The 114,213-nt window shown below is 63.1% G+C and carries 102 protein-coding genes, 2 tRNA genes and 3 rRNA genes (2 of these 107 only partly in view); 61 read left to right on the forward strand and 46 right to left on the reverse strand.

The window, feature by feature from the left end; translation table 11 throughout:
• Together PPGU16_RS06915 and PPGU16_RS06920 are read right to left on the reverse strand one after the other, a co-directional pair.
• Positions 1-1,433: the start of an efflux RND transporter permease subunit gene (locus PPGU16_RS06915; protein WP_180722254.1), read on the reverse strand. The gene continues 1,690 nt to the left of window position 1, outside the view; only the first 1,433 of its 3,123 coding nucleotides appear in the window; its start codon is at positions 1,431-1,433; the stop codon falls past the left edge of the window.
• Positions 1,430-2,557, reverse strand: coding sequence for an efflux RND transporter periplasmic adaptor subunit (locus PPGU16_RS06920; protein ID WP_434064418.1), 1,128 nt, complete (start codon positions 2,555-2,557; stop codon positions 1,430-1,432). The genes PPGU16_RS06915 and PPGU16_RS06920 overlap by 4 nt, the downstream gene beginning before the upstream one ends.
• A gap of 247 nt (positions 2,558-2,804) precedes the next feature.
• On the opposite strand from PPGU16_RS06920, the gene PPGU16_RS06925 reads away from it, so the two are divergent.
• Positions 2,805-3,425: a TetR/AcrR family transcriptional regulator gene (locus tag PPGU16_RS06925; protein WP_180722255.1), complete on the forward strand. Its 621-nt coding sequence runs from the start codon at positions 2,805-2,807 to the stop codon at positions 3,423-3,425.
• A gap of 12 nt (positions 3,426-3,437) precedes the next feature.
• Here PPGU16_RS06925 and PPGU16_RS06930 read toward each other — a convergent pair whose 3' ends face one another.
• From PPGU16_RS06930 to PPGU16_RS06965, 8 genes are all read right to left on the reverse strand, one after another.
• On the reverse strand, positions 3,438-3,809 hold the full coding sequence (locus PPGU16_RS06930; RefSeq protein ID WP_180722256.1) for a cupin domain-containing protein: 372 nt from the start codon (positions 3,807-3,809) through the stop codon (positions 3,438-3,440).
• A gap of 90 nt (positions 3,810-3,899) precedes the next feature.
• On the reverse strand, positions 3,900-4,739 hold the full coding sequence (locus PPGU16_RS06935; RefSeq protein ID WP_243460574.1) for an AraC family transcriptional regulator: 840 nt from the start codon (positions 4,737-4,739) through the stop codon (positions 3,900-3,902).
• 34 nt (positions 4,740-4,773) lie between these two features.
• A complete protein-coding gene (locus PPGU16_RS06940; RefSeq protein WP_180722258.1) occupies positions 4,774-5,004 on the reverse strand; it encodes a DUF2795 domain-containing protein in 231 nt (76 codons plus the stop codon).
• Between the two features lie 82 nt (positions 5,005-5,086).
• Positions 5,087-5,338 (reverse strand): hypothetical protein, encoded by a 252-nt coding sequence (locus PPGU16_RS06945; protein ID WP_007588325.1) that lies wholly within the window; start codon positions 5,336-5,338, stop codon positions 5,087-5,089.
• A 354-nt stretch (positions 5,339-5,692) separates the two neighbouring features.
• Positions 5,693-7,030: a C45 family autoproteolytic acyltransferase/hydrolase gene (locus tag PPGU16_RS06950; protein WP_180722259.1), complete on the reverse strand. Its 1,338-nt coding sequence runs from the start codon at positions 7,028-7,030 to the stop codon at positions 5,693-5,695.
• 154 nt (positions 7,031-7,184) lie between these two features.
• Entirely contained in the window at positions 7,185-8,915 is a 1,731-nt protein-coding gene (locus PPGU16_RS06955) for a ClcB-like voltage-gated chloride channel protein (protein ID WP_180722260.1), read from the reverse strand.
• A gap of 158 nt (positions 8,916-9,073) precedes the next feature.
• Positions 9,074-9,811 carry a glutathione S-transferase gene (locus tag PPGU16_RS06960; protein ID WP_079499738.1) on the reverse strand — a complete coding sequence of 246 codons (738 nt, stop codon included), beginning with the start codon at positions 9,809-9,811 and terminating at the stop codon, positions 9,074-9,076.
• Positions 9,812-10,013: 202 nt separating this feature from the next.
• Complete coding sequence (locus PPGU16_RS06965) at positions 10,014-11,093, reverse strand: YeiH family protein (protein ID WP_180722261.1); 1,080 nt, start codon at positions 11,091-11,093, stop codon at positions 10,014-10,016.
• Between the two features lie 120 nt (positions 11,094-11,213).
• Here PPGU16_RS06965 and PPGU16_RS06970 point away from each other — a divergent pair, with 120 nt between their 5' ends.
• The 8 genes from PPGU16_RS06970 (at position 11,214) to PPGU16_RS07005 (ending at position 18,780) form a co-directional block, all read left to right on the forward strand.
• Positions 11,214-12,128 (forward strand): LysR family transcriptional regulator, encoded by a 915-nt coding sequence (locus tag PPGU16_RS06970; protein WP_180722262.1) that lies wholly within the window; start codon positions 11,214-11,216, stop codon positions 12,126-12,128.
• A gap of 131 nt (positions 12,129-12,259) precedes the next feature.
• Positions 12,260-13,024, forward strand: a complete 765-nt coding sequence (locus PPGU16_RS06975) for a sugar phosphate isomerase/epimerase family protein (protein ID WP_180722263.1) — start codon at positions 12,260-12,262, stop codon at positions 13,022-13,024.
• A 37-nt stretch (positions 13,025-13,061) separates the two neighbouring features.
• A complete protein-coding gene (locus PPGU16_RS06980) occupies positions 13,062-14,024 on the forward strand; it encodes a sugar kinase (RefSeq protein WP_180722264.1) in 963 nt (320 codons plus the stop codon).
• Positions 14,025-14,146: 122 nt separating this feature from the next.
• Entirely contained in the window at positions 14,147-15,427 is a 1,281-nt protein-coding gene (locus PPGU16_RS06985) for an MFS transporter (protein WP_180722265.1), read from the forward strand.
• Between the two features lie 4 nt (positions 15,428-15,431).
• Positions 15,432-16,400 carry a 2-hydroxyacid dehydrogenase gene (locus PPGU16_RS06990; RefSeq protein WP_180722266.1) on the forward strand — a complete coding sequence of 323 codons (969 nt, stop codon included), beginning with the start codon at positions 15,432-15,434 and terminating at the stop codon, positions 16,398-16,400.
• Complete coding sequence (locus tag PPGU16_RS06995) at positions 16,397-17,455, forward strand: LacI family DNA-binding transcriptional regulator (protein WP_180722267.1); 1,059 nt, start codon at positions 16,397-16,399, stop codon at positions 17,453-17,455. The genes PPGU16_RS06990 and PPGU16_RS06995 overlap by 4 nt, the downstream gene beginning before the upstream one ends.
• 90 nt (positions 17,456-17,545) lie before the next feature.
• A complete protein-coding gene (locus PPGU16_RS07000) occupies positions 17,546-18,361 on the forward strand; it encodes a YhfC family intramembrane metalloprotease (protein ID WP_180722268.1) in 816 nt (271 codons plus the stop codon).
• Positions 18,362-18,414: 53 nt separating this feature from the next.
• Entirely contained in the window at positions 18,415-18,780 is a 366-nt protein-coding gene (locus tag PPGU16_RS07005; RefSeq protein ID WP_180722269.1) for a DUF3022 domain-containing protein, read from the forward strand.
• 16 nt (positions 18,781-18,796) lie between these two features.
• Here the strand turns inward: PPGU16_RS07005 and PPGU16_RS07010 are convergent, their stop codons facing one another.
• The gene (locus PPGU16_RS07010; protein WP_180722270.1) at positions 18,797-19,234 is read right to left on the reverse strand and encodes a PGDYG domain-containing protein; all 438 of its coding nucleotides are present in this window, start codon (positions 19,232-19,234) and stop codon (positions 18,797-18,799) included.
• A gap of 183 nt (positions 19,235-19,417) precedes the next feature.
• The gene (locus PPGU16_RS07015; RefSeq protein ID WP_180722271.1) at positions 19,418-19,930 is read right to left on the reverse strand and encodes a Spy/CpxP family protein refolding chaperone; all 513 of its coding nucleotides are present in this window, start codon (positions 19,928-19,930) and stop codon (positions 19,418-19,420) included.
• 153 nt (positions 19,931-20,083) lie between these two features.
• Here PPGU16_RS07015 and PPGU16_RS07020 point away from each other — a divergent pair, with 153 nt between their 5' ends.
• The 3 genes from PPGU16_RS07020 (at position 20,084) to PPGU16_RS07030 (ending at position 22,870) form a co-directional block, all read left to right on the forward strand.
• On the forward strand, positions 20,084-20,968 hold the full coding sequence (locus PPGU16_RS07020; RefSeq protein WP_180722272.1) for a LysR substrate-binding domain-containing protein: 885 nt from the start codon (positions 20,084-20,086) through the stop codon (positions 20,966-20,968).
• Between the two features lie 132 nt (positions 20,969-21,100).
• Positions 21,101-21,565 (forward strand): Lrp/AsnC family transcriptional regulator, encoded by a 465-nt coding sequence (locus tag PPGU16_RS07025; protein WP_180722273.1) that lies wholly within the window; start codon positions 21,101-21,103, stop codon positions 21,563-21,565.
• Positions 21,566-21,772: 207 nt separating this feature from the next.
• A complete protein-coding gene (locus PPGU16_RS07030; RefSeq protein WP_180722274.1) occupies positions 21,773-22,870 on the forward strand; it encodes a saccharopine dehydrogenase family protein in 1,098 nt (365 codons plus the stop codon).
• 163 nt (positions 22,871-23,033) lie between these two features.
• Here the strand turns inward: PPGU16_RS07030 and PPGU16_RS07035 are convergent, their stop codons facing one another.
• Positions 23,034-23,654, reverse strand: coding sequence for a P-loop nucleotide/nucleoside kinase family protein (locus PPGU16_RS07035; RefSeq protein WP_180722275.1), 621 nt, complete (start codon positions 23,652-23,654; stop codon positions 23,034-23,036).
• A 169-nt stretch (positions 23,655-23,823) separates the two neighbouring features.
• On the opposite strand from PPGU16_RS07035, the gene PPGU16_RS07040 reads away from it, so the two are divergent.
• From PPGU16_RS07040 to corA, 4 genes are all read left to right on the forward strand, one after another.
• Positions 23,824-24,069: a FitA-like ribbon-helix-helix domain-containing protein gene (locus PPGU16_RS07040; RefSeq protein WP_180722276.1), complete on the forward strand. Its 246-nt coding sequence runs from the start codon at positions 23,824-23,826 to the stop codon at positions 24,067-24,069.
• Positions 24,056-24,484, forward strand: coding sequence for a type II toxin-antitoxin system VapC family toxin (locus PPGU16_RS07045; protein WP_180722277.1), 429 nt, complete (start codon positions 24,056-24,058; stop codon positions 24,482-24,484). The genes PPGU16_RS07040 and PPGU16_RS07045 overlap by 14 nt, the downstream gene beginning before the upstream one ends.
• Before the next feature lie 97 nt (positions 24,485-24,581).
• Positions 24,582-25,055 (forward strand): hypothetical protein, encoded by a 474-nt coding sequence (locus PPGU16_RS07050; RefSeq protein ID WP_180722278.1) that lies wholly within the window; start codon positions 24,582-24,584, stop codon positions 25,053-25,055.
• Between the two features lie 203 nt (positions 25,056-25,258).
• Positions 25,259-26,236: a magnesium/cobalt transporter CorA gene (gene corA, locus PPGU16_RS07055; RefSeq protein ID WP_180722279.1), complete on the forward strand. Its 978-nt coding sequence runs from the start codon at positions 25,259-25,261 to the stop codon at positions 26,234-26,236.
• A gap of 42 nt (positions 26,237-26,278) precedes the next feature.
• Here corA and PPGU16_RS07060 read toward each other — a convergent pair whose 3' ends face one another.
• Entirely contained in the window at positions 26,279-26,917 is a 639-nt protein-coding gene (locus tag PPGU16_RS07060) for a LysE family translocator (RefSeq protein ID WP_180722280.1), read from the reverse strand.
• 551 nt (positions 26,918-27,468) lie between these two features.
• On the opposite strand from PPGU16_RS07060, the gene PPGU16_RS07065 reads away from it, so the two are divergent.
• The 11 genes from PPGU16_RS07065 to PPGU16_RS07115 all read left to right on the forward strand — a co-directional run bounded on the left by PPGU16_RS07065 (position 27,469) and on the right by PPGU16_RS07115 (position 44,893).
• On the forward strand, positions 27,469-28,425 hold the full coding sequence (locus tag PPGU16_RS07065) for a sugar ABC transporter substrate-binding protein (RefSeq protein WP_180722281.1): 957 nt from the start codon (positions 27,469-27,471) through the stop codon (positions 28,423-28,425).
• A 329-nt stretch (positions 28,426-28,754) separates the two neighbouring features.
• On the forward strand, positions 28,755-30,341 hold the full coding sequence (locus PPGU16_RS07070) for a sugar ABC transporter ATP-binding protein (RefSeq protein ID WP_180722282.1): 1,587 nt from the start codon (positions 28,755-28,757) through the stop codon (positions 30,339-30,341).
• Positions 30,338-31,381 (forward strand): ABC transporter permease, encoded by a 1,044-nt coding sequence (locus tag PPGU16_RS07075; RefSeq protein ID WP_180722283.1) that lies wholly within the window; start codon positions 30,338-30,340, stop codon positions 31,379-31,381. The genes PPGU16_RS07070 and PPGU16_RS07075 overlap by 4 nt, the downstream gene beginning before the upstream one ends.
• 116 nt (positions 31,382-31,497) lie before the next feature.
• On the forward strand, positions 31,498-32,541 hold the full coding sequence (locus PPGU16_RS07080; RefSeq protein WP_180722284.1) for a LacI family DNA-binding transcriptional regulator: 1,044 nt from the start codon (positions 31,498-31,500) through the stop codon (positions 32,539-32,541).
• Positions 32,542-32,616: 75 nt separating this feature from the next.
• Positions 32,617-33,546, forward strand: coding sequence for a ribokinase (gene rbsK / locus PPGU16_RS07085; RefSeq protein WP_180722285.1), 930 nt, complete (start codon positions 32,617-32,619; stop codon positions 33,544-33,546).
• A 226-nt stretch (positions 33,547-33,772) separates the two neighbouring features.
• A complete protein-coding gene (locus PPGU16_RS07090; RefSeq protein WP_180722286.1) occupies positions 33,773-35,521 on the forward strand; it encodes a methyl-accepting chemotaxis protein in 1,749 nt (582 codons plus the stop codon).
• A 366-nt stretch (positions 35,522-35,887) separates the two neighbouring features.
• Positions 35,888-36,649 (forward strand): 2-keto-4-pentenoate hydratase, encoded by a 762-nt coding sequence (locus PPGU16_RS07095; protein WP_180722287.1) that lies wholly within the window; start codon positions 35,888-35,890, stop codon positions 36,647-36,649.
• Between the two features lie 927 nt (positions 36,650-37,576).
• On the forward strand, positions 37,577-39,499 hold the full coding sequence (locus PPGU16_RS07100) for a PrkA family serine protein kinase (RefSeq protein ID WP_180722288.1): 1,923 nt from the start codon (positions 37,577-37,579) through the stop codon (positions 39,497-39,499).
• A gap of 141 nt (positions 39,500-39,640) precedes the next feature.
• On the forward strand, positions 39,641-40,912 hold the full coding sequence (locus tag PPGU16_RS07105; protein WP_180722289.1) for a YeaH/YhbH family protein: 1,272 nt from the start codon (positions 39,641-39,643) through the stop codon (positions 40,910-40,912).
• On the forward strand, positions 40,909-42,645 hold the full coding sequence (locus PPGU16_RS07110; protein WP_060601115.1) for a SpoVR family protein: 1,737 nt from the start codon (positions 40,909-40,911) through the stop codon (positions 42,643-42,645). Before PPGU16_RS07105 ends, PPGU16_RS07110 begins: the two co-directional genes overlap by 4 nt.
• A gap of 952 nt (positions 42,646-43,597) precedes the next feature.
• Entirely contained in the window at positions 43,598-44,893 is a 1,296-nt protein-coding gene (locus PPGU16_RS07115; RefSeq protein WP_180722290.1) for an MFS family transporter, read from the forward strand.
• Between the two features lie 92 nt (positions 44,894-44,985).
• On the opposite strand, the gene PPGU16_RS07120 is transcribed toward PPGU16_RS07115, so the two are convergent.
• Both PPGU16_RS07120 and PPGU16_RS07125 read right to left on the reverse strand, forming a co-directional pair.
• On the reverse strand, positions 44,986-45,963 hold the full coding sequence (locus tag PPGU16_RS07120; RefSeq protein ID WP_180722291.1) for a glycosyltransferase family 2 protein: 978 nt from the start codon (positions 45,961-45,963) through the stop codon (positions 44,986-44,988).
• Between the two features lie 270 nt (positions 45,964-46,233).
• On the reverse strand, positions 46,234-46,422 hold the full coding sequence (locus PPGU16_RS07125) for a hypothetical protein (RefSeq protein WP_180722292.1): 189 nt from the start codon (positions 46,420-46,422) through the stop codon (positions 46,234-46,236).
• Between the two features lie 115 nt (positions 46,423-46,537).
• On the opposite strand from PPGU16_RS07125, the gene PPGU16_RS07130 reads away from it, so the two are divergent.
• Complete coding sequence (locus PPGU16_RS07130) at positions 46,538-46,768, forward strand: hypothetical protein (protein WP_180722293.1); 231 nt, start codon at positions 46,538-46,540, stop codon at positions 46,766-46,768.
• A 36-nt stretch (positions 46,769-46,804) separates the two neighbouring features.
• Here the strand turns inward: PPGU16_RS07130 and PPGU16_RS07135 are convergent, their stop codons facing one another.
• Together PPGU16_RS07135 and PPGU16_RS07140 are read right to left on the reverse strand one after the other, a co-directional pair.
• Positions 46,805-47,269, reverse strand: coding sequence for a hypothetical protein (locus PPGU16_RS07135; RefSeq protein ID WP_180722294.1), 465 nt, complete (start codon positions 47,267-47,269; stop codon positions 46,805-46,807).
• A gap of 138 nt (positions 47,270-47,407) precedes the next feature.
• The gene (locus PPGU16_RS07140; RefSeq protein WP_243460575.1) at positions 47,408-48,748 is read right to left on the reverse strand and encodes an MFS transporter; all 1,341 of its coding nucleotides are present in this window, start codon (positions 48,746-48,748) and stop codon (positions 47,408-47,410) included.
• Between the two features lie 260 nt (positions 48,749-49,008).
• On the opposite strand from PPGU16_RS07140, the gene PPGU16_RS07145 reads away from it, so the two are divergent.
• The 4 genes from PPGU16_RS07145 to cls all read left to right on the forward strand — a co-directional run bounded on the left by PPGU16_RS07145 (position 49,009) and on the right by cls (position 52,280).
• Positions 49,009-49,878, forward strand: coding sequence for a mechanosensitive ion channel family protein (locus PPGU16_RS07145; RefSeq protein ID WP_180722295.1), 870 nt, complete (start codon positions 49,009-49,011; stop codon positions 49,876-49,878).
• A 281-nt stretch (positions 49,879-50,159) separates the two neighbouring features.
• On the forward strand, positions 50,160-50,372 hold the full coding sequence (locus PPGU16_RS07150; RefSeq protein ID WP_180722296.1) for a hypothetical protein: 213 nt from the start codon (positions 50,160-50,162) through the stop codon (positions 50,370-50,372).
• A gap of 306 nt (positions 50,373-50,678) precedes the next feature.
• The gene (locus tag PPGU16_RS07155) at positions 50,679-50,939 is read left to right on the forward strand and encodes a hypothetical protein (protein ID WP_180722297.1); all 261 of its coding nucleotides are present in this window, start codon (positions 50,679-50,681) and stop codon (positions 50,937-50,939) included.
• A 78-nt stretch (positions 50,940-51,017) separates the two neighbouring features.
• On the forward strand, positions 51,018-52,280 hold the full coding sequence (gene cls / locus PPGU16_RS07160; RefSeq protein ID WP_180722298.1) for a cardiolipin synthase: 1,263 nt from the start codon (positions 51,018-51,020) through the stop codon (positions 52,278-52,280).
• Between the two features lie 417 nt (positions 52,281-52,697).
• On the opposite strand, the gene PPGU16_RS07165 is transcribed toward cls, so the two are convergent.
• From PPGU16_RS07165 to PPGU16_RS07185, 5 genes are all read right to left on the reverse strand, one after another.
• On the reverse strand, positions 52,698-53,786 hold the full coding sequence (locus tag PPGU16_RS07165; protein ID WP_243460576.1) for a porin: 1,089 nt from the start codon (positions 53,784-53,786) through the stop codon (positions 52,698-52,700).
• A gap of 105 nt (positions 53,787-53,891) precedes the next feature.
• Positions 53,892-54,209 carry a high-potential iron-sulfur protein gene (locus tag PPGU16_RS07170; RefSeq protein ID WP_180722299.1) on the reverse strand — a complete coding sequence of 106 codons (318 nt, stop codon included), beginning with the start codon at positions 54,207-54,209 and terminating at the stop codon, positions 53,892-53,894.
• The gene (locus tag PPGU16_RS07175; RefSeq protein WP_180722300.1) at positions 54,190-54,969 is read right to left on the reverse strand and encodes a Pr6Pr family membrane protein; all 780 of its coding nucleotides are present in this window, start codon (positions 54,967-54,969) and stop codon (positions 54,190-54,192) included. The genes PPGU16_RS07170 and PPGU16_RS07175 overlap by 20 nt, the downstream gene beginning before the upstream one ends.
• A 175-nt stretch (positions 54,970-55,144) precedes the next feature.
• Positions 55,145-56,650 carry an esterase-like activity of phytase family protein gene (locus PPGU16_RS07180; RefSeq protein ID WP_434064411.1) on the reverse strand — a complete coding sequence of 502 codons (1,506 nt, stop codon included), beginning with the start codon at positions 56,648-56,650 and terminating at the stop codon, positions 55,145-55,147.
• A gap of 281 nt (positions 56,651-56,931) precedes the next feature.
• Positions 56,932-57,840 (reverse strand): formate/nitrite transporter family protein, encoded by a 909-nt coding sequence (locus tag PPGU16_RS07185; RefSeq protein WP_180722301.1) that lies wholly within the window; start codon positions 57,838-57,840, stop codon positions 56,932-56,934.
• 179 nt (positions 57,841-58,019) lie between these two features.
• On the opposite strand from PPGU16_RS07185, the gene PPGU16_RS07190 reads away from it, so the two are divergent.
• Both PPGU16_RS07190 and PPGU16_RS07195 read left to right on the forward strand, forming a co-directional pair.
• Positions 58,020-58,682 (forward strand): J domain-containing protein, encoded by a 663-nt coding sequence (locus tag PPGU16_RS07190; protein ID WP_180722302.1) that lies wholly within the window; start codon positions 58,020-58,022, stop codon positions 58,680-58,682.
• A 73-nt stretch (positions 58,683-58,755) separates the two neighbouring features.
• A complete protein-coding gene (locus PPGU16_RS07195) occupies positions 58,756-59,295 on the forward strand; it encodes a hypothetical protein (protein WP_180722303.1) in 540 nt (179 codons plus the stop codon).
• A gap of 105 nt (positions 59,296-59,400) precedes the next feature.
• Here the strand turns inward: PPGU16_RS07195 and PPGU16_RS07200 are convergent, their stop codons facing one another.
• Positions 59,401-59,694, reverse strand: coding sequence for a hypothetical protein (locus tag PPGU16_RS07200; RefSeq protein WP_180722304.1), 294 nt, complete (start codon positions 59,692-59,694; stop codon positions 59,401-59,403).
• Between the two features lie 123 nt (positions 59,695-59,817).
• Positions 59,818-60,351, reverse strand: a complete 534-nt coding sequence (hpaC, locus tag PPGU16_RS07205) for a 4-hydroxyphenylacetate 3-monooxygenase, reductase component (protein WP_180722305.1) — start codon at positions 60,349-60,351, stop codon at positions 59,818-59,820.
• Positions 60,352-60,712: 361 nt separating this feature from the next.
• On the opposite strand from hpaC, the gene PPGU16_RS07210 reads away from it, so the two are divergent.
• The gene (locus PPGU16_RS07210) at positions 60,713-61,372 is read left to right on the forward strand and encodes a response regulator transcription factor (protein WP_180722306.1); all 660 of its coding nucleotides are present in this window, start codon (positions 60,713-60,715) and stop codon (positions 61,370-61,372) included.
• Between the two features lie 51 nt (positions 61,373-61,423).
• Here PPGU16_RS07210 and PPGU16_RS07215 read toward each other — a convergent pair whose 3' ends face one another.
• Genes PPGU16_RS07215 through PPGU16_RS07235 form a run of 5 tightly spaced genes read right to left on the reverse strand, consistent with a single transcriptional unit; the run spans position 61,424 to position 65,496 of the window.
• On the reverse strand, positions 61,424-62,167 hold the full coding sequence (locus PPGU16_RS07215; protein WP_180722307.1) for an SDR family NAD(P)-dependent oxidoreductase: 744 nt from the start codon (positions 62,165-62,167) through the stop codon (positions 61,424-61,426).
• A gap of 51 nt (positions 62,168-62,218) precedes the next feature.
• Positions 62,219-63,358 carry an amidase gene (locus PPGU16_RS07220; protein ID WP_180722308.1) on the reverse strand — a complete coding sequence of 380 codons (1,140 nt, stop codon included), beginning with the start codon at positions 63,356-63,358 and terminating at the stop codon, positions 62,219-62,221.
• Positions 63,355-63,882 carry a nuclear transport factor 2 family protein gene (locus tag PPGU16_RS07225; RefSeq protein ID WP_180722309.1) on the reverse strand — a complete coding sequence of 176 codons (528 nt, stop codon included), beginning with the start codon at positions 63,880-63,882 and terminating at the stop codon, positions 63,355-63,357. Before PPGU16_RS07225 ends, PPGU16_RS07220 begins: the two co-directional genes overlap by 4 nt.
• Positions 63,883-63,885: 3 nt before the next feature.
• Positions 63,886-64,263 (reverse strand): hypothetical protein, encoded by a 378-nt coding sequence (locus tag PPGU16_RS07230; RefSeq protein WP_180722310.1) that lies wholly within the window; start codon positions 64,261-64,263, stop codon positions 63,886-63,888.
• A 51-nt stretch (positions 64,264-64,314) separates the two neighbouring features.
• Positions 64,315-65,496 carry an acyl-CoA dehydrogenase family protein gene (locus tag PPGU16_RS07235; protein WP_180722311.1) on the reverse strand — a complete coding sequence of 394 codons (1,182 nt, stop codon included), beginning with the start codon at positions 65,494-65,496 and terminating at the stop codon, positions 64,315-64,317.
• 204 nt (positions 65,497-65,700) lie between these two features.
• Here PPGU16_RS07235 and PPGU16_RS07240 point away from each other — a divergent pair, with 204 nt between their 5' ends.
• Entirely contained in the window at positions 65,701-67,191 is a 1,491-nt protein-coding gene (locus PPGU16_RS07240; RefSeq protein ID WP_180722312.1) for a PAS domain-containing sensor histidine kinase, read from the forward strand.
• A gap of 7 nt (positions 67,192-67,198) precedes the next feature.
• Here the strand turns inward: PPGU16_RS07240 and PPGU16_RS07245 are convergent, their stop codons facing one another.
• Genes PPGU16_RS07245 through PPGU16_RS07255 form a run of 3 tightly spaced genes read right to left on the reverse strand, consistent with a single transcriptional unit; the run spans position 67,199 to position 69,422 of the window.
• Positions 67,199-67,585, reverse strand: coding sequence for a tautomerase family protein (locus PPGU16_RS07245; protein ID WP_180722313.1), 387 nt, complete (start codon positions 67,583-67,585; stop codon positions 67,199-67,201).
• Between the two features lie 56 nt (positions 67,586-67,641).
• A complete protein-coding gene (locus PPGU16_RS07250; protein ID WP_180722314.1) occupies positions 67,642-68,142 on the reverse strand; it encodes an aromatic-ring-hydroxylating dioxygenase subunit beta in 501 nt (166 codons plus the stop codon).
• A complete protein-coding gene (locus tag PPGU16_RS07255) occupies positions 68,139-69,422 on the reverse strand; it encodes an aromatic ring-hydroxylating oxygenase subunit alpha (protein WP_180722315.1) in 1,284 nt (427 codons plus the stop codon). The genes PPGU16_RS07250 and PPGU16_RS07255 overlap by 4 nt, the downstream gene beginning before the upstream one ends.
• 176 nt (positions 69,423-69,598) lie before the next feature.
• Between PPGU16_RS07255 and PPGU16_RS07260 the strand changes: the two genes are divergently transcribed.
• Positions 69,599-70,519: a LysR family transcriptional regulator gene (locus PPGU16_RS07260; RefSeq protein WP_180722316.1), complete on the forward strand. Its 921-nt coding sequence runs from the start codon at positions 69,599-69,601 to the stop codon at positions 70,517-70,519.
• A gap of 2 nt (positions 70,520-70,521) precedes the next feature.
• Here PPGU16_RS07260 and PPGU16_RS07265 read toward each other — a convergent pair whose 3' ends face one another.
• The 5 genes from PPGU16_RS07265 to PPGU16_RS07285 all read right to left on the reverse strand — a co-directional run bounded on the left by PPGU16_RS07265 (position 70,522) and on the right by PPGU16_RS07285 (position 76,627).
• Positions 70,522-71,493, reverse strand: a complete 972-nt coding sequence (locus PPGU16_RS07265; RefSeq protein WP_180722317.1) for a PDR/VanB family oxidoreductase — start codon at positions 71,491-71,493, stop codon at positions 70,522-70,524.
• 121 nt (positions 71,494-71,614) lie between these two features.
• Positions 71,615-72,595, reverse strand: a complete 981-nt coding sequence (acuI, locus tag PPGU16_RS07270; RefSeq protein ID WP_180722318.1) for an acrylyl-CoA reductase (NADPH) — start codon at positions 72,593-72,595, stop codon at positions 71,615-71,617.
• A gap of 225 nt (positions 72,596-72,820) precedes the next feature.
• The gene (locus PPGU16_RS07275) at positions 72,821-73,408 is read right to left on the reverse strand and encodes a hypothetical protein (protein ID WP_180722319.1); all 588 of its coding nucleotides are present in this window, start codon (positions 73,406-73,408) and stop codon (positions 72,821-72,823) included.
• Positions 73,409-73,632: 224 nt separating this feature from the next.
• A complete protein-coding gene (locus PPGU16_RS07280) occupies positions 73,633-75,381 on the reverse strand; it encodes a PQQ-binding-like beta-propeller repeat protein (RefSeq protein WP_180722320.1) in 1,749 nt (582 codons plus the stop codon).
• Positions 75,382-75,568: 187 nt separating this feature from the next.
• Entirely contained in the window at positions 75,569-76,627 is a 1,059-nt protein-coding gene (locus PPGU16_RS07285) for a hypothetical protein (RefSeq protein ID WP_180722321.1), read from the reverse strand.
• A 925-nt stretch (positions 76,628-77,552) separates the two neighbouring features.
• Here PPGU16_RS07285 and PPGU16_RS07290 point away from each other — a divergent pair.
• The 6 genes from PPGU16_RS07290 (at position 77,553) to rrf (ending at position 85,328) form a co-directional block, all read left to right on the forward strand.
• Complete coding sequence (locus tag PPGU16_RS07290) at positions 77,553-79,475, forward strand: hypothetical protein (RefSeq protein ID WP_180722322.1); 1,923 nt, start codon at positions 77,553-77,555, stop codon at positions 79,473-79,475.
• Between the two features lie 534 nt (positions 79,476-80,009).
• Positions 80,010-81,539: ribosomal RNA gene (locus PPGU16_RS07295) — 16S ribosomal RNA — on the forward strand.
• A 65-nt stretch (positions 81,540-81,604) separates the two neighbouring features.
• Positions 81,605-81,681 (forward strand) — tRNA-Ile (locus PPGU16_RS07300).
• Positions 81,682-81,743: 62 nt separating this feature from the next.
• A tRNA-Ala gene (locus tag PPGU16_RS07305) sits at positions 81,744-81,819 on the forward strand.
• Positions 81,820-82,127: 308 nt separating this feature from the next.
• Positions 82,128-85,007 (forward strand): 23S ribosomal RNA (locus tag PPGU16_RS07310).
• A 207-nt stretch (positions 85,008-85,214) separates the two neighbouring features.
• Positions 85,215-85,328 (forward strand): 5S ribosomal RNA (gene rrf / locus PPGU16_RS07315).
• Together the 16S, 23S and 5S rRNA genes with 2 tRNA genes alongside form the textbook arrangement of a ribosomal RNA operon.
• A gap of 416 nt (positions 85,329-85,744) precedes the next feature.
• Here the strand turns inward: rrf and PPGU16_RS07320 are convergent.
• Positions 85,745-87,064, reverse strand: a complete 1,320-nt coding sequence (locus PPGU16_RS07320) for an MFS transporter (protein ID WP_180722323.1) — start codon at positions 87,062-87,064, stop codon at positions 85,745-85,747.
• Between the two features lie 354 nt (positions 87,065-87,418).
• On the opposite strand from PPGU16_RS07320, the gene xylB reads away from it, so the two are divergent.
• Positions 87,419-88,885, forward strand: a complete 1,467-nt coding sequence (gene xylB / locus PPGU16_RS07325; RefSeq protein ID WP_180722324.1) for a xylulokinase — start codon at positions 87,419-87,421, stop codon at positions 88,883-88,885.
• A 49-nt stretch (positions 88,886-88,934) separates the two neighbouring features.
• Here xylB and PPGU16_RS07330 read toward each other — a convergent pair whose 3' ends face one another.
• The 3 genes from PPGU16_RS07330 to PPGU16_RS07340 are packed head-to-tail and all read right to left on the reverse strand — an operon-like array spanning position 88,935 to position 91,183.
• A complete protein-coding gene (locus PPGU16_RS07330) occupies positions 88,935-89,510 on the reverse strand; it encodes a DUF1349 domain-containing protein (protein ID WP_180722325.1) in 576 nt (191 codons plus the stop codon).
• Between the two features lie 50 nt (positions 89,511-89,560).
• A complete protein-coding gene (locus tag PPGU16_RS07335) occupies positions 89,561-90,100 on the reverse strand; it encodes a cytochrome b (protein WP_180722326.1) in 540 nt (179 codons plus the stop codon).
• Positions 90,101-90,112: 12 nt separating this feature from the next.
• Complete coding sequence (locus PPGU16_RS07340) at positions 90,113-91,183, reverse strand: catalase family peroxidase (RefSeq protein WP_180722327.1); 1,071 nt, start codon at positions 91,181-91,183, stop codon at positions 90,113-90,115.
• Positions 91,184-91,403: 220 nt separating this feature from the next.
• Here PPGU16_RS07340 and PPGU16_RS07345 point away from each other — a divergent pair, with 220 nt between their 5' ends.
• Positions 91,404-91,745: a DUF4148 domain-containing protein gene (locus PPGU16_RS07345; protein WP_180722328.1), complete on the forward strand. Its 342-nt coding sequence runs from the start codon at positions 91,404-91,406 to the stop codon at positions 91,743-91,745.
• 65 nt (positions 91,746-91,810) lie between these two features.
• Here PPGU16_RS07345 and PPGU16_RS07350 read toward each other — a convergent pair whose 3' ends face one another.
• Positions 91,811-92,134 (reverse strand): DUF1330 domain-containing protein, encoded by a 324-nt coding sequence (locus PPGU16_RS07350; RefSeq protein ID WP_007734131.1) that lies wholly within the window; start codon positions 92,132-92,134, stop codon positions 91,811-91,813.
• Positions 92,135-92,620: 486 nt separating this feature from the next.
• Here PPGU16_RS07350 and PPGU16_RS07355 point away from each other — a divergent pair, with 486 nt between their 5' ends.
• Positions 92,621-93,394 carry an EAL domain-containing protein gene (locus tag PPGU16_RS07355; protein WP_243460577.1) on the forward strand — a complete coding sequence of 258 codons (774 nt, stop codon included), beginning with the start codon at positions 92,621-92,623 and terminating at the stop codon, positions 93,392-93,394.
• A 4-nt stretch (positions 93,395-93,398) separates the two neighbouring features.
• Here the strand turns inward: PPGU16_RS07355 and PPGU16_RS07360 are convergent, their stop codons facing one another.
• Positions 93,399-93,839 (reverse strand): hypothetical protein, encoded by a 441-nt coding sequence (locus PPGU16_RS07360; protein WP_180722330.1) that lies wholly within the window; start codon positions 93,837-93,839, stop codon positions 93,399-93,401.
• Between the two features lie 455 nt (positions 93,840-94,294).
• Here PPGU16_RS07360 and PPGU16_RS07365 point away from each other — a divergent pair, with 455 nt between their 5' ends.
• The 13 genes from PPGU16_RS07365 (at position 94,295) to PPGU16_RS07425 (ending at position 110,646) form a co-directional block, all read left to right on the forward strand.
• Positions 94,295-95,731, forward strand: a complete 1,437-nt coding sequence (locus PPGU16_RS07365; RefSeq protein ID WP_180722331.1) for a TldD/PmbA family protein — start codon at positions 94,295-94,297, stop codon at positions 95,729-95,731.
• Positions 95,731-97,074 carry a TldD/PmbA family protein gene (locus tag PPGU16_RS07370; RefSeq protein ID WP_180722568.1) on the forward strand — a complete coding sequence of 448 codons (1,344 nt, stop codon included), beginning with the start codon at positions 95,731-95,733 and terminating at the stop codon, positions 97,072-97,074. Before PPGU16_RS07365 ends, PPGU16_RS07370 begins: the two co-directional genes overlap by 1 nt.
• A gap of 883 nt (positions 97,075-97,957) precedes the next feature.
• Positions 97,958-100,003, forward strand: a complete 2,046-nt coding sequence (gene pgaA, locus PPGU16_RS07375; protein ID WP_180722332.1) for a poly-beta-1,6 N-acetyl-D-glucosamine export porin PgaA — start codon at positions 97,958-97,960, stop codon at positions 100,001-100,003.
• 6 nt (positions 100,004-100,009) lie between these two features.
• Positions 100,010-102,052, forward strand: coding sequence for a poly-beta-1,6-N-acetyl-D-glucosamine N-deacetylase PgaB (pgaB, locus tag PPGU16_RS07380; RefSeq protein WP_180722333.1), 2,043 nt, complete (start codon positions 100,010-100,012; stop codon positions 102,050-102,052).
• A gap of 67 nt (positions 102,053-102,119) precedes the next feature.
• Entirely contained in the window at positions 102,120-103,409 is a 1,290-nt protein-coding gene (pgaC, locus tag PPGU16_RS07385; RefSeq protein ID WP_238267133.1) for a poly-beta-1,6-N-acetyl-D-glucosamine synthase, read from the forward strand.
• Between the two features lie 66 nt (positions 103,410-103,475).
• A complete protein-coding gene (locus tag PPGU16_RS07390; RefSeq protein WP_180722335.1) occupies positions 103,476-103,928 on the forward strand; it encodes a hypothetical protein in 453 nt (150 codons plus the stop codon).
• Positions 103,929-103,975: 47 nt separating this feature from the next.
• Positions 103,976-105,805: a glutamine--fructose-6-phosphate transaminase (isomerizing) gene (glmS, locus tag PPGU16_RS07395; RefSeq protein ID WP_180722336.1), complete on the forward strand. Its 1,830-nt coding sequence runs from the start codon at positions 103,976-103,978 to the stop codon at positions 105,803-105,805.
• A gap of 9 nt (positions 105,806-105,814) precedes the next feature.
• Positions 105,815-107,047 (forward strand): hypothetical protein, encoded by a 1,233-nt coding sequence (locus PPGU16_RS07400; RefSeq protein WP_180722337.1) that lies wholly within the window; start codon positions 105,815-105,817, stop codon positions 107,045-107,047.
• Between the two features lie 137 nt (positions 107,048-107,184).
• Positions 107,185-107,556 carry a GFA family protein gene (locus PPGU16_RS07405; RefSeq protein ID WP_180722338.1) on the forward strand — a complete coding sequence of 124 codons (372 nt, stop codon included), beginning with the start codon at positions 107,185-107,187 and terminating at the stop codon, positions 107,554-107,556.
• 56 nt (positions 107,557-107,612) lie between these two features.
• Positions 107,613-108,359, forward strand: a complete 747-nt coding sequence (locus tag PPGU16_RS07410; RefSeq protein WP_180722339.1) for a response regulator — start codon at positions 107,613-107,615, stop codon at positions 108,357-108,359.
• A complete protein-coding gene (locus PPGU16_RS07415) occupies positions 108,356-109,687 on the forward strand; it encodes an ATP-binding protein (RefSeq protein ID WP_180722340.1) in 1,332 nt (443 codons plus the stop codon). The genes PPGU16_RS07410 and PPGU16_RS07415 overlap by 4 nt, the downstream gene beginning before the upstream one ends.
• Positions 109,688-109,836: 149 nt before the next feature.
• The gene (locus tag PPGU16_RS07420; RefSeq protein WP_180722341.1) at positions 109,837-110,289 is read left to right on the forward strand and encodes an SET domain-containing protein; all 453 of its coding nucleotides are present in this window, start codon (positions 109,837-109,839) and stop codon (positions 110,287-110,289) included.
• Positions 110,290-110,394: 105 nt separating this feature from the next.
• Positions 110,395-110,646: a hypothetical protein gene (locus PPGU16_RS07425; RefSeq protein WP_180722342.1), complete on the forward strand. Its 252-nt coding sequence runs from the start codon at positions 110,395-110,397 to the stop codon at positions 110,644-110,646.
• Between the two features lie 194 nt (positions 110,647-110,840).
• Here PPGU16_RS07425 and PPGU16_RS07430 read toward each other — a convergent pair whose 3' ends face one another.
• Positions 110,841-112,277 (reverse strand): ATP-binding protein, encoded by a 1,437-nt coding sequence (locus PPGU16_RS07430; RefSeq protein ID WP_180722343.1) that lies wholly within the window; start codon positions 112,275-112,277, stop codon positions 110,841-110,843.
• The gene (locus tag PPGU16_RS07435) at positions 112,274-112,933 is read right to left on the reverse strand and encodes a response regulator (protein WP_180722569.1); all 660 of its coding nucleotides are present in this window, start codon (positions 112,931-112,933) and stop codon (positions 112,274-112,276) included. The genes PPGU16_RS07430 and PPGU16_RS07435 overlap by 4 nt, the downstream gene beginning before the upstream one ends.
• A gap of 189 nt (positions 112,934-113,122) precedes the next feature.
• On the opposite strand from PPGU16_RS07435, the gene PPGU16_RS07440 reads away from it, so the two are divergent.
• Both PPGU16_RS07440 and PPGU16_RS07445 read left to right on the forward strand, forming a co-directional pair.
• Positions 113,123-113,662, forward strand: coding sequence for a cytochrome b (locus PPGU16_RS07440; RefSeq protein WP_180722344.1), 540 nt, complete (start codon positions 113,123-113,125; stop codon positions 113,660-113,662).
• A gap of 202 nt (positions 113,663-113,864) precedes the next feature.
• Positions 113,865-114,213: the 5' portion of a hypothetical protein gene (locus PPGU16_RS07445; RefSeq protein ID WP_180722345.1), read on the forward strand. It continues 11 nt past the right edge of the window; only the first 349 of its 360 coding nucleotides appear in the window; it begins with the start codon at positions 113,865-113,867; its stop codon lies off the right edge, out of view.

The following is a 114,213-nucleotide window of genomic DNA, read 5'->3' on the forward strand; positions in this document are numbered from 1 at the left end:
ATCGCCGACACCTCGAAAATCGAGCGCGTGTATTCGCCCGTGCTCGACTTCGCGAGCGCAATGGGCAGAAAGCCGGACACGGTGACGAGGGTCCCCGTCAGCATCGGAAACGCGGTGCTCGTATAGGCGTACGCTGCGGCGCGCGTGCGCTTCCAGCCCTGTTCGAGTTTCACGGCCATCATTTCGACGGCGATGATGGCGTCGTCGACGAGCAGGCCGAGCGCGAGCACCAGCGTACCCAGCGACACCTTATGCAAGCCGATATCGAACAGATACATGCACAGCGCCGTCACGGCGAGCACGACGGGAATCGAGATCACGACCACCATCCCCGTGCGCACGCCCAGCGACACGAGACTCACGACCAGCACGATTGCCACGGCTTCGGCGACGGCTTCTAGGAAGTCGTCGACGGAGTGCGCGACGGCGTGCGGCATGCTCGATACTTCGACGAGCTTCAACCCTGCGGGCAGATGCGCCTGCAAGTCCTTCATCTTTTCGTCGAGCGACGTGCCGAGCCGGATCACGTCGCCGCCAGGCTGCATCGTCACGCCGATGCCGAGCACCGGCTTGCCCTGGAAACGCATCTGCGTGACGGGCGGATCATCGTAGCCGCGTTTGATGGTCGCGATATCGCCGAGCCGGAAGGAGCGGCCGTTGATGCGGATCAGCGTGTCGGCGAGCGCGTTCAGGTCTTTGAATTGCCCCGTGGGGCGCACGAACACGCGGTCGTCGTAGGTCGTCAGCGTGCCGGAAGGCGAGACGCTGTTCTGCGAGTTGATCGCCTGCGCGAGCTGATTCGGCGAAATGCCGAGACGCGTCAACTGCGTGTTCGTGATCTCGACATAGATGTGCTGGTCGGGATCGCCGAAATAATCGACCTTGCCGACGCCCGGCACACGCAGCAGCACTGTGCGCAGTTCATCGGCGTAGTCGTGCAGTTGTGCGGACGAAAAGCCGTCGCCTTCGAGCGTATAGATGTTCGTGTAGACGTCGCCGAACTCGTCGTTGAAGAACGGGCCCTGAACGCCTTGCGGCAGCGTCTGCGCGATATCGCCGACTTTCTTGCGCACCTGATACCAGGTTTCAGGCACGTCCTTGACGGGCGCCGAGTCCTTCATCGTAAAGAAGATCAGCGATTCACCGGGGCGCGAATAGCTGCGCAGAAAATCGATCGCTGGCGTTTCCTGGAGTTTCCGGCCGATGCGGTCGGTGACTTCTTCCTGTACCTGGCGCGCGGTCGCGCCGGGCCAGAACGTACGGATCACCATCACGCGGAACGTGAACGGCGGATCTTCCGATTGCGCGAGCTTCGTATAGGCGAGGATGCCGAACGCCGTCGCCAGCGTGATCAGAAACACGACCAGCGCCTGATGACGCAGCGCCCACGCGGACAGGTTGAAGCGTCCTTCTTCGTCATGCACTGCGCTCATGACGCGAAATCCTCGGGATGCAACGGCGGCACGACGCGGACTTTCTCGCCCGCCGTCACCGTGTGCACGCCTTGCCATACGACGCGCTCGCCTTCATTCAAACCCTGCGAGATCGCGACGGTCCGTTCAGCGTAATGCGCGACCTGCACGCGACGCAGTTCGAGCTGATCGCTGCCGCTCTTCACGATCCAGACTGCGGGCTGCGTGCCGTCATGAAAGAGCGCCGTGGCGGGCAATGTATACAGGCTTGCGTGCGCAGCGGCGTTGTCGTGCGTGAAGTCGATATCGGCCGTCATGCCGAGGCGCACATCGGGCCCCGGGTGATCGAGCGTGAGCTTCGCGCGATAGGTGCGGCTTTGCGGATCGGCGGCAGGCGACAGTTCGCGCACGCGCGCATTGAAGGTGCGGCCGGGCAGCGCGCCGAGCTTGACGGTCGCCATCTGTCCGACGCGCAGCGATGCGAGCGCGCCTTCAGGCACGTCGCAGACGACGTCGACATCGCCCGACCATGCGAGGTTGTAGACGGCCTGTCCCGCCGACACGTTCTGCCCCGTATCCGCCTGTTCGGCCGTGATGACGCCCGCGTGATCGGCGGTGAGGGTCGCGTATTGAAGCTGGTCTTTCGCGAGTGCGGCCTGTTGCTGCGCCTGATCGCGTTGCGCGGCGGCGGACGCGTATGCATCTTCCGTCTGCTCCAGTTGCGTCTGCGCAATCAGATTCTCGCGTGCCTGCGCGCGGTCGCGGTCGAGTTGCTGCTTCGCATAGACGAGCCGGTGCTGCGCCGCTTCGAGTTGCGCGGCGGCGCTGGCGGCGTTCTTCTGCGCGTCGGCGGGATCGAGCCGCGCGACGATCTGGCCGTTCTGCACGACGTCGCCCAGCCGCACGCGACGCTCGATGATCTTGCCGGCGATACGGAACGACAGCGGCGTCGAATAGCGCGCCTGCACTTCGCCCGGCAGCGACGCTGCGAGCGGCTGGCCGTCGGCATGCACGGCGACGGCGACGACAGGCCGCGGCGCGGGCGCAGCGGTTTCCTTGTTATGACACGCAGCGAGTGTCAGCGCGCCCACGAGGACGAGCACGCCAAGCGGGGTACGGCGAAACAACGGAGCAGAGGCGGACAGGCGGAACTGCTTGCGCGCGATGGATGGCGCGCCACGACGGGAACGATTCACGATGCCCCCAGGCTGAGATGCAAACGGATACGGCAAGCCAGAGGCTACCGACGGCGTGCAGCGAAGCGGGCCGCGAGTGATTCATAACGCATCGCGACGCGGCTCGTTGCTTCAGATGGTGATTTGCATTCTAATACACACCTGTATCTGAATGCAAAACTGAATCTTGTCGGGGAACGATGCTAGACTGTTAAATATGAAACGCAAACGACTCACACGCGAACAGAGCAAAGACCAGACGCGCCTGCGTCTGCTCGACGCTGCGCAGGCCATTTTCATGAAGAAGGGGTTCGTCGCGGCGAGCGTCGAAGACATCGCGGAGGCGGCGGGTTACACGCGCGGCGCGTTCTATTCGAACTTCCGCAGCAAGCCCGAACTGTTCCTGGAGTTGTTGCGGCGCGATCACGAGTCGATGCAGGCGGATCTGCAGAACATCTTCGAAGAGAATGCGACGCGCGAAGATATGGAAGCGAGCGTGCTGCGCTACTACAGCCGCATGCCGAGCGAGAACAAGTGCTTCCTGCTATGGGTGGAGGCGAAGCTGCTCGCCGCGCGCGATGTGCGATTCCGCGTGCGCTTCAATGCGTTCATGCATGAGAAGCTCGAGCAGCTGACGGCGTACATCACGGAGTTTTCGGTGCGCGTCGGCACGCCGCTGCCGCTGCCGGCCGAGACACTGGCGCTCGGCCTGATGGGTCTGTGCGACGGCATGCAGTTTTTCTTTACCGTCGATCCCCAACGGTTTTCAGGCGAGCGCGCAGAAGAAGTGCTCGGCAATTTCTTTGCGCGCGTCGTGTTCGGCAGGACGATGGAGTAGGGAGCGGCCTGCTCAGATCCAGACGTCGTTGGCGGCCGTGCGCTCGCTGGTTTCGCTGCCCGTGTTCTTCACGCCGCGTGGCTCGATCAACAGCAGTTTCACTTCTTTCTCTGCGTAGGGCTTGTGCTCCTTGCCCTTCGGCACGACGAACATGTCTCCCGCTGAAAGCTTCACCGCGCCGTCGCGAAAGTCGATGCGCAGTTCGCCGTCGAGCACGATGAACGTCTCGTCCGTATCGGCATGATCGTGCCAGATGAAATCGCCTTCTATCTTGACGAGCTTGAACTGGTAGTCGTTCATCTCGGCGACCACGCGCGCTTGCCACTGGTCGTTGATCAGGTTCAGCTTGCTGGCGAAATTGATGGGGAGATAGGGGGTGGACATCGCGTTTCCTTGTGTTGAAAGTCGATGCCACGGAGTGTAGTGACGCGACCGGGCGTCCGTCTTGAACGTTCGTGCAAGCGCGCCGTGTCCTCAGCGGGTCTGCGCCTTGAGCATCCGCAACCAGCGCGACGGCGTCACGCCGTACGCGGACACGAAGTGCCGCGTCATGTGGCTCTGATCCGCGAAGCCCGCAGCCGCGGCGGCGTCGACGAGCGCCATGCCGCCCAGCATCGATTGGCGCGCGGCGTCGAGGCGCCGCATCGTCAGATAGCGATGCGGGCTGGTGCCGAAGAACGCGCGGAAATCGCGCGACAGGCTCCAGCGGTCGCGGCCGCTTGCGGCGGCCAGTTCGTCGAGCGTCACGGGGCGTTCGAGCGCGCCATGCAGGTAATCGCGCGCCAGTTGCGCCGCGCGGAAATCGGCGGAAGCGCGCAGTGGCCGCGCGCCCGATACGGCGTCCAGCGCATGCGCAAGGTCGAACAGCGCGTCGTCCTGTTCGAGCGGGTCCATCGCGCGGTCGATGCCTTGCAGCAGCGCTTGCGTCGCGGCCGCGAGACGTGGATCGTCGGACAACCCGCCTTCGATGAACGGTAGCGGCTTGCCGCCCAGCGCCGCCTGGAACAGCGCGGGCTCGACGTAGATCATCCGGTAGCGAAAGCCTTCGTCGGTGCCGGCCTGGCCGTCGTGCGCTTCGTCGGGATGCAGCACCATCGTGCCGCCGGGCAGGCTGTTGCGCACGCTGCGCCGGTAATGAAAGCTCTGCACGCCCGCGAGCGTGCAACCGATCGCGTAAGTATCGTGCCGGTGCAGTGCGTAGCCGTTGTGCTGAAAAAATGCCTCGATGCGCTCGACGCCATCCTGCGCAGGTGCGCGGTGGATCCAGTCGTGGTTGCGCGGCGCGCTGTCCAAAGGCGTTTGCGTTGCCGTCATGGCGGTCGAACCAGGGTCCCGCATAGCTTCGCCGTCAGACGCCGAGGCCCGGTCCGAAATTGCTGCCGATCAGCTTCGTCACCGCATTGATATCCGCGTAGTCCTGCTCGGGCAGGCCGTCGAGCATCGACAGCACTTCGTTGCTTGCGCCGGCTTCGCGCGCGGCATCGACGAGCGCGTCCTTGTTCAGCGGGTAGGTGACGCCGCTCAGAATATCTGCGATCTGCAGATCAATCGATTCACCCGGAATAGCCGATCCCGTCATGCTCGCGCTCCATTGTTCTGAAAGTGGCCGGTGCGAGCGGGACGATCCGCCAGGCGAATCGAGGTCGACGTATCTCGCGCCGTCATGTCTGCAGATGTTCGTCCTGTGCCACGAAGCCCCGGTCCAGATGTCGAGACTTCGGCAGGGCGATGTGCTCCCATCGCTCGGGCCGGATATCGGTCTGGGCCGCGACGTCCGGCGCGGCGGGCGCGACGGGGGCAGCGTTGGCGCGGGCGGCAGCCGTGTCGATCGTGCCGTCCGTCGCCGTATGCACCGGCGCGGCAAAACACGAAGCGGACAACGTCACCATGATCAACAGCGTCGAGGTTTTCATCGCTCGACCTCCTTATGCCTGGCAGCGCAGGAACTGCATGCAAGCGGTATGCCATTGCGAGGAAGATCGACAGGCGCCCGCCCCACGCGGTCGCCGTCTGCGAGCACCGCGCGTCCCCCACATATTACGCCAGTTATTTTTACAAGCGCTGGTGAGGCACCGGGAAGCGCGGAAATCGGCTTCCGTTGATGGAGGTTTGAGGCGGTTTCGTGTCGCACGGGTGTGCCAGAGCCAGCGCCGAGGCGGGTCCGTGCGATGCGAAGCGCATCCTGTATGTAGAAAGCGGGTGGCGTTAACCCGGCTGGAACCGGCTTGCATCAAGGCGTGCGCCGGCGTCCCGCCGCGGGCCGACTGTCAGCGCAGCACGTCGAAGCGCGTCCACGGCCACGAAGGCCGGTCGCGCATATAGCCGTTCAGCCAGTTCCACTGCGGATGGCGCTTCATGAACGCCTGCGCATCGAACGGCCGCCCGCACGGATGGCCCCAGCGCGCGAAGAACGCCATGTCGCGCGCCATGTCGCTGTCGACCACCTTGCCGTCGTTCGCGCCCCACGGATTGAACGGGCCATGATCGGAACTGCCGAAGCGCTGGTCGTCCAGTTCCAGGTGCCCGCAGATCGTCCGCGAGCACGGGTTGTCGGGGCGATCGAGATAGACGTCGTGATGGTCGGCGATCATCTGCTTCGCCAGTTCGACGTCGATCTTGCCGCGATGCGTCTCTTCCAGTTGCATGAAACGCAGACGACGCGCGCCGTTCCTGCGCACGTCGGTGTAGTCCTCGCCTTCGCCCGTGCATTCCTGATTGCGGATTTTCAGATCGGTGGCCGTGTTGTAGCCGCTGTAAAAGCCGTCCTTCGTGCTTTCGAAGCCGGAATAATGCAGGCCGAGTTCATAGCGCGCGATTTCGCCCGTTTTCGCATCGCCGAGCAGCCAGCTGTTCGCGTAGCCGCCGTTGTTCGCGAGCGCGAACATTTCGCACCATTCGCCGATGCTGTTCGCGTACTGCGTCGCGTGCCGCGAGCGGTAGAATTCCGGCGCGCCCGACGCGTTGTAGCCCGCGAAATTCGAAATCGTGGTTTCCGTCACCATCAGGCCCGCCGACGTCACCCAGAAATCCGTCAGGCTCGAAATGCAGCCGGGCAGCCCCTGCATCAGAATGCGGTTGCCCGCTGCGGGCACGATGTCGAACACGACGTTGAACGCGTCGCCCGCGGCGTAGCGGTCCCACGAGTTGTGTGCCATCACGATGCGGCCGTCCCGCGTCGCGCTGCCCGTCGCGATGAACGCGCTACAGTGATGTCCACGCCGGCCGCGCCACGGCTTCAGGCCGAGTTGCGGCTTCTGCTGCGCGGCGTGCTGCGGCCACCAGCTTTGTAGGAGGTCCATATAACCGTTCCACGCGAGCACTTCGGCGAACGTGAGTTTGGCGCCGTCGGCGATGCCCTGGATCTCGTCGGCGGATTCGCTGTCGATGCGCGGCGCGAACTGTTCGACGGCGGCATTGACGAACGTGTCGAATTCCTCGCCCGTGTCCCATTTCGCGAGATAGCGGGCGGTGTGGATTGCGTTCTTGATTTCGGCGGCAAGCAATGTGCCGTGCTGTTCGCCGCGCTCGTACGGCTCGCCTTCGATATGCACGAAGATCCAGCCGGCATGGTCGCGGCGCACGGCATCGATGGACGGTTTGCTCATCTTCGCTCCCGCTCGCAGAGCGGGCATCTCCGCCGGCGTTGCTCAGCGCCGTACATCGCGGGATGCGGCTTGCGGCTCGTTCATGGTCAATCCATTGTAGGGAACCTGACGCGCTTTGCCATGCGTCTGACGCGTGCCGCAAAAGGGATGAACGCTAGCGAGGGTTCATCCGGAAATACGCATCGAGCAGCGAGGTCTTGTAGACCACGCCCGCGAGCGTCGGCCGCGCTGCGCTTTCGACGACGGGCAACCGCTCACCCTGGAACGCCATGAAGTGCTGGAGCGCGACGCCAATCGGCATGTCGGGCGTGAGCACGTCGAAATGCGGCTGCAGATAATCGGCCGCCGTTTTCCCCGACGTGTCGCGGTTGTCGAGCAGATCGGAGGTGATGTCCTTCAGCGCGACCACGCCGAGAAAGCAGCCGCTGTCGTCCGTCACATAGAGATACTTGACGGGGTATTCGAGGAACACGCGCGTCATGTCCTGCACGGTCGCGTCCGGTTGCACGACGGTTTGCGGCGGGCGGATCAGCTCGCGCATCTGCGTCGCGCGCAGCCGCATGCGCTCCTGTTCCTCGCGATTGCGGTGCAGCGTGACCTCGTACATCGACGTCTTGCCGATCGCGCGCGCCGCGAAGTACGCGACCACGCACGACACCATCAGCGGCAGCACGACCTGATAGCTCAAGGTCATTTCGAAGATCATCAGGATCGCCATCAGCGGCGCCTGGGTCGCACCTGCGAGAAACGCGCCCATGCCAACCATCGCGTAGGCGAACGGCGCGGACGTCCCGTGCGGCCACAGCGCGTTCATACCGAGCCCGAACAGCGAGCCGAGCACTGCACCAAAGAAGAGCGTCGGCGTGAAAATGCCGCCGACCGCGCCCGAGCCGACCGTTGCCGCCGTCGCAATCAGCTTGAACACGAGCACGACGACGAGCGCCGACCATGTCCACGGCGAATGCAGGATCGAGTTGACGACGCTATAGCCGTTGCCCCACACCTCGGGCGTCCACACGGACAGAATGCCGACGATCAGCCCACCGAGCGCGAGCCGCACGGGGAGGGGAAGAGGCAGGCGCCGGAAGCCGGCCTTGGTGGTGTCCATCAGGCGCAGGAACTGCGGCGCGGCCGCGCCGCACAGCAGGCCGAGCGCGACGAACAGCAGCACTTCGAGTCCCGCGACAGGCGGGAACACGGGCATCTCGTAAGGCGGCTTGTATCCGGCGAACTCGCGCATCAGGATGTTCGAGACCACCGACGCCACCACGACGGGCCCGAAACTTTCCATCGCGATCGAGCCGAGCACGAGTTCGGTGACGAAGAACGCGCCCGCGATGGGCGCGCTGTACGCGGACGTGATGCCCGCCGCCGCCCCGCATGCGACCAGCAGCTTCAGGCGCGGCGGATCGAAATGCACGACGCGTCCGATCAGTGACGCACACAGCGCGGCCAGCTGCACCATCGGGCCTTCGCGGCCGATCGAGCCGCCGCTCGAAATCGTGAACAGCGACGACGCGCTGCGCCACAAGCTCAGGCGCACGGGCACGACGCCATCGCCGATCACGACGGCTTCCATGTAATCCGTATGCTGTTTCTTGTCGGCGCCGCGCTGCGCGATGACCAGCAGCACGCCGGCAGCCAGCCCGCCCAGCGCGGGCAACGCAATGCGCATCCCAATGGGCAGACGCCGCGCCATTTCGACGAGACTGCCGTCCTGTCCGGTGAAAGCGCGCTGCATCAGCGAGATGCCTTCGCGAAAGGCGATTGTCGCGAAGGCGCCCACGATGCCGACGATCACCGACCACACCAGCATCGTGTGCGCATCGGACAGGCGGAAAAGATGGGCGGCGCGGGTGCGCAGTCTCAGCAGGAATGAAAGCACGGAAGGAGCGGGCGTTTAGGGTTGGTATGGGTGCGCAAGCCTTTGCATGGTATCGGCATTGCGCGACGACAGGTTGAAGAGGGGCGCGCTACCAGGCGTTCTCTGGCGTTAACCGGCATGCGCGCCGCAATGTGGGCGAAGGACGATGTCAGTTCATCTCAGCGCACGTCCTTGTCGAGTTCGGGGTAATGCCGGAACACGCAGGTTTCGTTGTACGGCAGACGCCGTTCCGAATCGAGATAGGCGGCGATGTTCGGCCGCTTGAGCACCGCGTCGTGCAGTCTGGCAAGGCGCGGATGTCGCTCGCCGAAATGCTTCATCGCGCGTGGAAAGGCGTAATGCAGGCCGTCGATCAGCTGGAACATCGACAGATCGACATACGTCAGCGTGTCGCCGACCATGTGTTTGTCGCCAGCTGGGTTCTGCTTCAGCACGCGCTCGAAGTAGCCCATGAACTTCGGAATCCGGTTGTCGATGAAATCCGTCGAGCGGATTTTCGCGGCCTCTTTCTGTTCCTCGTAGTACATGCCCGACGCGAGCGGGTGATGCGTATCGTGCGCTTCCGTGACCATGTCGGCGATGGTCAGTTGCAGGCCGTTCGCGACGTAGCGCAGGCTCTCGACCTTGGGCGCGAGATTGAGCTTCGGCCCGAGGTAGAACAGGATGTTCGCCGTCTGCGAAATGATCAGGTCGCCGTCCTGCAAAAAGGGCGGCGCGTACGGCAGGTACGCTTCCGACCGGCTGTCCATCACGTCGATCATCGCGCCCGTGCCGAGCCCGTCCTGTTCGTCGCCGCGCGCCACTTCCACGTAGTCCGCGCGGGCTTCCTCCAGCGCCAGCCGCACGAATTCGCCACGGCCCTGCAAGCCATCCCAGTAATAGAGCTGATAAGTCATCGGTCGGTCCTCATTCGGTTGTCGGCGGCGCGGGAGCGCGCCACGTTTGCACACGGAAGGGAGCTAGAAGTATGCCGCGCGACGCTTGCAGTTGGCGTGCCTGTCATAGTGCAAAAGAGCGCGCCGGCGCAATCTCGCCGGGACAGCCCGGAAAGCACAAAAGCCCCGCACGAGGCGGGGCTTGTTCGGGAGAGGTGCCGGCTTAACCGAGCAGATGCTGGACGAGCCACGTGATGCCGAGACCACCTGCGAAGAGCCACACGTACAGGATCAGGCCCGTGGTCAGCGCGCGGGGACCGGCGTCGCGGATCTGCGAGAGGCGCGTTTCGATGCCGAGCGCCGTCATGGCCATGGTCAGCGCGAAGGTGTCGAGCATGTTGACCGTGCTGGTCGCGGCTTCGGGCAGGATATGCAGCGAGTTCACGGCGACACAGGCGAGGAAGCCGAGTGCGAACCAGGGCACGGCGAGCTTGCGCGGCGCTTGGGTGCCATCTTTCGAAGCGGCGCCACGCGCCGAGCGGTTCACCCACATGCCGACGATCAGCAGCACGGGCACCAGCAGCATCACGCGCGTCATCTTGACGATGGTGGCGATATGCGTCGCTTCCGGGCTCACGTTGCTGGCTGCGCCGACCACCTGCGCAACTTCGTGAATCGTGCCGCCGAAGAACAGGCCCACGCCCGTCGTGTCCAGATGGAGGATGCCGGCGCGCAGCAGCGCGGGGTAGAGGAACATCGACAGCGTGCCGAACAGCACCACGCTGCCGACGGCCATCGCGCTCTTGTGCGGCTTCGATTGCAAGGTGGATTCGAACGCGAGCACGGCGGCGGCACCACAGATTGCGCTGCCTGCTGCCGTGAGCAACGCGCTGTCGCGGTCGAGCTTCATCAGCTTCATGCCAGCCCAGGTGCCGATCACGAGCGTGCTGACCACGATCAGCAGCGATTCGGCGAGACCCGGCAGGCCGACCTGCGCGATTTCCTGAATGCTCACGCGCAGCCCGAAGAATGCGACGGCGATGCGCAGCAGCTTACGGGCCGAGAAATTGACGCCGGCGGCCCAGCTTTCGGGCATGCCGTCCTTGAGCGCGTTGCCGTAGATCATCCCGCCGACGATGCCGACGATCAGCGGGCTGATGCCCAGATTGGCAATCGACGGAATCGCGGCGATGCGGGTCACGGCGGCGGCGAACAGGGCGACGAACAGAATGCCGTTGATCTGACCGCGCGTCGATGACGCGGTCGAAACGGCATGGGTGTGAGCGGTGTTAGCGGTGGACATGGCTTCAACCTCTTCGGTAAAGGTTGGTTGACTCGATGGCCTTATCCTAATTTAGATATATCGATATGAGAAATCGTGATTTGGGATGAAACATATCGGCTAATCTGATACTTTACGGCCATGACACCGGATCAGCTTATAACGTTCGCCGCCGTCGCCGAGCATCGCAATATCAGCCGTGCGGCGCTCGCATTGCATCTGTCGCAGCCCGCGGTCTCCGGCCAGTTGCGGCAATTGCAGGATGAGTTCGGCGAGCCGCTCTACTTGCGCGAAGGCCGCGGCGTGCGGCTCACGCCCGCAGGCGAGCAACTGGCCAGCTACGCCACGCGGTTGCGCGACACGTTCCGCCAGGCGTACGCGTATCGCGACGCGCTGCGCGGCATGGAGCAGGGCACGCTGCGCATCGGCGCCAGCACGACGCCCGCCAGCTACCTGCTGCCGTATCTGATCGCCGCGTTCCAGCGCCGCCATCCCGACGTCACCGTGCATACGGACGACGGCAACACGGCGGATATCGTCGGCGCTTTGGCGTCGTTCGATATCGCGCTGGTCGAAGGGCAGGTCGGCGGCGATTTGCCGCCCGATACCGCCGTGCATCCCTGGCACGAGGACGAGATCGTCGCGATCATGCCGCGTTCGCATCCGCTTGCCGCCGCCGGGCTGCAGGCCGTCACGCTCGCCGGTCTGAGCGAACACGCGCTCGTACTGCGGGAGGAAGGCTCCGGGGTGCGGCAACTGATCGAGCGCGCGTTCGCGCGGGCGGGCGTGCCGATGCGCGTCGCGCTGGCGATCGCAGGCGTCGAGGGCGTCAAGGAGGCCGTGCGCGCGGGGATGGGCGTCGGTTTCGTGTCGGCCATGTCGATGCGCCACGAGAACGAGGCGCTGTGCCGTCTGCCGCTCGGCCCGGAGCCGCTCACACGGCGCTTTTCGGTCCTCGTGCCGCATGCAAGCGCGCCGTCGCGCCTCGTCGGACGCTTCCTCGAACTGTGCCTGACCGGCGATGCGCGGCCTGCGACGGGCGCGTCCGGCCGTTAGGGGATAACCACTATGGCGTGAGGCGCCGTGGCGCGGCAGTATTCGCAGCAAGCGCCAAGGCGCTTTTTTGATACTCTTCTTTGGAACCGATTCCAAAGATCGTTTTCGAGCAATACAGCAAGGTGGACGGCATGCCGGAAGTAGTTATCGTCGCGAGTGCGTTTGGGGCCGATGCGATCCGCAAGGACGGTCATCACGCGTGGCTGAAAACGGCGGCGCAAGCCGGCGCGGCCGGATTCGAAGTGCGCCGCGAGCTGTTCGCACTGGAAGCGGAGGCGTCGGCGGAAGCGCTGTCGGCGCTCGGCAAGTCGATCGCGGCGAAAGGCCTGTGGTCGGTCTACTCGACCCCCGCCGAGCTTTACACGCACGATGGCGCGCTCGACGAAGCCGCGCTGCGCGAAGCGCTGATCGAAGCGACGGCGCTCGGCGCACGCTTCGTCAAGCTGCAACTGGGCGGTTTCGCGGGACGCGCGCACGGCGACGCAATCGCCACGTGCACGAAGGGCGTCGCGGCGCGGCTCGTGGTCGAGAACGGGCAACTGGAGCGCGGCGGCTCGCTCGCGCAGTTCGACGGGCTGTTCAATGCGCTCGCGAAAGAAGGCCACCACAAGCGCATCGGCATGACCTTCGATATCGGCAACTGGCAATGGCCGGGCGTCGATCCCGTCGAGGCCGCGCACAAGCTCGCGGACCACGTCGAGTACATCCACTGCAAGGCGGTCGCGGGCGCCGGCGCGCGTCGTTTCGCCGTCGCGCCCGCCGCCGGCGATCCCGTTTTCGCGGCCGTGCTGGCGCTCCTGCCGCGCAACGTGCCGCGCGGCATCGAATTTCCGTTCGACGCGGCGCGCATCGCCGAGGACGCGTCGCATCACGTCGCACAGCTCGCGTCCATGTAAGACGGCGCAAACGCGCAGCGAATCATCAGGAGAAGTCATGCATCCGACACTCGATGTCATTACCTACGGCGAAGCGATGGCAATGTTCGTCGCCGCCGAAACGGGCGCGCTCGCAGGCGTCGGCCAGTTCACGAAGCGCATCGCGGGCGCCGATCTCAATGTGGCGATCGGCCTGTCGCGCCTCGGTTTCAAGGTGGGCTACATGAGCCGCGTCGGCGACGATTCGTTCGGCCAGTACGTGCGCGACACGCTGACCAGGGAAGGCATCGACGGGAGTTGCGTGACGACCGACGCGCGCTATCCGACCGGCTTCCAGCTGAAGTCGAAGAACGACGACGGCAGCGATCCCGCCGTCGAATATTTCCGCAAGGGTTCGGCAGCGAGCCATCTGTCGCTCGAAGACTACGTGCCTGGCTATGTGCTGCCCGCGCGTCACCTTCATCTGACGGGCGTGGCGCCTGCCATCTCCGCGACGTCGCGCGAGCTGGCGTTCCATCTGGCGCGCGAAATGCGGCAGGCAGGCAAGACGATTTCGTTCGACCCGAATCTGCGCCCGACGCTGTGGCCGTCGCGTGAAGCGATGGCGGCTGCATTGAACGAACTCGCGACGTTCGCCGACTGGGTGCTGCCCGGCATCGGCGAAGGCGAGATTCTGACGGGCTACACGAAAGCAGAAGACATTGCGCAGTTTTACCTGGACCGCGGCGCGAAGGGCGTCGTCGTCAAGCTCGGCGCGCAAGGCGCGTATTACCGCACGGCGACCGATTCGGGCGTCGTCGCGGCGCAGCGCGTCGAGAAAGTCGTCGATACCGTCGGCGCGGGCGATGGCTTCGCCGTCGGCGTAGTGAGCGCATTGCTCGAAGGCCGCACGCTGCCGCAGGCGGTGGCGCGCGGCAATCGCATCGGCGCGCTCGCGATCCAGGTGATCGGCGATTCGGAAGGCCTGCCGACGCGCACCGAACTCGACGCGCTCGAACACGCCGACCCGCTTGCCGCATAACGCTTCACGATTCAGCAGCACGACACGACAACAAGATGCCCGGCCGCGTGAACGCTCTGACGAGCAAAGCGCGGCTCAACAGCACGCCACCCGACCGCCTCAGCCAGTCACAGGAGACATTCATGTCCTCATCACTTGCGATTCGACGTTGGTGGACGATCATGCCGATCGTTTTCATCACCTACAGCCTCGCTTATCTCGACCGCGCGAACTACGGCTTTGCCGCTGCCGCGGGCATCAATCAGGATCTGGGGATCAGCAAGGGGCTGTCGTCGCTGATCGGGGCGCTGTTCTTTCTCGGTTACTTCTTCTTCCAGATTCCCGGCGCGATCTACGCGGAACGCAAGAGCGTCAAGAAGCTCGTGTTCTGGAGCCTGGTGTTGTGGGGCGGCTGCGCGGCGCTGACGGGCGTGGTCAGCAACATTCCGTCGCTGATGGTGATCCGCTTCGTGCTCGGCGTCGTCGAGGCGGCCGTGATGCCCGCGATGCTGATCTTCATCAGCAACTGGTTCACCAGGCGCGAACGCTCGCGCGCCAACACGTTCCTGATTCTCGGCAACCCGGTGACGGTGCTGTGGATGTCGGTCGTGTCGGGCTACCTGGTGCATTCGTTCGGCTGGCGCCATATGTTCATCGCGGAAGGCGTTCCGGCGATCGTCTGGGCCGTCTGCTGGTGGTTTATCGTGAAGGACAAGCCCGAGCAGGTGACATGGCTGTCGGACGCGGACAAGAAGCAACTCGCCGACACGCTGCGCGCCGAGCAGGCCGCGATCAAGCCGATGCGCAACTACGGCGAAGCGTTCCGCTCGCCCGCCGTCATCAAGCTGTGCGCGCAGTACTTCTGCTGGAGCATCGGCGTGTACGGCTTCGTGCTGTGGCTGCCGTCCATTCTGAAGAACAGTTCGTCGCTCGGCATGGTCGAAACGGGCTGGCTGTCGGCGCTGCCGTATCTGGCTGCGACGATCGCGATGCTCGCGGCGTCGTGGGCGTCGGATAAACTGAATAACCGGCGGGCATTCGTGTGGCCGTTTTTGCTGATCGGCGCGGCGGCCTTCGCGGGTTCCTATGCGCTCGGCTCGACGCACTTCTGGATGTCGTATGCGCTGCTGGTGATTGCGGGCGCCGCGATGTACGCGCCGTACGGCCCGTTCTTCGCGATCGTGCCGGAGCTGCTGCCGAAGAACGTCGCGGGCGGCGCGATGGCGCTGATCAACAGCATGGGCGCGCTCGGCTCGTTCGTCGGTTCGTATGTGGTCGGTTATCTGAACGGCGCGACGGGCTCGCCCTCGGCGTCGTATGTGTTCATGAGCGTCGCGCTGATCGCCGCCGTGGTGTTGACGCTTGCCGTCAAGCCGCAGCCGATGCAGACTCCGGCTCTCGCCACCCCGTTGCAAGGAAAATGATTCGATGAAGCGAAAGATCGTCGCGTACAAGCCGCTGCCGGATGATGTGCTCGCGTATCTCCAGCAACATGCCGACGTCGTGCAGGCGGACGCCGCGCAGCACGACGCGTTCGTCGCCGCGCTGAAGGACGCCGACGGCGCGATCGGCGCGAGCGTGAAGATCACGCCCGCGATGCTCGATGGCGCGGCGAAGCTCAAGGCGCTGTCGACGATCTCGGTCGGCTACGACAACTTCGACGTCGCCGACCTGACGAAGCGCGGCATCGTGCTCGCGCACACGCCGGACGTGCTGACGGAATCGACGGCGGATACGGTGTTCTCGCTGATCCTCGCGAGCGCGCGGCGCGTCGTCGAACTGGCCGACTGGGTGAAGGCGGGCGAGTGGAAGGCGAGCATCGGCCCTGCACTGTTCGGCGTCGACGTGCAGGGCAAGACGCTCGGCATCGTCGGTCTGGGGCGGATCGGTGGCGCGGTGGCGCGTCGTGCGGCACTCGGCTTCGACATGAAGGTGCAGTACACGAACCGCAGCGCGAACGCGGAAGCCGAACAGCGCTACGGCGCGCGCCGCGTCGAACTGGACGAACTACTAGCGACCTCCGACTTCGTGTGCCTGCAAGTGCCGCTGACGCCGGAAACGCGTCACCTGATCGGCGCGAACGAACTGCGCAAGATGAAGAAGAGCGCGATTCTGATCAACGCGTCGCGCGGCCAGACGGTCGACGAGAACGCGCTGACCGAAGCCCTGCAGGCGGGCACGATTCATGGCGCGGGCCTCGACGTGTTCGACCAGGAACCCGTCGATCCCCACTCGCCGCTGCTGAAAATGAAGAACGTGGTCGCGCTGCCGCACATCGGCTCGGCGACGCACGAGACGCGCCACGCGATGGCGCGCTGCGCAGCGGAAAACCTGGTCGGCGCGCTCGATGGCACGTTGGAGATCAACATCGTCAACCGCGAAGTCCTGTCGCAATGAACACGCCGCCGTCAGGCGCACCGCGCCGTGCCACGATCAGCGACGTCGCCCGCGAGGCGGGCACGGGCAAGACGAGCATCTCGCGCTATCTGAACGGCGAACTAAGCGTGCTGTCGCCGCAACTGCGCGCGCGCATCGAAGCCGCGATCGAACGGCTCGACTATCAGCCGAACCAGATGGCGCGCGGCCTCAAGCGTGGGCGCAATCGCCTGATCGGCATGCTCGTCGCGGACCTGACGAACCCCTATTCCGTCGAAGTGCTGCAAGGTGTCGAGGCCGCGTGTCACGCGCTTGGCTATATGCCGCTGATCTGCCACGCGGCGAACGAAGTCGACATGGAGCGGCGCTTTCTGCAATTGCTGACCACGTATCGCGTGGAAGGCGTGATCGTCAATGCGCTCGGCGTCAGCGAAGAGACGCTGCGGCCTGTCGGCGAGGGCGGGATTCCGGCCGTGCTGGTCGACAGGTCCGTCGAGGGGCTCGTGACCGATATGGTCGGCCTCGATAACCAGGGCGCTACGACGCTCGCGACGCGGCATCTCGTCGAACGCGGGTTCGACAAGCTGTGGTTCGTCGTGCAGCCGTTCGAGCACATCAGTTCGCGGCGTCAGCGCGAAGCGGCGTTTCACCAGGCACTCGAACAATATCCGCAGGTAAGCGGTCGCACTGTCGTGCTGGAACTGGGCGACGCCGACGAACTCGCTCAGACCTTGAGCGCGCTCGATGCCGAACTGGATGCAGCGATCGCCCCGCATGAACAGGATGCAGGGGCGCGCGTCGCGCTGTTTGCAGCGAATGGGCTGGTCGCGCTGGCGCTCGCGCGGCATTTGAACCAGCGGCATGGTGCGGACTGGCAGAAGCGCGTCGCGCTGCTGTCGATCGACGATCCCGAATGGGCCGAGCTTGCCGGCATCACGACGATTCGCCAGCCGACCTACGATATCGGCTATCGGGCCGTCGAGTTTCTGCATCAGCGCATCGATGGCGAGCAGACCAGCGCGCGCGACTGCGTGCTGCCGGGCGAACTGATCGAGCGCGCATCGACGGCGCGCTGATCCGCGTCAATCCGCCGGGTTTCGGGCATCGCGCTTACAATGCGCGGCGAGTTCCGTTCTTTGCGCGTGCGACGCGCCGTCCCCAAGCCCATGTCCGACTTGCCCGTTTCTCCCATCACGCTTGCCGTGCTCGCCGTCGCGACGATCTTCGTCGCGCTGCTTCCCGTCTATCTGTATCGCCGCTGGCGCACGCCGTTCGGCATGAACCGGCGCGACGCGATCGCGGGGATCGCCGTATTCGCGCTGTCCGCGATGGTGATCGAGCGCGCGCTCAACGATTATCTGCTGCGCGGAAACGCGGCGACGAGCGAGTGGCTGTCCGACCCGCTCGCGTTCGTCGTCTACGGCGCGCTGGTTGCGGGTATCTGCGAGGAAGTGGGGCGCTTCATTGCGATGCGCTGGCTCGCACGGCGCCAAACAGGCGGCGCGACGCACGACACGGCGCACGACGGCACCGCGCTTGCCTACGGTCTCGGTCACGGTGGCGCGGAGGCCTGGCTCATCGGCGTGATCGTGCAGGCGCAATGGATCGCGTTCGGCGTGCTCGAAAATCGCGGGCAACTCGACACCTATCTCAGCAACATGCCGGCGGGACCGCTGATGCGCATCCATTTGTTGCTGGCGAGCCTTTCGCCGGCGATGGCGGGTGTGTTCGTGCTCGAACGCGTGGCGGCGCTGGTATTCCAGCTCGGGCTGTCGGTGCTGATGTGGCGCGGCGTGCGCGCCGGCTGGCGTGCCATACTGCCCGTCGCGATCGTCGCGCACGCGTTGATCGATGTGCCGGCTGCGATGTCGCAGGCGGGGTTGCTGTCGCTCGTGACCGTCGATGCCATCTATGCCGTCGCGGCGATCGCAGTGGCTGCTGCGCTGATCCGATTGCACCGGCGCGCGTCGCGCGCAGCCTGATCGTCAACGCGGATCAACAGATCAACAGAGTAAAAGGCCAGAGGCCAATCGACATGGAAGCCTATCAGTACGAATGCGCGAACGCGGAGATTGAAGAGCTCGCGCGCGTCATCAGCGATCTCTTTCCCGAGCAGACGCAGTTCATCGAGCGTGCCGACGAGAACGGCGTGCCGCAGATCGTCGTGCATTGGGTCGCGATGCGTTTCGGCTCGACGGCGAAGCGCATGGAGTTGACGGTTGCCATCGCACCTGCCGCGCTCGCGCGTTATCGCGCGATGCCGCCGCGCGTGCGGGGCCGCAGCTTCGCCATCCTGCGCGCCTACGTGGAAGCGACGCTGGGGTCGCTCGAAGAAGAGTACGCGGAAGGCAAGACCATTCCGCGCGAAGTGACCGTCGAACTCGGTGACGAGTTCGCGTGAGCCGGAAGCGTTGCGCTCAGTCGGCGAGCCGGTAGACCTTGGCGAAGCGCGCGGCCTGCACGACGCCATAGTCGCCGGGTGCGTACTGCATGATCCAGTCGCCGGCCGTGCCCTTGAGGACATCGCCGCCTTGCTCCGAGCGCGCGAGCGAGAACGCTTCGTCCATCCGCTTCGCGAGCACCACGGCGGGACGGTTGCGGTACGCGCCGGCTTCGCCATGTACGAGAGCGGCGTCGGCAGGCAGGTACTTCGCGTCGAAGCGTTCGCGCGACACGACCCAGCGGTCGCCCGTCGAGCCCGTGATCAGCGCGTCGCCGCGCGTGTAGCGGTTCGGCCCTTCGAGGCTCATCAGTTCGCCGTCATCCGCGGCAAATTGCACGGCGACGGTTTCGTCCTTGACGACGCGCTGGGCGGCGGGGTCCGTGAGCAGGTCGATGTTCTTCAGTTCGATCATGAGGCGAGATAACGCTGAAATTGACAGGGGCGCGTAACGGAGCCCACCAATAAGCGGGCATCGATGCGACATGCAAACAGCATCGCATACGCGGCGCAGGCGCGCATGATGCCAGATTCTCGCGGCGCCTAATAAAAAACGCCTGCCGGTGAGGGCAGGCGCTGTGATTCTTCGTGATGTAGCTTACGGCTTGACGGTCGCATCCGAAGCCGGCGCGGCCGGCTTGCGCGAGCGGTTGTGATGCGGGCGGCCTTCGGGCGGCTGACGGCGGAAGGTCGTGTCGGCCAGCTTCTTCTGCTCCGGCGAGAAGCTGTTGTACAGCGGCTCGAACGCGTCGACGAGCTTTTTCGTGCCGTCGGCATGTGCCTGCGTGATCTCGGCGTACTGCTTCATATCGTCGAGCGCGGAGACGTTCGGATTCGCATGGCGTGCCTCGAACAGCTTGCCCATCGTTTCGCCGTTGTTACGCATGACGTCGGCGAACGCGTTCCACTGCGACTCTTGCGCCGAGGTGATCTTCAGTTGCGTGTGCAGATACTTGATCCGGTCTTCGACGCGCTGCTCGTGGCTAGCCTTGCCCGAAGGCTGCGAAGCGGCCGACATGGCCGGCGCGGAGGCGCCTGCGGGCGCAGCCGTCTGCGCGAATGCGGCACTCATGGTCAACGCGGAAGCGAGAATAGCGAGAGTTTTTTTCATTGAGACTCCTGTTGTCTGTTCGTATGAGACTAATTGCTGCAGGACGCGCCGTCTTCGACATGCATCATGCTGTGCGCTATTAGTATCACGATATCGCTTCATTGCGTCTCTATTGCGACAACTGCTTACAACCGAAACGATCGGAAATAGCCGGTGGATAAATTCGTCAGCATGGAAGTTTTCGTTGCCGTCGTCGAAGCGGGCAGCCTCACGGCAGCCGCGGAGCGTTTCGATCTGTCTTCGGCGATGGTCGGCAAGCATATCCGCTCGCTCGAATCGCAACTCTCGACGCGTCTTCTGACGCGCACGACGCGCCGTCAAAGCCTTACCGAAATCGGCCGCCAGTATTACGAGCAGTGCCGGCGCATTCTCGCCGACGTAAAGGCGGCGGAGTCGCTCGCGGAAGCGATGACGTCGGCGCCGCGCGGCACGTTGAAGGTGACGGTACCGCTGACGTACGGCGTCGAAGTGTTCTCGCCCGCGATGACCGATTACCTGAACCTGTATCCCGAGGTCAGTCTCGAACTCGATCTGTCGAACCGTGTGTTCGATCTGGTCGAAGAGGGCTTCGATGCCGCTGTGCGGATTGGCCGCCTGCCCGATTCGAGTCTCGTCGCAAGGCCGTTGAAACCTTACCGGATGCGCGCGTGCGCGTCGCCCGCCTATCTGCAGCGCATGGGCACGCCGAAGACGCCGGCCGACCTCGTGCATCACGAATGCCTCGGTTTTCTGCATTGGGGACGCGAAGGATTGTGGCGTCTGGACGGCGATGCCGAGAGCGACTATCAGTTGCGCCCCGGACGCTTTCGCGCGAACAACGGCCAGGCGCTCAAGATGGCGGCGCTGCGCGGCTTCGGTCTGGTGCTGCAGCCCGAAGCATTGCTGACGCGCGAGATCGAACAGGGCGAACTCGTGTCCGTACTCGAAGACTATCTGCCCGACGGCGCGCCCGTGCATCTGATCTATCCGCGCGACCGGCAACCGACGCCGAAGCTGACCACTTTCATCGACTTCGTGATCGAGCGCTTCGGCGCCTGATGCACTCACTGCGCTGCTCGTACGATATGTGCAGCCCGCATGTATTCGCGCGGGCGTGCGCAAGGCGCATAATCCGCGTCATCGGCTCGCCGTACTCGGCGAGCGTCCGCTCTCAACCTTGACCTTGAATCGATGAGACCACCGCGCCTCGATCAACTCGACGAACTCGACCGCAACCTCGTCGCGCTGCTGCAAGCCAATGCGCGCGAAAGCGTCGCGAATCTCGCGCGGCAACTGGGCGTTGCGCGCACCACGGTGATCGCGCGGATCGCGCGGCTCGAAAAGACCAACGTGATCGCCGGCTATAGCGTGCGGCTCGGGCAGGATGTGCTCGACGCGAGCATGCATGCGTATGTCGGCATCATCATCGCGCCGAAGTTCGGGGCGGACGTGCTGAAGAAACTGAACCGCATGCCCGAGGTGCAGCTGCTGTGCGCCGTGAGCGGCGAGTTCGATTACGTCGCGTGGCTGCGCGCCGATTCGCCCGAGCGGCTGAACGATCTGCTCGATCAGATCGGCGGGCTGGCGGGTGTCGAACGCACGACGACGTCGATCATCCTGTCGCGCAAGATCGACCGCGGCATGAGCAGTCCGTGAGCATGCCTGCGTCTGTCTGGCGGCGCGCGTTTACGCGGTTTTGACAGGTTTTCGACGAATCGACGAAATGCTTCGTCATTTCGTCGAAAATCATGGTCATTGCGCAGCACTTTGCGCCTATAAACCGACTCACCTTCTCCATAAACTCTTGGGTAGAGGTTCGCTGCGGCGCGCCGACATCAACCAGAGAAAACAAAGGAGAAGCGCATGAAAGTTGCCATCGTTGGCGCGGGTCTGATCGGTCACACCATCGCGCACATGCTGCGTGAGACGGGCGACTACGAAGTGCTCGCGCTGGACCGCGATCAGCACGCGCTCGACAAACTGGCCGCGCAAGGCATCCCGACGCGCCGCGTCGATTCCGCCGACGCCGCCGCGCTGCGCGCCGAAATCCAGGGCTTCGACGCGCTCGTCAATGCACTGCCGTATTACCTCGCGGTGAGCGTCGCGTCGGCGGCGAAGGGCGCGGGCGTGCATTACTTCGATCTGACGGAAGACGTGCGCGCAACACACGCCATCCGCGCGATCGCCGACGGCGCCGACCACGCGTTCATGCCGCAATGCGGTCTCGCGCCGGGTTTCATCGGCATTGCCGCGCATGAGCTGGCGAACCGTTTCACCGAAATCCGCGACGTGAAGATGCGCGTCGGCGCGCTGCCCGAGTTTCCGACCAATGCGCTGAAGTACAACCTGACGTGGAGCGTCGACGGCCTCATCAACGAATACTGCCAGCCCTGCGAAGCGATCCGCGACAGCCGCACGCAATGGGTGCAGCCGCTCGAAGGCCTGGAGCATTTCTCGCTCGACGGCACCGAGTATGAGGCGTTCAACACGTCGGGCGGCCTGGGCACGCTATGCGAGACGCTGTCGGGCCGCGTCGAAACGCTCGATTACAAGTCGGTGCGCTATCCGGGTCACCGTGACCTGATGCAGTTCCTGCTCGAAGACCTGCGCCTGTCCACCGACCGCGACACGCTGAAGACGATCATGCGTCGCTCGGTGCCGTCGACGGCTCAGGACGTCGTGCTCGTGTTCATTACCGTGACGGGTGTGCGCGACGGGCAGCTGGTACAGGAAGTGTTCACGCGCAAGATCTTCGCGAAGACGGTCTGCGGCGTGCCGATGAGCGCGATCCAGATCACCACGGCGGGCGCGATGTGCGCGGTGCTGGACCTGTTCCGCGAAAAGAAGCTGCCGCAAAGCGGCTTCGTGCGTCAGGAGCAGGTAGCCCTGCGCGATTTCCTCGCGAACCGCTTTGGCCAGTTGTACGAAGGCCGTGCGCTGGATGCAATGGCGACCGTCTGACTTCAGGCGAAACAGCCGCCTGACCGAGGGCCGGTTTGACCGATCGAGGCTTCAGAGAGAGCCGTTCATCATGCGATAACGAAGCGGGCGTCCGACCTTGGTGGTCGGACGCCCGCTTTGTCGTTTACCCCGTTGCACTTGCTGGAGGCGTGGACGGGTTGGGTTACACAGGCATCGGCGGCAGTGTCATTCCTGATGGTTGTGGTGCCTGCACGATCCGCGCGAGCAGTGCGTCGTAATCGGCAGGTGTGGGCGCCGTGTTGTCGAACACCAGAAGGCCGTCGCACGCGTCACCCGACGGCACGAAGCGGCGCTGCCGGTATTCGTCCCAATGCGCGAGCTTGTAGGCGTCGTTCGGATTGCCGCGCGCGGCGATCCGCTCGCGCGCTGTTTCTTCGTCTGTCGACACCCACACGACGCTGATGTTGACCTCTGTCGGCACGCCGAGCCAAGCGTGATCGAACAGCTTGCGCTCGCGCACCTCGCGCGACAGCGGGGCGACGGCGATCACGCCGATGCCGAGCCGGAGGTTCTCGGCGGCCGTGTCGAACAGTCCACGGTACTCCGGGTCGCGAAAGTGCTGCAGGAAGAGCGGGCTGTCGCGATCGTTCGGATCGCCCGTCAGTGCGCCGATCGCAGCCGCGCTATAGACGCCATAGAGCGTGTCCTTGTCGAGCAGGCAACAGGCCTGGCCGGTTGCCCTCATCAATGGGCTGATCAGGCGTTTGGCGAGCGTCGTCTTGCCGGTGCCCGCATGGCCACAGATAAAAACCAGATGCGTCACGTCGATGAATCCCGATGGTGAAAGTGAGGGGCGGTCGCGCCGTCCGCGAGCCGCCGCAAGCGATGTTGAAGGGGATGGCGGCATGCCGCAACCCCTATGCCATCCGGCCAGATTGACTGTGCAAATCCGTTTGATATCATTGCTATCACACGTGTGGCGGGGAATGGAAATGGCAAATCTTTTGGTCCGAGGTCTGGACGATGCGCTGGTGCAGAACCTGCGTGAACAGGCCGCGGCTCACGGGCGCAGCGTCGAAGCAGAGCATCGGGAAATCCTGGCGCAGGCGCTTTTTCAGCCCAAAAAGCTCAGCTTCGCGGAGTGGCTGATGAGCATGCCCGACGTCGGCGATGACGCCGATTTCGAGCGCCGCAACGACGCAACTGACGATAGCGGGGGACCGGGTGTATTTGATTGACACCAATGTAATCAGCGAAATGCGCAAGAGCAGCCGCGCCAACCCCGGCGTGCAGGCTTTCTTTGAAACGGCGAGGGAAGGCGGGCATCGCCTGTATCTTTCGGTCGTGACCGTTGGCGAGTTGCGCCGTGGCGTCGACCTGATCCGGCATCGGGGCGACAAATTCCAGGCGTTGCGCCTCGAAGGCTGGCTCGACACGATCATCGACTCCTTCAGCAGCCACATTCTGAACGTCGGCACGGACGTCGCGCAGACATGGGGCCATCTGCGCGTGCCGGATCCCGCGCATTCGCTGGACAAACTGATCGCGGCGACGGCCCTGATCTACAACCTGACCGTCGTGACGCGCAACGTGGCAGACTTCGATGGCACGGGCGCGCAGGTGCTGAACCCGTTCCGGGCCCTGGACGCATGACGTTCGGCGTGGCACCGCGCAGCGGGCGCATGACGGCACAATGACTCGACCCATCGACCAGGCAGCGAAGGCAAACCATGCAACGGGGAGACGAACGATGACACGCCCGCAAAGCCGCGCGTCGGGGGTAGCGAGCAAGGTCAGGGCGGCGGCCCCAGGCGCTGTCGTCGCTGCCGTCGTCGCCGTGCTTCTGTCCAGTTGCGCAGCAACACCCGCCGACAAGGTGCCGTTCAAGGACGTCCCCGCCGAGCGCATCGTCAAGCAGGGCTACACGCAGCCAGGCGCCGACAAGGTCGCCGTCGATCTGCGTCGCGAGCGGAGCGATAACGTGATCGTGCGGTTTCGCGACGCGCTCGTGTATGTCGACGGTGAGCGGGTCGCGGACATCATGAACGGCGAGCACATCGTTTTCTGGCTTACGCCCGGCACGCATCGCATCGGGGTGTCGACGCAGTTCGACCCCGTCGTCGAGATCAACTTCATCGTTACGCCCGACAGCCGCTACTCGAATCGCGCCAGCGTCTCGTTCAACGACGACCACCGCATCATGCTGCGGCGCGTCGCCAACTGATCGACAGTCAGGGATCGAGCCAGGTGCGGCGCAGCGTTGACAATTCGACACAGCGTAGCGGTTCAACTCCACGTAACATCGCAGCTTGACACCGCGCGCCGCGCGGCTTTGCATTGGGATGAGACCGACGGAGACATCGGCTCGCCCATCGCGACTAACACTTTGTAATCCGCAAAGCCGATTCGTATTCAAGGTATTCAATCATGCTGATCAACTGCGCCGCGTACCAGGACGGCCGCAAACTGGCCGACATCGAAATCGACGACATCAGCGTCTATGTCGCCAAACCCGAATGCTTCGTCTGGGTCGCGCTGAAAGATCCCGGCCCCGGCGAACTCGAAGTGATGAAACACGAGTTCGGACTGCACGAACTGGCCGTCGAGGACGTACGCCATGGTCACCAGCGTCCGAAGATCGAGGAGTACGGCGACTCGCTGTTCGCCGTCATGCACACCATCGAAACCGACGACGACGGCGAATTCGTGATCGGCGAAGTCGATGTGTTCGTCGGCTCGAACTATGTGCTGTCGGTGCGGCGCGGCACACGTCACGGGTTTCAGGAGGTCCGCGCCCGTTGCGAGCGCGAGCCGCAGTTGTTGAAGGAAGGCTCGGCGTTCGTGCTGTATGCGCTTGCGGACAACGTCGTCGACCGGTACTTCCCGATTCTCGAAGCGATCGGCACCGAGATCGAGGAAATCGAAGACCGCATCTTCGACAAGCACGACCTGGCCTCGTCCCGCGCGATCATCGAAGACCTGTACTCGTTGAAGCGCCGTCTCGTGATGCTCCAGCATCACATCGCGCCGTTGCTCGAAGGCATCAGCAAGCTGACGGGCGGGCGCATTCCCGCCATCTGCGTCGGCATGCAGGCGTATTTCCGCGACGTGTACGACCATCTGGACCGCAGCGTACGGACCATCGAAGGCCGCCGTGAAATGATCGTCACGGCCATCCAGGTCAACCTCGGCATGATCTCGCTGGCGGAGAACGAGGTGACCAAGCGGCTCGGCTCGTTCGCCGCGCTGTTCGCCGTGCCGACCATGATTGCCGGCATCTACGGGATGAATTTCCAGGAGATCCCAGAACTGCACTTCAAGTACGGTTATCCCATCTGCCTGCTCGTGATGCTGCTGATCGACTTCGGGTTGTACCGCGGCTTCAAGAAGGCGAACTGGCTTTGACGCACGTGGGTCGCCTTGACGAGTACGTCACCGACGAATTGCTCAGCGCTTCGTCAACGCGAGCCGCACACCGAGGCCGATAAAGCCCGCGCCGACCACCCGGTCGATCCACCGCCGCACGGAAGGCCGCGAGTTCACGGCGCGCGCCGCCGTCGCAGCGAGCCACGCGATCACGCAGTCGTTGATGAGTCCGAGCGTCACGAACACGGCGCCCAGCAGGAGAAACGCGAGCGTCTTGTGCGGGCTGTCGGCGCTGACGAACTGCGGGAAGAACGCGACATAGAACAGCAGCACCTTCGGGTTCGACGCGTTGGTCACGAAGCCGCGAAACAGCAGCGTGCCACGCGACAGACGCGGTGCGGCAGGTGCTGCTTCTCCCTTGACCACGGCGGTCGCCGCGGGCCACAGCATGCGCAAGCCGAGATACATCAGATAGGCGGCGCCGATCCACTTGATCGCATTGAAGGCGCCCGGTGATGCCGCCAGCAGCGCCGTGATGCCGAGCGCGCACGCGACGGTATGCATGCAGCCGCCGAACGCGACACCCAGCGCGGAAAGCATGCCTGCGCGCCGGCCTTGTGCGATGCTCTGGCCCGCCACATACGCGATGTCGGGCCCCGGCGTCAGATTGAGCACGGTGACGGCGATGAGAAACAGCGGGAACTGACTGATACCTAACATGGCAACCCCGTGGCAACTCCGCAGATGAATACACGGCCAGGCCGCGATGCCGCGCGCAACGGCAAGCGCCGACCGCGCCATCCGCTTCATGATACCCACGTCCCATCTGTTGCGCAGACCCCGATGACAAGCGCTATTTAACTTGCAGCACGCGCAATTAAGCGCCAGCATATGCGACCTGCTTGCCACATAACTTGCGGCTCGCGGGAAGATAGGGAAGCAGCAGTAAGGCCATACCGGCGCGTTCCAGCGCCGGGCAGCAACGAGCGCCGCTGCGAACAGGACGCGAGCCTTTGCACAGGCCGCGCGGTTCGCACGGCCAACCAACGCAGAACAAGCGAGCCATTCTTGCAACGACGTCATTCGCCGTACCGCCGAAGCTCGACGGCACACCGTGCGTCCGGCCGCGCGCCGGGCGTCGCGGCGTGCTGTGCAGCGCAGCACCGTCAGTCGTTGACACTGCGAACAGGCGCCGCCGAGAATAGCGCTCGCAAACGTTTGCGGACAATCAAAAAACGGGCTCGCACGAGTCCAACAACTGGAGATACTGCATGAACCTACGCATTCGCCGCCGCGTTTTGACCACCGCCGTCGTGCTCACGGCAGCCGCCGCGATGCCGTTTTCTTCGGCGTGGGCCCAGGCCGCGAAGAAACCTAAAGTCGCGCTCGTGATGAAGTCGCTCGCCAACGAGTTCTTCCTGACGATGGAAACGGGCGCGAAGGACTACCAGAAGCACAACGCCAACCAGTTCGATCTGATCACGAACGGCATCAAGGACGAGACCGACACGGCCAATCAGATCCGCATCGTCGAGCAGATGATCGTGTCGAAGGTCGATGCAATCGTGCTCGCGCCGGCTGATTCGAAGGCGCTCGTGCCCGTGGTCAAGAAGGCGGTCGATGCCGGCATCATCGTGGTCAACATCGACAACCGGCTCGATCCGGAAGTGCTGAAGTCGAAAGATCTGAACGTGCCGTTCGTCGGCCCGGACAACGCGAAGGGCGCCGAGAAGGTCGGCGACTATCTGGCCAAGAAGCTGAAGTCGGGCGACGAGGTCGGCATCATCGAAGGCGTGTCGACCACGACCAACGCGCAACAGCGCACGGCCGGCTTCAAGACGGCGATGCAGAAGGTCGGCGCGAAGATCGACTCGGTGCAATCGGGCGAATGGGAAATCGACAAGGGCAATGCGATCGCGTCGTCGATGCTCAATGCATACCCGAACATCAAGGCGCTGCTGTGCGGCAACGACAACATGGCGATCGGTGCGGTGTCGGCGGTGCGCGCGGCGGGCAAGCAGGGCAAGGTCTATGTGGTCGGCTACGACAACATCAACGCAATCAAGCCGATGCTGAAGGATGGCCGCGTGCTCGCCACGGCTGACCAGTACGCAGCCAAGCAGGCCGTGTTCGGCATCGACGTCGCGCTCAAGGCGATCTCCGAGCACAAGAAGCAGTCGGACCTGTTGGGCGTCGTCGAAACGCCGGTCGATCTCGTCACGAAGTAACGGCCCGCGCGGGTGTCGGCCGGCACGCTGCCAGTGGTGCGTGCCGGCCTCGCGCGAATGTTAACCAAACGCTCAAGAAATTCGCCGCGCCGCCGTTATGCCAGAGGTAAGCGTCATGACGGCGGGCGATTCGCGCGAGGAAGCGGACGGGCTACGCGCAACCCGAGGCATTCTGCTTCGGAATGCGCAGGGTTGTGTCTTGCTTGTGGCCTTGTTCGTGCCCGCTTGCCGCATGACGTGCGCGGCCGCCAGCCAGCGCCGCCCGACGTGATGCCGGCCTTGCCGGGTTCGCGCAGGCGCCGCGCGGCGGCTACGAGATCTGGATCACGATGGCATCAACCGACCAAGAAACATTGCCTGCCGTGCTGTCCGTGAAAGGCATAGGCAAGACCTACGTCGAGCCTGTGCTGGCCGACGTTTCGCTGGCGTTGCACGCCGGGGAGGCGCTCGCGCTGACGGGCGAGAACGGCGCGGGCAAGAGCACGCTGTCGAAGATCATTGGCGGGCTGGTCGATCCGACGACGGGCACGATGCAGCTCGAAGGCCGGCCGTATGCACCCGCGAGCCGCACGGAAGCGGAAGCGCTCGGCATCCGGATGGTGATGCAGGAACTGAATCTGCTGCCGACCTTGTCGGTCGCGGAGAACCTGTTCCTGAACCGTCTCCCGCGCAACGGTTTCGGCTGGATCGATCGCGGCAAGTTGCGCGAGGACGCGCGCGGCGCGATGGCGCAAGTCGGGCTGGAGGCGATCGACCCGGATACGCTGGTCGGCGAGCTGGGCATCGGCCATCAGCAGATGGTCGAGATTGCGCGAAACCTGATCGGCGACTGCCGCGTGCTGATTCTGGATGAGCCGACGGCGATGCTGACAGCGCGCGAAGTCGACCTGCTGTTCGAGCAGATCGACGCGCTGAAGGCGCGCGGCGTCGCGCTCGTCTATATCTCGCACCGGCTCGAAGAGCTGGCGCGCGTGGCCGAGCGGATCGCCGTGCTGCGCGACGGCAAGCTGGTGCGCGTCGATGCGATGGCGAACCTGACGAGCGACCAGATCGTCACGCTGATGGTCGGGCGCGAGCTCGGCGAACGGATCGATCTGGGCGTGCGCAATATCGGCGCGACGCTGTTGAAGGTCGAGCGCATGAGTCGCGCGCCCGTGGTGCGCGACGTGTCGTTCGAGGTGAAGGCGGGCGAGATTTTTGGGGTCAGCGGGCTGATCGGCGCGGGCCGCACGGAACTGATGCGGCTCATCTACGGCGCGGACCCGAAGGATGGCGGGACGGTGTCGCTGGCGGCTGCGCCGGGCTCTGCGCCCACGCCCGTGCAAATCGATACGCCCGCCGACGCCGTGAAGCACGGCATTGCGCTGATCACGGAAGACCGCAAGGGCGAAGGCCTGCTGCTGCCGCAGCCGATCGCGGCGAACGTGTCGCTGGGCAATCTGCGCAGCGTCGCGCGGCATGGCATCGTCGACGCGAGGCGCGAGAACGCACTGGCGAAGAAACAGATCGACGCGATGCGCATCCGCACGTCGGGGCCGGCGCAGCCGGTCGGCGAGTTGTCGGGCGGCAACCAGCAGAAGGTCGTGATCGGCCGGTGGCTGGCGCGCGATTGCAGGGTATTGCTATTCGACGAACCGACGCGCGGCATCGATGTCGGCGCGAAGTTCGATATTTATGGATTGATGGGCGCGCTGGCTCGTGATGGGCGCGCACTGGTGGTCGTGTCGAGCGACCTGCGCGAACTGATGCTGATCTGCGACCGGATCGGCGTGATGTCGGCGGGACGCATGACGGGTGTGTTCGAACGGGACGAGTGGACGCAGGACGCGCTGCTCGCGGCGGCATTCGCGGGCTATCGCAATCGCGAGGCGCTGCTGCACACGCACGACACCGATCAAGGAGAGACTCAGTCATGAACGACCAAAGGGTCACGGACAAGGATTCGACGGCGAGCGCGGGCGCCGCCTCGGCGCCCGCCGCCGATCCGTCGGCGCCGCTCGCAAGCGGCAAGCCGGCGGGCACGCGTTTGGGCTTTTCGAACTATCTTGGTCTGGCGGGCGCGCTGATCGCGATGATCGCGCTGTTTTCGGTGCTGAGTTCGCACTTCCTGACGTACGACACGTTCGTCACGATCGCGAACCAGATTCCCGATCTCGTCGTGATGTCGGTGGGCATGACCTTCGTGCTGATCATCGCGGGCATCGACCTGTCGGTGGGCTCGGTGCTGGCGCTCGGCGCGTCGGTCGTGAGCGTCGCGGCGCTGAAGTGGCAGCTTGGTCCGTTCGCGGCGGCGGTGCTGGGTCTCGCCGCGGCGGCGTTGACGGGCACCGTCACGGGCGCGGTGACGGTGGGCTGGCGGATTCCGTCGTTCATCGTCTCGCTCGGCGTGCTGGAAGCGGCGCGCGGCCTGGCGTATCAGATGACGAACTCGCGCACCGCCTATATCGGCGACGCGTTCGACTTCCTGTCGAACCCGATCGCCGTCGGCATTTCGCCGGCGTTCCTGATCGCGGTGGCCGTGATGATCGTCGCGCAACTGGTGTTGACGCGTACGGTGTTCGGCCGCTATCTGGTCGGCATCGGCACGAACGAGGAAGCGGTGCGGCTCGCGGGCGTGAACCCGAAGCCGTACAAGGTGATCGTATTCGCGTTGATGGGCGCGCTGTCCGGGCTCGCGGCGCTGTTTCAGATCTCGCGCCTGGAAGCGGCCGACCCGAACGCGGGCGCCGGCGTGGAGCTGCAGGTGATCGCGGCTGTCGTGATCGGCGGCACGAGTCTGATGGGCGGACGCGGTTCGGTGATCAGCACGTTTTTTGGGGTGTTGATCATTTCGGTGCTGGCGGCGGGCCTCGCGCAGATCGGCGCGAACGAGCCGACCAAGCGGATCATCACGGGTGCCGTGATCGTGGTCGCGGTCGTGCTGGACACGTACCGCAGCAGGCGCAAGCGCAGTTGAAACGGGGCCGCCGTGGCGCGGGACGGCGGACACCCAGTAAGAACTAACGAGAGCACCGCGGATGCAGCATAAGCTGCATTGGCCAGCAATAAGAACAGGCAGGGGGTTTTCAGCTTATGGCGACGATCAAGGATGTGGCGGCCATCGCCGGCGTGTCGTTCACGACGGTGTCGCATGTCGTGAACAATACGCGGCCGGTGTCGGCGGATGTGCGCTCGAAGGTCGAACTGGCGATCCGCCAGCTCAACTACGTGCCATCCGCCGTCGCGCGGTCGCTGAAGGCGCGCTCGACGACGACGATCGGCCTCGTGGTGCCCAACAGCACGAACCCGTATTTCGCAGAACTCGCGCGCGGGATCGAGGACGGTTGCGCGCGCAATGGCTATTGCCTGTTCTTTTGCAACTCGGACGACGATCCTGCGAAGCAGCGCAATTACTTGCGCGTGCTGCAGGAAAAGCGGATCGACGGACTGATCGTCGCATCGGCGGGCGACGACGCGACGCTCGCCAGGACGTTGGCCGATTCGCGCGAGCCGCTGGTGATCGTCGACCGGAACATCGAAGGCGTTTCCGCCGATCTCGTGCAGATCGACCACGAAAAGGGCGCCTATCTCGCTACGCGCCATCTGCTGCAACTCGGGCATTCGAAGATCGGCTGCATCACCGGCCCGGTCGAGACGGCCGTCAGCGCGATGCGCGTGCACGGCTTCATTCGCGCGATGGCCGAGCGCGGCATCGAGATCGCGCCGAACGGCATCGTCGAAAGCGATTTTTCGGGCAGCGGCGGTTACCGCGCGGCGGGACAGCTGTTCGACACCGTGCAGCCGACCGCGATTTTCGCGGGCAACGACATGATGGGCATCGGCGCGCTGCGCGCGGCGGCCGAGCGCGGCCTGCGCGTGCCGCAGGACGTCTCGGTAATCGGCTTCGACGACATCGAACTGGGGCGCTTCACGTACCCGGCGCTGTCGACGGTCGGCCAGTCGGTGCGCGCGCTCGGCGAAATGGCGGCGCAGACACTGATCGAACGCATCAGCGGCACGCCGGCGGGCGCGCCCACGGGCGCCGCGTTCCGCCGCCGCGTAATCGCGCCGCGCCTGATCCTGCGCGAATCGACGGCGGCTTTTGCGGGCGCGCGTCGCGGCGTCAAAGCGGCCTGAGCGCAGCCGCGCCGCGCGCATGATGCATGCGGGCGCAACGAGGCGGCGCCCGGTTGGCAACCACAGGAGGCAACCGTGGCAACGAACGAAGCGCGTGGCCATGTAACCGTGGTCGGCAGTCTGAATATGGATCTCGTCGCGCGTGCGCCGCGTCTGCCCCAGCCGGGCGAAACGCTCGCGGGCCACGCGTTCGCGCAGGTCGCGGGCGGCAAGGGCGGCAATCAGGCCGTTGCTGCGGCCCGGCTCGGCGCGCAGGTGTCGATGCTCGGCTGTGTCGGCGCCGATCCCAACGGCGCGCAACTGCGCGCGGGTCTCGAAGCGGAAGGCATCGACTGCACGGCGCTGGAAACGAGCACGACGGAACCGACGGGCGTTGCCCTCATCATCGTCGACGACGGCAGCCAGAACGCGATCGTCATCATCGCGGGCAGCAACGGCGAGGTGACGCCTGCGACGCTCGCGCGGCACGAGGCCGCGCTGGCGGCGGCGCAGGTCGTGATCTGCCAGCTGGAGACGCCGCCCGCCGCCGTGCACGCAGCGCTCGCTGCCGCGCGAAGGCTCGGCAAAACCGTCATTCTCAATCCCGCGCCCGCTACCGGCCCGCTGCCCGCAGACTGGCTGCCTCTCATCGACTATCTGATTCCGAACGAACTCGAAGCCGCGACGCTGACGGGGCTGCCCGTCACGTCTCCCGCTGAGGCGAACGCCGCCGCCGACGCATTGCGCCGCGCGGGCGCCCGCAACGCGATCGTCACGCTTGGCGCGCAAGGCCTCGTGGCCGCGCTCGGCGAGGCGGCACCCCAGCATTTCGATGCGCCGCGCGTGAAGGCCGTCGATACGACGGCTGCGGGCGACACGTTCATCGGCGGCTTTGCTGCGCAACTGGCGTGCGGCGCGGATGTTGCCGATGCGATCCGCTTCGCGCAGCGCGCTGCGTCGCTGTCGGTGACGCGCGCCGGCGCGCAGCCTTCCATTCCCACTCGCGCCGAAGTCGGCGGCGCCTGACGCGCGCGGTCCTCGAAGCCCGGCGGGTCGCCGCCCGCCGCGACTTGTAATACTTACAATTCCTTCCGAGCTATTTCATCAGACCATATAGAAGCTTCAAGTCTTCCGTCGATGTGCCGTAAACGCAGTCAGAGCGTCACGATCCATAGCAAACGGCGCCGCGCACAACCACCGCATACGCAATGCGTTACCAAGCGCCTCTCATCGACATCTCACAGGAAGAAGCATGAACAAGGGCATCACCATCAAGGCGCGAATCGGCCTGACGATGGCTTTTCTCGCCGCGTTGCTGGTCGCGATCGGCCTTCTCGGGCTGTTCGGCCTGAGCCGCTCGAACGAATCGATGCGCGACATGTACACGAACCAGATGCCGAGCGCCGTCGATATCGGCAACGCCGAGATCTATGCGGCGCGCGAGCGTCTCGCGCTGGATCGCGCGGCGTTCATGATCGGCACGCCGGAAGCCGCCTCGACGCTGGAGCGCGCGCGCTCGATGCGCACGCTGTCGGACGAATGGTGGAAACGCTATCTGTCGCTGCCGCGCGGAAGCGAAGAAGATCGCCTCGCGCAGGAAGCCTCGGGCAAGCGGGACGCGCTGCATCAGGTGATGGAGTCCTTTTACGCAACCGTTAGCGCAAACGATCAACCGAAAATCCTCGACGGCGCGAAGCGACTGCAAGCCGCCTACAACGAACTCTCCACGGCCGACGACACGCTGCGCAAATATCAGTTCGAACAGGCGAAAGACGGTTTCGACAGCGCGCAGTCGAGCTTCTCGACGTTCCGTGTGATCAGCATCATCGGCCTTGCCGCGGGCGTGCTGGCGGCGCTGTTCTCGTACTTCACGCTGCGCAGCGCGATTGCGCGGCCGCTGTCGGAAGCGCTCGGGCACTTCGACGCAATCGCTTCCGGCGATCTGCGCCGCCCCGTCGTGCCGACCTCGCGTGACGAAATGGGCCAGCTGATCGACGGCATCGGCAAGATGCAGCGCAGCCTGACGGAGACCGTGCGTTCCGTGCGTTCGGGCAGCGAGTCGATCGCGACGGCCACCCGCCAGATCGCGGCGGGCAATATCGACCTGTCGTCGCGTACGGAAGAACAGGCGTCGGCGCTGCAGGAAACGGCGTCGAGCATGGAAGAACTGACGGGCACCGTGAAGCAGAATGCCGACAATGCCCGCCAGGCGAGCGCGCTCGCGGCGAACGCGTCGGACATCGCCAACAAGGGCAGCTCGGTGGTCAGCCAGGTGGTCGGCACGATGGGCGACATCAACCAGAGCTCGGCGAAGATCGCGGACATCATCGCGATCATCGAAGGCATTGCGTTCCAGACCAACATCCTTGCGCTGAACGCGGCCGTCGAAGCGGCACGCGCGGGCGAGGAAGGCCGCGGCTTCGCGGTGGTCGCGGGCGAGGTGCGCAGCCTCGCGCAGCGCTCGTCGGCGGCGGCGAAGGAGATCAAGGAACTGATCGATACGTCGGTCGAGCGGGTGCAGGCGGGCTCGGCGCTGGTCGACGAAGCAGGCCGCACGATGACGGAGATCATCAGCGCCGTGCAGCGCGTGACCGACATCATGGGCGAAATCGCCGCAGCTTCCGAAGAGCAGAGCAGCGGCATCGACCAGGTCGCCCGCGCCGTCACGCAGATGGACGAAGTGACGCAGCAAAACGCGGCGCTCGTCGAGGAAGCGGCGGCGGCTGCGTCGTCACTGGAAGAGCAGGCGGCCAAGCTGCGTACGACCGTTTCCGTGTTCCAGGTCGACGACGCAGGCGGCGCATTCGCCGCCACGCCGGCCAAGCGGCCCGTGCGCCACGCCGCGCCCGTCAGCGCGCCCCGCAGGATCGCGCCGTCCATGCCCGCGGTGAGCCCGGCGCCCGCAGCGCCCGTCGCTTCGCCCGCATCCGCGCCTGCCCGTGCGGCAGCGGCGCCGCAAAAAGCAGCGGCGACATCGGATGCGGATTGGGAAACTTTCTGACGCACCAAAACCGGGCTTGCGAGGCGGCATGCGCCGCCGTGCGTGAGCGAGCGCTTCGTCCGCTGATGCGAACGGTTGCGAAGTGATGCAGAACCGGGACGACTGCCCATGCCAGGGCAGTCGTCTTTTTCGTTTTGGCGCACACCGAACCCGACCCGGCGCGTAATTGTTCCGGTACATTGACGGACGCGGTGGCGAACCGGCCACCCGATGCCGTCATGCATCGTCCCAGGCCGCATGACGGCATGCAGACCGTATTACGTGAAGGCCGTGCGGCATCCCTCGTCGCGGTCTTTGCCTTGCCGCAACGTGATGCGCCGTTGCATCTGCCTCGCCACGCCCCAACACAGCCAACAGGGAAACGACATGACGGATCACGACCTCGCGCAACGCATCGTGCATGCGCGCCGCCAGCACCGCGCCATCGGCACGCTGCCGCTCGACAGCCTTCCGCCCGATGCGGCCACGGCCTACGCGATCCAGCAGGCGGTGATCGCGGGCCTGGGCGGCGAGACGGGCGCCTGGAAAATCGGTGCCAAAGCCCCGGGCGGCCCGACCTCGGGTGCGCCGATTCCTGCCGCGCTGACGGTTGCATCGCCGGCGAGGCTCGAACATGGTGCGTTTTTCCGCGTACTGCTGGAACTGGAGGTCGCGTTCCGCTTTGCCGAGCCGATCGAGCCGCAAGGCCAGGCCTATGCGCGCGATGAAGTGCTTGCGCGCGTGGGGTCGGTGCTCCCCACTATCGAGATCGTCGACAGCCGTTTTGCCGAATGGCCGAACATCGCGCCGCTCGCGCAACTCGCCGACGCCCAGAACAATGGTGCACTGGTGACGGGGCATCCCGTGTCTTATGCGTCGATCGCGCGTTCGTTCGATTTTGTTTCGCCCGAACTCGAACTGACGTTCGACGGCAAGTCGCTCGTGCCCGAATCGCCGGGCAACCCGGCAGGCGACCCGCGCGAGCTGCTGGTGTGGTTCGTCAACCATTGCGCGGCCATGGGTATCACGATCGAGCCGGAATGGACCATTACGACGGGCTCGTATGTGGGCGCACATCGCGTCGATGGGCCGGGCCGCGTCTATGGCCATATCGACGGGCTCGGCGAAGTCGAAGTCGAATTGACGTAAACCACTAAACGTCCCCACCGGCGACGAACCCCACCTTCATTCCACCCCATGCGGCAGCGGCACGTCGATGACGTCCGCTGCATGTGCATGCACTCATGCCCGCCTGCACCGGCACTATTGGCCATCGATCGCAGGCGAAGACGGGCAAACACCTGGCTACATCCACCTATTCAGACACGCACTGCGCAGGCCGTCATATAGACATGAACGAGCGTGCATGCCGACCCTGCCGACGTCATGGATTTTGATGTCGCGCATTGCTTGCGACGTCCGAAGCATGCATGGGTGCGTATGCAGGTTTGTGCTGATCGTGTTGAACGAAATGACATACGCGCTGACGAACAGCAGGAAATGCGCGTTGGCGCACATGCGAAACATGTAACACAGCGAGCGCGTTGTCGTCGCAAGCACCGATGCGCGCGTTATGGCGGAAACGGCGGCAGCAGCGCTGTCGAAGCACGAAGCATCGCGACGATGGAAGTGAGTCACATGCACTGCACGTACATGAAAGACGAAGTAATGTGTCGACGTAATGTGGTCAGGCAGACAGCGTGCTATGTGGGTCTTTTGCGAATGTGCGTAAAAGTGCAGGAAACGCGAGTGCAGGAAACGCGAGTGCAGGAGAGGCAAGTGCAGGGAACCGCGCGATGCCGCATGGTTCGTATGTCATGCGACAGATGAAGTGCGGGGAAGGAACGCGAGATGCGATGCAGCACTGCCCGTCGTGTTTCTCGCGGTGTGGGCAACGATTGTAGGTGACCGAATTTGCGTCATCAAGCAGGGGTAGGACAGTGCTAGCTGTGGCGCGATTTTCACAACGTAGTTCGTGAAAAAAAATTTAAAAGGGTTTAGGATGAATTCGAGCGATGTCGTTTCCTGATAGCGCGCCGCGCACGACATCGTCCCAGACTTCGGCGAGGAGGTAGCATGGATATCTACAGCAGTTTCGCGACCCGCTTCGAGAAAACGCGAGAGGAGGAACTTTCGCTCGAGGAGTATCTCGCGCTCTGCAAAGACAATCCCGCCGCGTACGCCACAGCCGGCGAACGCATGTTGACGGCAATTGGGGAACCGGAACAGATCGACACTCGTAACGATCCGCGTCTTTCGCGCATCTTCGCGAACAAGGTCATCAAGGTATACCCCGCGTTCCGTGAGTTCTACGGAATGGAAGACGTGATCGAGCAGGTGGTCGCCTACTTCAGGCATGCTGCCCAGGGGCTCGAAGAAAAGAAGCAGATTCTCTATCTGTTGGGCCCGGTGGGCGGCGGCAAGTCGTCGATCGCCGAACGGCTCAAGCAACTGATGGAACGCGTGCCGTTCTATTCGATCAAGGGTTCGCCCGTCAACGAGTCGCCCCTCGGGCTATTCGATTACGACGAGGACGGTCCCATCCTCGAAGAGCAATACGGCATACCGCGCCGCTACCTGAAGAGCATCCTCAGCCCGTGGGCGGTCAAGCGTCTGCACGAATACAACGGCGATATCCGCAAGTTCCGCGTGGTGCGCCGCTATCCGTCCATCCTGCGGCAGATCGGCATTGCGAAGACCGAGCCTGGTGACGAAAACAATCAGGATATTTCGTCGCTCGTCGGCAAGGTCGATATCCGCAAGCTCGAGCAATATGCGCAGGACGATGCGGACGCATACAGCTATTCCGGCGGCCTGTGCCTCGCTAACCAGGGCTTGCTCGAATTCGTCGAAATGTTCAAGGCGCCGATCAAGGTGCTGCACCCGCTGCTCACGGCAACCCAGGAAGGCAACTTCAAGGGCACGGAAGGCTTCGGAGCGATCCCGTTCGACGGCGTCATTCTCGCGCACTCGAACGAGTCCGAATGGAAGGCTTTCCGCAACAACCGCAACAACGAAGCACTGCTCGATCGTATCTTCGTGGTGAAGGTGCCGTACTGCCTGCGCTACTCGGAAGAGATGAAGATCTACGAGAAGCTGCTGCGCAATTCGTCGCTGGCCAATGCGGTCTGTGCGCCCGGCACGTTGAAGATGATGTCGCAGATGTCGGTGCTCACGCGCCTGCAGGAGCCCGAGAATTCGAGCCTATTTTCGAAGATGCAGGTGTATGACGGCGAGAACCTGAAGGACACCGATCCGAAGGCGAAGTCGTATCAGGAGTATCGCGATTTCGCGGGCGTCGACGAAGGCATGACGGGTGTGTCCACCCGCTTTGCGTTCAAGATCCTGTCGCGCGTGTTCAACTTCGACACGACGGAAGTCGCGGCGAACCCGGTGCATCTGATGTACGTGCTCGAACAGCAGATCGAGCGCGAGCAGTTCCCACCGGAAACCGAGCAGAAGTATCTGTCGTTCATCAAGGACGTGCTCGCGTCGCGTTATGCGGAATTCATCGGTAAGGAGATTCAGACTGCGTATCTGGAGTCGTATTCCGAGTATGGGCAGAACATTTTCGATCGCTATGTGACGTACGCCGACTTCTGGATTCAGGACCAGGAGTTCCGCGACCACGACACGGGCGAGAGCTTCGACCGCGCGGCGCTCAATGCCGAACTGGAGAAGATCGAGAAGCCTGCCGGCATCAGTAACCCGAAGGACTTCCGCAACGAGATCGTCAATTTCGTGTTGCGCGCGCGTGCCGCGAACGGGGGCAAGAATCCCGCGTGGATCAGCTATGAAAAGCTGCGCGTCGTGATCGAAAAGAAGATGTTCTCGAATACGGAAGAACTTCTGCCCGTCATCTCGTTCAATGCGAAAGGGTCGGCGGAGGAACAGCGCAAGCACGAGGACTTCGTCAATCGCATGGTCACCAAGGGCTATACGCCGAAGCAGGTGCGGCTCTTGTGCGACTGGTATCTGCGGGTGCGCAAGTCGTCATGAAATGCGTAGCGCAAAGCTCGCGCAAACGGGTTCGCTTCACCCGATTCGCGCGAGCCTCCTGCGAGGCGCGAGCCGCATGGACATAAGATTGCATGCGCAACTTGCGCCCCGCGTATTCCAAATCGGAGCGGGAGACTGGATGTGCTTCATCAAATCATCGACCGCAGGCTGGCAGGCAAGAACAAGAGCATTGCAAATCGCGAACGCTTTCTGCGTCGCGTGAAGGGATACATTCGGCGCGCTGTTTCGGAAGCGGTGCGCGACCGTAGCATCAAGGACATTCAAAACACCCAGAGCATCACGATTCCGCGCAAGGACATCGCTGAGCCGTCGTTCCGGCATGGTCCGGGCGGCAAGCGCGAAATGGTGCACCCGGGTAACGCGGACTATATCCGCGGCGACAAGATCCCGCGTCCGCAAGGAGGCGGCGGTAGCGGCGGCGGTGGCAGCGCCAGCAACGAAGGCGAAGGGCAGGACGATTTCGTCTTCGAACTGAGCCGCGAAGAGTTCATGCAGTACTTCTTCGACGATCTCGAACTGCCGCGTCTCGTCAAAACCCATCTGCTTGCCGTGCCGACGTGGAAGAGCATCCGCGCGGGCTGGGCGGCGGAGGGCACGCCGAACAACATCGATGTGGTGCGTTCGCTGCGCAGCGCATTGGGCCGGCGTATCGCGCTCGGCGCGCCGCTCGTCAACGAACTGCACGAACTCGAAAAGCAGCTCGAAGAGATGAAGGCGGACCCCGCCGACCGTCGCGAAGACATCAAGCTGCTGGAAGACGAGATCCATCATCTGCGCGGCCGCATCTGGCGCATTCCATTTATCGACCCATTCGATCTGCGTTACGTGAATCGCGTGAAGCAGCCGCAGCCGTCGAGCCAGGCCGTGATGTTTTGTCTGATGGATGTGTCGGGCTCGATGGACGAGCAGCGCAAGGATCTCGCCAAGCGCTTCTTCATCCTGCTGTATCTGTTCCTCAAGCGTAACTACGAGAAGATCGAGGTGGTGTTCATCCGCCACCATACGCGTGCCGAAGAAGTCGACGAAGACACGTTCTTCCATTCGACGGAGAGCGGCGGCACGGTCGTGTCGAGCGCACTGGAACTGATGCAGAAGATTCTCGACGAACGCTACTCGCCGACTGAATGGAATATTTACGGCGCGCAGGCTTCGGACGGCGACAACTGGACGGACGACTCGCCGAAGTGCCGCAAGATACTCGCAGATGACATTCTCGAGAAGGTGCGGTATTTTGCGTACATTCAGGTGACGCCTGAAGAGCAGAACCTGTGGCTCGAATATGCGCAACTCGCGCTGTCGCAGCCGCATATGGCGATGAAGAAGGTTGAGACGGCTGCGGATATCTATCCCGTGTTCCGCGAGCTGTTTGAAAAGCAGGTGGAAGCCGCATGACGACTCGCCACCTGCACAACGAGGCGCGAGGGTACGAGCCCGAGCGCAAGAAAGGCGTGCCGAAGCAGAGTGAGGCCGGGCATGCCGAGGCGAACACGGCACACGCGCAGGACGCGCGTGCGCCCGATGCCGGAGCAGGCGTAGCGCCTGACGCAGCTGCAGCACGGGGACCCACCGGGGCGCCCACCAAAGGGCAAAGGGAAGTCCGTATGAACGTTGCCGACAGAAGGCCGTTGCCGTGTCCGTCCGACTGGACCTTCGAGCTGATCGAAGAGTACGACACACATATTGCGCATGTTGCGGAGCAATATGAACTAGATGTCTATCCAATCCAGCTCGAGCTTATCAGCGCTGAACAGATGATGGACGCGTACGCGTCTGTCGGCATGCCGGTCAATTACCGGCACTGGTCGTTCGGCAAACACTTTCTCGCCACGGAAAAAAGCTACAGACGCGGGCAAATGGGCCTCGCGTATGAGATCGTCATCAACTCCAACCCCTGCATCGCGTATCTGATGGAAGAGAACACGATGACGATGCAGGCGCTCGTCATCGCGCACGCGGCCTATGGCCACAACTCGTTCTTCAAGGGGAATTACCTGTTCCGCCTGTGGACGGATGCGCACGCGATCATCGATTACCTCGTCTACGCGAAGAACTACATCGCGGAGTGCGAAGAGCGTTTTGGCCTCGACCGCGTCGAGGAACTGCTCGACTCGTGCCATGCGCTGATGAACTACGGCGTGGATCGCTACAAGCGTCCGCAGAAGCTGTCTCTGCAGAAGGAGTTCGCGGCGCGCCGCGAGCGCGAAGCGTATCTGCAGTCGCAGGTGAATGAACTGTGGCGCACGCTGCCGAATCGTCACACGCCTTTGCCCGAAGAAGTGGAGGAGCGTTATCCGCCGGAGCCGCAGGAGAACCTGCTGTATTTCGCGGAGAAGAACGCACCGCTGCTCGAACCGTGGGAGCGTGAAGTCATCCGTATCGTGCGGAAGATCGGCCAGTACTTCTATCCGCAGCGTCAGACGCAGGTGATGAACGAAGGTTGGGCCACGTTCTGGCACTACACGCTGCTCAACACGATGTACAACGAGGGCAAGCTCGAAGACGGCTTCATGATGGAGTTTCTCCATTCGCACAGCAACGTCGTGTATCAGCCGCCCGTGACAAAGCCGTATTACAGCGGCATCAATCCGTATGCGCTTGGCTTTTCGATGATGAGCGACATCCGGCGCATCTGCGAGAACCCCACGGAAGAGGACCGCAAGTGGTTTCCGGATCTCGCGGGTAGTCCGTGGCTGCAGGCGCTGCATTACGCCATGCGTAACTTCAAGGACGAGAGCTTCGTCGCGCAGTATCTGTCGCCCCATCTGATCCGTGAAATGCGGCTTTTCTCGGTGCTCGACGATGATATGCGCGATGCGCTCGAAGTTTCCGCGATTCACGATGACAGTGGCTATCGGTATGTGCGGCAGGCATTGTCGCGGCAGTACGATATGCATCATCGCGAGCCGAATATTCAGGTGTATTCGGTCAATACGCGCGGTGACCGCAGTCTCACATTGCGCCATTTCATGAGCGATAACCGGCACCTTTCCGGGGATAGCGATGAAGTGCTCAAGCACATGGCCAGGTTGTGGCAGTTTGATGTGTATCTCGAGAGCGTCGATGAAAATGGTACGGTGAGGAAACGCTACGAGTGTCGATATACGGCACCTGCGGTGCGGGTTTAGTCCGGTTTTTTCTTTTCTTTACTGGCTTTGTGGCTCTGCCGGCTTGCTTTTGTTTTTGCTGGCATCCGCGATTTGTTATTGGTGCTTCAAGCGTCGCCCCTGTGCGGGGCGGCACCTACTTTTCTTTGCCGCCGCAAAGAAAAGTAGGCAAAAGAAAGCGGCTCACACCACCAATCCTTGTTACTGCCTGAGGGCCCCCACAGGTTCTTACACTTCAAACGGTAACCACGTGACCCACGTTCGTTGCCAGCGCTCTCGCAGTGCGCCTCACCTGCATCTGCTCCCGCATTCCAGCATGCCGCGCCAGACCTTCCACGGCCGCCCAGGCGGCAAACTGTGTGTCGGCCGTAGTGCATCACACGCCTCACTCCGGACCGATAGCGCACGCGTTCCACCCTGCAAGAGCGCTACCCTTAACGACGCGACAACCTACACACAGTTTGCCACCTGGGCGGCACATACCGTTCGCTGCCGTAGGCCCAGGTACGGGTATGCGAGGCGGGTGAGGCGTTCATTCGAAGCGTTGGCAACGGGCAATGAACAACGCGTTATCGTGTGACGTGTGGGGACGTTGGGGGCCCGTGGATGAGAACACGGGCTGGCGGTGTGAGCCGCTTTCTTTTGCCTACTTTTCTTTGCGGCGGCAAAGAAAAGTAGGTGCCGCCCCGCACAGGGGCGACGCTTGAAGCACGAAAACAAAACGCGGATGCCAACGAAATCCCGAGCAAACCAAACCAAAACCAAAAACCAAACCAAACCGCATCCACATGCGGCCCGCTCCTGATATCCGTTAAGATACCGACCGCGCCCAACCTTACATATCTATACAATCTCGCAGGCGCGCTGCAACCCACTTGCAACCAGCCCGAAACCTGTCTGCAATTCCGGCGGCAGCAATAGAAAGCACAAAGCGGCGTCGACCGCTAAAAACCTTCAGAAGGGACCGACCAGCATGACCGACACGACCATCTTCACTCCCTCCGACACCCGGCGCCGCATCTTCGCGATCGTCGGCGCTTCGTCGGGCAATCTCGTCGAGTGGTTCGATTTCTACGTCTACTCGTTTTGCGCGCTGTACTTCGCGCCGGCGTTCTTTCCGAAAGGCGATACCACAGCGCAACTGCTGAATACAGCAGGCGTGTTCGCCGCGGGCTTCCTGATGCGCCCGATCGGCGGCTGGTTCTTCGGACGCCTCGCCGACAAACGCGGGCGCCGCTTCGCGATGATGGTGTCGGTGTTCATGATGTGCGGCGGCTCGCTCGTGATCGCCATGCTGCCGACCTATGCACAGATCGGCGCGCTCGCTCCCGCGTTGCTGCTTGTTGCGCGCCTGTTCCAGGGTTTGTCGGTGGGCGGCGAGTACGGCACCAGCGCAACCTACATGAGTGAAGTCGCCCTGAAGGGCCGCCGCGGTTTCTTCGCGTCGTTCCAGTACGTGACGCTGATCGGTGGCCAGCTGTTCGCGCTTCTGGTGCTCGTGATCCTGCAGCAACTGCTGACGACGGAAGAACTGAAGGCCTGGGGCTGGCGCGTTCCGTTCGTGGTCGGTGCGCTTGCCGCGCTGGTCGCGCTGTACCTGCGCCGCTCGCTCGATGAAACAACCACGGCCGAGACGCGTCAGCGCAAGGAAGCGGGCACGCTGCGCGGCATGTGGCAGCACAAGGGCGCGTTCTTCACGGTGCTCGGCTTCACGGCAGGCGGCTCGCTGATTTTCTACACGTTCACGACCTACATGCAGAAGTACCTCGTCAACACGGCAGGCATGCATGCCAAGACAGCCAGCAACGTGATGACGGCGGCGCTCTTCGTGTACATGATCATGCAGCCTGCGTTCGGCGCGCTGTCGGATCGCATCGGCCGCCGTCAGTCGATGCTGCTGTTCGGCTTCTTTGCGACGATCGGCACGGTGCCGTTGCTGCACGCACTGAAGGACGTGACAAGCCCTGTGATGGCGTTCGTGCTGGTGGTGATCGCGCTGGCCATCGTGAGTTTCTATACGTCGATCAGCGGCCTCATCAAGGCCGAGATGTTCCCGCCGGAAGTGCGCGCGCTCGGCGTCGGCCTGTCGTATGCCGTTGCCAATGCAATCTTCGGCGGCTCGGCGGAATACGTCGCGCTGTGGCTCAAGCAGGCGGGCAGCGAATCGATGTTCTACTGGTACGTGACCGTGCTGTGCGCGATTGCCGGCCTCGTGTCGTTCCGTATGCGCGATCCGTCGAAGGTAGGCTACCTGCGTAACGAGCCGTGATGCGTCCGGCTTTGCAACGCCAACGCTGAAACGCAAAAAGCGGCTCTTTCAAAGAGCCGCTTTTTAATTCTGCGCGATGTCGGGAAAGGTACTCAAGGAAAGCGCGGCGCCGAAGGCGGCAGCCCACGCCACTTCATGGTGATGAACGCGCGCGCGATCAGCGACAGGTGATAGTAGAAGCGTGCGTCGAAACCGTAGGCGTACGCATACGGATGCTCGAAGGCCACACGTAGCGCCGCAAGCGGTGCATCGTTCTTCGCGTACAACGACACGACGATAGGCGCGAGCCTTCGCAACGCGAGACGCCGGGCAGGTTCGAGCGATGCGTCGAGTTCGAGTGCCGTCACGAACTCGAAGGCCGTCAGCGAAGCCGCGAAAGTCGAGCCGCGCGTGCTGTGCGAAATCGACACATCGGTCTTGCGGTAGTACGACACATAGCGATGCAGGTAATACACCTGCGAAGCGGCCAGGCACAACTCCGAGCCGAACACGTAATCGCAGCACATGCCGACATCGTCGCGATAGCTGATCCGTTTGACGAGATCCGCGTTCGCCATCCAGCCGTTGTTCGGGAACATCTGCACGAGACCCGTGCGCCCCGGCTGCTTCTGCAAGCCTTGCGCGAGCGCGGTGCGATGGAAGTCGGCGTTCAGCTCCGCGCTTTTCGACGTATCGACGTTGCCTTGCGCATCCACTTCATACTGGTCTGCGAATGCGACTTCGAGTTGCGGATGCTGCTGCCATAGTTCCAGCAAACTCGCGATGCCGTCGTTGGCGAAGTAGTCGTCGTCGTGAATCAATGCGATCTTGTCGCCGCTCGCGCGCGCAAAAAGGCTCGCAACGTTGCGCGCCTGGCCGAGCGATGGCTCGTTCTTCACATAGCGCACGCGCGCGTCGTGCGCATAGCGCGTTTCGATCAGCGCTTGCGTACGGCTGTCGCTCGAATCGTCGCCGATCAGGATTTCGATGTTGGTATGTGTCTGAGCCAGACACGAGTCCAGACATTCGACGATCAGCTCAGGCCGATTGCATGTCGGGACGCAAATGGAAACCTTGCAGGATGTCGTCATTGTTTTCCGCTCGCTCCATTAAACGGATGGCAGCGAACGCTTCACATTACGAAATCTTTCGCTGCAAGCGGAAAGGTAGATGAAGGGGGCAGAAAAATAACCAGAAATAATTCAGTAAAAAATGCGGGGCGCGTCGGGTCGAACGGCACACAATGCGCACGCCGCGCCGAAAAAAATACGGCGGCCCTGCAAAATGTGCAGACCGCCGTATTTCTTGCCACAAATGACCGCGCTTGCGCGCAGTTTGAATCAGCCGCTGTCCAGTCCCGCTCAGCCGACGGGAGGCTCACCTTCGCCGGGTTTCTTGCCGGGTCGATCCGCTGGCGACTGCTTGCGGCTTTCGTCGTCACGCTCGGGCATCTTGCTGTTTTCGTTATCGCTATGGACCGGGTGCTTCGGGTGTTCGATGTCGCCGCCCGGGCTGGTTGTGGCTGCCTTTTGCTGCTTTTCGCTGCTCATGAGACGCTCCCTCCTGACAAGACCTGTCGATGATCGAGCAATTGCCGCTCCCGTCCCGCCATTGATAGACTCATCGACAGGCGCCAACCATTAAAAACAGCCGACGGAGACAATTATGAGCAAAATCGCGTTTCAGGATTTCGAACGCCAGGTCTTGCAACGCCACATGATCCGCGGACACGTGTACGAGAACGCCGCCGCGCTCGTCGAGCGGGCGAACGCGTGGCTTGCGGAGCACAACGTCGACGTGATCAACGTCGAAAGCCTGTCGACGTTCGGTTCCGGCGACGATACGAGCGTGAGCCACTGGTACTCGGGTATCCGGGTCTGGTATCGGGTCGAATAGCGGCGGGGCGACTGCGCGGTTTCGGCGGCTTTCTCGCTACTTACCCGAGACGACCAGCTTCACCTTGTTCGCGCCGGCGGGCATCGCGGTGATCTGCGTGCGCCTTTCGCGCGGACCGATATAGAAGTGCTGACGCGCAGGCGAATTCACGTCATGCGTCGCGTCGGGCAGGCACGAAGCGATGTCCGCCGCGACGGCCTGCAACGCCGTCGTGCTCGATCCTGCGCCGCCGCTCGGCGTCCATGAGCATTCGTAGCTGCCTTTGGCCGCGCCGCAATGCGCGTCGTCGCCATAGGGCTGCGCGATGCCTTTGCCGTCCTCCGGCGTCAGTTGAGAAAAGCCCGTGGGCGCGGCCGCGACGATGCGCTTGAGCGCCGTGCAAGGGCTGGGCGCGTCGTCGGCGCGCGCTGATAGCGGCATCAGCGTCGCGGCTGCGAGCGCGGTGATGGCGAAGATTCCATGGATTGGATGAATGCGACGGGCGTGTCGGCTCGGGTGCATGTGCGTCTCCTTGGCATGGATGGCTGCGGAGCGTGCGTTCGCAGCCGATCTGTCCAGAGCTTTGCAATGAACGCGCCTGATCGTGCACGCATGCCCGAGGCGCCTGGCTGACGCGGCGCGTCGATCACAGGAGAAGCGTCACGCCGTCACTTCATGCTGCTCTTCGCGTTCGAGGGAGCGCGTGCGGTGCAATTCCGGAAACAGCTTCATCCATAGCAGCGCGATCGCGATCGTCGCGCATCCGCCGACGAGCACGGCTGTTTGCGCGCCCCACCAGCCCGCCGTCACGCCCGACTCGAACTCGCCGAGCTGATTCGACGTGCCGATGAACAGCGAATTGACGGCGCTGACGCGACCGAGCATCTCGTCGGGCGTGCGCAATTGCACGAGCGACAGCCGCACGACCACGCTGATCACATCCGATGCGCCGAGCGCCATCAGCGCGAGCAGCGACACGATGAACGAATGCGACAGTCCGAACACGAGCGTCGCCATGCCGAACGCGATCACGCCGCCGAACATCGCCGCGCCGGGCCGCTTGCGTAACGGGAAATGCGCCAGCCAGATCGTGCCGCCAAGCGCGCCGACGGCCGATGCGGACCGCAGCAGGCCGAGACCGAGCGGCCCGGCATGCAGCACGTCGCGCGCGAAGATCGGCAGCAACGCGGTCGCGCCGCCGAACAGCACCGCGAAAAGATCGAGCGACAGCGCGCCGAGAATCACCGGCTGGCTGCGGATGAAACGCACGCCCGAGAACACCGATTCGAGCGTGACGGGCGCGCGCGGCACGGGCTTCGTGCGCAGCGGGATCGTGCTGACGGCAGCCGACGCCAGCGCGAACGACAGCGTGCATGCGAGATACGCCGCGCCCGGCCCGATGCCGTAGAGCAGACCGCCTAGCGCCGGCCCGCCGATCTGCGCGGCCTGGTTCGCGGAGGTGGCCCACGCCGTTGCCTGCGAGAGTTGGGCGCGCGGCACGACGCCGGGCAGCAGCGACGCGACCGCGGGCGATTCGAACGCGCGCGCCGCGCCGACGCAGGCAGCGAGCACGTAGATCACGGGCGCGCTGATCCAGCCGCCGAAGGTGCCCCACGCGAACAGCGCCGCGGCCACGCATTCGAGCCCCTGGCAGATCGACGCGATGCGTCGCCGGTCATAGCGGTCCGCGACCTGGCCGACCACGAGCGTCAGCACGAACATCGGCAGGAACTGCGCGAGGCCGACGAGGCCGAGCGCGAATGCGCTGTGGGTGAGCGCATAGATGTGCCAGCCCATCGCGACGGCGAGCATCTGGAACGACAGCGACGACAGCACACGCGTACACCAGAAGCGCTGGAACGGCGTCTGTCGAGGCAGACTGATTTCGGGTTCTCGCTCGGCTTCGCCGACGAGTTTGTCGAATGCGTCGGGGGTGGCCTGGGCGGTCGGGTCGTTGGTGGGGCTGACCTGTTCGCTGGTGTCGGCGGGTGGTGTTTTCATCGATAGAGGGATCATCGTCCCATATAACGGGCGCGATTTGCGTCGCGCATGCGCGCCTGCCCTCAGGCACCGCATTTGCACGCGCATTGTCGGGCAATAGCTCAACGGAACCGCGGGTTCTGTCGAGGCTTCGTTCGGGCCGCCAGTGTAGAGCAAGTCGGCTGTGCTTGCCGCGCCGTACCCGAACGTGTCCGGCATGACTCGTTACTTGCCGTTACGGCGACGTTGCGCTGCACCTTTTCAAACTACCGATATGAACCATGGATGATCTGCTCGCCCGTATGTTTCACCTCCAGCCGTCGCTGCTCGTAACGCTCACGCATGACCTGATGCATGCGGGCGTGGCGATACTGATCCTGATCGTCGGATGGTGGCTATCCAACCGGCTCGGCGCGCTGCTGTCGAAGGCGATGTCGCGTACGCACGCGGACCCGACGCTCGCGCCGATGATCAACGCGATCGGCACATGGACCGTGCGTGTGCTGGTGCTGTTCGCCGCGCTCAGCGAAGTCGGCGTCGCGACGGCGAGCGTGCTGGCCGTGCTCGGCGCGGCCGGTCTCGCCATCGGCCTTGCGCTCCAGGGGACGCTGCAGAATATTGCAGCCGGCATTATGTTGCTGATGCTAAGGCCGTTCCGGGCTGGCGACGTGATCGAAGGCTCCGGCGCGACGGCAGGCATCGTGCGCGAAGTGGGGCTCTTCACGACGCGCATCGAACGCAGTGACGGTAATGACGTTTTCGTGCCGAACAGTCAGATCTGGAGCAATCCCGTCATCAACTACAGCAGCGGCGGCACGCAGCGCGTCGAGGTGAAGGTGGACATTGCGCAGCGCAAGGACGTCGCCTGCGCCATCGAGGCGCTCAAGAAGATGGTCGCCGGCGACCCGCGTGTGCTGGCGGGCGCGACGCTCGCGCCTGTCGTGACGGCAGCGGATTACCAGCGCGGCGGTGGCGCGGCGGTGCGTGTGGCCGTCTGGGTCAGCGGGGCGGATGCCCAGCTCGCCGCCGACGATATGCGTGATCGTGCGCGGGCCGTCCTGGAAGAGGCGGGCTGCAAGACGACGGAAACGTCCCGTGCGCAGCCGACGGAACCGGGGCGCATGCGCCAGTCCGAAACGCCTTATGCCTGATCGATAACCCTTCAGCAGGCGCCGTTTGACCCACTGCGGGCAGACGCGCCTGACCATCTTCTGCAAGCCTCGACCCTGCGCCAATGCGCGCAAGGCACGCACTGTTTCATCGCCAGATTTGCCCGATTTTCGAGCCTTTCTCTCAGCATCGCTTCTTTTCCACGCCTGGCGGCACGCACCCGAGCGTGCATTTCCGCACTGGCATGTTGCAAAGCCGCAATTCGACCTAGGTACAAACCCTAGTATTGAGATAAAATAGCGGCTTAAAGGAAGAGATTGCCATGTCGCCCCGTTTTCAGATCTTTGAAAAAATTGCGTTTTCGCTGGTTGTAATGTCCGCCGTGATGTGTTCCGGCTATATCGCCTGGGAAACGTCGCCCGGTTTCCAGGATGCCGTGCACGCGAGCGCCGCCGCCGTACGCTGGAGCGGCGACTACTCGTTCATCTGCGCGTCGACGGCTACCAACGCCTGCGATCAGTTGCCCATCGACTGACTCCTCGATACCGAACGGCATACGAAGCTGGCGCGTCTCTCGGCGCAGGCCAGCGAGCAGCGTCGCGTAATTTTCACTCCTTCCGTTCGCCTTTTTTTCAACGCGCCAACTGGTCATCCCGCCTGAGCCGCGTCCCGTCTCGAACATGCATCTGGAATGCCGCTTGCTTTCAATCAAGCGGCTGGGCTTCGTCTGTCCTGGTGACACGTTGCCCCGTTCCATCGAAAACCGTCGTCGCAGCCCGTTCATCATGCTGGTTCGGACTGCACGGTCTAGAACAATTCCGATGCATTCAGGAGCCGCGCCATGACGCCCACCACCCGGTATGAAATGCAGATCCTGCAGACGGACATGCGCATGCTGATCGCCGACGACACTGCAATCGAGTTCATTCCCGGTACGGCCGCAGGCGACGACATCGCGGGCAAGCCGTACGCCGTTCTGCACACGGATTCGCTCGCGACGCTGAGCGGCTGGCGCGAGGTGATGCAGGCAGGCGGCCGCCCGCATCGGCTCGTCAATACCGCCTATGGCTACCGTCAGGAAGTCAACAATCCCGACTGGTAACCTCACCGACCGGACGCGCCTCGCCGTGGCCACGCGGCGAGGCGCGCTTCGGCTCCTTCCCCCCGCTGAACGCGGCGCATGCTGACGATCCTGCTCACGGCCGTCGTCACGCTCGTCGTCGTGCTCGCGATCGCCAATCTGTCGACGGGCGAAAAGAAGATCGAGCACAAGATCGAGCGCCGCTACGGCAGCGACGATCCCCAGTTCATCCGCTCGATGGGTCTGCTGCTGGGCCCGCCCGTCACATCCGGCAACTGTTTCGACGTGCTCCTCAACGGCGACGAAATTTTTCCGTCGATGCTCGAAGGCATTGCGAGCGCGCAGAAAACCATCACCTTCGAAACGTTCATCTACTGGTCCGGCGCGATCGGCGAGCAGTTCGCCAGCGCTTTATCTGAAAAGGCGCGCTCAGGAGTCGCAGTGCATGTGCTGCTCGACTGGGTCGGATCGCAGAAGATGGATCGGCGCTACCTCGAGATGCTCAAAACTGCAGGTGCTGAAGTCATCCAGTACCACAAGCCGCACTGGACGGGACTTGGCCGCATGAACGATCGCACGCATCGGAAGCTGCTGGTGATCGACGGACGAATCGGCTTCACGGGCGGCGTCGGCATCGCGCAGGAATGGACAGGACATGCACAGGACGACAAGCACTGGCGCGACTCGCATTTTCGCGTGAGGGGCCCCGTGGTCGGACATATGCAGGCCGTCTTCATGGACAACTGGATCAAGGCGACGGGCAATGTATTGCATGGGCCCAACTATTTTCCTGAGGCGGATGAAGTGGGCGACGGTCTCGCGCACATGTTCAGCAGTTCACCGTCGGGCGGCAGCGACGACATGCAGTTGATGTATCTGATGGCGATCACGGCCGCGACGCGTTCGATCCATCTTGCAAGCGCCTATTTCGTGCCCGACAAGCTGACGATCAACGCGATCATCGAAGCAGCGAAGCGGGGCGTCGACGTGCGGATACTCACGCCCGGCAAGCACATCGATACGCATACCGTGCGCGAGGCGTCTCGCGCATGCTGGGGGCCGCTGCTCGAAGCAGGCGTGCAGATGTTCGAGTACCAACCGACGATGTTCCACGTCAAGCTGCTCGTGGTCGACGAATACCTGGTGTCGGTCGGCTCGACCAATTTCGATTCGCGCTCGTTCAAGCTGAACGACGAAGCCAACCTCAATATCTACGACGCCGCATTTGCACGCCGTCAGACGCAGATCTTCGCCGACGATCTCGCGAAGTCCAAACGCATCACGCTCGACGACTGGAACAGACGCCCCTGGACCAGGAAACTCGTCGATCGCGTGGTCGCGCTGCTCGATTCCCAGCTTTGACGGGCAAGCACGGCTTATGACGCCCGTGCGAGTGGCAGGCGGAGGTGCACCGCATGCATAGGCGGCGCACGTTCGGGTGGATCGCCTGCGGGCGGCTCCTGGCTGGGCGGCGCGCGATCCGGCTCACGTCCTGGAATGGGCGGCGAACTCGGGTCCGGGGCGGGATCGTCGTCGGGCGGCGGCGCTGGATCGGGTTCGACTTCGGGTGGCATCGGCGTATGCAGGCGAGTGCCAATGCGAGTCGGTGAAATAGAAAACACGGGAAACACGGTTTGGTTCATCGTGAGGATCTCTCGCATGCAGTTTGATACAACGACGGAGTCCGCAATGCATGTGCCATCCATCCGCGCATCTTGATGCATGCGTCGGGACACCGACGCCTGCACGACAGTTCAACGCGCACGATAGTGCATCGTGCTAGAACCGTTCGATCATCCCGATCTGTATGCCCCGAACGGGTGCCCCCGGATAAGCGACGGGGATGCCCGTCACGTTCACGCCGCGCAGCGTGAAGGTCGCCTGTCCGCGGTTTTCGAGGTCGGCGGCGCTGAGATAGAGCAACAGTGCCTTCGACACCTGATAGTCGAACGCGATGCTGAACTGGTCGGCATCGTTGTCGCCGCCGCTGCGGTCACGCGCGTGCGCATAGCCGACGGATGCACTTGCTTGCGGCGTGATCTGCCATAGGGCGGACACGGAGAGGCCGTCGTCGTGATAGCGCGGCGTCCCGCCGTCGCCGTTGAAGTACGCAACGAAGCCCGTGAGCGCGCCCCACTGGTACGACGCGCCCGCGAAGTTCGCGCGCAACGCGCCGTCGCCATGTGTCTGCTGGTGCGCGTAGAGCAGTTTCATGCCGCCGAGCGCCCATTCGGCCGTCACGTAGTAGCCGCCGATGCCGTTGCCGTCACCCGGATCGCGCAGCGCGACCATACCCGTGGCGCTGAAGCCGGCAATGGTCGGCGACAGATAGGCGAACGCATTGTCGGTATAGGGCGTGATCTTCGACAGGTTGTTCAGGCCGGATGCGATCGTGCCGGCGCCGAAAGCGTCGAGCTGCCCCTTGAACGGGATGTAGAGAGGCGAATACTGACGGCCGGCGCGCAACTCGCCCCATGCGCCGTGTGCACCGATCCACGCCTGCCGGTTGAAGATGCTGCCCGGCACCGAGAACGCGCCGCCTGCCGAATCGAAACCGTTCTCCAGCGTGAAGACGAGGCTGTTGCCATCGCCGAGCGGCTCGCTGCCGTGCAGGCCGAAGCGCGTGCCGCGATACGCGCCCGAGTCCATGCGCGCGACGTAGCCGCTGCCGGGATTGGTCACTTCGATGCTGGTGTCGATCAGCCCGTAGAGCGTGACGGAGCCTTGTGCACGGGATGGCGACGCAATGACGAGCAGACAGGCGAGGGCAAGCAGACGCCACACGACGATGGACGCTGCAAAGCGTCGCCGCGAAGGGGAGCGTGGATCAGGAAGCGGCAGCCGGCTGGACGTGGCGAACGTTGGCATCTCTCGGGCGATTGTTATGGAGCCGCGACGGCGCAACACCATCGACGACACTGCCGCATGCAGATACCCGCGAATACTAACCGAACATCGAGCCCGCGAGGCGCGTTACATGTTCGTGTAAGAACTGCACCAGCCGCCGGCCGCCACCTGCTTCGTCCCGAACAGCGTGCAGCCGCCCCATGCATCCGTCGGGTTGCCCTGGAACAGCGAGCAGTTGTTGCAGGTCTGTCCCGCCTGGTAGGCCGGAAAGCGCGCCTTGTCGACTTTCGCCGCGACGCTCACGTAGCCGACTGCTTGCGCTGCGGGATCGCTTTCGCTCAGCTTGTCGTCGGCGCGTGCGTCGCGGCTCGTGGCGAGCACTGCGCACAGGCCGACGGCGGAGCCGAGGCCCGCGACGATGAACTCACGCCGGGTTGTTGTCATGATCGGTCTCTCGTGGGCGAGGCGGTGAGGCGGATGGGAAGGACGGCATCGGCCGGCGCTGATTGATCGCAGCGAACACGGCCATCAGCAGCACGAAGGCAAGCACGAGCAGGCTCGCGTTGAGTAGCGCGCGTTCGTAGCCAAGCTCACCGACGTCGATGAACGGATAGGGATAGAAGTCCGACAGCGCGCCGCGCAACAGGGTCAGCGCCAGATAGCCGAGCGGGAACACGAGCCACCCCAGCAGATGGCGCAGCGTCAGATGAAAGCGCGGCACGAACAGCAGCCAGTAGAGCGCGGCGAGCAGCGGCACGACGGTGTGAAGGCTTTCGTTGAGCACCATGCGCCAGCCCGACGGCGTCCACAGATGGCGCAGCAGAAGGTTGTAGGCGACGCCGACGAACACGATATAGCAGGTCACGGCCGTCACGACCGTGGGTTGCCGGAAAAAGCGCACGAGCGGCGGGCCGCGGCGCGTGAAGCAGGCGACGCTGGTGAAGCACAGCGCGCAGACGAAGATGGTCAGATTGGTCAGATAGCTGGTGAGCCGCTCGATGCCATCGAGCACGCCAAAGCCGCGCGACAGCATGCGGTGCACGGTGATGTCCGTCTGCGCGGCAAACGCTAGCCACGCAATCAGCGCGATCGACATGGCCAGCGCGACGGATGCCATGCTCGGCGCGTGCAGCGGCAGCTCGGGCTCGATGATGCCGGCCAGTGGCGTATGGGGACGCGCGGCGGGGGACACGGGCTTCTTCATGCGTCGATTCTATACGCGTGAAGCGACGCGTGCAGGCGCTGCGCGTGCCGAAGCGCAGCCGGGCTATCAGCCGAAATCAGCCCCAAAAAAAGAGCCGGTCCGCGGATTGCCGCGGCCGGCCCGTTACGTCGTCCCGTCACTGTTGATCGGGGACCCAGGAACTCAATGCACGATGTCAGTGACCGTGACCATCATGATCGTGATCGTGATCGTCGTCATCGCGGCCGCACACGTCGTCATGATCGTGATCGCGGCCGTTCTTCGACACACCCGGCAGGCGCTGCGCGACATAGTCGGGCAGATCCGACGTGTCGATCGCGAACACGAAGAACTGGTTCGGATTCGCGATGCCTGCCGGATGGTTCGAGTCGGTGACGGTCGCGATGAAGTCGTTGTCGTTCGCGACGTAGAGCGTGTGTTTCTTCACGCCGTGCACCGTCACGTCCGGACCGAACGCGATGCCTTCGAGCTTCGCGGGAATGTCGTTCGCGCTGTAGCCGTAGGCCGTCAATGCCGCGACGATATCGAGGAACAACGTCTTCTTCACTGCAAACGGCGCAAGGCCGCTTGCGCCGCTTGCCTGGCTCACGTCCTGCGCACCCGTCAGGTCGATGCGGTTGAGCTGCTTGAACACAGCCGTCGAGTTGTCGCCGAGCCCCTTGCCGTCGCGTTCGTCGACGAGCAGTTCATGATCGTTGATGGCCAGCACGTCGCTGATCGTCGGGTACTTCGGCTTGGACGCCGAGCCGATGTTCGTCAGCGGATACGCGTACTGCGTCGTGCGGCCCGTGCGAATGTCGATCTTCACGATGCGCGTGTACGGGCCGTCCGTGCCGCCGTCCTGGATGAGCGGGCTTTGCATCGCGCCGAACAGCGTAGTGCCGTCGGGCGAGATTGCGAGACCTTCCATGCCCTTGTTCGCGACGCGGCCCGACGTGTTGATGCTGATCTCGGTGTCGCCGACAGGCGAGAGCGTCGACACGGCGAACGTGTCGGGCAGCTTGTACGTCGCAATGCGGCGGCCGCTCTTGCGGTCGAAGCGATAGACGTAAGGGCCGTATTCGTCGGAAATGAACACGCTGTCGCCGTCGTTCGCGATGCGGATGCTTTCGGGATCGAAGCGGCCGTCGAGCGGATAGGTCGACAGATGCGTCGGATCGAAGTTGTCCGAGCGGCCCGTGAAGTAGTTCGTGTGGTTATCGCGGTTGAGCTTCGGCGCGCCGTTCGGCACGCCATACGCGGAGCCCGTGCCGTAGACGAGGCGGTCGGACGTATGCAGCAGCGTCGTGTCGACGAGCTTCGGCGTCAGCGTGAACGGCAGCGCCGCACCCTTCGGCGCGTCCTTCAGGTGCAGGCGCAGCGTCTGGAAGCGGTTGATGTACGACGCGGTGTCGTCGATCGCCTTGTTGTACGAGATCGCGTTCGGGCCGCGATCGGGCACGGCGAGGAACGTATGGCAACCCGCGTAGCCGATGCCCGAGCCGAGACCGCCGAGCAGGTTGCCCGGCGCGCCGTTTTCGAGCTTGCCCGACGTCTCTTTCGACTTGTCGGGCAGATTGCCGTCGAGCTTGCCGATGGCGATCAGATCGACAGTAGCGTGAGCGGCGGGCGCAGCGGCGAGGGCCGCAAGCGAGGCGATGGCACCGATCATGGTGCGGGTGAAGAGCGATGAGCGCAGCACAGGAATGTCCCTTTGAAAAAGGAGAAATGCGGGAGCAATGCGATGAAGGCGGCGCCGGGCGCGTACGAAAAAAGAAAGCAGGTGAGCGGCCGGACGCAAGGTTTCTTACTTTTTATTTCCGGGGACCGATACTGCGGGACATGTATGTCCGAATTGTGACGGCGTGCCCCACGCGCGGCGCGCTGTGTGCGCAAGCGCACATTCGTATGAGCAACCGTCATCGATGAAAACGCGCTCAGACCCGTGCCGCATGAACGGGCGCGGTGCAGCGTACGCTGCGATCAGCGCCGCTCACTGATTTCCGGCGCGATGGCCGCGTGGTTCAGCAGCGCGACGAGCGACATGCCGCCCACCACGTTGCCCGCGAGCGTCGGCAGCAGGAAGCGGCCGAAGTAGTCGGCGAACGACGCGTCGCCCGCCAGCACGGCATACGCCACTTCCGTCGATCCCGCGATGATGTGCGACAGCTTCGCCACCGCGACGACCCACGTGATCAACACCACGGTCAAGAGACGCGCGGAACGCGCGCTCGGCAGCAGCCACACCATCAGTGCGATCAGCCATCCGCCGAGCACGGCGCGTATGAAGGTGGGAAAGGTATTGACGGGACCGACGGCGGCGCGCGCCGTCTCGTCGAGCGCATCGACGACTTCCGTGTCGAACACGCCGGGCAGGCGCAGCATCGCGGCGAAAGCCCACGAACTGAGCAGATTGCAGAACAGCACGACGACCCACAGCCGCAGCGCCTTCAGCAGGCAGTCGAGATCGCGTCGCGTCAGCACGGGCAGCACGACAGTCAGCGTGCTTTCGCTGAAAAGCTGCTGACGCCCCATGATGACGAGCACGAAGCCCGTCGTGTAGCCGAAGCTCGACACGAGATGGCGCCACGACGTATCGGGCAGGCCGGCCTGGAGGACGGCTGTCGTGAGAAACGAAAATCCCATCGACAGTCCCGCCGCGAGCGACGACCACACGAGCGCCATGACAGTGCGCTCCAGTGCCGCTTCGCCTTCTTCGCGCACGATCTCGTGCAACATCAACGCATGCGGCGCCGTATGTTGCGCGGCCTGGTCCTTCTCGCCCGCATCGAGATGCGGTGATTCCGCGCCGGCTTTTTCCGGGTGATCGGGCGGCGTGGCACGATCGGTCGTGTCAGGATGTCGTTCGTGCTGGATGGTGTCTTTCGTCATGGCCGCTCGCTCGTGCGCGGTACGCGCGCATCCCATGGCCGTCGCAAAAACGGTGCCCGAAAAGCGCGGGCGTGTCCGCGCTTTTTGTCGGACCAGCGTCGTTCGAGCGACGCGGAGCGCCGTGCTACGATGAACGCGACCGTCATCTGCAACCGTCTGCAAGCGAGACTCAACGCGACATGGCAACCCTTTACGCGAAGCTTGGCGTGTCTCAAGACGCCACCCCGGAAGAGATCAAACGGGCGTACCGGAAGGCCGCGATGAAGTGGCATCCGGACCGCAACGCCGGACAGGAAGAGGTCGCACGCGCGGCCTTCCAGGAGATCAAGGACGCGTACGCGATCCTCTCCGACGACAATCAGCGCAAGGTCTACGACGCTGTCTACGCGCAGGAGATGCGCCAGTACGAGGCGCTCGAAAGGCGTCAACGCGAAGTCGAGGCGGCGCGGGCGCGCAAGGCCAAGGCCGAAGCCGAGGCAAAGTACACGCAGATGGTCGGCGTGGCAATGCGCTATGCCGACGAAGGCCATAACCGCGACGTACTGTTCGGCGTGCTGCTCGGACGCGATTGCGATGCGGACGTGGCGCAGCGCATCGCCGATAGCGTGTGGGCTTTGCAGCAGTCGCGGCGCGCGGCACAGGCAGGTGAATCCGCCCATCCGGCTGAGGCCGATGCTGCAGACCCTGTCGCCACGGCTGCGTCATCACGCGAACCTGTTGCAGAAGACGCGCCTTCGCAATCTCAGCCCGCAGCTACGAAACAGGACAAGCCTGCGCAGGAACCGCGCAGTGCGGGTCTGTTCGATTCGCTGTGGCAGGGCTTTTTCGGCGTACGCTCATAGCGCGCCGCGATTTTTGCTTCACGCCGCGCGCCGTTCAGTATGGCGCGTCGGCCTCACGCACGGACATGCTTCGATGAAAGACGCTTTTGAACGACGCGCGTTGCTGCTGCATCTCGGCGACGCGCTGCACACCCTCTCCACGGCGCTCGCCGCCGACGCAAAACATCACACTGTGCATCATCTGCTGGACGCCCATCCGGAACTGGCCGCACACGCATGGCTCAAGGCCGTCTCGCCGAAGATGAAGGCGGCGGAGTTTGCGAAACGCGCGAGCGTATCGTTTGCGCAATGGCCTGCGCTGCTGCTCGAAGAGCAGGTGGACTACATGCGCCTCGCGCTCGCCGTCCACGACCATCTGTTCGCGGACGATCGCGCCGGCTGGCGCACCTATGTCGATGCGATGAAGCATGAGGTCGAATGGTTCGGCGATGGGCTGCCGTTCACGGAAGAACCTGCACAGGCGGCCGACACGGCGCAGGCATCCGATGAACCCGATCCACGCGCAGGCAATGCCGATATCGAACGTGCCAATGAAGGCAGCGATCCGCAGCGCGAGAGCGTCGAGAGCAACGGCGGTTTGTATCCTGCGTGGCCGTGGAAGCCGGGCGCGTGATACAGCAGGAACGACATCGCCTCGCGATAACCGGTTCATTCCGGCTATAGCGAGGCGAGGGAAGATCACGCATTCAACGACACAACGCGCGATCGGACGAGACGATCAATAACCCCAGCGTTCGCGTCGACGCTCGTGCCACTCATGCTCACGCCACGCTTCGTGACGGCGCCATTCGCGTTCACGCCACTCATGCTCGCGCCATTCGCGACGCGCGCGCCAGTCGTCGCCGTAGCCATAGCCGACGGCAACGGGGGCGGGGGCAGCGTACACAGGCTGAGCGGGTACGATCACACCCGGCACCCCGAGACCGACGGCGACATCGACATGCGCCGAAGCCGCTGCGGAAGCCGCCAGCATCGCCACACCAATCGCTGCACCAAGCATCATCTTCTTCATTTTTTGCTCCCTGCGCATGGATGCGCGTCACTGAATTCGGCTTCAGTCTAGGGGCGCGTGCCGGACACAGGTGCTACAGCAGTGCGAGAAAAGTAACGCAGGGTAACAACGCTCAGGCAGCGCTCACGCCGCACACAGCCTCGGCACGCGATGAAACTGGCGGTCGAAGTAGATGAGGCTGTCGCCGTCGGCGCACACGCGAATCTGCGTGGCCTCGACGAACATCACCGAGTGGGAACCCACTTCCTTCAGATCGACGATCTTTCCCTGCAGGCTCGCGAGCGCGTCGCGCAGCACGGGCACGCCGTGCGGGCCTTCATCCCAGATCGGCAGGCTGAAACGTGCTTCCATCGGCAGTTGCGTGAGACCGGCGAAGTGCCGCGCGAGCAGTTCGTGATGACCCGGCAGCACGTTGATGCAGACGTTGCGATTGCGTTCGAACACGGCATGCATCGCACTCGAACGGTTCATGCAAACGAGCAGTGTGGGTGGTGAATCCGTCACGGAGCAGACCGCGCTCGCGGTGATGCCACAGCGCCCGGACTCGCCGGAGGTCGTGATGATGTTGACGGCCGCGCCCAGATGCGCCATTGCCTGGCGGAACTGCTTGCGCGCGTCGTCGGGGTCGAGCTTGGTCGGGCGTTGCATATCGGACATGTGAGTGGCTCCCTGCACGGTGGTCGCTGTGAGTCGACCGCTTGAATCGACCGCTCGCACGCGATGGTTGTGCGCGCGACGATCCCATGCATCAAGCGTACGGGATGCGTCGCATGAAAAAAATCCGCGCGACTGGCACCCGTGTTGGCACGCTTCCCGACCCGTCTAAAGGTTTTACCAGGTTGCATTTGCCATGCATCTGCGCATCGCGAGCCGGTCCGTACCATAACGCCGTCAGCCCTGAAATAAAGGCTTTGCACGCGAATTTGCGCTGGTTATGATGAGCTTTCTCAAAATTAAACAGCTAACGCGTGGAGACAGCCGGTCGACGTACGGCGCGCGTTGCAGACAGGTTCAAGACATGAGTCCAGCCAGCAAGATCTCACCCGTTCATTCGCCCGCGCCCGTCGTGTATATCGTCGATGACGACAATGGCATGCGCACCTCGCTGGCGTGGCTGCTGGAGTCGGTCGGCGTGAAGTCGGAAGGATTTGCGAACGCCGCGGATTTCCTGCGGGCCTTCGACGCGAACGTACCGGCGTGTCTCGTGCTCGACGTGCGGATGCCGGAGACGAGCGGCTTCGACGTACAGGCCGAACTCAACAAGCGCGGCGCGACCTTGCCGATCATTTTCGTCAGTGGACACGGCGATATTCCGATGTCCGTGCGCGCATTGCAGAACGGCGCGATCGATTTCGTCGAAAAGCCGTACAACTCGCAGCAGATGCTCGAACGCATCCAGCGCGCGATGAAGCTCGCGACGCAACGTCATGCGGCGGATCAGAAGCTTCGCGATCTGCGTCAACGGATCGAATCGCTGACGGCGCGGGAAAAAGAAGTCTTGCGCGGCGTGCTGGACGGAAAGGGCAGCAAGCGCATCGCGTCGGATCTGTCGATCAGCGTAAAAACCGTCGACGTGCATCGCGCGAGCATCAAGGACAAGCTCGGCGCGTCGTCGATCGCGACGCTGGTGCGCGATGTGATGGCCGTGTGGAGTCCGGGCGAGGGCGGGCGCGAATGATATCGGACGGCACGGCTCAAGTGACAGGTGCCGTGCCGTTTTCTGCAGGTTCTATCGCATGTAAAGCCCGCCGTTCACATCCCAGCACGCGCCGTTAGCGAAGTACGCATCGCCCGATGCAAGCAGCACGGCAACCTGTGCAACGTAATCCGCCGACCCGAGACGTCCGACGGGAATGCTCGAGATGACCTTGTCGAGTTTATCGGCGGGCACGCTTTCGTGAACGATGGGCAGATCGAGCGGTCCCGGCGAGATGGCATTGACGGTCACGCCGTGCGCGGCGAGATCGCGCGCGAATACCTTGGTCAACGTGATCGCGCCGCCTTTCGCCGCCGCATAGTGCGCGCCCGTTGCCGAGCCGCCGTTCTGCCCCGCCAGCGAAGCGATATTGACGATGCGCCCCGCACCGCGATCGGCGAAGTACTGGCCGAACACCTGGCAGCCAAACAGCACGCTGCGCAGATTGATGTCGATCACGCGGTCGAACTGTTCGGCCGTGATCTCCATCACGGGCACGACTTTCGAGGCGCCCGCGTTGTTGACGAGCACATCGACACGGCCCCAGCGGGCGATCAACGCATCGCGCGCCGCTTCGAAGTCCGCCTTGTTCGCGACATCGAGCGCGATTGCGCAGGCTGTTTCGTGACCGGCGCTCAACTCGGTGGCCAGCGCGTTCGCGGCATCGAATGCGATATCGGCGAGTGCGACCTTGTAACCCGCGCTGTGAAATTGCTTCGCGACGACGGCGCCCAGTCCGCGCGCCGCGCCCGTCACGATGACGACTCTGTTCGACATGAATAACGATTCCTTCGGTGCGTGCGTTCACCTGAACGCACGCCGTTGATCTCAAGAGGCAGCAAGCGCCGCTTCGAAGTGCGCGGCGACAGCGCAGACCTCTTCGTCCGCGCCTTTACGCCCGACGATCTGCAAGCCTGCCTTCATCGGCGAGCCTTCAATCGGGATCGGCAAGCTCAGCGCGGGATGCCCGCTCAGATTGAACGGACGGATCAGCGACGACATCGTGAGCACGGGCGTGCCGTTGCGCGCGGCTTCGATCGTGATCGGCAAGGCGGGCAAGGTCGGCAGCACCAGAACGTCGGTGTTCTCGAGCGCGCGATCGACGGCGGCCGTGAATGCGCGCCGTGCGCGCTCGGCAGCGTCGAGTTGCGCCTGGGTCGTTTGCACCGCGACGCGCAGGCGTGCGTCGACATCCGCGCCAAGCTTGCCCGTTTCGACGAGATGCGCGAATGCGCGCGCCGTCTCCACATTGATGACGGCGAGGCCCGCTTCGAAGGCTTCTTTCAGGTGGTCCAGCTCGATCGCGCGTGACGCAAAAGCCGCGACCTGCACCGCGCGTTCCACGCCCTGGCGGATGGCCTCATCTGCGTCGACGGAAACGATCGCGACGTTTGCGCTTGCGTTCAGGCGTTTTGCGGCGTTCGTATCGAACGCGGGTGCGATGGCCGCCATTGCATCGACCATCGTGGCGATATCGCGAGTGAACGGGCCCACGCAATCGAGCGTGGATTCACGCGGCACGGCGCCTTTGCGTGACACGCGTCCGAATGTGGGCTTGAGGCCGATCACGCCGCAGCATGCGGCCGGTCCGCGAATCGAGCCGCCCGTGTCGGTGCCGAGCGCGGCATCGACGAGTTTCGCGCCGACTGCCGCCGCCGATCCGCTCGACGAGCCGCCAGGAATGCGCGCGGCGTCCTGCGGATTGACGGGCGTGCCCGTGTAGTCGTTGATGCCCGTCATGCCGAACGCGAGTTCGTGCATGTTGGTCTTGCCAGTGATCCGCCAGCCCGCATCGAGCAGACGCTGGACCACTTCGGCATGCGCGGCGGCGGGCGGCGCGTCGGCAAGCGCGCGGCTCGCACCCGTCGTCGGATAGCCGGCCACGTCGATCGAGTCCTTGATCGCGATGGTCGGGCCTTGCGCGGCAGGGTCCGCGCCCAGCGTGAATTCGCTGATGAATGCAGTCATGAAGTCGTGTCCTTGCGAGCGTTGACTTGCCAGGGCGCATCGAAGAGGCGCTCGGTGCGAAAGTGCTGGATCAGCCAGCTGCGGCCGTTCTGCGCGGGCACGAAGTCGATTTCGAGCCGCGCGGCAATGAGTTCGGCGCGCGCATCGACGTAACCCGACGCCTGCAGCATGATCCAGCGGCCTTTCGCGCGCGCACCGTCGACCTCGATCGTCTCCGACGTCAAAAAATGCACGTTGGTCGTGAAGTGCGGCACGGGCGGCAGATAACGCTGCAGCATGGCAAGGATAGCCTCATGCCCGCGCAAATGGCCAAACTTCTGCGTGTACTGCGGGCCGATGCCTTCCCAGATCGCGTCTTGCGTGAACAGCGCGGCAAGCGTTTCGCCGTCGAGCGCACCCGAGGGCACATCGCACAAGGCCATATAGCGCGCAATGGTCTTGCGCACTGCGTTTTCCGCTTCGAGCGACGCGACGCGGGCCAGCAAGGCTTCAATCGTGTCCGATGGCAGCGTGATCGTGCTCATGGCTCAGGACGCGTTCTGAGCAGCGGGCGGCACCGTCAACGCACGACCGACGCGCGCCTCGATCTTGCCGTAGCGCCACAGGTTGTATTCACCGACGGGCGTGGTGCGATAGAGATTGCACACGGCGACGGCCGTATCGAAATCGGCGACGTCGGCCATGATGTAGAACGTCCACGGCGCACCATCCGACTGGCCGACGACGAGCCGGTCGTCGTCCATCACGCCGAGCACACGCACGTTGTCCATCGCTTCGACAGCGGCCAGCATGCTGGCGTACGCCTGCCACACCTCGCCGATCTTCTCGCGCGGCAAGTCGAAGAAATTCTGCGTGACGCCGCAGCAGAACAGCACACGCAACGGCAGCGAACGATTGTCAGTCATGAAACGAAACTCCCTTGAAAACAGGCCTGAAATGAAAGGTATTCAACGCAGTTACAGATAGCCGGGGATCGGCGGCACGCCGACGAACACGGCGCCCGCGCCGTCGTAATTGCCTTCGCCGAGAAACGCGTGTTGCGTGACGACCATCGCATCGCGCATCAGACGTTGCAGCGGATGCGAGCGATAGATCGCCATCGTGCCGCCGAGCCGGTACGCGCGGCCCACCACGTCCGCGCCTTCGCGCGCGATCTGCGTGGCCGCGAGGCGCAGCAGGCTGACCTGATCGGGCGTCACGTCGTTGCCGGCGAGGATCGACTGCCACACTTCATCCGTCGATTCATAGAAGAACGCACGCGCCGAGCGCAACTGCGCTTCGGCCTTCGCGAGTTCGATCCGGTAGTAAGCGCGGTCGGCGAGTTGCGGCGCGCCTGTCGTCGTCTTGCGGCCGCCCGCCATGTGGTTGGCGACGTCGAGCGCGGCGCGTGCGAGCCCGAGGTTCACGACGGCCAGCACCTGGGCCGCGTACGCGATGGTCGGATAGCGATACAGCGGCTCGTCGACCGTCGGCGTTCCACCGCGCACGAAGGTCCAGTCCTCGGCGACGAACTGGTCGGTGACGCGCAGATCATGGCTGCCCGTGCCTTGCATGCCGACCACATCCCAGTTTTCGACGATCTCGACCTGCGCGGCACGAAACACGGCCGTGCGCGGCTTGCCGGGTGCGCCGCCATCCTTGCCCACGCCGATCCCGACACCCAGCCAGTCCGCGCCCTTGCAGCCGCTCGCGAATTTCCACGTGCCGTGCACGCGCCAGCCTCCGGGTGCGGCTTGCGCAACCTGCACGGGAAAGAGGCCGCCGGCGAACACCTGATCGGGGCCGCTGGCGTAGATCGCTTGCTGCGTCGCAAGCGGCAGCGCGGCGAGATACACGTTCGCGCTGCCGAAGCTCGCGACCCATGCAGCCGAGCCGTCCGCGACGGCAATGCGTTCGATCATCGCGAGGAATTCGCCCGGTGCGCGCGCATCGCCGCCAAAGCGCCGGGGCGTGCCCGCGCGATAGATGCCGGCGCGCTTGAGCTTCGCGATCACATCGCGCGGCACGTGCGACAGCCGGTCGAATTCGTCGCGACGCGCGGCGATTTCGGCGATCACCGTGTCGAGGGGCAAGGCGTCGGCGGTGACGGATTGCAACGAGGGCTCGTTGCAGGCGGCGAGGGCAGTGGCGGCTGACATGTCGATTCTCCTGAATGCGTTTGACGTTGTTGACGTGATTGACGTTCAGGCCAGTCTAGAAACGCAAAAAGGCATCATCAATTGGGGCGCCGGTCCGCGCATCCTGGTATCGACGCCCGCGTACCTAAAGAAATCTTTAGACCCGTGGCGGATAGGGCCGATGTTATGGTTACGCCTGCACTCCAGGTCCGTCGCTCGCGCATCATGAACTTTCCCGCCGAAGAAGATTTTCACCGTCTGCTCGACGCCTTGACGCTGTGCGTGCTGCTGCACGACGCGCAGACGAAGGCGATCGTGTGGGCCAACCGCGCGGCCTGTGTCGCGCTGGGCTTCTCGCTCGAAGAACTGCTGCCGCTCAAGGCGCCCGACATGACGCGCCCTGAGCCGAAGTACCGGCGCGAGATCGGCGTGGCCGCGATGGATCGCGCGATCACGCAAGGGCCGCAGGTGTACGAATGGTGCTACCGCTCGCGTGCGGGTATCGACATGTTGTCGGAAGCGATCGCGACGTATGTGCCCTTGCATGAGCGCGCCGTCGTGATGGTGCAGTTCCGCGACATCACGGAGGAAGAGGCGACGCGGCGCAAGCTGCGCCGCTATGAAACACGCCTGCGCGAATTCATGCAGGATCTCGGCGAAGGCGTGGCGGTGCTGACGCCGCGTGGCAAGCTCGAATACATCAGCGAATCGGGGCGTCGCGTGCTGGGCGTTGGGCCGGGTGAACCGCTCGGCGGTGTGCCCGACTACTGCACGCCCGCCGATCGCAACCGGCTCATCACGCAGTTGCGTCACGCGACTAGCGAGCAGCCGACCCATGCGCAGCGCTACCGGATCACGCGCCGTGACGGTGCAACGCGCTGGCTGCGCATCACGTGCCGGCGGGTAGCGATCGAAAACGAACTGAATGGCCTGCTGATTCACTTTCGCGACATCAGCGACGAGGTTGCGACGGAAGAAGCGCGGCGCACGGAAGCGCGGATGCTCGAATATGCGGGGCGCTATAACGCAATGGGCGAAATGGCCACGGCCATTGCGCACGAATTGAGTCAACCGCTTGCTGCCGTGCGTAATTTCATCGAAGGCGCCATTCAACGGCTGGGTCAGGGCAGCGTCGACTCCGCGATCTGGGGGCTGCGCAGCGCGGACCGTCAGGCCGAGCATGCGGCGCTCATCATCAAGAGCGTGCGCGAGTACATCGTCAAACGCGAGCCGACTGAAACACACGCCGATCTGCGCGACATACTGGGCGATGTCGCGTACTTCATCGAATTGCGCGCGAAAGAAGCCGGCGTGCGCGTGCGGATCGAACAGGCGAGCGAAGCCTTGCCCGTGTTTTGCGAGCGCGTGCTGATCGGCCAGGTGATCTTGAATCTCGCGTTCAATGCGCTCGAAGCGTTGACGGAAACGAAGGCCGCGACGGGCGTCGTGACACTCGCAACAGCCATGGCCGATGGGCGCGCCGAATTGCGCGTGATCGACAACGGACCCGGCGTGCCCGCCGACGCACATGAACGTCTGTTCGACGGTTTTTCGTCTTCGAAGGCGGGCGGCAACGGCATCGGCCTTTCGCTGTGCAAGAACATCGTCACGCGGCACGGCGGGCGCATCTGGGCGCAAGCGGCGGAGGGTGGCGGACTCGAATGCCGCGTTGCCTTGCCGCTTGAACGCGTGCATGCGCCCGATGCCGGCGTCTAGCGTCGTCTCAGCGTCCAAGCGAGCGGGCCGTCTGACCGCCAATGCCGAAATCGGTGTTGGGTATGTCCTTGATCATCACGCGCGTGGCCTGAAGCGGCGCGTCGAGCACGGCGGCGGCCGTCTCGGATAGCGCGGCGATCAGCGCTTCCTTTTGCGCATCGGTGCGGCCTGCGATCAGGATCGCGACGATCACGGGCAGCGAAGGCGGCGCACCACGGGCCGCCGTTTTGCCGCCCAAGCCGAAATGCGTGCCGGGCATCTCGCTCAACAGGATGCGCACGGCTTCGGCCGGCGCGCCGATCGCCGTGACCGTCGCTTGCGTGAGGCCCTGGATCAGCGAGGCTTTGCGCGCTTCGTCGTGTCCATGCGGCAGATAGACTTCGAGTGTGGGCATAGAGGTTCGCTCCTCGCGCGCAGCGGCTTTGCGCAGCCGCTGCGCGTGTTAAAGGATCACAGCAGGAAGCCGATTGCGCTCAGCGCTTCCGTCGAGTCGATCAGGCGAATCACCTTTTCGACGAGTCGCGGTTCGCCCGACGCGAAGCTGATCTTGTGCGTGAGATCGGCGGCGAAGATCGTCGACACGCCGCGCTTGTACGCGACGATCACCTGTGCCGATTTCACTTCGACCACATCGGCGGCATCGCTCGTCAGCGTGAAGCGCGATACCGTGCGCACGGTGCGGGCCGCATCGGAGGCCGAGGCCGAATAGCCCGACACCATGCGCTGCACGCGCAGTTCGCGCATGTGCTGGTCGTCGTACGCGTAGTTCAGCGTTGCGTCGAAGTCGGTGGCTTGCGGATCGATCGGCACGACATAGAAGCCCGATGCGTCCCACAGGTCGAGCCACGCGCGATAGTCGCGGCGGTCGAGCATCTCGGCTTCGCGCCAGATGAATTCGATCGCGCGCGCGAAGGTCTGTTGCGAGAAGAGTGCGTTGCGATCGTCCATCATGCCTGCTCCATCATTGCGCGCCACTGGCGATACGCTTCGCGCATGCCCGTTTCATCCGTTGCGTGTGCGGTCTTTTCGCCGTTCGCGGCCGTCGTTTCGCGATTCAATCCGCGGTTGACGAGAATCGGCACTTCGGGTCCCGCATGCGAGCCGCGCTGCACGCGCTCCCATGCTTCTGCGTCGTCGGGACTGCCGAAACCGAACGGACCCTGGAAGTGCTCGTGAATGCGCAGACGTACACGGTTCGCTTCGTCGGGGCCGCCGTCCATCGCGAGCGCGACGTGACGGATCTCCGTCTCTTCCGCCGAAATGGGGCGCAGCACGCGGAAGAACGCCATCGACAGCGCGAGGTTAGGGAACAGATTCAGGTTGAAGCCGACACCCATCAGCGAGCGCACGATGCGCCGCACTTCTTCCGGCGTGTGACGTTCGGCGAGTTGCGCGGCCAGTTCGTTGAAACGCTCGGGCAGCGGCGCGCCGTCGTCCTTGTCGAGATCGACGAGTTCAGGCACCAGCACCGCGAGGCTGTGCCCGTTGCCGAGCGAGCGGCAGAATGCGTCTTCGCTCGTCATGAAGCTGGTGATCGCGGCTGCCGTTTCGTCGTCGATCGATTTCATCCACGACTTGTGCACGACCGGGAAGTGATACAGGTCCGTCGTGTTTTCGAGCTGGATTTTCCAGTTGCCCTTGAACTTGAACTTGTGTTCGCCATTGGCCTTGATCGGAAAGCCCGCGCCTTGCTTCATGAACAGGTCGATCCACGGCTTGGCGCCGCCGAGAAAATCTTCGAGCGGTTCGACGTTCTCGTCGAAGCTCGCGAAGATCAGCCCTTGGTAGATGCCGACGCGCAGCTTCGCGAGCGGCAGGTCGCCTTTCTCGCACACGCCTTCATAGCCGTCGCCATAGGGCAGCGCGCGCAGCGTGCCGTCGAGCGCATACGACCAGCTGTGATACGGGCAGGTGAAGCCCTTCGCATTGCCCTTGTGTTCTTCGCACACGGTCGCGCCGCGATGGCGGCAGCGGTTCTGCAGCACGTTCACTGCGCCCGTCTTGTCGCGCACGACGATCACCGGTTGACGGCCGATCGTGGTGGTGCGGAAGTCGCCCGGGTTGGGCAGTTCGCTTTCATGCGCGACCCATACCCACGTTTTGTAGAAGATCCGTTCGAGCTCGGCTTCGAACAGGTTCGGGTCGTAGTACAGCGAGGGCGCGATGCGATCGGCGTGAACGCGTTCGCGCAGCGTACTGGTGTCGATGGTTTGCCAGGTAGTGTCGCTCATCGGTGTGATGTGTCGGGACGTCGTTATCGAAAGTGAAATCGGAAGAAAGTGCACACAGGTGGTGTTTCTTTCGCGTTGACATCAGTCTCGCTTTGCACCGATCATGCGTCAAATCGATTAAAAATGAGCTGGCCAATAAGTCCGGCAAATAATGACGACCCAGTCGGAAGCCCACCATGACCTCACTCGATCACGTCGATCTCAACTTGTTGCGCGTGTTTCAGGCGATCGTCGACGAGCGCAGCCTCACGAAAGCCGGCGAACGTCTCGCGCTGTCGCAGCCCGCTATCAGCTATTCGCTGGCGCGTTTGCGCACGCTGTTCGACGACCCGCTGTTCATCCGCACGCGCTCGGGCATGCAGCCCACGCCGATCGCGCTGGAACTCGCGAGTATCGTGGGCCGCGCGCTCGACACCGTGCGCGAAGCGCTGCGTTATGCGGAGAGCTTCGATCCCGCGACGAGCACGCGCACGTTCCGGCTGTCGCTATCGGATGCGGGGGAAATGGCCTATCTGCCCGCGATCTGCGAGGCGTTGCACGAGCGCGCGCCGCGCGTGAAGCTGTCGGTCGAGCCGCTGCCCGTGGAAGAGATAGAAGATGCGCTGCGTTCGAGCAGGCTCGATTTCGCAATCGGCAATCTGCCGATGCTGATGGCGCGCACGCGCCATCAGTTGCTATTCGAAGAGACGTATGTGTGCATGACACGCAAGCGTCGCGGTCTGCCGGCAGGTTCGGCGTTGAGTCTCGAGCATTTCCTGCAGGCCTCGCACGTGCAGGTGCGCTCCGTCGAACACAGTCACCATGCACTCGACGATGCGTTGCGCGCGCAAGGCGTCGGCCGCAACATCGTGCTGCAGTTGCCGCACTTCGTGGCGCTGCCTGGCGTGCTCGCCGTGACCGACCTGTTCGCGACGTTGCCGCAAAGGCTTGCGGGCATTCTCAACGGCAACGACGCGTTTCGCATCTACACGCTGCCGGTGCCGATTCCGCAGGCCACGGTGACGATGCACTGGCACGAGCACTTCCACGAAGACGAAGGCATCGCGTGGATGCGCGATCTGATGGCGGAAATGGTGAAGCGCTTCGACAAGAAGTAGCGTCAGAGGTCGAGCACGAGCACGGGTGAGCGGGAGCGCGACACGCAGCAGCAGATCACGCTGTTGCTCGCGCGTTCCGCCTTGCTCAGGCAATGGTCGCGATGTTCGGGTTCGCCGCTCACCACGTCGACCATGCAGGTGCCGCATACGCCTTCGCCGCACGACGTGTCCACTTCGATGCCGATCGCCGCGAGCGCCTCGACGATCGAGGTCTTGCTGTCCACGCGCACGGTCTGGCCACTGCTGGCCAGTTGCACGTCGAAGCTGTCGAGCGCGGCATCGCTGCCGGGCGTTTGAGGCTCGGCGGTGAAACGTTCGAGATGAATTGCATCGGCGGGCAGGCGCGTTTCGCCCGCCGCGACCACGCGATCCATGAACGGCACCGGGCCGCATGTGTAGACATGCGTGCCTTGTTGCGCATCGGCAAGACATGCGGCGAGTTCGGTATCGAGCGCATCGGGCTCGATGCCGAAATGCAGTTTCGCGTACGCGTCGAAAGGCGCGCGCGAGAGCAGCGGAAGAAACGCTGCATGTTCGGCGCTGCGGGCGAAGTAGTGCAGTTCGAACGGCACGTTCATCTTCTGCAGCCGATACGCCATTGAAAGCAGCGGCGTAATGCCGATACCCGCGCCGATCAGCACATGCCGGCTGGCGTTGTCAGCGAGGCGAAACAGATTGCGCGGTGCGCCGACGGACAGTTCGGTGCCGATCTGCACGTCGTCGTGCAGCGAACGCGAGCCGCCGCGCGACTGCGTTTCTTTCTTGACGGCGAACAGATGCGTATCGCGGCAGTCGGGGTCGCCGCATAGCGAATACTGGCGCGTGACGCCCGAGGGACTCGTGACGTCGATGTGCGCGCCGGGTTCGTACGCGTCGAAAGGCGCGCCGTCGAGGCGAGAAATGGCGAATGAGCGGACGCCGTGTGCTTCGTCGCGCACAGCATCGACGCGAACCTTGAACGATTGAGCTTGCATGATGCGATCCAGTCTGCTGTTAGGCCGATTCGCATTCAGCTTAAGGTTCGCGCCTGGATCAGGCAAATCGATTAAAAATAGTCACCCGCATCAGTCCGTTCGATAATACGTACCGGTGCGCTTACCGGTTGACGTCCACCACGAGCCGCCCGCGGATCTTGCCATCGAGCACGTCCGGCGCCGCCGCAAGCGCCTCTGCGAGGCTGATCTCCTTGACCATCGGCGCCAGCCGCGCCGTGCTCAGGTCTTGCGCGATGCGCTGCCACGCTTCGACGCGGCGCTCGTGCGACGCCATCACGCTGTCGATGCCCGCGAGCGTCACGCCGCGCAAAATGAAGGGCGCGACGGTGGCGGGGAAGTCCATCCCTTGCGCGAGTCCGCAGGCGGCGACGATCCCGCCATACGCGGTGCCCGCGCATGCGTTGGCGAGCGTGTGACTGCCGACGGCATCGACGGCGGCGACCCAGCGCTCCTTCGCGAGCGGCTTGCCCGGCCCGGACAGTTCCGCGCGGTCGATGATCTCCTGCGCGCCGAGTTCGCGCAGATAGTCCGATTCGGCAGGACGGCCCGTCGATGCGATCACGTGATAGCCGCGTTTCGCGAGCAGCATGATCGCGACGCTGCCGACGCCGCCCGCCGCGCCCGTGACGAGCACCTTGCCTTGCGCCGGCGTGACGCCGTGACGTTCGAGCGCGAGTACGCACAGCATGGCCGTGTAGCCTGCCGTGCCGACGGCCATCGCGTCGCGTGAAGTCAGCGGAGCAGGCGTGCGCACGAGCCAGTCGCCGCTCACGCGCGCGCGTTGCGCGAGTCCGCCCCAATGCTTTTCGCCGACGCCATAGCCGTTCAGGATCACGTGGTCGCCGGCTTTCCATTGCGCATGCCCGCTCGCTTCGACGACGCCCGCGAAGTCGATGCCGGGCACCAGCGGAAAGCTGCGCACGACGGGTGAGCGCCCTGTGATCGCGAGTGCGTCCTTGTAGTTGAGCGTCGACCATTCGACACGCACGGTCACGTCGCCTGCGGGCAGGTTCGCTTCGTCGATGTCGGTGATGGACGCGCGGCTGCCGTTGTCCTGCTTCTCGATCAAGATGCCTTTCATGGTCCCGTCCGTTGAGTTCGCCTTGCTTGGGTGGGTATTAGTCTAGGCGAATGCGGGCCGTCTGGCCTGGCTTGCAGTGTTCAACAATGCAGCGGGTCGTTGCGTTCGACGCGCGAGTGGGCGCGCCTTCGAAGCGCGTCGAAGCGGCGTGAGCGTGCAACTGGGCAAACGGCGCGTGCCGTTCGTCTTTCGTCGCATGAATGAGCCGTGCGGTGGCGGCGTGCGCTAGCGGGTGTAATAGCCGCGCTGCTGCATGCACTTCGAGTAGGCGGTCCAGTAACGGACCATCGGCGGCTCGGGGGGAGGCGGTGGCGGCATGGCGGCGAGCGAAGCCGCCGACGGCATGCTGGCTCCCGAAGCCGCGAGCGCGCCCGATGCAGGCATCGCGCCCGAAGCCGCGAGCGTGCCCGAAGCGCCCGATGCTGCGGCGACTGTCGACGGAGCCGCTACGCCGCTCGCACCGCTTGCTGCCGTTGCCGTCGCTGCGCCGCTTGCGCCCGCGGGCGCGGATGCCGCCATCGCGCCCGATGCGCCGGAGGCGCCCATCGCGGAAGGCAATGGCGGATTGACAGGCAAGGGCGCAACGATAGGCCGCGGCGCCGCGGCCGCCGCTTTGCCGGGTGGCGGCGGACGTTGCGACTCGCGCGCCATGTTCACGTGCGTCGTCTTGTTGGCGTCCGCGTAGCACGCAGCGTTGTCGACGGCCTGTTGTCCCGGGCTCTGGCTGCGTCCCGGATAGGTCAACGGCTGCTGCGCAACGGATGTGCCGCTGACGATGAAAAGCGCGATTGCAGCATGGGCGAAGCGTGTCATAAGCGAGCGGACTCCCTGGCGAAGTCTTGGTCTTGTCGGCGCGAATTCGCGTCGCGAGGTACGCATGAAGCCATGACGTAGAACATGGCCGTTGCGGCCAGTCAGGCCATCGCAGGCCGAAGGGTAGCTATTCCAGCATATCGCCTCACGGCAGCGAAGCACGCCAGAAGCACGCCATTCGTCGCCATTTTCCGTGTTGCAACGCGATATGCGTCACGGCGTGATCAATGCAGCAGGCCGAACACGGCGACGCCGTTGGTCGCGCCGACGTAGACCTTGCCGCGCGAGATCATCGGCGTGATGAATTTGTTGCCCGCGCCCCACTGGTCGCGGGTTCCTGCCTGATTGCTATTGTAGAGTTCGCTTGCGAGATTGGTCGCGTCGTAGGCGTGCAGCGCGCCCGTCGTGCCGTTTTCCGCAGCCCACAGTATTGCGTTCGATGTGCCGTTCGCCGATATCGCGGGAACGGCACCCGGATAGGCGAAGGTCGTCGGGCTCTTCGACGCAGCCGTGCTGGCAAGCATCGCGTTGGTGACGGGCAGCGCCTTGATGTTGTCGTTCAATGCGCCGTAGTAGACGGTGCCGTTGAAATAAGCGGGCGAACCCCAGATGCCGCCCGCCAGCGTACCTGTCAGCACTTGCCAGATGTTGTTGGCGCTCGCATTGAATTTGCCCATTGCGTCGCGATCGACGACATAGATCTTGTTGTCCTTGCCCGCCGCCACGGCGAGATGCTTGATGGTGCCGTCCGCTGCCTTCTGATCGGGCAACAGCATCGCACCGCCCGAGCCGAAGTCGCCGTCTACGTTCGCGAGTTGCACGACGTCGAGCGGTGCGAAGTAGTCGGTCACCTTGAGCGGGCTGGCCGAAAGCTTCATGAACGAATTGCCGTAATCGCTATCGACGGGGAAGCCGTTGGCATCGAGCGTCGTGCCGAACGTGCCGTTGCCGTCCACCAGATAAACGGACGTGCCATCCGATGCCATGCCCGAGCCCGCCATCCACACCGAACCCTGATGACCATTCGGCGCGACATTGACGACGCCTGTCTGCTGCAACGTGTCGGCGCTGTAGCTCATGATCCAGCCCGTGTACGCGCCCGCCATGCAATGCGCCGTCCAGCCCATGAAGATGTTGCCGTTCACGAGCGTCAACGCGACGCGTTCCGTGTGCAGTGATGGATCGAAGGTGAGCACGCCGTTGACGCTGTTGCCGCCCGTGCCTTGCGCGGTTGCCGCGATTTCGGTCGGGCCGCCGAAGAGTTCGGCGCCGTTCGCGAGATCGAGTGCATGCAGGCGGTGATGAATGCCGCCGCTCGCGTCCTTCGTCATCGCGACCGCGTACAGCACGCCATTCGATCCGCGACTGCGGTCGATGACGGGCGTCGACGTAATGCCGATTTCCGGCGTGATGTCGTTGCAGCCGCGATTGTCGCTGGGTGTTTCGTTCGCGCCCGTCAGCGAGACTTTCCACAGTTGGGCGTAGTTGTCGGCGTCGTAGGCGTAGACGCTGTTGTGCTCGGTCACGACATAGATCACGTTGTGCTTCGTGCCGTTGATCGAAAGATTCGTGACCGACAGCGGCTGGCCATCTACCTTGCCGTCGGCGGGCAGAAACGCGACCTTGCCGAACGATGCCGAATTGACGTTGGACGGCGTGAGCGTCGTTTCGGCGAGCATTTGACCGGTGCGCGCGAGATCGTTGTGCTGTGTCAGCACGTCGGTTGCGACCGACGCTGCCGGCGATGCGCTGCCGCCCGAACCCGATGTGCCGCTGCCTGAACCTGAGCCTGAACCCGACCCCGTGCCGCTCGTGCCGGCATTGCTGGCGCTCGCCTTGTCCGACGAGCCGTTGCCGCATGCCGTGCAACAGAGCGCGAGCGTGAGCGCGACGGCAGCCTTGCAGACGAACGCGAGCGTGCGAGGGGTATCGCTCGTCGAAGAGACCTGGGATGCTGACAGCTGTCGATGCATGCGCATGTCTCCCCACGCCCCAAATGAGCGTCCTCGCATGGCGGCATGCGTGTTATTGCTGTTTCCTGCTGCGCTTGCCAATCTTTCGATGGTAAGGACGACGGCGCACGCTCAGGCGACATCGCTTCGTCTGTTTCCGCCAGACAACTGCTTTTCTCGTGAAGGCGAATGACCGTGGCCGCGAGAACTAGTGCTGCCGATAGACTTGCGAGTCGTCGCTCGCGGGCAATGCGGCGGGGCTCTCGGGTGGAGACCAGGCCTGAACGGTGGGAGGAGGAGCCGTGTGCTGCACGGGCTTCGTAGTGTTTTTCACAGGCGTGCGTCGTGCCGCGACGGTGGTCGTGGTGGCCTTTGCCGGCGGCGTCTTGCTCGCGACCTTCACCGGCTTGCGCGGACTTTGCGCGTTGGCTTGCACACAAGGCGAACGTGATCCGCAGGCGGTATTCGCCTGCTTCGTGCTGGTTCGATGTTCAGGTTGTGCGGCCGTCGTGCTGTGAGCGCGCGTAGGCGTTGTGTTGGCGAGCTGGCGTGTACGCGGCGCGGGCTGAGGCAGCGGCGGCGCGAGTGGCTTTGCCGCAAGCTGATTAGTCTGTTTCGTCTGTTTCGCAGGTGCCTTGCCCGGCGCTTTGGCAGGCGACGCCGGTGGCGACACGGGGGCCGTCGCTACCGGCAAGCTAGGCGTGCTGCTGGCGACTGTGCTGCTGTGCGCGTTGGCGGACTGATGAGCGGCGGCGCCTGCCATGACGGCCGTATCGGTTGCATCGCGGCTGCGCAGCGCTTCGATCTGGTCTCGCAGGGACCGCGCGAGTTCTTGCGTGCGATCGGCGATCGTCGGCCGGTCGTGACGCGGCATCGCGCGCAGTTCGTTCTGCGTGACGATGCGGCGCAAGCGGCTTTGCATCGCGTCGCGCTGGGTCAACGTAATGTAGGTGCCGAATGCAATCGCGAAGCCCAGCAGCACGACAGCGGCACCCGTGCTCAGTTTCCAGTCGGGCGTACCGACTGATGTCGGCGCGGCGATACGGCGCGGCCTTGGCCTGATGCGCCTGAAAAGTGGCGGATAAGTCGGTAACGCGTCGGCGGCATCATCGGCCGGGTTCGCGCTCATGTGAGGCGCTGAAGCGTCGAGCGGGAAAAGCACATCGAGCGGCGGAGCTGGATGATCTCGCGGCGCTACCAGGTTCGTCTCCTGCGTCGTGTCGCATTGCTCGTGCGGCGGCACTGGACGCTTGCGAATCGTGTCCATGGACAGACTCCCATGCCGGCACGCGTGACGGCATCGCACATTCTTCTCGTTGGCAACCATCGTGCGCAGGACATGGCCTTGTCACGACGCAATGCGTCGCACGTAATCGCAATGGTCGCTATGCAATATGGGTCAGCTTTCGCGAGAGGTCAATAAAACTCCGCTATTCGATTGAAAAAATCGGGTTTGCGTGTATGTGAATCGCGACAAACGGATTGGATTTCCCAAATTGAGCAAGCAAATCGTCAATCACAACTGATTCAGGCGATTCGGAAAATAGACAGAAATGCATTGAGCGGGTGATGTGTGCCTTTTAAAAATAGAAAAGAAAATGAAAAAAAACGGTCTAGTCGCTTTTCGCCATTCATGTTTCCCTATTTATAGCATATTGAAAGATAAGGCAATTTTGACCTGAAAAACGTGCGTCTCGTGCAAGTTTGATGCGGCAGTTATCACTTCATGTGTCGAATGGCATAAAATGCACCTGATTAATCTTCATACGTTACAAAGTGTTACCCGCTTTCAGCAGACGTAAACGTTTTCGTTCGGTACGATTCGGCCTTGCAAAAAAGTCTGGATATAGAGATGTTTTTGTATGAAGGCTGAAAAGGCCGTCGTACGGCACTCCTGGTTTTAAGCTGATTAATATGCGCCAATGAGGCGCTATTTATCAGACATTATCCTGATCTGCCTTGCAGTTACATCTGGTTGCAATCGGTTGAGCACGGCCTCACTCGCACTGAAAAATGCTGCGGGCTTGCAGGAAATGCGCTGCTCCAAATTACCGGCACCCCCGGCGCACCGGCAGTCGACGCAGTAAGAACGACTCCGCGTGCAAGACAGCCAACCCAGAAATCCAGCGTACGCGTTCGGGCATTTTTGCCAGGCGTTTTCAGACGGATTTCGATTGCCCATTCGTACTTCCATGAAAGCCAATTCACTTCTTGTTTCGTCCTCCATTGCAGTCCTTCTCGCGGGCTGCGGCGGTGGTGGCGGCGACCCGGCCGGCACCGGTGCATCGACCAATAGCGTTGCTCAAACATCACCGATGTCCGCTGCCAATGCGACGGCCAACGGCAATACCACGGGCACCATCAGTTGCGCATCGCCTGCGACGGCGAGCGCATCGGCAGGCGGTCCACTCATTTCCGCCGATACGACGAGCGGCGACGGCACGCGCATGTTCGCGTCGGGCGCGAGTTTCCCGCTTGTCTTCACGACCAACGCAAGCAGCGCCGACACGCTGAACTGGTCGATCAACGATACGACGGGCCGCGTCGCGGCCAGCGGCAGCTTCGCGGTGCCGGGTGGCGCAGCGACGACGACCTTGACCTGTCAGTCGACGCTTGCCGGCTATTTCGCGGTAGCGGGCAGCCTGAAGGCAGGCGGTGGCGCGTTGCCCCAGGCCGGCACGCGTCCCACGGGCATCGCTACGTTCGGCGTGATTCCGAACCTGAACGGCGTCGTGCCCGCCGTCACCTACACGAAGCAGGAGCAACACCGCTTCGGCATGCAGGGTGAAAACGATCGCGCAGCGGTGCTCGCGGGTCTCGGCATCACGCAGACGATCGACGACCGCCAGATGTCGGTGATGGAGCCGAATGGCGCGAACACCTTCAATCCTTCGGCGAACAACCTCGACTCGTTCTATACGTCGGGCAACGTGATGCGCCTGATCCGTCTGGATGGCACGCCGGGTTGGGCGTCGAAGTCGGGCGGTGTCGAGGACTTCACGACCTTGCCCAAGGACATGTCGTACCTGCAGAACTACATGAGCCGCGTCGGCACCGAGTCGAACGCGATCCGTCTCAAGTACTTCCCGAATCAGTCGGCGAACTACTACCAGGTGACGTGGGAGCCGAATCAGTTCTGGACGGATACGGATGCCAATTTCGTGTCGCTGTACCAGTCGGTCTATCAGGGCATTCACTCCACCGATCCGAGCGCTGTCGTGATGGGTCCGGCGGACGCATTCCCGAGCCTCACGAACAACCGTCTGCAACGCATTGCTTCGCTGGGTTATGGCAAGTACATCGATGGCGTCGCGACGCACGGTTACTACGATGCGGGCACGTCGCCTTCGCATCCGCCTGAGCGTCTCGCAACCGACCCCGTCGCTGCCAATGCCGCCAACGCGCTGAACAACTCGATGCGCACGCTGCGCACCACGATGCTGAATCAGTACCGCGCAGGCATGAAGCTGTATCAGACGGAAGTGGGCATCAGCTATGACCTCGGTTCGCAGTATGGTCCCAGCTATCCGACGGGTAACGTGCTGTTCGCGCAAGGTGCGGTGGTCGCGCGTACGCACATCATCCTGCTCGGCGAAGGCGCGGACGTTTCGTACGTGTTCTACGGTGCGGACTATCCGGGCGAAGTGGGTTATGGCACGTTCTTCGATCTGTCGAATGCGCAAGGCTCGTTCGGTGCGACCAACATCAGCCCGAAGCCGGCCGCCATGGTCGTGAGCGCGATGTCGCGCATTCTGGATGGCACGAATACGCTGGGTCCCGTGAAGGACACGCCGTCGGGTGTTTATGCCTACTCGTTCCAGCAGGTCAACAATGGATCGGTGATCACCGCCTTGTGGACGCACAACAACGATGCGTGGAGTGCGAGCGCGGGTTTCAGCTCGACGTATAGCGCGGCCTACAGCCTCGCAGTCGATGCGCCCGGCACCAGCGGTACGGTCACGGTACTCGACATGATGGGCAACCCGATGACGCTGAACTACACGAATGGCACGCTGAAGCTGAATCTGACGGAAGCGCCCGTTTATGTGGTGTCGAAGAATGCGAGCGTCGCGAAGAGCAACGTGAACCCGCCGCCGGGTTACGTCGGTTCATAAGCGAAGTGGTGCATGCGGGTAGCGATCCGATGCTGCCCGCCGAGCCGGTAGTACTTATGAAAAAAGCGCGCGGGTGTCCCGCGCGCTTTTTTCTTTTGTGCGATTTGCGTCGTGCCCGGCGCAGAGATCTTCTATGCAATGTGCGCTAAGCCTTTGATTGAATAGATGAGTACATTGCAATTGAGAGTGAATGCGTGTGCCTAATAAAGTGGCATCGCAAACTTTTCGTAGATCGTGCGAAATAAGTGCTTGACAGCCCCCTGGGGGTTCCGCATAATTCGGCCTCTCCAAACGACGGAGACGCAGGAAAGCAGCAGAAAACAGCGGCTTTTTAGCGAATGTTCTTTAACAATCAACAGCCGATAAGTGTGGGTGCTCGATGGCGGCGCGCGGTGACTTTCGGGTCACTGAATAGCGAAAGTAATCGAGTCTCACACAGAAGTAATTGAGGAAGGTTTGAGTAATCAGATCTTTCGTCAGTGATTTTGAGTGAGCGACCGGTTCTTAAATGAACCGAAAAACAGTAACAGGTTTGAACTGAAGAGTTTGATCCTGGCTCAGATTGAACGCTGGCGGCATGCCTTACACATGCAAGTCGGACGGCAGCGCGGGGGCAACCCTGGCGGCGAGTGGCGAACGGGTGAGTAATACATCGGAACGTGTCCTGGAGTGGGGGATAGCCCGGCGAAAGCCGGATTAATACCGCATACGCTCTATGGAGGAAAGCGGGGGATCTTCGGACCTCGCGCTCAAGGGGCGGCCGATGGCAGATTAGCTAGTTGGTGGGGTAAAGGCCTACCAAGGCGACGATCTGTAGCTGGTCTGAGAGGACGACCAGCCACACTGGGACTGAGACACGGCCCAGACTCCTACGGGAGGCAGCAGTGGGGAATTTTGGACAATGGGGGCAACCCTGATCCAGCAATGCCGCGTGTGTGAAGAAGGCCTTCGGGTTGTAAAGCACTTTTGTCCGGAAAGAAAACCTCCGTCCTAATACGGTGGGGGATGACGGTACCGGAAGAATAAGCACCGGCTAACTACGTGCCAGCAGCCGCGGTAATACGTAGGGTGCAAGCGTTAATCGGAATTACTGGGCGTAAAGCGTGCGCAGGCGGTTCGCTAAGACCGATGTGAAATCCCCGGGCTTAACCTGGGAACTGCATTGGTGACTGGCGGGCTAGAGTATGGCAGAGGGGGGTAGAATTCCACGTGTAGCAGTGAAATGCGTAGAGATGTGGAGGAATACCGATGGCGAAGGCAGCCCCCTGGGCCAATACTGACGCTCATGCACGAAAGCGTGGGGAGCAAACAGGATTAGATACCCTGGTAGTCCACGCCCTAAACGATGTCAACTAGTTGTCGGGTCTTCATTGACTTGGTAACGAAGCTAACGCGTGAAGTTGACCGCCTGGGGAGTACGGTCGCAAGATTAAAACTCAAAGGAATTGACGGGGACCCGCACAAGCGGTGGATGATGTGGATTAATTCGATGCAACGCGAAAAACCTTACCTACCCTTGACATGTACGGAACCTTGCTGAGAGGTGAGGGTGCCCGAAAGGGAGCCGTAACACAGGTGCTGCATGGCTGTCGTCAGCTCGTGTCGTGAGATGTTGGGTTAAGTCCCGCAACGAGCGCAACCCTTGTCCCTAGTTGCTACGCAAGAGCACTCTAGGGAGACTGCCGGTGACAAACCGGAGGAAGGTGGGGATGACGTCAAGTCCTCATGGCCCTTATGGGTAGGGCTTCACACGTCATACAATGGTCGGAACAGAGGGTTGCCAAGCCGCGAGGTGGAGCCAATCCCAGAAAACCGATCGTAGTCCGGATCGCAGTCTGCAACTCGACTGCGTGAAGCTGGAATCGCTAGTAATCGCGGATCAGCATGCCGCGGTGAATACGTTCCCGGGTCTTGTACACACCGCCCGTCACACCATGGGAGTGGGTTTTACCAGAAGTGGCTAGTCTAACCGCAAGGAGGACGGTCACCACGGTAGGATTCATGACTGGGGTGAAGTCGTAACAAGGTAGCCGTATCGGAAGGTGCGGCTGGATCACCTCCTTTCCAGAGCTTCGCGTCTCAAAGTTGAGCGCTCACACTTGTCGGCTGTTAATTGAAGACAGGCTCAGGGGTCTGTAGCTCAGTCGGTTAGAGCACCGTCTTGATAAGGCGGGGGTCGATGGTTCGAATCCATCCAGACCCACCATTGCCTTGTCTGGTGTGGTTGCTGATGTAGCTGGCTGGATATGCCCTGTGCGCTGTATGACTGGGGGATTAGCTCAGCTGGGAGAGCACCTGCTTTGCAAGCAGGGGGTCGTCGGTTCGATCCCGTCATCCTCCACCAATTCCCAATGCCTAGCGTTCAGTGCGAACTGAGCATTAAGCATTGGCAATTGAGCCAGTCAGCAAGTGATTTAAGGCATAGCGCCTTATATCGGCTGTCGTTCTTTAACAATCAGGAAGAAGTAGTAAAGAGATTCACGAAAGCGTGCTTAGAGATGGGCGCGTGAGTAGGTGAATCAGGGTTGTGATTGTATCAATGTATTTTTTGAGTTCATCGAAAGACGAACCTGGAATACGGCACAACGCGAATACTCAACCTGTAGCGGATGTTATCCGGTGAGCAATCACTGAGAGACACACCCGTTATAGGGTCAAGCGAACAAGTGCATGTGGTGGATGCCTTGGCGATCACAGGCGATGAAGGACGCGGTAGCCTGCGAAAAGCGGAGGGGAGCTGGCAAACGAGCTTTGATCCTCCGATATCCGAATGGGGAAACCCGGCCCGTATGGGTCATCCATGGCTGAATACATAGGCCATGTGAAGCGAACGCGGTGAACTGAAACATCTAAGTAACCGCAGGAACAGAAATCAACCGAGATTCCCAAAGTAGTGGCGAGCGAAATGGGACCAGCCTGTACTCTTTATCTTCGTTGTTAGCCAAACGCTCTGGAAAGTGCGGCCATAGTGGGTGATAGCCCCGTAGGCGAAAACAGCGAGGAAGAACTAGGTGTACGACAAGTAGGGCGGGACACGTGAAATCCTGTCTGAAGATGGGGGGACCATCCTCCAAGGCTAAATACTCGTGATCGACCGATAGTGAACCAGTACCGTGAGGGAAAGGCGAAAAGAACCCCGGGAGGGGAGTGAAACAGATCCTGAAACCGCATGCATACAAACAGTCGGAGCCTCGCAAGGGGTGACGGCGTACCTTTTGTATAATGGGTCAGCGACTTACATTCAGTGGCGAGCTTAACCGATTAGGGCAGGCGTAGCGAAAGCGAGTCCGAACAGGGCGATTCAGTCGCTGGGTGTAGACCCGAAACCAGGTGATCTATCCATGGCCAGGATGAAGGTGCGGTAACACGTACTGGAGGTCCGAACCCACTAACGTTGAAAAGTTAGGGGATGAGCTGTGGATAGGGGTGAAAGGCTAAACAAACCTGGAAATAGCTGGTTCTCTCCGAAAACTATTTAGGTAGTGCCTCGTGTATCACCTTCGGGGGTAGAGCACTGTCATGGTTGAAGGGTCCATTGCGGATTACTTCGCCATAGCAAACTCCGAATACCGAAGAGTGCAATCACGGGAGACAGACATCGGGTGCTAACGTCCGGTGTCAAGAGGGAAACAACCCAGACCGCCAGCTAAGGTCCCCAAATATGACTAAGTGGGAAACGAAGTGGGAAGGCTAAAACAGTCAGGAGGTTGGCTTAGAAGCAGCCACCCTTTAAAGAAAGCGTAATAGCTCACTGATCGAGTCGTCCTGCGCGGAAGATGTAACGGGGCTAAGTCATATACCGAAGCTGCGGATGCACATTTATGTGCATGGTAGGAGAGCGTTCCGTAAGCCTGCGAAGGTGCGTTGAAAAGCGTGCTGGAGGTATCGGAAGTGCGAATGCTGACATGAGTAGCGATAAAGGGGGTGAAAGGCCCCTCGCCGTAAGCCCAAGGTTTCCTACGCAACGTTCATCGGCGTAGGGTGAGTCGGCCCCTAAGGCGAGGCAGAAATGCGTAGCTGATGGGAAGCAGGTCAATATTCCTGCACCAGTGTGAAATGCGATGGGGGGACGGATCGCGGAAGGTTGTCCGGGTGTTGGAAGTCCCGGTCGCTGCGTTGGAGAAGGTGCTCTGGCAAATCCGGGCACGGAATTCAAGGGCGTGGCGCGAGCTTCTTCGGAAGCGAAGCAATCGGAAGGGGTTCCAGGAAAAGCCTCTAAGCTTCAGTTTCACATTGACCGTACCGCAAACCGACACAGGTGGGCGAGATGAGTATTCTAAGGCGCTTGAGAGAACTCGGGAGAAGGAACTCGGCAAATTGGTACCGTAACTTCGGGATAAGGTACGCCCCTGTAGCTTGATGCCCCTGCGGGCAAAGGGTGAAGGGGTTGCAATAAACTGGTGGCTGCGACTGTTTAATAAAAACACAGCACTCTGCAAACACGAAAGTGGACGTATAGGGTGTGACGCCTGCCCGGTGCCGGAAGATTAAATGATGGGGTGCAAGCTCTTGATTGAAGTCCCGGTAAACGGCGGCCGTAACTATAACGGTCCTAAGGTAGCGAAATTCCTTGTCGGGTAAGTTCCGACCTGCACGAATGGCGTAACGATGGCCACACTGTCTCCTCCCGAGACTCAGCGAAGTTGAAGTGTTTGTGATGATGCAATCTCCCCGCGGCTAGACGGAAAGACCCCATGAACCTTTACTGTAGCTTTGCATTGGACTTTGAACCGATCTGTGTAGGATAGGTGGGAGGCTATGAAGCGTGAACGCCAGTTTGCGTGGAGCCGTCCTTGAAATACCACCCTGGTTTGTTTGAGGTTCTAACCTTGGCCCGTGATCCGGGTTGGGGACAGTGCATGGTGGGCAGTTTGACTGGGGCGGTCTCCTCCCAAAGTGTAACGGAGGAGTACGAAGGTACGCTAGGTACGGTCGGAAATCGTGCTGATAGTGCAATGGCATAAGCGTGCTTAACTGCGAGACCGACAAGTCGAGCAGGTGCGAAAGCAGGTCATAGTGATCCGGTGGTTCTGTATGGAAGGGCCATCGCTCAACGGATAAAAGGTACTCTGGGGATAACAGGCTGATACCGCCCAAGAGTTCATATCGACGGCGGTGTTTGGCACCTCGATGTCGGCTCATCTCATCCTGGGGCTGTAGCCGGTCCCAAGGGTATGGCTGTTCGCCATTTAAAGAGGTACGTGAGCTGGGTTTAAAACGTCGTGAGACAGTTTGGTCCCTATCTGCCGTGGGCGCTGGATATTTGAAGGGGGCTGCTCCTAGTACGAGAGGACCGGAGTGGACGAACCTCTGGTGTACCGGTTGTCACGCCAGTGGCATCGCCGGGTAGCTATGTTCGGAAGAGATAACCGCTGAAAGCATCTAAGCGGGAAACTCGCCTTGAGATGAGATATCCCCGGGGCTTCGAGCCCCTTGAAGGGTCGTTCAAGACCAGGACGTTGATAGGTCAGGTGTGGAAGCGCAGTAATGCGTTAAGCTAACTGATACTAATTGCCCGTAAGGCTTGATCCTATAACAGGTGTGTCTCGACCAGCGTTAGCGCTTCAGCGCTTACGCTGGTCCGATCCCCGAAGGGGATACTGTGAACCTCCAGAGGAGGTATCAGGACACACAGGTTGAGATCAGTGTTGTGCCAGATTAAACAACACAACCCCCCTCTTTACGCTTCTTCCAGATTGGCTGTGGCGCGCAAAACCGCGACGCAGCAACCCGTCAAAGCCTGATGACCATAGCGAGTCGGTCCCACCCCTTCCCATCCCGAACAGGACCGTGAAACGACTCCACGCCGATGATAGTGCGGATTGCCCGTGTGAAAGTAGGTAATCGTCAGGCTCCCTATATCAACCAGGACCCCGCCCTCAAAAGCGGGGTCTTGGCGTTTGGGGCGCAGGTTTTTAATGTCGCGCGCCCGGCAAGGGACTCAAGCCGCAACGGCCGGCTTCACGACTCTTTCAACGCAGCCAAGCGATTCGAGACCGAGGTCGAAGTACGACTGGCGCAAAATGATTAACCCTTGTTCGAAGCAAGAACGCAGGGTGCTTATCTGGCCACGATCGCTGCTGCAACGGAAAAGGCCTATAAAGACGACGCTTCACTCGTCGCTCTGGCGCAAGCTTCAATGGCTGGCGCAGCCGAACTGGTAACGCGCGCACCCAGACCACTCACCAGTCCAGCACTCGGTCTCATCGTCGCAATAAAACTTCTGCGCCCATTCCGACGAGGGGATAACGGCAAGGGGAAGCGAACCCTTATCGAACCTCACGCGTCTCGTGCGTGAACTTGAGCGTCACGACGGTAATCGCGCCAAGCACCATCAGAAAGATCGAAACCGGCCAGTAAGCGTGATAACTGGCAAGCAGCGCTGTTGCGATCAGCGGCGACAGTCCGCCAGCAAAGATCGACGCCACTTCGTGCCCAAGCGCCACGCCTGAATAGCGTACTTCAGTGCTGAACAGTTCGCCGACGAGCGCAGGCAACGTGCCGATCATCGCGCCGTGACAAACAGCTGTGCCGAGAATCAGCGCAAGATAGATCCACGGTGCCTGGTGCGTATCGAGCATCCAGAAAAACGGGAAAGCCATTACGATCAATCCCGCCGCGCCGATCATATATACGGGCTTTCGTCCAATGCGATCGGACAGACGTCCCCACGCGAGCATTGCGCCCATTTCGACGACCATCGCAAGCATGACGCCCGTCAACATCACCGAACTGGCGATACCCACAAACTTTCCATACACGAGCGAAAACGCGAGAAAGATATAAGCGCCGCCGTTTTCCGCCACGCGCAGTCCCATCGCCATCAAGATCTCTTTCGGATGCCGCTTGATGACTTCGACGACAGGCAAATGCGTCTTCTCGCCACGCTTTTCGGTCTGTTCGAAATCCCGGCTTTCAGGCAGGCTGTGCCTGATATAAACGCCGATCGCAAAGATCGCAATACTCGCGAGAAACGGCAGTCGCCAGCCCCAGCTGATGAATGCATCGTGCGGCAGCGACTGCGCCGCGAGAAACGCAGCCGACGACAACACGAATCCGCCGCCCACGCCCAACTGGCTCCACGCCGCGTAATAGCCGCGCTTTTCCGGCGGTGCGCTCTCGCTGATCATCAATACGCCGCCGCCCCATTCGCCACCCGATGCAACGCCTTGCAATAGCCGCAATACGACGAGCGCGACAGGCGACCAGATGCCGACCTGCGCATACGTCGGCAGCAGTCCGATCGCGAATGTCGCGACACCCATGATAAGCAGCGTCCAGACGAGCGAAGCCTTGCGCCCGTAGCGGTCGCCGATATGGCCGAACACGACGCCGCCCACCGGCCGCGCGACGAAGCCCATGGCGAATGCGGCAAATGCGCCCAGCGTGCCGATCAACGGATCGGCGCCCACCGGAAAGAACAACTGTCCGAACACAAGCGCCGCCGCCGTGCCGTAAACGAAGAAGTCGTACCATTCCATCGCATTGCCTGCGACGGACGCCACGACGATCTTGCGTAGCGTCCTGTCCTCGAGAGGCCGGACAGCGTCGACGCGCCCGGATGCGTGCGTGGTTTCGATGGAAGCCATGATGGATCGCAAAGATGTAGTGGGGATTGCCGCTGAGTGTCTGCCGCGCATTTCAATCGGTCAAATTCATCGAAAAAGGGAGATGCCATCAGTCACGCAAATGTGGGACGAATCGCTCGGAGTCGTCTCGATCAGAGGTGCCGTGGTAACTTCTCGTTTCAACGAGTCGAACGAGCGTCGGCAGTCTCCGGCCGGCGGACAATGGAGAAGACATGCTTTCCCACGGGAGAATCGCGTTCGCGCGGCCCGCACTGGCTGCTCCAGGTCGTGCTCGGTGAACACGTAGCCGCGCGCTGGCGTGTCGTCGATGTTCAGCATGCGGCGTCCACTCATGCCAAATAGTGAGGACGTGCAGTGACTTTCCTTGGAATCGACCTCGGCACCTCCGAGGTAAAAGTAATTCTGACCGATGACGCGTCCAACACGCTCGCGACAAGCGGGGCGCGTCTGGATGTAGCACAGCCGCATCCGCACTGGTCGGAGCAGAATCCGCACGCGTGGTGGCAGGCAACGCTCGATGCCGTTGCCGCCGTGCGCGGCGAGAATCCCGGCGCATTCGCGGCGCTGCGCGGCATCGGGCTCTCGGGACAGATGCATGGCGCGACGCTGCTCGACGCGAAAGGCCAGGTACTCAGGCCCGCGATACTCTGGAACGACACGCGCGCGTTCGCCGAATGCGCGGAACTGGAAGCGCTCGTGCCCGAATCGCGTGACATCACGGGCAATCTCGCGATGCCCGGTTTCACCGCGCCCAAGCTATTGTGGCTCGCAAAGCACGAACCCGACGTATTTCGCGCCGCGTCCAAAGTGCTCTTGCCGAAAGACTATCTCGCATGGCGGCTCACGGGCGATTTCGTGTCGGACATGTCGGACGCGTCGGGCACGCTATGGCTCGATGTCGCGAAGCGCGACTGGTCCGACCGCATGCTCGCGGCGACGGGATTGACGCGCGCGCACATGCCGCGCCTCGTCGAAGGCAGCGCGCCTGCCGCACAGTTGAGTGAGGAATTGCGGCGCGAGTGGGGCATTGCCGGTCCCGTCGTGCTATGCGGTGGCGCCGGCGACAACGCGGCAAGCGCGATCGGCATGGGCGTGGCGGAAGCGGGCAGCGCGTTTCTGTCGCTCGGGACATCAGGCGTGCTGTTCGCCGGGACCGATCGCTTCGCGCCGAATCCCGCGCAAGGGGTACATGCGTTCTGCCATTGCTTGCCGGAGCGGTGGCATCAGATGAGCGTGATTCTGTCGGCGGCCTCGAGTCTTGGGTGGCTGTCGAAAGTCGTGAACCGCGAAGTCGGCAGCTTGCCCGAGCTCGCGAGCACGGCCAATCCTGCGACAGCGCCGATCTTTCTGCCGTATCTGAGCGGCGAGCGCACACCGCACAACGATGCGAACGCGCGCGGCGTGTTCTGGGGTTTGACGGGCGCAAATACGACAGGCGATCTCGCGTACAGCGTGATGGAAGGCGTTGCGTTCGCGATGGCCGATGGCTACGCCGCGCTGCAAAGCGCCGGGACGACGTTGCAGAGCGCGTCGTTCATCGGCGGCGGCTCGCGCAGCCCGTTCTGGGCCAACCTGTGCGCGACGGCGACGGGCATCACGATGCATCGTCACGAAGGCAGCGACGTGGGCGCGGCGCTCGGTGCGGCTCGCCTTGCACGGCTCGCGGTAACGGGCGAGTCGATCGGCGAAGTCTGCCTTGCGCCGCCGACGCTCGAGTCCTGCGAGCCGGATCGTGCGCAGGCTCCGCTGCTTGCGCACAGGCTTGCGCGTTATCGCAGCATTTATCAGGCACTCAAGGCGAGTTTCGCGGAACCGGTGTGATGCGCGTGTGGCACGGCGCACCGTTGCGCGCGCCGTGCAAACATGAGACTCAACTCAGATCGTGAAGATCCTTTTGCAACGGCTCGCTTACGGTAAAACTGGAGAACTCGACATGCAAGCCGCCGCGTTCGGGCGTGCAGCACATTGGCCCGGCGAAGTAGTGCGCGGCTAGAGGAAAAGGCGCGAGCCGCAACAGAGGCCACGTTTTACCGTCGACCGAATACTGCACACGTAACACCCCTCGCGTGACGGTTACACGCATCCAGAAGCCATCGGTGGCTGCAATAGGCGCACCGATGGCCCAGTCCGACTGGCCGACCGTCAACACGCTACTGATCATCAGTATGCCGTCGGTGAACTCGACACCGGCCTTCAGCCATGTCGACTCGTCGACGCGCACCATCAACCCCGCCTGATCGTATAGCGCATGAAATTGGCCGCGCACGCGCACCTGTGCGGTGAAATCGCCGTGCGTGCGTGCGCCGAAGCAGTGGCCCGAGTCGCGCGTGAAGCCGTAATGCGTGTTGCGCCAGAAGTCGGCTTTCGGATCGGTCGTCACCTCGAGCGTATCGCCTTCGAGCGACCACGTCGACGGTTCGTTGAACCATTGGCATTGTTCGAACACGCGCGGCCTCCTGTGTGTCGCAGATGCAGTCAGCACGACGCACACAAGGTCTAGCGCCCGCCGCGAGCCATGCTGGAGAATACGCCGTCGCGCCGAATGAGTCCATGAAAGAGGGCTGCTGCGATATGCGCAAGCACAGTCGCAAACAGCGCGAACGTGAGCCATGTATGCAACGCGCGCAGCAGCGCGAACAGATCCACGTTTCGCGGCACGATTGCGGGCAGATGCCAGGCGCCGAACAACGTGACGGGATAGCCGCCGGCCGAGAGCATCGCCCATCCTATCAACGGCATCGCGATGAATAGCCCGTACAGCACCAGATGCGATGCCTTCGCTGCAAAGCGCTGCAATGCGGGCATATCGTCAGGCAATGAAGGGCTGCCGTTCTTCCATCGCACTGCGACGCGAATCAGTGCGAGCACGAGCAACGCAACGCCGAGCGGCCGATGTAAGGCGATCAGCGTTGCATGCACGTGCGAAACCGTCGCGACCATCGCGACGCCGATGAATAGCATCGCGAGAATCAGCACAGCCATCGTCCAGTGCAACAGGCGCGCGAGCGGAGAGAAATGGCGAGAAGTGTTCGTCATGATGCGTTCCGTTCAGGGTTGCGAGGTGGCGGGAGCATGATGCAGCGCCTCTTCTCTCGTGCGCCGCTGATACGACACGGCATAGGCAGCCGAGCGCGCCGCGAGCAATGGATCGTCAGAAGGCTTGATGCCGTCGGGCAAGACGGTCGGATCGAAGTTCACATCGCGGCACACGCCATTCGCTTGCGGCGCGCTACGTTCGATCACGACGGTGCCCGCGTCGATGCGTTGCCGGTCGGCAGGCCATTGCAGCGTCGCGTCGTTGGTGGGATCGCCGGCGTTCGCAACCGTCACGATCAGATGCCAGCGGACGTTGCCGTGCTGGATCTGTTCGTCGAATTGATGCGACAGAAAGTTGGGATCGTTCTTCTCCTGCGGATCGACAGGCGCATACGGCGTTTCCGGTTCCACGGACCAGCGCGCAGCGTGCTCCTGTCCGCTCGCGTCGGTAAAGCGGAACGCATTGATGCTGTAGTACGCGGCATTCGCGAGACCGGACGACGCCGGATGCGTCTTCACCCATTGCTGAAACGGCTGCGTTTCGGGGTGCGATGCATAAAACGCCTTCAGCTTTGCGGGATCGGGCTTGCCTGTCTTCGCATCAGGCTGTGCCGCAACGAGTTGCTGATAGAACTGCTCGGGCGTATGTACCGCGAACACAGGCGTCGAATTCATGGCCGTGCGCCATTGTTCGCCATCGCGCTGTGTGAAGAGTAGTGCGAAGCTGCGAACGGGCACGCTGGCGTCGGCCGCGGATGGATTGCCACCGGGAATCGCAAAGCGGCCGATGACAGGCGTGCGGCCCGGCGCGAACACCTGCGCACGCGAGATCGACGCCGCGTTGCCGTTGCTGTCGAAATAGCCCTCTACGCAAAGCCCTTTCGCGTGATTGCGGCGATAGCCGGGGTGCGAGCCGCTGTCCGCCTGGAACTGGTCGATGATGCGGTACGTCGTGAGCCGCGCAGGCGTGAGCCAGCCGGCCGCATAAGCGAAAGTGCCAGCGAGCGCGAATACCGCTGCGCCGATCGCGGCGAATTTGCACGGAATGCAGCGTGCGCCCGACGCTCGGGACTTTGAATTCATCACGAATGCTCCTTTCGTTTCTGTTGATGACGTGCTTAGGCCGCCAACAGAACGGAGCCGTGTTTATTCCCGTCTCACGCGAGAATTTTTATCTGCAGCGGTCGATGCGAGAAAACAAAAAAAGTCGGGAATAGATTTCGACATTGCTTTGTTCATCACAGTGAAAGCGCCACACATCCTGTGACGCATCGACGTCACCTCTACACTGAAGGAGCTGGAAATGAAAAAGCTTGCACTGTTGACTGTTTCGATCGCCGCACTCGCTTCGACCGCATTTGCATCGAGCGCGTTTGCGCAGGAAAAGACCCGCGCAGAAGTCCGTCAGGAACTGATTCAGGCCGAGCAGAACGGCTCGCAGTTCGTAACCGACACGTCGTATCCCGAAGTCTCGCCCATCTATCAGCAACAGGTCGCTCATCAGAAGGCTGCGCAGGAGAGCGAAGGAGCCGGCATGGGTGGCACCCACGCATCGGGAACGCGGATGCCCGTCACGGGCGCGAATGCAGGCATGTCGTCATGCGTTGGTCCCGTCAGCTATTGCTCGGTGTACTTCGGCAGTTGATGGCAATGGCGGGTGACGGGTGGCGTTTCCACGCAGCGAAGCGCACCCCGCCTACCTATGTGCGCTTATCCGCACAACACATCCGTCGCGACGTGCGACGCCGGCACCGCGTCGATCAGAATGACATCGCCGATCGAATTGTCCGTGCGCAGTGGCAGGATCGCCTGATAGGCGGCGGATCGGTACCATGCGCGCGCGAGATCGCGATTGGGAAACTCAATGGCGACCAGGTCGCCGCGCCAGTTGCCTTCCAGCCGTTCGCAACGGCCGCCATGCAGCACGAAATGGCCGCAATAAGGCGCGAGCGTCGCATCGATACGCTTCAGGTACTCCACGATCTCCACGCCCATCTTCACTTCATGCAGGTGTGCAACGGCAAACGTCGACATGCTGCGCTCCCGGTCGTTGACGAATGACACCAGCATATCGGCCGCCGCAAAGCGAATCGATTACCTCTGAGGTAATGCCGCCCGCAAAAGCGATGCGCACATGAAGCACTTTTGACAGTCGGCATTTTGCGCGGGTCAGCGCGGGGCAACCCGCTGCAATGCGAGTCGGGCCGTGCGCCGCGTTACCCGCTCGCGCGATGTACATGTTTCGCACACGAAACGTTGTTGCGCTTTTGTTCCAGCGGGAGAATCCGTGCGAACTTCCGTAGAACGAGGCGCCATGCGGGTTCCAGCGCGGTTGTCAGGAAACGGCGAGCCCATGGTATGAAACATGCATCGATAAGGGGAAAGCCAATCCCATCCACATATCAATAACTACGGTCTTCCCATACGATGGATGCTCGCCACGCTACCGCTGCTGATCGCGAGGACGATGATGCCCGTGCGACGACGCGCACGAGCAATACACACCGCACGCCGCGCCTGATGAACCAACTCGAACAACGCGTGAGCGATGGCCTTCTCGCCGGTGAATTCCGGCTCGCTTTTCAGGGCATCTACGATGTGCAGACAGGCAAGCTCGCACGCGTCGAAGCGCTGATCCGCTGGATGCATCCGGATTACGGCATGTTGTTGCCCGATGCGTTTCTCGTCGCGCTCGATCATCCCCTTGTCGCGTTGCAACTGACCTATCACGTGATCGACGGTGCGTGCCGGGCGGTCGCTCACGCACAGCGGCAGGGGCAACAGGTGTGTCCGATCGCGGTCAACGTGCCGCCGCGCGTCGTCGCCGACGAGCACTTTCCGTCCACCGTGATGCAGATCGCGCGTCTGCATGGCGTCGAGCCCGAGTTGCTCGAGCTCGAACTCGTCGAAACGGAAGATTCGACCCGCCTGCTGGCTGCGCCGCCATTGACGAAGCCATTGCGCGAAGCAGGCATGCGTCTCGCGATCGACGACTTCGGCACGGGCTATTCGTCGCTCGCGCTTCTGAGCACGATCGACGTCGACACAGTCAAGGTCGCGCGCGAAATGCTCGATGGCGTACCGGATTGTCCGCGCGCATCGGCCGTCGCATCGGGTGTGCTGTCGATGCTCGAAAAGCTGAATGTCGCGGTAGTGGTGGAGGGCGTCGAAACCCGGGCGCTCGCGCGGTGGCTTGCACAATGGCCCAAGGTGCTCGCGCAGGGCTTCTTCTACGCACGTCCAACCTTCGAGTACGCCGACGTCCCCATTCAGGAGCGATACGTCGCGCTGTAGTGCTTCACGCCTGCGTATTGACGATGCCGCCCGTCGACTTGCCCGACGAAGCAAGTATCAGTTGAGCAAGCTCGGCCGTCGCCGTTTGCAGCGCCGCTGAAATCGACATCGCCTGCGCGCTCAACGAAGCGACCATCGCAGCGCCTGCCCCCGTGCTATCCGTATTCGCCTGCTGCTGTGCGCGGGCCATCTGCTGTTGCACGGCCGACAGCTTCTGTTGCAACGACTCGATCAGCGCCTTGAGCTGTTTGATAGCCGCTTCCTGAGCGCTGTCGCTGCCCGTCGATCCCGCGGGCGCCGCGCCTTGCGCAGTCTTTGCGCCGCTGGAAGGCGAGGCCGGGCTCGCGCCACTCGTCGCGGAAGTACCCGATGTGTCCGTCGACGTATCCGTTGTACGTGTGCTGGAGATCGCGGTGGTGCCTGAAAGATCGTTCTGGATTTGCATGGGCAGAGCCTCGGTTCGTTGAAAGAGAAACGGCTTGTCCGTGATAACGGCATGGGTCAGCACGTTCTTGAACGGCTTGATCTTTGTCAAAGAACACCGCGCCAGTGCAACCATTCAAACGAGATTCGCATGCACATGTCGCGCGTCGCGTTCAGAAATGCATCAATTTACGCGTGCGTTCAACTGAAGAAAACCTATGAAATGCGCGCGCAGCGCGCGAAAAACAGGCTCTTGCTTGCATGCGGCGGTGCCGATGAATGTGCAGTGGCAGACAATCGAACGCGCTGAATGTGCGCCGGGACACAGCGCGGGACGAGGATGAAGACAGGACGGCGCAGCACGTAAGCCGCCCGGATAGTGTGCTTCGCGTACGATATGGCATTCGCGTGCGAGCCGATGCGCCTCACCGGCGCGTCGATGCTCGCATGGGCGCATGACATTCGTGAGGCAACCCTATGGTCGAATCCTTGTTGAACCGCTTGCCGCGCGCGCTGCGCAGCGAAGCCGATTTCTGGTCGGTGCGTATCGTGAGCGAGCGGACCGACGATCACGCCGTACGCAACGACGTCGCGCAACCGCTTCGTCTCGCGAGCGATCGCGGCGCAATGCTGGTTGCGTGGTGTGGACGGGGCGCGGGTTATGCCGCCACGGCTGATCTGTCGGAGCGTGGTTTGCAAGGCGCGCTCGATATCGCGACCCAGCGCGCAAAGGCGTGCGCATCCGTGTCGCTGATCGATCATACGCAGATCGCGCGGCCTGTCGAAAGCGGCACCTATGAATCGCCCGCCGTCGCGCAAACGTTGCCGGACCGGCGCGAGTGGCTGGAGCGTCTGCAGCACGAGTGCGCGGCAGCGAACATCGACGGCCGCATCGTCGAGCGCACGGCCGCCGTGCAGCTCACGCACAGCGAGCAGACGTATCTGACGAGTGACGGCATACGCATTGATCAGCACTTCCGCTTCATGCTGCCGCAGATGTCGGTGACAGCGCATGCGAACGGCGTGACGCAGGTGCGCACGCTCGGCGGCGATTACGGCACGCTCGCGCAAGGCGGCGTCGACGTGCTTGCGCATTTCGGCTTCGATGGTGCGGGCGCACGCATCGCCGATGAAGCGTTGCAACTGGTGGCCGCACCGAACTGTCCATCGGGTCCGCGCGATCTGTTGCTGATGCCCGATCAGATGATGCTGCAGATTCACGAGTCGATCGGGCATCCGCTCGAACTCGACCGCATTCTCGGCGACGAACGCAACTTCGCGGGCTGGAGCTTTATCAAGCGCGAGCACTTCGGCTCGTATCGCTATGGCTCCGAACTGCTGAACGTCACATTCGATCCCGACCTGCGCGAAGAAGCCGCAAGCTATGCGTTCGACGACGACGGCACGCGCGCGCAACGCGAATACCTGATCCGCGATGGCGTGCTGATGCGCCCGCTCGGCGGTGCGTTGTCACAGCAACGCGCGCGGCTCGCGGGCGTCGCGAACTCGCGCGCGTCGAGCTGGAACCGGCCGCCCATCGACCGCATGGCGAATCTGAACATCGAACCGGGAACCAGCACGCTCGAAGACATGATCGCGAACATCGAAAACGGCATCCTGATGCGAACCAACACGTCATGGTCGATCGACGATCATCGCAACAAATTCCAGTTTGGCTGCGAATACGGCCAGCTGATCGAGAACGGCAAGCTCACGCAGGTCGTGCGTCAACCGAACTATCGCGGCATCTCGGCGAGCTTCTGGCGCAGCCTCGTGGCCGTCGGCAATGAAGCGACGCGCGGTGTGTACGGCACGTCGATGTGCGGCAAAGGCGAGCCGATGCAGATCATTCGCGTCGGCCATGCATCGCCCGCCTGCGTATTCAGCAACGTCGACGTATTTGGAGGCGCATGATGCGTGACAGTCATTCATCCGCTTCTCGCACGCGCTTCTTGACGCTCGCGAATGAGATCGAACAAAGGCTTACCTCGAATGAAATCGCGCTGACGTCGTTTTCCGCCGAGCAGTCCGACTTCATCCGCTTCAACCAGGGCAAGGTTCGCCAGTCGGGCAACGTGTCGCAGGCCAGCGTCACGCTGCGGCTGATCGACGGACAACGTCAGGCCTATTCGACATTCACGCTGTGCGGCGACATCGGCGCGGACACTGACGCGATCGCTCGAACGCTGGCGGCATTGCGCGACGGCCTGCGCGATGCACCCGACGATCCGCATCTTCTGTTCGACACGACGGTCTGGTCGGAAACGACGCAACGCGCAGGCACGTTGCCGTCGCCCGACAGGTTGCCGCTGATCGTCGCGCGGTGCGCACTCGGACTCGACTTCGTCGGCTTCTATGCGGGCGGCACGATTGCGCGCGGCTTTGCTTCGTCGCTCGGCAGCCGTGGCTGGTATGAAGTCGAGAACTTCAATATCAGCTGGTCGCTGTACGACGCAAGCGGTCGCGCAATCAGGAGCCACTATGCCGGCGATACCTGGAGCGATGCCGTATTCGCAGGCAAGGTCGAAGAGGCCGCTGCGCGTTTGCCCGTACTGTCCCGCGAGCCGCGCGCGCTGGCGCCGGGCCGCTACCGCACGTACTTTGCGCCCGCTGCGTTGCACGAGCTGATGGAGACAGCCTCGTTCAGCGCCTTCTCTGCGCGCACCCAGGCGACGGCGCGCAACGAGTTCTATCGGTTGAATATCGGCGAAGCTGCGCTCGATCCGCGCGTCACACTGACAGAAGATCTCACGCTCGACATCACACCGCGTTTCAACGACGACGGCTACCAGAGGCAAAGCGTGTCGCTCGTCGAAGCGGGGCGCGCCGTTGCCCAGTTGACCAACGCCCGCACGGCCCGCGAATACGGCCTGACACCGAATGGCGCGACAGCGGGCGAAACACCGTCTGCGCTGTCGATGCAAGGCGGTGATCTGGCGCAAACCGATGTGCTGCGCGCGCTGGACACGGGTCTCTATATCGGCAATCTCTGGTACGTGAACTTCTCGGACCGGATGAACTGCCGGATGACGGGCATGACCCGCTTCGCGACCTTCTGGGTCGAGCAGGGCCGCATCGTCGCGCCCGTCGATGCGATGCGCTTTGACGACAGCCTGTACCGGCTTCTCGGCAGCGAGCTCGAGCGCATCGGCGCACAGCCCGAACTGCTGCTGAACGACTGGACATGGGGCGAACGCGCAACGGGCGGCATGCAGCTGCCGGGTCTGCTCGTCCGTTCCTTCGATCTGACCTTATGACGCCACGCGTCGCAGCCTGAAGGGAAGCGGCGTCTGCGCACACGCGCAGCGCCCGCGTCCCGGGCGGTATGAATAATTCATGGATGTCCCCGTCACTGTGTGTTATTTCGCATCGCTAATGACATGGCGATACGTTGATCGCGGCACCCAAACGGTCCGCGTTTGTATTCGTCTTTGATTGTGCAGCGAGACAATACCCGACGCCCGGACACCGGCTCTGTGCGCTGGCGCACATCGAATGCAGACAACGCTTATGTGCGCCAACGCACATTGCTGTGTGCGTATTGCGACACTTACGGCATGCGTGAATTACGCGTTTTCTTGCGTGTACACCGATAAGTGTTGAATCTCTCTGCATGTCTCAATCGATTTCATATGGAATCGCCAACGCGATCGTCGTGAGGTCGCGCAATCTTTCGCGCGTTGCTTGCATCAGACGAATGCTCCACGCCGCGCATGCCGTTTCAACTTTGAATCAAAGCCGAAAGCTGTTGCGACGCACAAGCATATTCTTTGCTGGGCATGCCTTTGCGTCCGATGAATACGAAGGTTTCCGTACACGATCGGTACTCCGAATAGTGATTCGTCTTGCTCGTTGAGTTCAGCGATGAAACGTTTTTGATGTTTTACGGTTCGCTTGCAACGGCGTTTTTGTAGCGAGCCCTTAACCAGGAAGGTGGAGTGGGGTGCTGGTACGGACTTCGCTATAAGCCTCGCCGCGCAATTGGACGGGGCCGGTGCGCGACGCAACAACTGGCCATCGAAACAAGACGCTGTACTCCACGCCTCTCACAGGCCACGCGACGTTGTTGCTCTCCATGCGCCATTCGCATGGTGCAGGGACTCGCTTTGTCTGGAGGTTGGCACCGACAAGCGAGGAATCATGAAAACGAAACGCTCTAGCCGACACAAGCACGCTGCAGTCAAGGCGACCGCCTTGCTGCTGGTGCTGCTTGCGCGCGACTACTGCGCTGCGCAGCCGACCACTGCGTCCGAAAGCACGGGGAACGTCGCAGCAGGACATGTTGCAGAAGGCAAGGTAGACACGGAGCGCGACCAGCTCCGCAAACGGATCTTTGCGGAAGCAGGCGCGGGCGCCGCGCAGCTTGCGCTCCAGGAAGCGCGTGCAAGCCGCGACGCGTTTTCCGATCACGACCTCTTCCAGATCGAGGCGCTCGTCGTCGAAACGGAAGTGCATTGGGGCCGGCAACAGTCGCTTGCATCTGATGAACCCGACCGGCTCGCGCAAACGAACACGGCCCTCGCGCACATCGACGACATGCTGGCGCGCATGCCGGCATCGGATGAATTCGCGGACGTGCGGCGCTCGGTGCTCGTCGAAAAAGTGGCGGCATTGCAGGGCGTGGGCCGCATGAAGGAGGCGACGGCGCTTTACGAGGACCTGTCGCGCTCGAACCAGCCGATGCCCGCGCGCACCTACGCGGCAGCGGGTGATGCATACACCTACCTCGATCAGCCGCGCAAAGCGGCGCCCGCTTATGAGCGCGCGTTGCAGACGCCTGTCGAGCCGCTCGTGCCGTCCGTCGAACCGCATGCGTTGAAGCGCATCGACGTGCAGGAAGGACTCTTTTTCGCGTACCTCGATTCGGGCCGTTACGACAACGCACAGCAACTGCTCAAGGAAATTTCCGCCAGCACGCCGATTCGCGCGGATCTGGCCGAGCATCCCGAAGACGTCAACGAAGACTATGGCCGCGTGAAGAAACTGCAGGCGCAGTACCTGCTCTACACGGACCGCACGCGCGAAGGCGTCGCCGCGCTCGACGAATTGCGCCACGAGGCGCCGTTCGATCCCGCGCTGATCAGCGCGCGCTCGGATGCGTCGCTCGTGCAGCAGCGTCCGCACGAGGCGCAGAAGGTCTACGAAGGCACGCTCGTCGATCACCCCGGCGACATCGAAACGCTCGCGGGTCTTGGCCGCACTGCACTCGAACTGGGTCAGTACGACCGCGCCGCCGACGTCAACGCGACCTTCAGCGACCGCTTCCCCGACAACAACACGGTCAAGACGTTCCAGCAGGATTACGCGGCGTACAAGAGCCCGCAGCTGATCGTCGCCGGCAACGGGCAGAAGGGCAACTCGGTGCTCGCGGACGAAAACTGGGGCATCGACACGCAGCTCTACTCGATGCCGCTCGCCGACTACTGGCGCGTGTACGCGCATCAGTTCAGCGGCCGCGCGAACACGGGCGACGGCAACAGCGTCAGCCGTATCCGCAACGGCATCGGCGCGGACTTCCGTTTTCACGGCATCGACGCCGCGGCGGAAGTCAACCGTTCGACGGGTGGTCAGGCGAAAACGGGCGGCGCAGGCAGCGTGAGCTACGCCCCCGACGACCGCTGGCGCTTCTCGGCCGGTGTCGACAGCAACGTCAACACGCTGCCGTGGAAGGCGTACCAGGCAGGCGTCACGGGCCGTGCGGCGACGGGTGGCGTGCGCTACAGCATCGACGATTACCGCTACTTCGATCTCACGTACGGCGCGACGCGCTATAGCGACACGAACCTGAACCAGGCGTGGGTCGGCACTTGGTACGAGCGTCTCATCAATACGCCGAGCCATCTCGTCGCGACGTGGGTGGAACTGAACACGAGCAGCAACACGCTCGCGAACACCGCGTACTTCGCGCCGCATCGCGACATGACGGCGCAGCTCACGGCGATGTACCAGTGGACCTCGTGGCGCAATGCGGACCAGTCGCTTGCGAACCGCGCCTACGCCACGGTCGGCGGCTACCGTCAAACGGATATCGGCAACAGCATGCTGTGGGAAGTGCGGCTCGAGCAGCAATGGCAGTTCAGCGCGCACGCATCGCTTGCGTACGGCATCGGCCTTTCCAGCCAGCGCCTCGATCACACGCGCGAGACCAGCAAGCTCATCTACCTGAACCTGAACATTCCTCTGTAGGTCATCATGGACAAGCTCAATCGCAGACGTTTTCTTGCATTCGCCGCAGGTCTCGCCGCCGTGCCCGCTGCCCAGGCGCGTATCGCGCTCGACCGTTTGCCGCCGCCCGACGCGGACGATGGCCTGACGTTCCGCGTGCTCGCCATTCACGACATCCGCGACGACCTGCGCGCGGATGTCTCGACGGTCGCCGATACCTGCGCGATCAGCACGGCCACGCTCAACACGATCTTCGCGTGGCTGAAAGCGAAGGACTTCCGCCCGGTGAGCGTCGATCAGATCGTCGCGTCGCGCAATGGCGGGCCGCGCCTGCCGCCGCGCGCCGTGCTGCTCACCTTCGACGACGCGTACAAGAGCCAGTTCACGCGCGCCTTCCCGCTGTTGCAGCAGTACGGCTATCCCGCGCTGATCGGCGTGGTCACGCGCTGGACCGACACGCCCGCGGGTGACCCCGTGCGCATCAGCCACAAGTCGGTGATGCCGCCGGGCTACTTCATGAGCTGGGACGATCTGCGCGAGATGGCGAACTCCGGCCTCGTCGAAGTGGCCTCGCACACGCACGACATGCATCACGGTGCGCTCGCCAATCCACAAGGCAATGAATTGCCCGCTGCGAGCGCGCATCTGTACTACCCGCAACTGGAGCGTTACGAGACGGATGAAGAGTACCAGGCGCGCGTGCACGACGACCTGAAGCGCAGCGTCGACCTGATCGAGGCCCGCACGGGCGTGACCGTGCGCTCCGCCGTGTGGCCGTACGGGATGTACAACGCGGCGCTCATCAAGGCATCGCAGGCGCTCGGCATGTCCGTGCATTTCACGCTCGACGACGGCCCTAACACGCCCGACGTACCGCTCACCGCGATTCGTCGCCTGCTCGTGTCGTATGACTGGGACGTGGGCACGCTGATCGCGCAGATGCGGTCGTCGCGCCTGTATCGCGGCGAGCACAATCCCGTCGAGCGTGTGGTCAACGTATCGCTCGACGAGATGTACGACATCGATCCGAAGAGGAGCGAAGAGAAACTGGGCCGGCTGCTCGACCGCATCAAGGATCTCGAACCGAAGTCGGTGTACCTGAAGGCGTACTGGGACCCGGACAACACGGGCGTCGCGCGCGCGCTGTACTACCCGAACCGCCATATGCCGATGCGCGCCGATCTGTTCAACCGCGTCGCATGGCAACTGATCACGCGTGCCGGCGTGCAGGTATACGCGCGCATGCCGTTGCTCGCGTTCGATCTGCCCACAGGCCATGCGGCAGCGGGACGCCTCGTCGAGGTCGCAGCCAACGGCCCCGCCGATACGCGGCAAGGCCGCGCGCCGCGCCTGAGTCCGTTCGATCCCGTCGCGCGCCAAACCATCCAGGACATCTACGACGACCTCACGCGTTATTCGAGCTTCAACGGCGTGGTGTTCGGCGCGGACGCGACCTTGAACGCGTACGAGGACACGAGCGCGGCCGCGCTGGCCGTGTACCGCTCGTGGGGCCTGCCCGGCGACGTCGCGCAGATTCACGCATCGGACGATCTGATGCAGCGCTGGGCGGCGGGCAAGACCGCGTATCTGAACACCTTCACGAACCAGCTTGCCGAGCGCGTGCGCGCCTATCAGGGCGGCGGGAATGTGCTGACGGCGCGCACCGTGCCCGCCGAAGCCATATTCGATGCGAACGCCGAGCGCAACTTCTCACTGAGCCTCGCGTCGTCGCTGGCGAACTACGACTTCGTCGCGCTGACGGCGGCTCCGCGTGCCGGTGGCGAGCGCATCAGCGACGCGTGGCTCGACAGCCTGCGGCAGACGGTGTTGCAGCAGCAAGGCGCGGTCGCTAAGACCGTGTTCGAACTGCCCGCCATCGACCGGCAAACGCAGCAGCCCGTCGAGGCGGCCGTGCTGCGCGCGCAGATGAAGCGGCTCAACGCGGCGGGTGTCGTGCATATGGGCTACGGACCGGACGACTTCCTGAAGAACCGGCCGGACACGACGGTGCTGCGCGACGTGATGTCGGTGCAGAGCACGCTGAGATCGAATCAGGGGATGTTGGGTTGAGCCTCGCGCGACGCATGTCGATGAACGCGATGCCAACCCGGACCAGGGGACCACAATGAAAAACGCAATGAACATCATCTCGAACTTCGTCTTCTACTATCCGCTGCTGATGGCGTATCTGTGGATGGTGGGGGGGCTGCTGCACTATCTGCTGATCGAGCGCCGCGACGCCGGACGCAAGGCGGCGCCGCCGCTCGCCTCGTATCCGAAGGTGTCCGTCGTCGTGCCTTGCTACAACGAAGCGGACAACGTGCGCGAAGTGATCGCGTGCCTCGACCAGCTGAACTATCCGAACTACAACATCATCGCGATCAACGACGGCAGCCGCGACGAGACGGGCGCCATCCTCAACGAGCTCGTGAACATGTATCCGAAGCTCGTCGTCGTGCACCAGCATCAGAACGAGGGCAAGGCGATCGGTCTCACGACGGCCGCGATGCTGTCGGACGCCGAGTACCTGATGTGTATCGACGGCGACTCGCTGCTCGACAAGGAAGCGATCGGCTGGATGCTGCGCCACTTCCTCGACGACGCATCCGTCGGCGCGGTGACGGGCAACCCGCGCATCCGCACGCGTTCGTCGCTGCTCGGTCGCATGCAGGTGGGCGAGTTCTCGTCGATCGTCGGCCTCATCAAGCGCACGCAGCATATGTATGGGCGTCTGCTGACGGTGTCGGGCGTGGTGTCGATGTTCAGGAAGCGCGCACTGCAGGAAGTCGGCTACTGGAGCTCCGACATGCTGACGGAAGACATCGACATCAGCTGGAAGCTGCAGGTGCAAGGTTGGGGCGTGGACTTCGAATCGCGCGCGCTCAGCTGGATCCTGATGCCGGAGACCTTCCGCGGTCTCTACAAGCAACGTCTGCGCTGGGCCAAGGGCGGCATTCAGGTGCTCTTCAAGTACGCGGGCGCGGTGCTGTCCCGCCGCAACATGATGATGTGGCCGATCTTCGTCGAGTACGCGACCAGCATCGTGTGGGCGTACTGCATGCTGTTCACGCTCGTGATGATGGCGGCCACCGCGCTCTTCACGCTGCCCGAAAGCTGGCGCTTCGCGTTCGTGCCGCGCGGCACTGGCGTGCTGCTGTTCGCGACCTGCTGCGCACAGATCCTGATCGGTTGCCTGATCGACCGCCGCTACGACAAGAACCTGCTGCGCTATTTCGTCGACACCGTCTGGTATCCCGCCGCGTTCTGGGCAATCAGCATGATCGCTTCCGTGATCGCGCTGCCGGGCGTGGTGAGTCAGCGTCGCAGAAAGCGCGCGCGCTGGGTCAGCCCGGATCGCGGCATCCGTTCGAGCGGCGCGGTAAAGGCGGACGCCTCGGCGGCACTGCTCGCGCAGCGCACGGAATGAAGCACTGAAGCACGCAGATGAACCAATCGAATTGACAACGCAAGTCAACCGTCTCAGGGGAACAACATGGAATTTCCGATCATCGATGTTTCGAAGCAGTCCGTCTCGCAGTTCGCCACGGAAGGCAGCAAGGCCAAAGCCATGCGCTCCGTTGCGTGGTATCGCGTCGTGCGGCCGACGCTCGTGCTCGGCACGTGGCTGCTGGCCGCGCTGTATATCCGCTGGTGCCTTGCGAATGCGAGCGAAGAAGAGCTGTCGCTCAACGCATTCATGCCCGGCATCATGGGCATCGGCATCGTCGCGCTGGCGATGATTCTGTGGACCTTCGGCCGCCAGATGGACGCGATGAGCACGAACCGCGTACGCCGCATGCCGCAGACGAGCGAGGCGCAAGCGCCGCAGACCACGCATGAAATTCCCGAAGGCGATGCGGGCCGCTGCCTCGTCGCTTATCACGATGCCGACGGCATGATCTCGCACGTCATGAGCGTGCGCGAGTTCGAACGCGAGGCGGCATAAGCCCCTCGCGTTCTCACCGTACAAACACACGCACCACGGAGACCAACATGTGCGGAATCGTAGGAGCAGTGGCTCAGCGCGACGTCGTCGGCGTGCTGACGGAAGGTCTGCGCCGGCTCGAGTATCGCGGCTATGACTCGTGCGGCGTCGCCGTCCTGCAGCACGGCGCGCCGCGCCGCGTGCGCAGCGTCGAGCGCGTCGCGAATCTCGCCGACCAGGTACAGGAAGCCAGCTTGTCGGGCACGATCGGTGTCGCGCACACGCGCTGGGCGACGCATGGCGCGCCCGTCACCGACAATGCGCACCCCATCTTTTCGCGCGACGAGATCGCGCTCGTGCACAACGGCATCATCGAGAATCACGAGCCGCTGCGCGACGAGCTGAAAGCGCTCGGCTACGTGTTCGAATCGGATACCGACACGGAAGTGATCGCGCATCTGATCCATCACACGCGCGAGCAGGACCCATCGCGCGATCTGCTGACGGCCGTGCAGCGCGCGTTGCAGCGTCTGCGCGGCGCGTATGCGATTGCCGTGTTCGCGAAGAACGAGCCCGACCGCGTGATCGGCGCGCGCGCCGGCTCGCCGCTGGTGATCGGCGTGGGCGAGCGCGGTAACTATCTGGCCTCGGATGCGATGGCGCTGTCAGGCACAGCCGAACATTTCATCTTCCTCGAAGAAGGCGATATCGCGGTGCTGTCGTGCGACGGCGTGCATATCGTCGATCGCGACGGCGCGACCGTGCGGCGCGAAGTGCAGGCGCAGCACACGAGCCACTACGCGGCCGAACTCGGTCCGTATCGTCACTACATGCAGAAGGAAATCTTCGAGCAGCCGGACGTCGTCGCCGACGCGACGGAGCGCGTCCGTTCGATCACACCGGCCCTGTTCGGCCCGAACGCGCAGCGTGCGTTCAGCGAGATCGACTCGCTGCTGCTGCTCGCATGCGGCACGAGCTATTACTCCGCGCTGACGGCGAAGTACTGGCTCGAATCGATCGCGGGCATTCCGACGCAGGTGGAGATCGCGAGCGAGTACCGGTATCGCGAGAGCGTGGTGAATCCGTGCGCGATGGTCGTCGTCGTGTCGCAATCGGGCGAAACGGCCGATACGCTCGCCGCGCTGAAACACGCGCAGGAACTCGGCCATCACCATACGCTCGCGATCTGCAACGTGCCGCATAGCTCGATGATGCGGCTCACGGAATTGCAGTACCTCACGGGCGCGGGGCCGGAAATCGGCGTCGCCTCGACGAAGGCGTTCACGACGCAACTGGTCGCACTGTTCCTGCTCGCGCTCACGCTCGGCAAGGAACGCGGCCACGTGAGCGCCGACGACGAAGCGCGCGCGCTGCGGCAACTGCATCATCTGCCGGCTGCGCTCAACAGCGTGCTCGCGCTGGAGCCGCAGATCGTCTCCTGGGCGGAAGCGCTCGCGCGCAAGGATCACGCGTTGTTCCTCGGCCGTGGCGTGCATTACCCGATCGCGCTCGAAGGCGCGCTCAAGCTCAAGGAGATCTCGTACGTGCATGCGGAGGCGTATCCGGCCGGCGAGCTGAAGCATGGGCCGCTGGCGATCGTCACGAACGAGATGCCCGTCATCACGATCGCGCCGAACGATGCGCTGCTCGAAAAGCTCAAGTCGAACATCCAGGAAGTGCGCGCGCGTGGCGGCCAGCTGTACGTGCTCGCCGATGCGGGCACGAAGATCGAAAGCCGCGACGGCGTGCGCGTGATCCAGCTGCCCGAGCATTACGGGCCGTTGTCGCCGATCCTGCATGTGGTGCCGCTGCAATTGCTCGCGTATCACACGGCCTGTGCGCGCGGCACCGACGTCGACAAGCCACGCAATCTCGCGAAATCGGTCACGGTGGAGTGAAGGGCGCTCATGCGGACTACGATTGCAGTGCTCGTCGTGGCGGCCACGGTGGCCGCAAGCTGCGTCGTTCCGTCCGCGCTCGCGGGCGGAACGAAGGCGGCCAAAGCCGCAAAAGCTGCGAGCGCGCCGACGGGCGACCTGCGAGCCTATATGCACGGCATCGGCGCGGTTTCCGATGCGCAGGGCGTGACGACCGTGTTCTTCAGCAGCTCGGGCCTGCCGCCGCGCGGTGCGGGGCGCGACCGCAACTGGACGCACGATGTCTACGTCGCGCGCTGGACGCCGCAGCAGCCGAAGCTCGACCGTCCGCGCGTGTTCATCAGCCGGCCGGAGGCGCAGGAGCCCGTGTCCGTCGCGCAGAACGATACGGGCCGTGTGATGGTGTCGTTCGAGGACGGCTGGAATACGCCGAATGAAGTGAGCCAGCGCTATGGCGTCTATACGGCCGATCTGAAGGACGTAAAGCCGTATCCGAACGATGTGCTGTCGGGCGGTCACTCTGGCCATGTCGCCGCCGTCGGCTCGCGCTTTGTCGTGTTCTACTCGAACGACTGGGTAAACGGCGGCGGCGTCGACAACCTCGGCACGGGCAACGGCGTCTATGTGAAGACCTACGACGCCGACGGCGCGCTGCTGCAGGCCATCGACGTCGCGCCGCGCGTGCGCGAATGGTGGCCGATGATTGCCGCTTCGCCGATTCGCGCGCTGCTGGTGTGGCAGCAATATGTGAGCGGCGAGACTTACGCGCGGCTGAAGGTCGCGACGCTCGATCCGTCGACGGGCGCGCTCAGCGAGCCGCGCGTGATCGCCGACCGGCTGCTGTATTACACGTATGCGGCGGCGTACGTGCCGTCGATCGACCGCTTCGTCGTGGTCGCGACCACTGACAAGGGCAAAGGCTTCGCGCAGCTGATCGACGCGAACGGTCAGACCACGGCGACGCTCGATTGCATGCCGGCGTCGGTGCGCGAGGCGGGCATCGCGGTGATTGGCGAGCGGGCGTTTGCGCCGTCGCAGGACGGACGGCTGCTGCATCTGAAACTCGCGCCCGCGTCGATCGAACTGGCGGGCACGCAGGCATCGCCGATTGCGTGGACGTATACAGGCAGCGTCGGGCTGGTGCGCTCGCCGACCCAGTTGCATTGGGTTGCGACGAGCCCGAAAGGGCTGCAGGAGGCGGACTTCGATCTGAAGGCCGCGAATGTGAAGGCGCCCGATGCGAAGGATTTGTGCCGGGGATAGCCGTTCGCCGTGCGTGCGGTAACGCCACGGGCCGCACGCACCCCATTTTTTGTATCGATGTACCGGCCAGATACATTGGGACACAAAGCCGCGAATGGGCCAGGGTATAAAACCGTCATCGCATCGAGGAGCACGCCATGACTACCCACACCCACCACGGCTCATGCCATTGCGGCGCCGTCAAGTTCACCGTCGAAACGCCCGTCACGCCCGCCGTCCGCTGCAACTGTAGCCTGTGCCGGCGCAAGGGCGCGCTGATGTCGCCGTTCTTTCCGGCGAGCGCGCTCAATATCGTGTCCGGCGAGGACAGCCTGACGCTGTACCAGTTCAATACGCAGGTCGCGAAGCACTATTTCTGCAAGCAGTGCGGCATCTATCCGTTTCATCAGACACGCAAGGACCCGAACCTGTGGCGCGTGAATATCGGCTGTCTGGACGGCGTCGATCCTTATGCGCTGGAGTCGTCGGTGTCGGACGGCAAGAGTCTGTCCGTGGTCGAGGACGCCTGAAGGCCATATGAAGGACGCGTAAGATAAGCGAACCCTGGCAGGCGAAGGAGCCTTGTGTGGACAAAACGGATCACGTACTGATCGTCGACGACGACCGCGATATTCGCGAACTGGTCGGCACGTATCTCACCAGGAATGGTGTGCGGGTGACGCTCGCGTCGGGCGGGCGGCAGATGCGCGCGGCGCTCGCCGACGAGCGGCCCGACCTGATCGTGCTCGATCTGATGCTGCCCGGCGAAAGCGGCCTCGACCTGTGCCGCGAACTGCGCGCGGGCGAGTTTCAGACCATTCCGATCCTGATGTTGACGGCGCTGAGCGAGGAGACCGACCGCGTGGTCGGCCTCGAAATGGGCGCCGACGACTACCTCGCGAAGCCTTTCGCGGTGCGCGAACTGCTGGCCCGCATCCGCGCGATCCTGCGGCGCGCCCGCATGATGCCGCACGGCGGCACCGACGAACCAGCGGGCGCCGCGCACTTCCTGCGCTTCGGCGACTGGCGGCTCGATACCATCGGCCGCAATCTGATCGACAGCGACGGCACGATGGTCGCATTGAGCGGCGCCGAATACCGGCTGCTGCGTGTGTTCGTCGACCATCCGCAGCGCGTGCTGACGCGTGACCAGCTGCTCACGCTCACGCAAGGGCGGCAGACGGAACCGTTCGACCGCTCGATCGATCTGCTCGTGAGCCGCGTGCGCCAGCGTCTGGGCGACGACGCGCGCGAGCCGCGCTACATCAAGACACTGCGCAACGAAGGCTATGTGTTCTCGTCGCTGGTGACGGCCGAGGACAACGGCGGATGAGCATGGCAACCGATCGTCTGCGCGGCCTGTGGCCGCCGCGCACGCTGTTCATGCGGCTGTCGCTCATTTTCGTGGCCGGGCTGTTCGCCGCGCAGACGCTGTCGTTCTGGCTCACGATGACCGAGCGCAACGAGGCGACCATGCATGTGATGGTCGGCTACATCGGCCAGGAAGTGACCAGTTCCGTCGCGCTGCTGGACCGCCTGACGCCCGCCGAGCGCGAGGAATGGCTGCCGAAGCTTGCGCGGCGCAGCTATCGTTTCGTGCTGGGTCCGGGCACGCGCGGCATGCCGCCGGACGCGAAGCTGTCGCAGGAAATCGGTGCGTCGATCGCAAAGGACATCGGCCCGCAGTACAAGGTGACGGCCAACGCCATCCCCGGCGAGAGCGAGCATCTCGAAGTGCACCTGACGCTAAGCGACGGCACGCCGCTCACCATAGACATGCATCCGATGCACGGCATCCCGCTGTCGCCGTGGCTGCCGCTCGTGCTGATCGCGCAGCTGGCGCTGCTGACGGGCTGCGCATGGCTGGCCGTGCGCCTCGCCACCCGGCCGCTCGACCGTCTTGCGCGTGCCGCCGACACGCTCGGCCCCGATCTCGCGCCCGACGCGCTGCCCGAAGACGGCCCTGAAGAAGTGGCGCGCGCGTCAAAAGCCTTCAACGCGATGCAGGCGCGCATCGGCATCTATATGCGCGAGCGGCTGCAAATCCTTGCGGCGATTTCGCACGATCTGCAAACGCCCATCACGCGCATGCGTATACGCGCCGATCTGCTCGACGACGAAGCCGAGCGCGCGCGCCTGCAAAAAGATCTGAAAGAGATGGAATTGCTGGTGCGCGAAGGCGTTGCCTATGCACGCACGCTGCACGGCGCCGACGAGCAACCGCGCCGCATCGATCCCGATGCACTGATCGAAAGCATGGTCAGCGACTATACGGATGCGGGCGATCCCGTCTCGCTGACGGGGCATGTCGGCCGGCCGGTGACGACGCGGCCGCAGGCGCTGCGCCGCATTCTCGGCAATCTGATCGACAACGCGCTGAAGTACTCGGGGCACGAGGCGGTGACGGTGGAAGTGAGCGTCGATGCATCGCGCGGACGGCAAGTGACCGTCGCCGTGCTCGATCGCGGTCCGGGCATTCCGCAGGAACTGCTCGATGCCGTGTTCCAGCCGTTCTATCGCGTCGAAAGCTCGCGCAACCGCGAGACGGGCGGCACGGGGCTCGGGCTTGCCATCGCGAAGCAGCTGGCGCAGTCGATGAGCGCCACGCTGACCTTGCGCAATCGCGAAGGCGGCGGCCTGGAAGCGCGTCTCACACTGTGACGGATGCCACGTCGCCGTGCGCGGATCCGTGCGGCGCTCGCACCGTCGCGATTTCGATGCACGCGAGAGGACGAACATACGCACATCGATAACAGCGCATTTTTTTCGCGCTCTATACTGAAGCGATCCTTCCTCTTCGAAAGCGAACCATGCGTCGTTTATCAGTCAGGCGGTCGCCGATTCACGGCAAAGGTGTGTTCGCACTGCGCATGCTCGCGGCGGGCGAACGCATCATCGAATACAAAGGCGAGGTCACGTCCTGGCGGCGTGCCGCGCGGCGCATCGAACGCACGGGCGACTATGGGCACACGTTCGTGTTCGGTCTGTCGGATGGACGCGTGATCGACGGCAGCGTCGGCGGCAACAGCGCGCGCTGGCTGAACCACGCGTGCCGGGCCAATTGCGAAGCGGTCGAGATCGACGGACGCGTGTTCATCGAAGCCGCCGTCGATATCCAGCGTGGCGAAGAACTGTTCATCTCGTACGGGCTGGCCGTCGACGACCCGCACGACGAGGAAACGCGCAGCCAGTATGTGTGCCGGTGCGGATCGCCTGCGTGCCGCGGCACGATGCTCGCGACCGAGGAAGAGGCGCTCGCGTGAAGCGTGCACTGCGGTTGCTGGTCGCGGGAACGGTGGATTGCAGGGTCGGGGAGGGCCTCCCGCCGGGCTGTGATACAGTCCCCGCAGCGTTCCAGAGAGGCGTCCATGACAAACCGACCACGGAAAACCCTGCATTCCCCGGCACCGACCTTGCCGATGTTGCTGATGGAACTGGAGGCATCGTTGCCTTCGCTGATGACGCAGCCGCCGTCATTGTCGAGCGCGCTCGTGCGCGTCTGTCGATCCCTCGACCCCGCCAGCGCGCCGATGCGCCAGCGCAAGCCGCGCGCAGCCCGGCCCGCCCGCGCGAAAGCGGCGAGCGTCGATACGCCGCTTTCGCTGCCACTCTTTCCCTGATACATGCGTAAACCTCGCGTGCAAAGCGGCGAGCGGTTTGCGTCACGTTCTCTTTTCTTTTTCTTTCCGCCGAAGCGTGGTTCGTAGGCATTCGCACGTGAACGTGCGCGATGCATCGTCGTCACGCGCCCGTCATAGTTGACACCCACGTTGGAATTGCGCCGGCAGCACAAGCGCATCGGCCGCAGATCACGTCAGGATGTCCGCGCCGCCTCATGCGCGCGCACACCCGGCACACGCGGAAACGCGATCTGCACGGCGAGCCCGCGTCGTCCGATGCCCGAGCCGATATGAATCTGCGCATTGAAATGCGCGGCGATGCGCGCGACGATCGACAGCCCGAGCCCGCTGCCGTTGCCGCTCGCGGACGCCGATGCGCCGCGAAAGAAGCGGTCGGTGAGACGCAGGCGCTCTTCGTCGGTGACGCCGGGACCGTTGTCGGAGACCGTCAGCGATACCGTCTGCGCATCGGCCAGCACGGTAATGTGCACGCGTCCGCCGCTCTCGCCGTACTTGATTGCGTTGTCGAGCAGATTGTCGATCAGCGTGCGGGCCAGCGCGCGGTCGGCATAGACTTCGGCGTCGCGCTCGCCCGAGAGCATCACCGTCATCGATTTGTCTTCCGCATGCGGCGCGCGGAACGCGATCGCCTCGCCGGCGACGTCATGCAGCCGGACGCGCGCCGTCGCCACCGTGTCGCGTTCGTCGAGCCGCGCGAGCAACAGCAGTTGCTCGGCGAGATGCGCGCTCCGGTCGACGCCCTGGACCACCCGGCGCATCGCCTGCTGTTGTTGCGCGCTGTCGTGCGCGGCGAGGGCGACCTGCGCCTGAACCTTGATCGCGGCCAGCGGGGTCTTCAGCTCGTGCGCGGCGTCGGCCGTGAACGCGCGCTCGCGCAAAATCGACTGCTGCAATCGCGCCAGCAACTGGTTGATCGCATCGAGGAGCGGCCGGACCTCGGCGGGTGACGGGTTGACGTGAATCGGCTCGAGATTGCGGCTGTCGCGCATGCGCACGGCCTTCGAGATCGCCGACAGCGGCCTGAAGCTGTGGCCCACGCTGAACCATACGAGCAGCGCGAGCACGGGCAGCGCAAAGGCCATCGGCCGCGCGATACGGCTCGCCACGCCCGTCGTCAGGTCGCTGCGCACGTTGGCCGGTTCGAACACCCGTACCATGCGGCCCGTGGCACTGTCTCGCAACGCATAAGCGAGCCACGGCCGGCCGTCCACGGTCATCGCGTGGACGCCGTCCGCCGCTTCGCCCGGGCGGGTGGAGCGATGCAGCGAAGCGATGCCCGCGCTGGCCACGATCACACCGCCCGCCGCATCGCGCACCTCGAAAAGCGCATAGCGAGGCTGCGCGTCGGAGTCGTCGTCGACGGCGGGCGAGGCGCGCGTGTACTCGTTGCGCACGTCGATCCCGGCAGCGGCGAGCCGCGTCAGATTCGGGTCGTCGAGCTGCGCCAGCAGATGCGCGAGCTGGATCAGACGGGCCCGGTCCCATTCGTCGACTTCGCGCGTCGCGTTGTTGAAGCTCCACGCGAACATGACCGCCCACACCGCGCCGACGCTGACGAGTATCAGCCACATCAGGCGGCGGCGGATCGATGTCGAGCGTGGCTGCGTCATGTCCTGTCCACGATATAGCCGAAGCCGCGCACCGTGCGGATGACATCGCCGCCGAGCTTCTTGCGCAGGTTCGACACGTGCACTTCGATCGCATTGCTTTCGACTTCCTCTTGCCAGCCATACAGGCTTTCCTCGATCCTGGCGCGCGGCTGCGGCACGCCCGAGTGCGTGAGCAGGTGGATCAGCACGGCCCATTCGCGGGCGGTAAGCGCCACGCGCACGCCGTTTCTGGATACCGTCTGCGCGACGGGATCGACACTCAGGTCGCGCCACTCGATCAGTTCGCTGCCACGGCCCTGCGAACGGCGGATCAGCGCGCGGCAGCGCGAGACCAGTTCCGCCAGGTCGAACGGCTTGCCGAGGTAGTCGTCGGCGCCGGCGTCGAGGCCGCGCACCTTGTCGGCGGCCGTGTCCTTCGCGGTGAGCACCAGCACGGGGATGTCGTTGCCGCCTGCGCGCAGCGACTTCAGCAGCTCCATGCCGGAAAGTTTCGGCAAGCCGAGATCGAGAATCACGAGCAGATAGGGCGTGGTCGCGAGCGCGAGCTGCGCGTGCTGACCGTCGCGCGCCCAGTCGACGGTGAAGCCCGCGTTGCGCAGCGCAACTTCGAGCCCGCTGCCGATCAGGTCGTCGTCTTCCACGAGAAGAATGCGCATGGTGTCGTTGTCCGGCTGCCGCCTGGTCTCAGGCATGTCGTATTGCCTGCGAGTCTAGCGCGGTTGCAGTATGTATACGTGCGCTTGCCATCGTTTGAAGGTGTTAAGCATTTCTTCAGGTTCGCGCCGTTAGCATCGCCGCGTGACGCATGCGTCGCGCCACTTCATAAGAGACATAAGAGACTGACGATGAGCCTCAACACTTTTGCCCAACGACCCGCCTATGACGGCGTCGCCCGACTGTTGCACTGGCTGGTCGCGCTGCTCGTCGCCGCGCAGTTCGTGATCGGCTGGACGATGCCCGACGTGCATCGCGATACCTTGCCCAACGGGTTGATCGCGTGGCATCTCGGCGTGGGCGCGGCAATCGTCGCGGCAGTGGCGTGCCGCATCGCATGGCGCGCCACGCATGTGCCGCAGGCCGCGGAGTTGTCGCGCGCACTCAGCGTGATTTCACGCACGACGCATGCGCTGCTGTACGCGTTGCTGGTCGCCGTGCCGCTTGCGGGATGGGCGAACGCGTCGTCGCGCGGCTGGGCGGTGAAGCTGTTCGGCACGGTTCGCTATCCTGATCTGACGGCGTCTGGCTCGCCGACGGGCCACGCACTCGGCGACGTGCATAGCTGGCTTGCATGGGTGCTGCTTGCACTGATCGTGCTGCATGTCGGCGGGGCGCTGTTCCATCGCATCGTGCTGAAAGACAATGTGTTGCAGCGGATGCTTCCGTAAGCCGCAAGCAATGTGACGCAAGCCATCTGAAACACGCGTCGAATTCAAGTGCTTAATATTCCCTTCAGAATCCGCTCGCTACCATCGGTGCGTCGTGTCCAGCATGGCTGGTCACGCTCGAATCTGTCGCACCGTCACGCAGGCTTCATATTAGCGAAGTAGCAGCAGCGGGCCGGTGCGCGCCACGTAGGGCTGGCTCGCCATGAAGCACACCACTGTTCAGATGATCCGCGCGCACCTCGTGACGGCGTCTGTTGCCGCGACGGCCATCGACGTCTGTGTCGTGAGCCTGCTTTTCTTCTGCAAGATTCCGCAAACGCTGTTCGAGACCACGACGTTCCGCGTGCTGACGTTCGGCCTGTTGCTGGCTGCCGTTCTGATTACACGTCACGCGGCGCGCGTGGCGTTTCGCGCGGCTGTGAAACGACGTCATGCGCATTTCGTCGGACCACGGCGCGATGCCGTTTGCGTGTCCACCATCTGTCCTGCGCGCGGGCTCGTCATCCTTCATCTGCATTTCACCGGCATGCCTTACGTTCCCGTTCACGCGA

This window comes from Paraburkholderia largidicola (assembly GCF_013426895.1).
In the GTDB taxonomy this organism is placed as follows: Bacteria; Pseudomonadota; Gammaproteobacteria; order Burkholderiales; family Burkholderiaceae; genus Paraburkholderia; species Paraburkholderia largidicola.

What these genes read in the sequence shown, in the direction of transcription:
- PPGU16_RS06995 (WP_180722267.1), top strand. Translation starts at nt 16,397, where the DNA reads ATGAACACGCCGCCGTCAGGCGCACCGCGCCGTGCCACGATCAGCGAC.
- PPGU16_RS06950 (WP_180722259.1), bottom strand. Translation starts at nt 7,030, where the DNA reads ATGAGCAAACCGTCCATCGATGCCGTGCGCCGCGACCATGCCGGCTGG.
- PPGU16_RS07150 (WP_180722296.1), top strand. Translation starts at nt 50,160, where the DNA reads ATGTCGCCCCGTTTTCAGATCTTTGAAAAAATTGCGTTTTCGCTGGTT.
- PPGU16_RS07290 (WP_180722322.1), top strand. Translation starts at nt 77,553, where the DNA reads ATGAAAGCCAATTCACTTCTTGTTTCGTCCTCCATTGCAGTCCTTCTC.
- PPGU16_RS07065 (WP_180722281.1), top strand. Translation starts at nt 27,469, where the DNA reads ATGAACCTACGCATTCGCCGCCGCGTTTTGACCACCGCCGTCGTGCTC.
- PPGU16_RS06990 (WP_180722266.1), top strand. Translation starts at nt 15,432, where the DNA reads ATGAAGCGAAAGATCGTCGCGTACAAGCCGCTGCCGGATGATGTGCTC.
- PPGU16_RS07175 (WP_180722300.1), bottom strand. Translation starts at nt 54,969, where the DNA reads ATGAAGAAGCCCGTGTCCCCCGCCGCGCGTCCCCATACGCCACTGGCC.
- PPGU16_RS07010 (WP_180722270.1), bottom strand. Translation starts at nt 19,234, where the DNA reads ATGATCGAACTGAAGAACATCGACCTGCTCACGGACCCCGCCGCCCAG.
- PPGU16_RS07210 (WP_180722306.1), top strand. Translation starts at nt 60,713, where the DNA reads ATGAGTCCAGCCAGCAAGATCTCACCCGTTCATTCGCCCGCGCCCGTC.
- PPGU16_RS07100 (WP_180722288.1), top strand. Translation starts at nt 37,577, where the DNA reads ATGGATATCTACAGCAGTTTCGCGACCCGCTTCGAGAAAACGCGAGAG.
- PPGU16_RS07130 (WP_180722293.1), top strand. Translation starts at nt 46,538, where the DNA reads ATGAGCAAAATCGCGTTTCAGGATTTCGAACGCCAGGTCTTGCAACGC.
- PPGU16_RS07365 (WP_180722331.1), top strand. Translation starts at nt 94,295, where the DNA reads ATGGTCGAATCCTTGTTGAACCGCTTGCCGCGCGCGCTGCGCAGCGAA.
- PPGU16_RS06925 (WP_180722255.1), top strand. Translation starts at nt 2,805, where the DNA reads ATGAAACGCAAACGACTCACACGCGAACAGAGCAAAGACCAGACGCGC.
- PPGU16_RS07350 (WP_007734131.1), bottom strand. Translation starts at nt 92,134, where the DNA reads ATGTCGACGTTTGCCGTTGCACACCTGCATGAAGTGAAGATGGGCGTG.
- PPGU16_RS07265 (WP_180722317.1), bottom strand. Translation starts at nt 71,493, where the DNA reads ATGCAAGCTCAATCGTTCAAGGTTCGCGTCGATGCTGTGCGCGACGAA.
- PPGU16_RS07170 (WP_180722299.1), bottom strand. Translation starts at nt 54,209, where the DNA reads ATGACAACAACCCGGCGTGAGTTCATCGTCGCGGGCCTCGGCTCCGCC.
- PPGU16_RS07050 (WP_180722278.1), top strand. Translation starts at nt 24,582, where the DNA reads ATGACACGCCCGCAAAGCCGCGCGTCGGGGGTAGCGAGCAAGGTCAGG.
- PPGU16_RS07260 (WP_180722316.1), top strand. Translation starts at nt 69,599, where the DNA reads ATGACCTCACTCGATCACGTCGATCTCAACTTGTTGCGCGTGTTTCAG.
- PPGU16_RS07145 (WP_180722295.1), top strand. Translation starts at nt 49,009, where the DNA reads ATGGATGATCTGCTCGCCCGTATGTTTCACCTCCAGCCGTCGCTGCTC.
- PPGU16_RS07025 (WP_180722273.1), top strand. Translation starts at nt 21,101, where the DNA reads ATGAGACCACCGCGCCTCGATCAACTCGACGAACTCGACCGCAACCTC.
- PPGU16_RS07190 (WP_180722302.1), top strand. Translation starts at nt 58,020, where the DNA reads ATGGCAACCCTTTACGCGAAGCTTGGCGTGTCTCAAGACGCCACCCCG.
- PPGU16_RS07215 (WP_180722307.1), bottom strand. Translation starts at nt 62,167, where the DNA reads ATGTCGAACAGAGTCGTCATCGTGACGGGCGCGGCGCGCGGACTGGGC.
- glmS (WP_180722336.1), top strand. Translation starts at nt 103,976, where the DNA reads ATGTGCGGAATCGTAGGAGCAGTGGCTCAGCGCGACGTCGTCGGCGTG.
- PPGU16_RS07040 (WP_180722276.1), top strand. Translation starts at nt 23,824, where the DNA reads ATGGCAAATCTTTTGGTCCGAGGTCTGGACGATGCGCTGGTGCAGAAC.
- PPGU16_RS07440 (WP_180722344.1), top strand. Translation starts at nt 113,123, where the DNA reads ATGAGCCTCAACACTTTTGCCCAACGACCCGCCTATGACGGCGTCGCC.
- PPGU16_RS07155 (WP_180722297.1), top strand. Translation starts at nt 50,679, where the DNA reads ATGACGCCCACCACCCGGTATGAAATGCAGATCCTGCAGACGGACATG.
- PPGU16_RS07000 (WP_180722268.1), top strand. Translation starts at nt 17,546, where the DNA reads ATGTCCGACTTGCCCGTTTCTCCCATCACGCTTGCCGTGCTCGCCGTC.
- pgaB (WP_180722333.1), top strand. Translation starts at nt 100,010, where the DNA reads ATGGACAAGCTCAATCGCAGACGTTTTCTTGCATTCGCCGCAGGTCTC.
- hpaC (WP_180722305.1), bottom strand. Translation starts at nt 60,351, where the DNA reads ATGTCCGATATGCAACGCCCGACCAAGCTCGACCCCGACGACGCGCGC.
- PPGU16_RS07340 (WP_180722327.1), bottom strand. Translation starts at nt 91,183, where the DNA reads ATGAATTCAAAGTCCCGAGCGTCGGGCGCACGCTGCATTCCGTGCAAA.
- PPGU16_RS07405 (WP_180722338.1), top strand. Translation starts at nt 107,185, where the DNA reads ATGACTACCCACACCCACCACGGCTCATGCCATTGCGGCGCCGTCAAG.
- PPGU16_RS06930 (WP_180722256.1), bottom strand. Translation starts at nt 3,809, where the DNA reads ATGTCCACCCCCTATCTCCCCATCAATTTCGCCAGCAAGCTGAACCTG.
- acuI (WP_180722318.1), bottom strand. Translation starts at nt 72,595, where the DNA reads ATGAAAGGCATCTTGATCGAGAAGCAGGACAACGGCAGCCGCGCGTCC.
- PPGU16_RS06940 (WP_180722258.1), bottom strand. Translation starts at nt 5,004, where the DNA reads ATGACGGGATCGGCTATTCCGGGTGAATCGATTGATCTGCAGATCGCA.
- PPGU16_RS07135 (WP_180722294.1), bottom strand. Translation starts at nt 47,269, where the DNA reads ATGCACCCGAGCCGACACGCCCGTCGCATTCATCCAATCCATGGAATC.
- PPGU16_RS07225 (WP_180722309.1), bottom strand. Translation starts at nt 63,882, where the DNA reads ATGAGCACGATCACGCTGCCATCGGACACGATTGAAGCCTTGCTGGCC.
- PPGU16_RS07390 (WP_180722335.1), top strand. Translation starts at nt 103,476, where the DNA reads ATGGAATTTCCGATCATCGATGTTTCGAAGCAGTCCGTCTCGCAGTTC.
- PPGU16_RS07255 (WP_180722315.1), bottom strand. Translation starts at nt 69,422, where the DNA reads ATGAGCGACACTACCTGGCAAACCATCGACACCAGTACGCTGCGCGAA.
- PPGU16_RS07200 (WP_180722304.1), bottom strand. Translation starts at nt 59,694, where the DNA reads ATGAAGAAGATGATGCTTGGTGCAGCGATTGGTGTGGCGATGCTGGCG.
- PPGU16_RS07090 (WP_180722286.1), top strand. Translation starts at nt 33,773, where the DNA reads ATGAACAAGGGCATCACCATCAAGGCGCGAATCGGCCTGACGATGGCT.
- PPGU16_RS07245 (WP_180722313.1), bottom strand. Translation starts at nt 67,585, where the DNA reads ATGCCCACACTCGAAGTCTATCTGCCGCATGGACACGACGAAGCGCGC.
- corA (WP_180722279.1), top strand. Translation starts at nt 25,259, where the DNA reads ATGCTGATCAACTGCGCCGCGTACCAGGACGGCCGCAAACTGGCCGAC.
- PPGU16_RS07435 (WP_180722569.1), bottom strand. Translation starts at nt 112,933, where the DNA reads ATGCGCATTCTTCTCGTGGAAGACGACGACCTGATCGGCAGCGGGCTC.
- PPGU16_RS07005 (WP_180722269.1), top strand. Translation starts at nt 18,415, where the DNA reads ATGGAAGCCTATCAGTACGAATGCGCGAACGCGGAGATTGAAGAGCTC.
- PPGU16_RS07280 (WP_180722320.1), bottom strand. Translation starts at nt 75,381, where the DNA reads ATGCATCGACAGCTGTCAGCATCCCAGGTCTCTTCGACGAGCGATACC.
- PPGU16_RS06935 (WP_243460574.1), bottom strand. Translation starts at nt 4,739, where the DNA reads ATGACGGCAACGCAAACGCCTTTGGACAGCGCGCCGCGCAACCACGAC.
- PPGU16_RS07250 (WP_180722314.1), bottom strand. Translation starts at nt 68,142, where the DNA reads ATGATGGACGATCGCAACGCACTCTTCTCGCAACAGACCTTCGCGCGC.
- PPGU16_RS07015 (WP_180722271.1), bottom strand. Translation starts at nt 19,930, where the DNA reads ATGAAAAAAACTCTCGCTATTCTCGCTTCCGCGTTGACCATGAGTGCC.
- cls (WP_180722298.1), top strand. Translation starts at nt 51,018, where the DNA reads ATGCTGACGATCCTGCTCACGGCCGTCGTCACGCTCGTCGTCGTGCTC.
- PPGU16_RS07320 (WP_180722323.1), bottom strand. Translation starts at nt 87,064, where the DNA reads ATGGCTTCCATCGAAACCACGCACGCATCCGGGCGCGTCGACGCTGTC.
- PPGU16_RS07165 (WP_243460576.1), bottom strand. Translation starts at nt 53,786, where the DNA reads ATGCCAACGTTCGCCACGTCCAGCCGGCTGCCGCTTCCTGATCCACGC.
- PPGU16_RS07430 (WP_180722343.1), bottom strand. Translation starts at nt 112,277, where the DNA reads ATGACGCAGCCACGCTCGACATCGATCCGCCGCCGCCTGATGTGGCTG.
- PPGU16_RS07095 (WP_180722287.1), top strand. Translation starts at nt 35,888, where the DNA reads ATGACGGATCACGACCTCGCGCAACGCATCGTGCATGCGCGCCGCCAG.
- PPGU16_RS07185 (WP_180722301.1), bottom strand. Translation starts at nt 57,840, where the DNA reads ATGACGAAAGACACCATCCAGCACGAACGACATCCTGACACGACCGAT.
- PPGU16_RS06945 (WP_007588325.1), bottom strand. Translation starts at nt 5,338, where the DNA reads ATGAAAACCTCGACGCTGTTGATCATGGTGACGTTGTCCGCTTCGTGT.
- PPGU16_RS07370 (WP_180722568.1), top strand. Translation starts at nt 95,731, where the DNA reads ATGCGTGACAGTCATTCATCCGCTTCTCGCACGCGCTTCTTGACGCTC.
- PPGU16_RS07070 (WP_180722282.1), top strand. Translation starts at nt 28,755, where the DNA reads ATGGCATCAACCGACCAAGAAACATTGCCTGCCGTGCTGTCCGTGAAA.
- PPGU16_RS07235 (WP_180722311.1), bottom strand. Translation starts at nt 65,496, where the DNA reads ATGTCAGCCGCCACTGCCCTCGCCGCCTGCAACGAGCCCTCGTTGCAA.
- PPGU16_RS07420 (WP_180722341.1), top strand. Translation starts at nt 109,837, where the DNA reads ATGCGTCGTTTATCAGTCAGGCGGTCGCCGATTCACGGCAAAGGTGTG.
- PPGU16_RS07360 (WP_180722330.1), bottom strand. Translation starts at nt 93,839, where the DNA reads ATGCAAATCCAGAACGATCTTTCAGGCACCACCGCGATCTCCAGCACA.
- pgaC (WP_238267133.1), top strand. Translation starts at nt 102,120, where the DNA reads ATGAACATCATCTCGAACTTCGTCTTCTACTATCCGCTGCTGATGGCG.
- PPGU16_RS07195 (WP_180722303.1), top strand. Translation starts at nt 58,756, where the DNA reads ATGAAAGACGCTTTTGAACGACGCGCGTTGCTGCTGCATCTCGGCGAC.
- PPGU16_RS07335 (WP_180722326.1), bottom strand. Translation starts at nt 90,100, where the DNA reads ATGACGAACACTTCTCGCCATTTCTCTCCGCTCGCGCGCCTGTTGCAC.
- PPGU16_RS07240 (WP_180722312.1), top strand. Translation starts at nt 65,701, where the DNA reads ATGAACTTTCCCGCCGAAGAAGATTTTCACCGTCTGCTCGACGCCTTG.
- PPGU16_RS07140 (WP_243460575.1), bottom strand. Translation starts at nt 48,748, where the DNA reads ATGAAAACACCACCCGCCGACACCAGCGAACAGGTCAGCCCCACCAAC.
- PPGU16_RS06970 (WP_180722262.1), top strand. Translation starts at nt 11,214, where the DNA reads ATGACACCGGATCAGCTTATAACGTTCGCCGCCGTCGCCGAGCATCGC.
- PPGU16_RS07275 (WP_180722319.1), bottom strand. Translation starts at nt 73,408, where the DNA reads ATGACACGCTTCGCCCATGCTGCAATCGCGCTTTTCATCGTCAGCGGC.
- PPGU16_RS07220 (WP_180722308.1), bottom strand. Translation starts at nt 63,358, where the DNA reads ATGACTGCATTCATCAGCGAATTCACGCTGGGCGCGGACCCTGCCGCG.
- PPGU16_RS06960 (WP_079499738.1), bottom strand. Translation starts at nt 9,811, where the DNA reads ATGACTTATCAGCTCTATTACTGGGATGGCTTGCAGGGCCGTGGCGAA.
- PPGU16_RS07030 (WP_180722274.1), top strand. Translation starts at nt 21,773, where the DNA reads ATGAAAGTTGCCATCGTTGGCGCGGGTCTGATCGGTCACACCATCGCG.
- PPGU16_RS07075 (WP_180722283.1), top strand. Translation starts at nt 30,338, where the DNA reads ATGAACGACCAAAGGGTCACGGACAAGGATTCGACGGCGAGCGCGGGC.
- PPGU16_RS07115 (WP_180722290.1), top strand. Translation starts at nt 43,598, where the DNA reads ATGACCGACACGACCATCTTCACTCCCTCCGACACCCGGCGCCGCATC.
- PPGU16_RS07415 (WP_180722340.1), top strand. Translation starts at nt 108,356, where the DNA reads ATGAGCATGGCAACCGATCGTCTGCGCGGCCTGTGGCCGCCGCGCACG.
- PPGU16_RS07285 (WP_180722321.1), bottom strand. Translation starts at nt 76,627, where the DNA reads ATGGACACGATTCGCAAGCGTCCAGTGCCGCCGCACGAGCAATGCGAC.
- PPGU16_RS07355 (WP_243460577.1), top strand. Translation starts at nt 92,621, where the DNA reads ATGAACCAACTCGAACAACGCGTGAGCGATGGCCTTCTCGCCGGTGAA.
- PPGU16_RS07110 (WP_060601115.1), top strand. Translation starts at nt 40,909, where the DNA reads ATGACGACTCGCCACCTGCACAACGAGGCGCGAGGGTACGAGCCCGAG.
- PPGU16_RS07080 (WP_180722284.1), top strand. Translation starts at nt 31,498, where the DNA reads ATGGCGACGATCAAGGATGTGGCGGCCATCGCCGGCGTGTCGTTCACG.
- PPGU16_RS07345 (WP_180722328.1), top strand. Translation starts at nt 91,404, where the DNA reads ATGAAAAAGCTTGCACTGTTGACTGTTTCGATCGCCGCACTCGCTTCG.
- PPGU16_RS07400 (WP_180722337.1), top strand. Translation starts at nt 105,815, where the DNA reads ATGCGGACTACGATTGCAGTGCTCGTCGTGGCGGCCACGGTGGCCGCA.
- PPGU16_RS07425 (WP_180722342.1), top strand. Translation starts at nt 110,395, where the DNA reads ATGACAAACCGACCACGGAAAACCCTGCATTCCCCGGCACCGACCTTG.
- PPGU16_RS07060 (WP_180722280.1), bottom strand. Translation starts at nt 26,917, where the DNA reads ATGTTAGGTATCAGTCAGTTCCCGCTGTTTCTCATCGCCGTCACCGTG.
- PPGU16_RS06985 (WP_180722265.1), top strand. Translation starts at nt 14,147, where the DNA reads ATGTCCTCATCACTTGCGATTCGACGTTGGTGGACGATCATGCCGATC.
- pgaA (WP_180722332.1), top strand. Translation starts at nt 97,958, where the DNA reads ATGAAAACGAAACGCTCTAGCCGACACAAGCACGCTGCAGTCAAGGCG.
- PPGU16_RS07230 (WP_180722310.1), bottom strand. Translation starts at nt 64,263, where the DNA reads ATGACTGACAATCGTTCGCTGCCGTTGCGTGTGCTGTTCTGCTGCGGC.
- PPGU16_RS06980 (WP_180722264.1), top strand. Translation starts at nt 13,062, where the DNA reads ATGCATCCGACACTCGATGTCATTACCTACGGCGAAGCGATGGCAATG.
- PPGU16_RS06965 (WP_180722261.1), bottom strand. Translation starts at nt 11,093, where the DNA reads ATGTCCACCGCTAACACCGCTCACACCCATGCCGTTTCGACCGCGTCA.
- PPGU16_RS07125 (WP_180722292.1), bottom strand. Translation starts at nt 46,422, where the DNA reads ATGAGCAGCGAAAAGCAGCAAAAGGCAGCCACAACCAGCCCGGGCGGC.
- PPGU16_RS06975 (WP_180722263.1), top strand. Translation starts at nt 12,260, where the DNA reads ATGCCGGAAGTAGTTATCGTCGCGAGTGCGTTTGGGGCCGATGCGATC.
- PPGU16_RS07120 (WP_180722291.1), bottom strand. Translation starts at nt 45,963, where the DNA reads ATGACGACATCCTGCAAGGTTTCCATTTGCGTCCCGACATGCAATCGG.